Below are 115343 nucleotides of genomic sequence, written 5' to 3'. Positions count from 1 at the left end.
GCGAACCATGACTTGGCCACATTGCCTCTCTTATCTGCCACTCTCAGTTTTCAGTGATTTGCAATCGGACCTTCCATGGCAAAAATCATTTCTCGTCCGCTCCTTTGGGCAGTCGGCACGGCCTTTTTCGTAATGCTGGCAGTCTTCGCCACGTACTTACTCTTGCCCTATGATCTACCCGGTTCCGCAAATCTCACAAAAGTTAAAGATGAGCGCTTGCCAGCCCTGCGCGCAGATCTGACTTTCAAAGGAATGTCCTTGGGAAACCCTGTTTTCCTACGTGTCTTCAAAGAAGAAAGCCGGTTGGAAGCGTGGATCCGGTCTGGCAAAACCTATCAGCCTTACAAGTCATGGGAGATTTGCAGATACTCTGGTGATCTGGGGCCAAAGCTGAAAGAAGGCGACGGTCAGTCTCCTGAGGGCTTTTACAATGTGTCAGCTAGACAACTGAACCCAAACAGCAGATATCACCTCTCCTTCAACCTCGGTTTCCCCAATGCTTTTGATCAGTCACTGGACCGCACCGGCTCCTACCTGATGGTCCACGGCAACTGCCTCTCCATCGGCTGCTATGCCATGACCAATCAACATATCGAGGAAATTTACCTGCTTGTGGAAGCTGCCCTTCAGAACGGGCAAGGAACTGTCCCAGTCCACATATTTCCCTTTGAGATGACAGAGGAAAACCTCAGCAAGCACACCAACTCAAACTGGCTGAACTTCTGGCGCAACCTCAAACGGGGTTACGACCTCTTCGAAGAAAACCGCATACCACCAGCAGTCTCCGCTCAAGAAGGCGAATACCAGTTTACTATCTAAGTTTTTTGGGAAAGTAATTTGGTGCGGACGGCGGGACTCGAACCCGCAAGCCCAAGGGCGGCAGATTTTAAGTCTGCTGTGTATACCAATTCCACCACGACCGCTTGCAGGCACCTGAGTACACGAGCAAACCACTTTCGTGCAAGTGCCTCTTTTCCGTTATCCAAGAAGTTCCTATGGCTTATCCCGGATTAAGCGCCTGAAAAAATCGATAGAATCCCTACAGGAACCACGAAAAGCAACGGGCTTCACAAAATGCGTGCGCAGTTAAGGATCTGACCTCCTTTTTTCTCTACACCTTTCAAAAATACCCGATATAAGTGGGGAAACACCAGATTACTCCCTAGAATGCCCCTAAAAAAATAGGAGAAGCTTCTACGGAGAAGCAGGGCTTGCGAGCAAGCATAACGACATTTTACAGTTCCTCATGATGTAATCTGCGTTCGTCCCTGCGCGAAACGGAACAAGGAAAAAACGGGAAAATGATCGACTACGTAGACGCTGCCAACGCGCCCCTGAAAAATACCGGCCAGATCAAGATCTACAGTCTGGAAGATTTTGAAGGTATGCGCAAAGCAAGCCAGATGACTGCGCAGTGCCTTGACGCACTTGTGCCACTGGTGCAACCGGGCGTCACAACGCAGGAAATTGACGACTTCGTTTTCAACTTTGGTAAAGAGCGCGGCGGCGTTCCGGCAACACTGAACTATCGTGGCTTCAGCAAGTCCTGTTGTACCTCTATCAACCGCGTCATCTGTCACGGTATCCCTGATTCAAAGAAGAAGCTGAAAGAAGGTGACATCGTCAACATCGACGTCACCTACATCGTTGATGGCTGGCACGGCGACAGTTCCCGCATGTATCCCGTTGGCAAACTCAAGCCTGCAGCCAAGCGCCTCATAGAAGTCACTCACGAATCTCTGATGCGTGCTCTGGAAGCTGCCAAACCGGGCAATACGACCAACGATATTGGGTATGCAATTCAATCTTATGTAGAATCAGAGCGTTGCTCTGTGGTCCGTGATTTCTGCGGTCATGGCGTTGGCAAGCTTTTCCATGACACGCCAAATATTTTGCATTACGGTGAGGAACATAATCCTAAGAAAGAACGCACATACACAGTGTTGAAACCAGGCATGATTTTCACAATTGAACCAATGGTAAATCTGGGACGACCAGATGTGAAAGTGCTGAAAGACGGCTGGACGGCTGAAACCAAAGACAAAACACTGTCTGCTCAGTTTGAACATTCCATCGGCATCACCTCAACAGGCTGCGATATCTTCACAAAATCACCAGCAGGCCTGTTCAATCCAATGGAACCGGAAGCCGGAGCCGCTGCCTAACCGCACCAAGTAAGGAGGGGGAATGAAACAAACCAGTTTCGGGTTTCATGAGGTAACTCCCTCTCCTCAGGAGCAGGCACCCGCCGTGCCTGCGCTCCAGAGCCATGTCCCTCTGGGCGAACCGGAAACACTCCCGGTTCCGCCACCTGCCAAGCAAAGTAAATCCCCCAAACCAGCGGCGAAACACTACCACGGTCATCGTGCACGCTTGCGCGAACGGTTTGAGGAAACAGGCTTGGATGGCCTCCAGTCCTATGAGTTGCTGGAGATGCTCCTCTTCTCATCTATCAAACAAGGTGACACCAAACCGCTGGCAAAAGCACTGCTGGCCCAGTTTGGCTCCTTCGCACAAGTTCTGGCCGCTCCAAAACAACGGCTGGAAGAAGTACCCGGCTGCGGACCACGCACAGCAAGCTTCCTCAAAGAAATGCAGGCCGCATCTATTCTCTACGCTAAAGCACAGGTTGTAGAGCGCGATCCCCTCTCCTCCTGGAGCAAAGTGCTGGAATACGTTCGCGCAGCTATGGCGCACAACGACAAAGAAGAATTCCGCATCCTGTTTCTGGACAAAAAGAACCGCCTCATCGCAGATGAAGTCCAGCAGACCGGAACAGTTGACCACACGCCCGTTTATCCGCGCGAAGTTACTAAACGGGCATTGGAATTGTCAGCCTGCGCGATCATTCTGGTCCACAACCACCCATCAGGCGACCCAACACCATCCCGTCAAGACATTGAAATGACGACGAAAATTTCAAACACATTAGAGCCTTTAGGCATAGTTCTGCACGATCACATCATCATAGCCGGCTCAGGTCACGTCAGTTTCAGAGGCCTTCAACTCATCTAAGCTATCCCCAGCAGCAGAACTCCATTCACATAAATTTCCCAAGTGATCGATAAAACGCGTCGGTTGTACAGGCTCACTCAAGCAAAATCTCAGAACATAAGCATGGGCAAGTGCGTTTTCGCATACAATCAAGAGTTTTAAAGGCAGCATGAGTAAATTGCCGATGGCGGGACAACCGAGTTCGAAAACTCCCATGACTTCAGCAGTCTTGGGCAGTACTTTCGGCAATACGATTACACGAGGAAAAAAAATCGGAGCCCGCATGATGGCTCTGTTGATCCTGTGTGTTGTGGCTGCAGCTTTGGCTGTTGGGTATCTGGCGTTCTACTGGTCAACCCAGCGTGCGCTCGATTTCGAGGTCGATAAAGAAGTTCGCCTCGTACAGAGCAACCTCAAAGTTTTCCGCAATGGGCTCGCAAATGAAGCAGAGCGCATCGCCATCTCTAACAAGGCATATGCTTCGGTCCTGTCAGAAGAAACCAACATCCTGCTGGATGAGGATCTGACACCGACCCCAAGCACCCGCGGTGATCGGGATATCTTCGTCATCCTCAACAAGGATATGAAGCCGCTCTACACCTACCGCCGTGATCTGCCGTGGCACAGCGAGGTCTTTGAAGACCAGCTTCGCGGTCAGCTGGATGCCACACTGTCTGAGCTGGAAACCCGTGCCAACACCAAGCAAACGCAGTTCCGTGTACCTGAACCACTGCGCAGCCATGCCCCTCTGGCATTGAGTTTGCGCGATGTTGTTCTGGTTGATGGCGCGATCGGCCTTGCCACAGTTGCAGCAATTACTCCGTCAACAGCACCGCCAAAAGGTATGCCAACAGTTGCCGGTTATCTGCTTTGGGTACGGTCACTGGACATCCGGTCCATCAGATCCTTTGAGGAATCAACGGGCTTATCGGAGATGTTCATCACCACGAACAAACCAAAAGCCGACTTCCAGCGTGTATCCCTGCCTTTGCTCCGTCGCAATGGCGAGATCATCGCTAACCTGAGCTGGAAAACCACCGCAGCCTCTGGCGCGATCTACACCACCTCATCACCTTATTTTCTGGGAACCATCATCGCAATCTTGCTGATGACGATTCTCATTCTGCTCCGCTACATCAAGATGACAGACCGCATCTTGCAAAACGAGGCAGATGCAACCCATGCAGCACTCCATGACGCCTTGTGCGGCCTGCCCAACAGGACATGGTTTGAGATTTTTGCAGCTGACGTGCTGCGGCGCGACCGGCAAAAGCAACGCATTACCGGCATCGTGTTTCTGGATCTGGACCACTTCAAACAGATCAATGACAGCCTGGGCCATTCCATCGGCGATGAAGTCATCAAACTCGTCGCCGAGCGCCTGAAAGTGTCGATCAACATGGAAGACCGGGTCGCGCGCGTCAGTGGGGATGAGTTCCTCATCGTACTGGCGCACCGCACCAGCATGGATGAGATAATCGAAACCTGCATGTACATCGAGAAGATGCTCTCAGATGCATTCAAGGTGGAGAAACACAAAATCCTGACCACAGCCAGCATGGGCGTTTCACTCTCCCCGGCGCATGGTCATGACCTGACTGAACTTTTGCGCAGAGCAGACATTGCGCTCTATCAGGCGAAGAAACTTGGCCGTGGCCGTTATGTGCTCTTTGAAAAGGAGATGGAGGACACCCTTCAGATCTCCCGCGAAATCGAAGAGGACATCAAACGCGCGCTCAATGCCAACGAATTCCAGAACTACTACCAGCCGATCATGGACAACACTGGCAAGAACATTCTGGCAGCCGAGGCTCTCATTCGCTGGAACCATCCAAAAAAGGGCCTTTTGCCACCAGCAGCGTTTTTGCCAGTTGCTGAGGAATCCATGCTCATCAATCGCATTGGTGAATGGGTTCTGGAGAACGCGATCAAGGATGGCTCAACTCTTAATGACGTCACCATGTGCGTGAACGTCTCTCCAACTCAGTTACGTCATCCGGAATTCCCAGAGCTGGTCAACACCCTGCTTGAAAAGTACCAGCTGGAGCCTAACCGTCTGGAGCTGGAAGTCACCGAAGACGTTCTCATCAACTACTCAGAGACTGTGGTTGAAGTCATCGAACGCCTTCGTAATCTCGGCGTAAAAATTGCGCTGGATGATTTCGGAACCGGCTTCTCATCTCTCAGCTATCTGCGCCGCGATCTGTTCGACAAAATCAAGATCGATCGTTCCTTCATCAATGGCGCAGTGACGGATGCCAAAGCCAGAGAAATTCTGGCAAGCTCAATCACTCTGGGGCTTCGTCTCGGCATGGAGGTGTGTGTTGAAGGCGTGGAAGAGGAAGAACAGAAAGAGCTTCTGCTCACTATGGATTGCCCAATGATGCAAGGCTATCTGTTCTCCCGCCCAATCCCGCTTGGCAAGTTCCGTCTGTGGCGTGATGACATGGACGAAGACGTGGAACAGAAACCACGCAAAATCAGAGTGGGTGCAGCAGAGTAATCTGCGCCCTTCCCAACCGGTTGTCATCTCGACTTAGTTTTCAGAAAAACTCTTCCAGAACGCTGCAAATGTCTCGCTGGTTTCGTGCTTGAAAGCAAATGGTCGCTTGGCCGCTTCCTCCCAGCGCACACCGGAATTTTTCAACACCGCAACGCCCTGTTGCCCAAACTGCATCTTAAGCTGATCCACGAGCCAGGCCTTCACCTGATCACAGCGCTGAACCGCAAGACCACCACTCTCGTGCAACATGGAGTGATGCCTGTCGCAGGCATCAATAAGCTCACTAAGACCTCTGTTGTCCATTGCACTCAGCATCAGCACAGGCACCTTCCAGTCCCCTCGCTTCGCACTCAAGCTCATGGCACCTTCCACATCCGCACGGGCACGGCTGGCAACGTCACCCATATCCGCCTTGGTTACGCAGATAATATCCGGCAGTTCCATGATGCCCGCCTTCATGAACTGAAGGCTGTCGCCAGATCCCGGTTGAATGCAAAGTACGCAGGTATCAGCCACAAGAGCCACATCTGCCTCAGATTGCCCGATGCCAACACTCTCTACAATCACCCTGTCCATCACAGCCCGCATCAGGATCACCGCCGCGATAGCATGCTCAGAGAGCCCGCCAAGCCGGTCACGCGCCGCCATGGAGCGCACAAAGATCTTCTGGTCTTCTGGATCAGTAGACAAACGCGTCCGGTCGCCCAGCAGCGAGCCACCTGTCACCTGAGACGATGGGTCAACCGCAATCACCCCAACGCTTTTGTCTGCGCGGCGATAGTCCGAAATCATTGCATTTGTCAGGGTGGATTTCCCAACACCGGGAGGTCCGGTTAGCGCGATCACATGCGCGATTGGGTTTTGCAACGCCTCATCCAATAAAGAGATCAACTGAGGATGCCCCTCATAGCTCTCAATAGCGCTGAGCAAACGTGCAAGAGCTGGCTTACCGCCAGCTCTCAGGTCTTCCAGATTGGCAGGAGCCGACTTAGGCCAGCTCCTCCCCTTTTTTACAAAGCCACTCACCCTTTGTTCCGTTGAGCCAGCACTGCCTGAGCAGCAGCAAGACGTGCAACAGGAACACGGAACGGAGAACAGGACACGTAGTTCAAACCAACAGTTTCGCAGAAGGCGATGGAGGCTGGATCACCACCATGTTCCCCGCAAATACCAAGTTTGATATCAGCTTTCGTCTTACGGCCATTCGTGGCAGCAAGCTTCACCAGCTGGCCAACACCATCTATATCCAATGAGACGAACGGATCTTTCTCCATCACCTTGCGATCCTGATACTTGCCCAGGAAGGACGCAGCATCATCGCGAGAGATACCAAAGGTGGTTTGTGTCAGATCGTTGGTGCCGAAAGAGAAGAACTCGGCAGACGCCGCAATCTCTTCAGAAAGCAGTGCAGCACGTGGCAGCTCAATCATGGTGCCAACAGAATACGCAGGCTTTTCACCCAGTTCCTTGGCCACGATCTCAGCTGTACCATCAATGCTTTCGCGAACAATATCCAGCTCGCTCTTCAAGCCAACCAGCGGCACCATAATCTCAGGTGTCACCTTGCGACCATGGCGCTTGGAAACGTCAAGAGCAGCTTCAAAGATAGCTCGCGCCTGCATCTCTGCAATTTCCGGATAGGAAATCAGCAAGCGGCAGCCGCGATTGCCAAGCATCGGATTGAACTCTTCCAGCTCTTCTGCGCGCTCACGCAGTTCTTCCGGATCAATGTCCATCTGCTTGGCGACTTCAGCAATGTCCTCTTCCGTTTTCGGAAGGAACTCATGCAATGGCGGATCAAGCAAACGAATGGTGACCGGGCGATCAACCATCAGCTCAAAGATATCGATGAAGTCCTGACGCTGGATCGGAAGCAACTTCGCAAGCGCAGCTTTACGTTCCTTCACCGTGTCAGACAAGATCATCTCACGCACTGCAAGAATACGCTCACCTTCAAAGAACATATGCTCGGTACGGCACAGACCAATGCCTTCAGCACCAAAAGAAAGCGCCACCTTCACATCAGCAGGCGTTTCTGCATTGGTGCGAATGTTCATGCGGCGAATATTATCAGCCCATTCCATCAGCTTTTTGAAGTCACCAGAAAGCTCGGGCTCCTGCATCTGAACTTTGCCAGCAAGCACCTGACCATTGCCGCCATCAATGGTGATTGTATCACCCTTGCCAAAGCTGCGACCGTCAACCGTCATGATCTCATTACGGGCATCAACACGAATAGTTCCAGCGCCAGCGACACAAGGTTTACCCATACCGCGCGCAACAACAGCAGCGTGACTGGTCATACCGCCACGTGTTGTCAAAATGCCTTCCGCGGCATGCATGCCGTGAATGTCTTCAGGGCTGGTCTCTGTACGAACCAGAATAACAGGGCGGCCATTGGCCTTTTCTGTTTCAGCATCGTCAGAGTTGAACACGATCGCACCGCAAGCAGCACCCGGAGAAGCTGGCAAACCAACAGTCAGCTCATCTCGTTCACTGGCAGGATCAATGGTTGGATGCAGCAACTGGTCCAGAGAAGACGGCGCAATGCTCGCGACGGCTTCTTCTTTAGTGATCAGACCGCTCTCGGCCATATCAACCGCAATCTTCAGCGCAGCTTTCAGCGTCCGCTTACCATTACGGGTCTGAAGTATCCAGAGCTTGCCGTGCTCAACGGTAAACTCCAGATCCTGCATATCGCGGTAATGGGTCTCCAACCTGTCACAGACAGCTTGGAACTCCGCAAACACCTCAGGCATGGTTGCTTCAAGAGATGGCTTTTCAGAATGCGCCTCAACACGGGCTTTCTCGGTGATGTCCTGCGGCGTACGAATACCCGCAACAACATCTTCACCCTGCGCGTTGATGAGGAACTCGCCATAAAGCGCGTTTTCACCAGTGGACGGGTTACGGGTAAAGGCCACACCGGTCGCAGAATTCTCGCCTGTGTTACCAAACACCATCGCCTGCACGTTCACTGCAGTGCCCCAATCCTCTGGGATCTCATGCAAAGCACGGTAGGTCTTGGCCCGTGGGATCATCCAGCTCTTGAACACGGCACCAACGGCACCCCAGAGCTGCTCCTCAGGATCGTCAGGGAAAGGACGACCAAGCTCTTCTTCAACCTTGTCCTTATAAGCCGCGACGATCTGTTTCCAGTCGTCGCCGGTCAGGTCAGTATCAAGGGAGTAGTCATGCTCGTCCTTGAAATCTTCGAGAATTTCTTCGAAGTGATCATGGTCTACGTCCAGCACCACATCAGAGTACATCTGGATAAAACGACGATAGCTATCATAAGCAAACCGGTCATCACTCGCATCTTTAGCCAGCGCTTCAACAGTCCGGTCGTTGAGCCCAAGGTTCAAAACCGTATCCATCATACCCGGCATAGAAACACGGGCGCCGGAACGCACAGACAACAGCAACGGTTTGGTCGTGCTGTTAAACTCACGTTCTGTCAGCTCTTCAACAGCCGCAATCGCAGCATGAACCTGCTCTTTTAGCTCGGAAGGATACTGCTGACCTTCATCATAATAGTGCGTGCAAACTTGCGTTGTAATGGTAAATCCGGGAGGGACAGGCAATCCTAGTCTGCTCATTTCGGCAAGGTTTGCACCCTTGCCGCCCAGCAGCTCCTTCATAGAAGCATCGCCCTCGGTTTTGTTTTCTCCAAAGATGTAGACCCACTTGGTCATAACACCCCCCTTTATTGAGTGAGACGACAACCAATCTCACTTGGAATTGCACCACTGCCCACTATCTGCAATGAACAGGGTCATTATAGCAAGAGACTCAGACCTCGACCTTAGTGTTATTGCGTAAATACTTCTGAATTCTTGAGAAATATCAATATACTTACTTATCCGCAGATACTTGAAAAAATGTAGGTTCAATTGAAAGAATGTTCGGATACACTTAACAACATGCGGTGAGGTATCCGGCTGCTATAAAAACGCCATTCTTCGCTACTAACAGATTGATGTAATATTGAGTCGCAATCGGCTCTCAATGAGAGACATATATGACCCTGACAAGCTATTTTGCGCTGTTCCGCTCCAATTCCGCTTCTGCTCAGAACAATGGCCGTATGACCTATCATTCTGTTAATAAAAACAGATTCTCAAAAAAGGCCTTAATGGCCTCTGCGCTGGCGTTTGTTTTGTTGGGCTCGCCATTTGTCCCGGCTCAAAACGCCAAGGCAAGCTCCCAGTCCCTACCGGCTGCAAGCTCCTTGTCAGGAAGTTACCTGTCAGGCAGAAGCGCCCTTCTCGCTCAGGATCTGGCCGCCGCGTCCAACTATTTCACCTCAGCTCTGCAAGGTGATCCGGCTAATTTTTACATTCTCGACCGCGCATTTGTCACATCTCTGGCAAATGGCAATGTTGAAAAAGCGCTCCCTCTGGCAAATCGCATTCTGGAAGAAGACAGTGAGCACTTCCTTGCGCAGCTGGCCGTTGCCGCGCAGCGCATCCACGAAGGTGACTTCACCACCGAACTGCCAGACGCTGTCACACAAAATGTAAATCCGCTGTCCCGCCTGAGCTTCGCTCTTGTTTCAGCCTGGGTCAAAGCAGGTCAGGGCAAAACAGATGAAGCCATCGCAGATCTGACAAGCACCACAGGTGCCAAGTGGTTTGACCTCTTCATCAACTTCAACGCAGGGCTACTCGCCGAGTACAACAACAATCCCCATCAGGCAGCAGAATTTTACAAGGCAGCCTACGAGATTGACCGCGGCGCTCTGCGTAATGCCATTTCCTACACCCGCATGCTCGCAGCCTCCGGCAGACAACAGGAAGCGCTGGATATCGTTGCCGAATATGAGCAACTCATTCCAGAACACCCGCTCCTCGTCACTTTGAGAGATAAGATTGAGAGCGGTGAGGTTATTGAATCTGTCGCCAAGACACCAGCCGAAGGTCTGGCAGAAGCCTTGCACGGTCTTGGCATAGCTGTCAGCAAAGAAGGCGAAGAGCTCTCCGCAAATTACTTGCAGCTCGCCACCTACCTCAATCCGAAGAACGATTCAGCCCTGATTGGTCTGGCTTCTTTGTTTGAGCAGCTTGGCGACAATGAACGCGCCATTGAATATCTGTCAGCGGTATCTGACGGATCTCCAATGAAACGCGAAGCTGAAATCCAGATCGCGCTCCATTACAACATTCTGGACAATCTGGAAGAAGCCCGCGCACATCTGGAAAAGCTGGTGAAAGCAGACCCAAGCGATCTGGAAGCCATTACGTCTTTGGGTAACGTGTTGCGCGGTCATTCCCTGTTTGAAGAGGCTGAAACCTCTTACAATCAGGGCTTGGATACCCTCAGCGAAATTCAGGCAAACCACTGGACGATCCTGTATTTCCGCGGCATCACCCGCGAGCGTCAGGACAAGTGGGACGCAGCTGAAAAAGATTTCCGTGAAGCTTTGACCCTCAAGCCTGAACAGCCGATGATCCTCAACTACCTCGGATACTCCTTGGTGGATCGTGGTCTGAAGCTAGATGAAGCCCAAAAGATGATTGAACGCGCTGTTCGCCTGCGTCCAACCGATGGGTACATCGTCGACAGTCTCGGCTGGGTTTACTATCGTCTTGGCCGTTATGAGGAAGCTGCCGAAAAGCTGGAACGAGCCGTCGCTCTGCGTCCACATGACCCAATCATTAACGATCATCTGGGCGATGCATACTGGCAAGTTGGCCGCAAACTGGAAGCACGGTTCAAGTGGAACCATGCCCGCGACCTTGAGCCAGAGCCAGAAGATCTGAAGCGCATTCTCGACAAAATTGAAAACGGCATGGACGAGGCTGTTCCGGTTGGTCTGGCGAGCTCCACTGACAACAAGTAGTTCATAACACGATCATAGTATGATGACTTTGGAAGATACAAAGGCAGCACGGGTTGAGGAATTAGCCCGTGCCAAGGTGAACCTTGCGCTCCACATCACTGGCCAGCGAGAAGACGGCTACCACATGCTCGACAGTCTTGTGGTGTTCCCGGAAGTCGGCGACCAGATCTCGGTTGAGCCAGCCCCTCACCTTTCACTCCAGATCACTGGTGAATTCGCAGCAAAATTACAGGGCGAGCCTGCTGACAATCTGGTTATCAAAGCCGCGCAGATGCTGGCAGAACACGTTCCATCCGCATCAGGTGCACAGATTGAGCTAGATAAGTCTTTGCCCGTCGCGGCAGGCATTGGCGGCGGCTCCGCAGATGCAGCTGCCACGCTTCGGGCGCTTGCAAAGATCTGGGACGCATCCCCATCTCCTGCCGACTTCTCCAAACTGTCCCTGAGCCTTGGTGCTGACGTGCCTATGTGCCTGGAAGAAAAACCAGCACGCATCCGCGGCATTGGCGAAATCATCGAGCCACTCTCTGGCTTCCCATCGGGCGCCATAGTGCTGGTGAACCCACTGATCGAGGTCTCCACTCCAACCATTTTCCACGCTCTGGAGAAGAAGGACAATGCCCCGCTGCCAGAAATGCCAGCACAGTTCGAAAGCATGAAGGCATTGGCCAACTGGCTTAAAACTTGCCGCAACGACCTGCAAAAACCTGCCATCTCTCAGGCTTCAGAAATCTCAGAGGTGTTGGACCTTCTGGCCTCCCAGCCAGAAACTCTCCTCGCCCGCATGTCCGGCTCCGGCGCCACCTGCTTCGCCCTCGTTGAAACCCTGCAAGCCGCCCAAGCCATAGCCTCCCACTTGCAAGAGGCACGAGAAAACTGGTGGATCAGAGCAGCACGGATTTAAATCCAGCTTATGTGCAGACAGGCCACTTCCATAAATGCCTTCTTGGGAGCGGTAGCCCATTCCTTCAGCCAAGTAGTTTCATGATGGCGACACATCTCCCCATCTTTGCCTCCAAACCAACCTCACCTTTCCCATCACTGATTCACTCGATCATTCGTGAGCTAAACACAGTTCGCCTATGATCTGGTTTGCCAACGGGTTTACCTGCAATCCGCAGTTGTCCTCAGGTACCCACTACAATACCGGTTAGTTTCCAGCGGGCAAAACCTTGGCCTGCCCTACCTTTTCCACTCGTTAAGGTGGCATCATCAAGACTAGTTATGACTCAATAAGTTTATTTGATTTTGATTTTCTCCACTCTGAAATCATCCTTCAGGCATAATAAAATGCGGAGAGAATATGACTAATACGCCTAAGTTGACCACTGCCTTTGGTTCTCCAGTTCCTGACAACCAGAACGTTCAAACCGCCGGGCCTCGCGGTCCAGCTCTGCTGCAGGATGTATGGTTCCTAGAAAAAATGGCTCACTTTGATCGTGAGGTTATCCCTGAGCGCAGAATGCATGCCAAAGGGTCAGGAGCTTATGGAACTTTCACAACAACCAACGACATCACCAAGTTCACTCGCGCTAAGATATTCTCTGAAGTTGGCAAGAAGTCCGACTTGTTCATGCGGTTCTCGACCGTGGCTGGTGAGCGCGGCGCAGCTGACGCAGAACGTGATATTCGCGGTTTCGCCATGAAGTTCTATACTGAAGAAGGCAATTGGGATCTGGTAGGCAATAATACGCCAGTCTTCTTTCTCCGCGATCCGCTCAAATTTCCAGATCTGAACCACGCAGTAAAACGTGATCCGCGCACAAATATGCGTAGCGCTGATAACAACTGGGATTTCTGGACAAACCTGCCTGAAGCATTACATCAGGTCACGATCGTTATGTCAGACCGGGGCATTCCGGCGACTTATCGCCATATGCATGGTTTTGGCAGCCACACCTATAGTTTCATCAACGCAGACAACGAACGTTATTGGGTAAAATTCCACTTTGAAACCCAACAAGGTATCAAAAACCTGACGGATGAAGAGGCCGCTCAAATCGTCGCGCATGATCGTGAAAGTCACCAGCGTGATCTTTATGACAGCATCGAAAATGGCGATTTCCCAAAATGGAAACTTTCGGTCCAGATTATGCCAGAAAAAGAGGCCGGGAATTATCACATCAACCCGTTTGATCTAACAAAGGTATGGCCCAAGTCAGATTATCCGTTGATCGAAGTTGGCGAGCTTGAACTCAACAAAAATCCAGAGAACTACTACGCTGAGGTTGAACAGGCTTCATTTGCGCCTTCAACAATTGTGCCTGGCATCAGTTTTTCTCCTGACAAAATGCTTCAAGGTCGCCTGTTCTCTTACGGCGATGCTGCCCGGTATCGTCTTGGAGTTAACCACTCGCAAATCCCAGTTAATGCACCGCGCTGCCCATTCCATTCCTATCATCGCGACGGAGCCATGCGGGTTGATGGCAACAATGGTTCGCGTATTGGATATGAACCAAACATGTTTGGGGAATGGCAAGAACAGCCAGATTTCTCCGAGCCACCGCTTTCCCTGGAGGGTGCTGCAGGCCATTGGGATCACCGAGTGGATGAAGATTATTATTCTCAGCCCGGTGCTCTTTTCCGCTCAATGAATGCAGAACAGAAAGAAGCTCTGTTTGCAAACACAGCCCGCTCGCTTAGCCCTGCACGTATTGAAATCCAACACCGTCATGTCCGCAACTGTTACCGCGCGGACCCTGCTTACGGCACAGGTGTCGCAGCTGCGCTCAACATCAACATCGCAGATGTAAAAGATATCTAAACTACATTGAAAGCCACAGATCAGGGGCTCGACCAAAGCCGAGACCCCATCAAAAAGCCCCTGATCTTTAATTGCCGAAGTACATTCTAAGGGAAAAATTAAATGGATTTCAAAGGTAAAGATACGCATATCAATCGGCGTACGCTGTTAACGCGCGGTTCCACAATGGCTGTAGCAACAGGAGCATCTGTCGTTGCGAGCAATGCCTGGAGCGCGAGCGAAAACGGTGAGGACCTAAGCACCAAAGTCCTTCAGGTCATATCAGAACTGGAAGCAGAAAAAGATTCCGGGCTCGCTGCCATTACATGGTCCAGACAACATATCGCGAACAGATTGCGTGCATCACTTGATATGCCAATTGAGCAAGAAGAGTACAACAAGAACTACCGAGACTATTACGACTACAAGCTGCAAAAAGCTTGATTTAAAATAGTTTTTTCAATGCACTGCTGCATCTTTATTTCAAAACGGGCAGCAGTGCGAACTACTATTTAGTTTGGTTTTTTGCTCAAGTGTCATCTTCAACACCTGCTATCATGTACCCTTGATAAGCAATTCTCATTCCCAGTACCGCCAACAAAAAAGCGCCGGGCATTTCTGCCGCGGCGCTTTTCAATTTCTTCGAACTGCTCTCTGATTAACTCACACGAGCAATACAGAAGTCCACTGCTTCTTTCAGCGCCTGCTTGGCAGGGCCGTCTGGCAGGCTGGACAGAGCATCGATTGCAGATGCTCCATAGTCACGCGCGCGCTGTACAGTGTCTGCCAAAGCGCCGGTGTCGTTCAGCAGTTTGATCGCATGGTCCAGATCGCCGTCTTTGATGTCTCCATCTTCCAGACAACGTTTCCAGAAGGCTTTGTCCTCATCGCTACCACGCTCCATAGCGTAGATGACTGGCAAGGTGATCTTACCCTCGTGGAAGTCGTCACCAACATCCTTACCAAGGTCAACAGTTGCACCCCCATAATCCAGCGCATCATCAACCAGCTGGAAGGCGTAACCAAGCTCAAGACCGAATTTGCGTGCAGCAGCGCGGATCTCTTCACCCTTATCAGCAATCTCCGGGCTAACCTCACAAGCAGCAGCAAACAGCGCAGCAGTCTTCGCCTCAATCACCCGCAGGTACATTTCATAGGTCGTGGTGGTATCCTGTGCAGCACCCAGCTGAAGCACTTCACCCTCTGCAATAATCGCGGAGGCTTCAGAAAGAATGCGCAGCGCTTCCAGAGAGTGCACATCAACCATCATCTTGAAGGCCTGACCAAGCAGATAGTCACCCACCAGTACACTGGCCTGGTTGCCCCACAACTTGCGAGCAGCCAGCTTACCGCGGCGCATATCGCTTTCATCAACCACATCATCATGCAGCAAAGTTGCGGTGTGCATAAATTCAACAGATGCTGCGAGGATGACATGACCGTCGCCCTCATATTCAAACATCTGCGCAAACGCCAGTGTCAACATCGGGCGCAAACGCTTCCCACCTGAGTCAATCAGATGGCGCGCGATTTCCGGGATCAGCTCAACATTAGAACCGGCTTTGGAGAGGATCAGCTCGTTCACCTTCTCCATGTCACCTGAAACGAGCTCTACGAGCCCCTGAATTCCAGCTGGTTTGGCTGTCTGAGATTGAAGACCAACAACGCCCACGGGATACCTCTATTTTGATTCCAACGGGACAATAGGTTGGTAGATAGTCTCGGGCAAGCTTTAGTAAGAATTTGCTGCCAATAAAGTAGTGTCGAAGGGATAATTTACCAATCACAATTAGTTTTTTTCACAATACCAACCCTAACCTGCATACTTTCTGGCAAAATAGGCAACACTCTTCAAGAGGACATCATCGTGGAAGAACTCATCAGAACAACAGATCCCGTCCTCATCTCGCATCTTGAAGCACTGCTGGGAGGCGCTGAGATCATCTACTTCGTCGCCGATACCAACATGAGCATACTGGATGGCTCACTTGGTTTTCTACCGCGCCGGATCATGGTGGAAGCAGATCGGCTGGATGAAGCCTGTCAACTTATGCGCGATGCTGGATTAGAGCACTACCTAAAAGACGCGTGAAAACTTCTCTTTAGATAAACAATAGGGATTGCATGAAAACCGGCAGCCTGTATCAGTGCGTTATTGCGACTTATGTGATCCGGCACCGCCATGACCAACCCTGAAACACCTCAATCTCAGCAACAAACCACCAAGGACAAGTTCCTCGGCGGTAAAGTCATGGTTGAACAACCAGCAAAAGGCCGCCACAGAGCCGGACTGGATGCTGTTTATCTGGCAGCGTCCCTGCCACAAACCACAACTGGCACACTTTACGATCTGGGCACTGGCGTCGGCACCGCAGCTTTTTGCGCGGCTCATCGCCTGCCAAATATCAAGGCCGTCGGCGTGGAGGTTGACCCTGTCACCGCAGCACTGGCCCGCAAAGGCCTGTCCCTGCCGGAAAACGCAGGTTTTGCAGAGCGAGTTTCCATTCTGGAAGCCAACCTCACCGCAAAGGGCAGCATCCGTCACCAAAGCGGTTTAGGATCATCCATCGCAGATCATGTGATCATGAACCCGCCCTACTACGACAGCACCCGCTTTCGCGTCACGCCAAAATCAGACCGCGCCCCAGCGCACGCGCTGGATGAGCGCGGCATAGAGCCTTGGATCAAAACTGCGAAAGATCTGCTTAAGGACGGCGGAACGCTCTCCATCATCTTTAGAGCAGATGGCCTGCAAGACCTCCTCGACCCAATGCAACGCCGCTTCGGTGCCATTGACATCATCCCGATCCGCCCAACAGCCGACGCACCAGCCACCCGCATCATTGTTCGTGCAGTAGCAGCCAGCAAAGCCCCGCTCCAGATTCTGCCAGGCTTCACCCTGCACGAAGAAGCAGGCGGCACCTTCACCCAGCAGGCCACAACCGTCATGCGCGATGGCATGGGCCTTGGCCTCACAAACCGTTGAGCGACACAGCTAACCTGCCGATAACAATCCGCTTTCAATATACGTTTTTCTCCCTATTATGATCGCAAGGCGCAAATCAAAGCGCAGCAGACAACAGGGCGGGAGCGGACTATTTATGAGCAGCAAGGTTGATCTACCAAACTCCATTGAAGAAACCCTCACGCTCTTAGGTTCTGGCGGGTATCTGGCAGATCGCGCACTCGCAACCGTATTGCACCTGTCCCTGCGCATGAGGCGCCCCCTCTTCCTCGAAGGTGAGGCAGGCGTCGGCAAAACCGAGATCGCCAAAGTCCTCTCAGCGACACTGAACCGTCCACTGGTCCGCTTGCAATGTTATGAAGGGCTGGATGTCTCCTCCGCCGTTTACGAGTGGAACTATGCCGCTCAGATGGTCGAAATCCGCATGGCTGAAGCATCCGGCAGCGTAAACCGTGAGAACCTCAACACCGCGCTCTACAGCCCCCGTTTCCTGATCAAGCGCCCGGTGCTTCAGGCATTGGAAACCACTGAGCTTGGCGCGCCGATCTTCCTGATCGACGAACTGGACCGCACCGATGAAGCCTTCGAGGCTTTCCTGCTGGAGGTGCTAGCAGACAGTCAGGTGACCATCCCGGAACTCGGCACCATCAAGTCCGAGGAACCGCCGATCACCATCATCACCACCAACCGCACCCGCGAAATCCATGATGCCCTGAAACGCCGCTGCCTCTATCATTGGGTGGACTACCCGACAGCAGAGCGCGAACTGCAAATCGTGCAGACCAAACTGCCAACAGCCGCAGCAACCCTTTCCGGGCAGGTCGTCGCCTTCGTGCAAAAGCTGCGTGAGGATGACGCCCTCTTCAAAAAACCGGGTGTCGCTGAAACTCTGGATTGGGCAACCGCCCTCACAGAGCTGCAAGAAGTCGCGCTCGATCCGGAAATGGTGTCCGACACACTCGGTGTCCTGCTCAAGTATCAGGAAGACATCGACCGCATCAAAGGCTCCAGAACCCGTGCGATCCTTGACGAGATCCGCATGGAAGCCAACTCACAGGCCACCATCGCTGGCAGCATGCCTGCCCCAACAGCATAGCCCTACCTGATGCAGGATACCCTCGCCCCCGCACCATCTCCGCGCCCACCGCATGGGCGCATCACGGAAAACATCGTCCACTTTGCCAGAACCCTGCGCAAAGCGGGCTTGCCTGCGGGCCCGTCTTCTGTGGTGGATGCAGTGAGCGCGGTCACCATCAACGGTATTGAGAACAAGCAGGACCTCTACTGGACCCTGCATTCCGTCTTCGTCCATAAACGCGACCAGCAACCCGTCTTCGACGAAGCCTTCCGCCTTTACTGGCAAAGCAAAGGCCTCGTTGAAAAGATGCTGGCACTGCTGTCTCCCGTTGCCCCGGCAGGACAACGCGAACCAGAAAAGCCACGCGCCGCTCAATCCCGTGTCGCCAATGCCTTTGAGGCCAACAAGCAGCGCGAGGCCAAAGAAACCAAACCACTGGTAGAGGTAGACGCCCGCTTCACCGTCTCGGAAAAAGAAGTCCTGCAAAAGAAGGACTTCGCACAGATGACCACCGAGGAGATTGCCGAAGCCCGCAGATCTCTCACCCATCTCACCATGCCTGCAGATCAGGTTCGTTCCCGTCGCTTCAAACCTGTCCATTCACACACTCTGGGCAAACAGGTTGATGCCAGAAGAACCATGCGCGCCACACTGAAGGCAGGCGGTTCCATCATCGATCTCAAGCACAAAGCGCCTGCTCAGGTTCATCCCCCCGTGGTTGCCCTCTGCGATATCTCGGGTAGCATGAGCCAATATTCACGCATCATGCTGCACTTCCTGCATGCTCTGTCAGAAAAGCGCAAAACCCATACCTTCCTGTTTGGCACACGGCTAACCAACATCACCCGTGCCCTGCGCATGAAGGACCCGGACGAAGCCCTCGCGGCCTGTACAGATGAGGTTGAAGACTGGTCCGGCGGCACACGCATCGCCAGCTCACTCCAAGCCTTCAACCGCACCTGGCTCAGACGCGTCTGCCACGGCGGCCCTGTGGTTCTGCTCATAACGGATGGGCTGGAACGGGAAGCCTACGACGAACTGTCCCTGGAAATGGACCGTCTCCACAGGTCTTGCAGAAGACTAATCTGGCTCAATCCGCTGCTGCGCTACGACAAGTTCGAGGCCAAAGCCCGCGGAATTCAAGCAATACTGCCGCATACCGATGAGTTTCGGGCAATCCATTCATTGGATGCGGTCAAAGATCTTTGTCTGGCGCTGAATGACAAGCGCATAAATAGTACATATGATGCGACGCAGAGATTCCTCTAGCACACATCCTGCTCAAACCTTCGGCTCGCCTGCGTGAGAACCGCAGAAAGCCCAACCTTTCTGTCAGATCCGATGACATTCAAAGTACTTCTGCACATTGTAAAAACAGTATCAGCAATCTACGCCAAGCGGTTCAACATCAACCGAGATGAGATCTGGTATCTTGCGAAACTTCAGGAAGAGCTCGGAGAGCTGACCGCAGCTCATATGAAGGCCACCCGTCGCGGGCGCTCTGGATCAGCCACTCCAAAAGAGTTGCATATGCAAAAGGAAGACGAAGCCGCAGACCTACTGGCCCACCTTCTGCTTTATGCGGACCGCAATGATCTCGATCTGGAAAAAGCAATCCGCCGCAAATGGATGGCCCACCTTCCAGCCGAAATCATGGACAAACAGGTCTGATCGATCGCTCATCCGGATCTCTCAAATAATAGTTCCCAATCTAACTCTGAGTTGCCTACTTTGACCTGCGAATTAAGGAGTTACTATGAGAAAATTTATTTTACCCCTTAGCGAATATAACCGCATACATAATGTTGCTCATGGCGTACTCATGGGGGTTCCTAATGCTCGCCCAGATAAAGCTTGCCTCTTCTTTGCTGCTTTCGGCGGCTTCATTTTAAACCAGAAATACAAAATCAGCACTCGAGTTGTCGCTGGAGCATTTACCGTATGTCTTGAGGATTCTAATAAGGTTGCGTGTTTTGGCAAATTTGAAAACGATCAGTTGATATCAGGACTGGACGCATTTCATGTGTGGCTTCAAACAGAAACCCATATCATTGATTTTACAGCCCCAATCTACCGCGAATCTTTCGCTGACAAGTTTAACTCAGATACACTCCCACGCAAGATGATGCAGCGTAGCCTAAACGAAGAAGCACCTAGCCTCGACTCCCTCACTAGTGCTGGCGATTTTCGCTTTTATCCAGATAGCGACCTCACCGACAAATTACTCGATGATTTTCTTGGCAAACAGATGAATAGAGACCTCTTAGAAATAGCAACTACTTGGTATGGAAGCCACCGCTCCAAGCAATCTCCTACATTTAAAATGCAAGACAGCAGAGGACAAGTTACAAAGCTAACACTCGCGAATAGCGGGGCTCAGGGATCTTGGTAGAAAAGTAAGCGCCACTGTCAGCACTTTCCGCAGTTTTCAAAAGCGCCGTGCCGGACTACACCTCGGTCATCTACCGAGCAATAGTGATTGGTTTGCTGTTGCTTGCCAGTTGGCCTTCCCAGCGGTTCCACTCCGTCATGCGCATGCTGCCTTTGGCGCGGGAGAAGTTGTCAAACAAAACGAGCTCTTGCCCTTTCATGCGCCAGTTAGAGACAAAGAACAGATCCCCATCCATGCAGTGATTGAAACTGGCAGAGTACCCATCATCCTTTGGTTCTGTGCTGAGTGTCAGCTCACAGACGCGCTCATCAGAGTTGAGATAAACAGTCCAGCCGCCAACCATGTCCTTCACCTGCACAACCGGCTTTGAACTGCGTTCCTCTTGTCTGCCAAGAGCTGCTGCCGCAGCCACACCAGCCAAAAAGGCAGTCGCAGTACCCGGATCAACCGTTGCCTGAGCTGAGCTGCTTGTTGTCTTTGGAACAACAGTACCATCTGCCTTGCTGTAGGTTTTGCTCTGCGAAGTCTGATCCTGCACAACAACACTCTGGTTGGAGGCAGCAGTGGCGGGCGGTTGCGCAGCAGGCATAGGCACGCTGTAAGGTTCAGCACCTCCTCCAGCACTTTGACAGCCAGCAAGCGCCAGCAAACTTGCGATAACAACAAACCTCTTCATTTCATTCCCCCCAAAGAATACGTCCAACCTCTCCGTGTTCTGCTGTCTTGTCAGTCTCCCAAACGAACAAGACCAAGCGCAGGGTCCCCACCTTCTCGCGCTTCACGCCAATTGCCACCTTCGCTTTCATGAAAAGACGCAATCACTTTACTTTTGTGATCAAACAGAAGCAGAGCATCTTGCTCCATATTCCACGACCATACATTTGGCTCACCAGAACACACGGAACTTGCTGCATAATTTCCACCAAACTGGGCTGTCTTCAGCTGCAGTGCGCACGGTGTTTGCCCCTCACCGCGTATGACAGACCATTTGCCCGCAAGCGCCGCAATAGCTGCCAGTTTTTCAGCTGTCTTCTGAGTGCTCGCAACAGCCAGGTTTGCATTAGATTTTTTAACCGCCGGCTCAACCAGATCAGCAGGGTCGCCCACATAAGTCGGCACGCAGCCAGCTACTGCAAAACCTATTGAAATGATGAAGGTTTTGAACTGCATGAATACCCCTGATCATGCACAGACAAGCACTCAAACGCCCCACACCTGCTGCCTGCACCTGTTCCGCCAATTTTCCTATTATAGAAAAATTGAATTAAATTGATAAATTAACCTAGTAAATCCGAGGGTGATTTGAACAGGGTAAACTCTGAAGTATTCACTATTAAAGTGAGTTCCTCATACGCATCACAGCAGACAACACTATGAATACATAATGCATTTCAGATAATTACAATTAGAACGAGCCACTATACTGCAAACGCGGGATTACCCTTCTTGGACAGGACGACAAAAGGAACCGGATTTCTGGATTGCCTCAAGAGGGACCAGATTCAGCATGTACTGGTCGGCTTCTACACCTGAATGACCAAGTGCAACAAATTGGTAGACACCATCCAGCCAGCAGCCATCCTCCACAAACTCAGGCAGCTCATAAAAATCCAGGGAGCGCACATCATCCTGCGGGCCATTGTCATCAACCAACCATTCAATAACCAGTGGTGTAGGCTGACCGGTACTGTTCTTGATCTGGGTAAGCTCTTCACGCAAAGCTGAACAATACTGTTCATCCAGATTGCCCAGCTTCACTCTGAGATGTCCCATCAGACCATGATAGGCAGGCGGCGGAGCAGTAACGGTGTAAGCAAACGGCCTCGCTTCCTCGCCTGTTGGCACATCAACAGGCATCGCAGTCACCTCCCAACGTGGAACAGGCGTTTTGCCATCCCCTGCCTTGCAAAGCGGCAGATCAACCTGTTGAGCCGCCTCTACGGAGCCAACCCCAAAAACTGAAAAGACAATCACACATACCCATAATCTCATATGGTCCTAGTTCCCTAATGGTGTCGCAAATTCAGAAAGCTGCAGCGCCCAAAGCGCCGTTATCCGGTTGAAGCATTCCATACCCAGAACGGGAGCAAGCGTTCCCTTAGGGTTCATGGCATACGGAATATTGCAGGTGTTGTTGCGAAAGGCCTTCCAGTTCCGGGCTGCTTCAGAAAGCATGGTCTTGGTCGGCTTATTCTCATTCCGCCTCAACTCCTTCTCAGAGTTCAAAATCATCTTTTCCCAAAGGGCAGTTTCCCGCGAATAGCATTCTCGCATACCCATGCTGGTCTGGTCCTGCAACTTCATGGCGCAAGTTTCAAAGACCTTTCCAATGCACTGAACTCTGTCGTTGAACACAAGCCCCCCTTTTCGCAGGCACTCATGAAACGCCTTGATTTCTTCAGGTCGCGGCGTGTTAGGCCCCTGCGCAACAGCAGCGCCGGAAGAACAAAGAAATGCAATCAACACCAAATATCGAATGATCATTGGGCACCTTCAATAAAGAAGACGTCAGTGTACCCGCGGAACCTTAAGCCCGACGTAGCCAAAACGGTATTTTGATAATGGAGCGTATTCAACCTTAATAGGGCTCTTCCAACCTCCCTAAACTCCAACAAAAAAGGGTCCCGGAGCATCGCCCCGGAACCCTCACAAAACCTGAATGAACTCAGGCTTTAAATCTTAGCGGTAACCGTAGGAACCGTCTTTCCACTCGTACCAAACGTAACCTGGCAGAGACACATCGCCCTTCTCGTTGAAGGACAGCTCACCAAGAACGGTGTCGAACTTGCCAGCATTCAGCTTCTCTACAACTGCATCGTAGTCGGTAGAACCAGCTTCAGCCGCAGCTTTCGCCCATGTCTGGATCGCAGCATAGGTGTAAAGAGCGTAACCTTCAGTGGTTTTGCCAGCAGCTTCAAGAGCAGCCACAACAGCAGCAGCTTCAGCGTTGTTACGTGGATCCGGTGGGAAGGTCATCAAAGTGCCAGCACCAGCAGGACCAGTGATGGACCAGTACTCATCAGTCACAAGAGCATCACCGGAAACCAGAATGGTGTCCATGCCCTGATCAACCATCTGACGCTTCATCAGACCAGCTTCAGTGTGGTAACCACCAACGTAAAGAACGTCGACTTTTTCTGACTTCAGCTTGGAAACCAGCGCGGTGTAATCTTTTTCACCAGCGGTGTAAGCCTCATAAAGAGCTTCCTGCTTGCCAGCAGCGTTCATCACAGCCTTAGTCGCATCAGCAAGACCTTTGCCGTAAGCGGTCTTGTCGTGGATCACAGCAATGTTCTTGCCGCCAAACTCAGTCGCAAGCGTTGTGCCGGCAACTTTACCCTGCTGGTCATCACGACCACACACGCGGTACGTACCAGGTCCTGGACGCTCGTCAGTGTACTTCGGGTTGGTGGATGCTGGAGTGATCTGGATGATACCCTCTTCAGCATAAACCTGAGAAGCTGGGATGGAAGAACCGGAGCAGAAGTGACCAGCCATGAAGGCTACGTTCTTACCAACCATCTGGTTAGCAACAGCAACAGCCTGCTTAGGGTCACATGCATCATCGCCAACTTCCAAAACAAGCATCTCGCCGTTCACACCGCCAGCAGCGTTGATGTCAGCAACAGCCTGTTCAGCACCAGCTTTCATCTGCGCACCAAACGATGCGTACTGGCCAGTCATTGGGCCTGCAGTAGCAATAACGATTTCAGCCATAGCCGCGCCAGACATTGCCATAGCAGCAACACCGGCAACGCTTGCCAAAAGATACTTTTTCATAAAAAACTCCCCGAGTCAGGTGCATTTCTCAATTAAAATTGAGCGGGAAACATCACTATCTCCCACCAGAGCAGGCAAACCCCTCGCCTGCTCAATGCTTCCGACAATGAGACCTCTCCGTACTCATCATCTGGATGCCTAGCCAGTCACCAGTGTGACCCAGAACTGACCGAATGCGCAACAATTATCTAAGTAATTTTGCGAATTAGTAATTATCTTGCTGACCAGGTTTCAGCTTCCAGCCAAACGGGCCTGTTTTGTCGTAAAGCCAGCTATACTGTGTCACCATCTGGGTGGTGCGCGTCATACGATAACTCGCCAGCGCAATGCCGAGGAGGATAGCGTAGTCCACCAGCCAGTACTGAATGGAAAGCAGAGGCTCTTCAAACAGCGCAAACGACAGAAACCGCATGGCCAAAGACAACAGGAAGATGAACCAGAACAGGATCGGCAAAGGCCGCCACGTGGTCGCAATAGAGCGCCCCGTTGCAGCAGCAGCCAAGCCGCCCAGCACAACAACCAGCATAATAAAGGCAGGCATCGAGCTGCCATAAAGAATACCCATCTCTTCGCCTCCTTAGTGCGCGCCGCCTTCAAGATAAGCTGCCTTCACCTCTTCACGAGACAAAAGCTCCTTACCAGTGCCGGTCATGGTGATTGTACCGTTGACCATCACGTAGCCCCGGTGAGCCAGCTTCAACGCGTGATACGCATTCTGCTCAACAAGGAACACGGTCAGACCATCGGTCCGGTTCAGTTCACGGATCGCATCAAAAATCTGCGCCACGATAATCGGAGCCAGACCCAGAGACGGTTCATCCAGCAACAAAAGACGCGGACGGCTCATCAAGGCACGGGCAATCGCGAGCATCTGCTGCTCACCACCCGACAACGTCCCACCGCGCTGCTGCTGACGTTCTTTCAAACGCGGAAACAGCTCAAACGCACGGCGCAGGTCTTCCTCAAAGTGCTCATTACCGGCAACCATACCGCCCATCATCAGGTTCTCTAAAACCGTCATGCGTGGGAAGATACGACGACCTTCTGGTGACTGAGCGATACCGGTTCGCATAATCTCATAGGTCGGCTTGTAGGTGATATCCTCACCGCAATACGTCACAGACCCGTTACGAGCCTGCGGCGTACCGCAAACGGTCATCATCAGGGTCGATTTCCCCGCACCGTTCGCTCCGATCAACGTCACGATCTCACCTTCATACACATCAAGATCAACACCATGCAGTGCCTGAATCTTACCGTAGAAGGTTTGAACGCCGCGAATGCTCAGGAGTGGTTGTTGAGCGCTCATACTATGCCCACCTCCTCTTCAACCTGATCTACTTCATCATCCTCAACACCCAGGTAAGCCGCGATCACATGCGGATCGTTCTTGACGAACTCAGGAGTGCCATCAGAAATCTTCACGCCGTAATCCAGCACCACAACGTGGTCAGAGATTTCCATAACAACAGACATGTCGTGCTCGATCAGAACAACCGAGGTGTCATGCTCTTTGCGGATGTATTGAAGCAGATTGTTCAGCTCCAGACTTTCCTTCGGGTTCAAACCAGCAGCTGGTTCGTCCAGACAAAGAAGTTCAGGTCCGGTACACATGGCACGGGCAATTTCCAAACGGCGCTGATCGCCGTAAGAAAGGTCAGCCGCAGGCGCATCCGCACGATCAATCAGATCAATGCGCTCCAGCCAGTACTTGGCGGTTTCAATCGCATCCACATTGGACTTTTTGTAACCACCCAGCCCCAGCAGACCACCAACGGTCCAGTTGGAAGCAACCATCAGCGGGTTGTGCTGTGCCACCATCAGGTTTTCCAGAATGGTCATACCGCCAAACAGACGGATGTTCTGGAACGTGCGGGCAACTTTCGCGTCCGCCGTAATCTTGAAGTCTGCCATCCGCTCCAAAAGGTGCTTTTCACCATTGGAACGGTTCATGACAAGACGGCCTTCAGTCGGCTTATAAAAACCGGTGATGCAGTTAAACACTGTGGTTTTACCCGCACCGTTCGGCCCGATCAGCGCAGTAATGTCACCACGCCCAATGTTGAAGCTCAGGTCGTTGATCGCCGTCAATCCGCCGAAGCGCATGGTCAGGTGCTCAACCTTCAGAACAGGGTTGTTGTCCCAGGTGCTCATCCGTGGCCCTCCTGAACGAGATCAGCAGAGATGCCCTTAGCGTTTTTGGAAAGTGCCACACTTGGCGTTCTGCTTGAGATCAATCCACGCGGTTTCCAAACCATGATCACCACCATGATCATACCGAAGACCAGCATGCGGTACTCTTCAAACTCACGGAAGAACTCAAAGCCACCAATCATCACAATCGCTGCAATCACCACACCAATCTGCGAGCCAAGACCACCCAAAACCACAATCGCTAGAATGATCGCGGATTCAAGGAAGGTGAAACTCTCAGGAGAGATGAAGCCCTGACGCGTTGCAAAGAAGGACCCTGCAAAGCCGGCGAACATCGCACCAAGAGCAAAGGCCGTCAATTTGGTGTTTGTTGTGTTGATACCCAGCGCCCGGCAGGCAATCTCGTCTTCACGCAAAGCTTCCCATGCACGACCAATCGGCATCCGGCGCAAGCGCATAGTCACAAAGTTCGTGAACAATGCCATCGCGAAGATGAGGTAATACAGGAAGATGATGCGGTGAATACTGCTGTAATCCAGCCCAAAGAAGCTGGCAAAACCACCTTCCCCACGGGAGAATTCCAACCCGAAGAAGCTTGGGCGTGGAATGCCGGAAAGACCGTCAGGTCCGCCTGTAAACTGATACCAGTTCAACAGCACAACACGAATAATCTCACCAAACGCAAGCGTCACAATGGCAAGATAATCTCCTCGAAGCCTCAGAACCGGGAAACCGAGAATGATACCCCAGAACGCGGCCAAAATACCGGCAAGCGGCAGGCAGAGCCAGAAGGAGAAACCGAAGTAATGTGCGAGCAATGCATAGGAGTAAGCTCCAACCGCATAAAACGCCACATAGCCCAGATCCAGCAATCCAGCCAGACCAACCACAATGTTCAGGCCCCAGCCCAACATCACGTAGGTCAGCACCAGAATAGCAAGGTCGATATATTGACGGGACCCACGGGCACCAAGCCAGAACATCAGCACAAACGGAAGCACAACAGCCAAACCGAGCAGGCCGTATTTGATTATGTTAGAGGAGTTGGCTCCCAATCCGCCCTTTGGCATTAGGCCAGAGAGGTTAAGAGATGGCGGGTCTTCCCGTTTCCAGAAGAAAATGTTCATGGCGAGGCGGCCAGCGAACACAATGAGCACTGCAACTGCAACCGCTAACCAGCGATGTTCCAGAAACAGCTCCGCACCACGGCCAGACGCCACATCAACGCGCAAACCAACCATGACACAGGCAAGGGCGAACGTAATAACCGCAGCACCCAAACTGTCTTTTACACTTGCAACAAGCAAGCTGTCTTTTTGTCTTGCTTGCATCAGACCTTCTCCACCTCAGGTTGGCCGAGAAGTCCTTCCGGCATAAAGATCAGAACAATCGCCAGGATCGAAAACGCGGCAACATCTTTGTATTCAACGGAGAAGTAGCCAGACCAGAACGTCTCGATGAGCCCGATCAGCAATCCACCCAGCATTGCACCCGGCAGCGATCCGATTCCTCCCAGAACCGCAGCGGTAAAGGCCTTCACACCAGCCAGGAAGCCGATGTAAAAATCTACCACACCGTAATACAGCAGGAACATAAGACCCGCGACTGAAGCCAGAGACGCACCCATCACAAAGGTAAGAGAGATTGTGCGGTCAACATTCACACCCAGCAAGGACGCCATCTTCCGGTCCTGCTCACAAGCACGCTGAGAGCGGCCCAGATTGGTGTTGTTGATGAGATAAGTAAAGCCACCCATCAAAATGACTGTCGTCACAACAATCAGGATCTGGATGTAAGACAGGTTTACGATAAAGCCAGAACCATCTGCACCACCATCAGTCAGCTGAAAGCTGCCGGAGAAGAGAGGTTGCAATGGCTTGTTCTTGGCACCTTGAGAAACCTGCACGAAGTTCTGAAGAGCAATTGATGCACCAATTGCAGTAATCAGCGGTGCAAGACGGAATGATCCGCGCAAAGGCCGATAAGCAATGCGCTCTACTGTCCACCCCCAAACAGCAGTCAAAGCCATGGCCACAACAAGAACGAGGGCCAGAGCCAAAATCAAAAGAAGCACCGGTGTAGCGGCTGTAATGCCAAGTGCAACAATTAGAATAAGTGCAACGAAAGATCCGACCATGAAGATATCGCCATGGGCGAAGTTAATCATGCCGATAATGCCATACACCATTGTATAGCCAATGGCGATGAGACCATAAATGGACCCAAGCGTTACACCATTGATAAGTTGTTGGAGAAAGTAATCCATGTTTTATTTTGTTCCCCGCATGAGATCAGCTTTTAGTTGCTGTCCAGTCTGAATGCCTCCGAATTCAGACCCCAAATATTTTATGGTAAGCCGACCTGTAAGTATATTACCCATACTTATAAGTCCGTATTTTGGAATTTTCCTATTCTTTATACGCGTCAGGCGCATTTTTATTTCATACAATCCAAAATCTGGACTTATTCCTACTCCCGACAATCCACTAGGGCAGCTTCTGAGATCACAGCACCACAACCCATACGTGAATTTTCCTCATCCGTAGAAAGCCGCTTCCCTATTCTGTAATATATCACAGCTAATGTATACTGACCATATCCAGACAAAAACTGCAAGATGGTACCCAGGATTTTTTGAAGATTTCCAATTTGCCTATACGTAAAGACCTTGTTGGGCCTTCAATTTTCAATGAAAATTCCGGAACAGCAAAATGCGCACCTGAAAATAGAATATAGCCTCTGGTATATTAATCAGTTTTTCGCAGTAGAACTAGCTTTTCTCAGCAAATGGCTATAACTACTCTATTTCAAAGACCTGTCGTTTTTGGGCGACTGAAAAGTACTAATGAATATTGTACAGTGTGAAACACAGATCATACCTGTGGGAATATCTTGGAACGAACTGGATGACGACAGCTTTAACCATGGCGCCAACTGAAAATACGAATAAAAGTCTCGCCTCGCATGAATTTAGAGAGGCAATGAGTCGTTTAGGCGCTTCCGTTCATTTGCTGGCCAGTGCCGGCCCCGCAGGCCGCATTGGCGCAACGGTTTCATCTGTGTGTTCCGTCTCTGACGACCCAGCCACCTTGCTTGTCTGCCTCAACCGCAGCGCAAAGGTGAACCAGATCGTCAAAGACAACGGCGTTTTCTGTATCAACACACTCATTCATGACCATACAGACTTGTCGAACGTCTTCGCTGGTCAGGGCGACCTGCCAATGGAAGAACGCTTCGCAAAAGGAAGCTGGGGCACTCTGGCAACAGGAAGCCCTGTTCTGGAAAGTGCACGCGTCAGTTTCGATTGCCATATCAAAGAAGTAACTGAAGTCGGCACACACTCGGTTCTGTTTGGTGAAGTGGTTGCTGCACGTCTGGGTGAATTTGCACCTGCTCTGATCTACCTCGATCGAAATTACCATTCAGTCTAAGGGTGTTTCCTATTCCAGTTTTCGGGATAGATTCGACTAAAAACAGGTACCTCGGACATATCTTTGCCCGAAAGGGCCTACAGATTTTCAAACCAAGATATGCATAAAGACAATTAGTTAGAGTGTCCCTGCGATTTTTTCATCGCTAAGGCGCTTCCTGTACGTTTTGATAATAAATTAGGGAAACACCATGTCCCCAACACCGCGCAACCTGATCACCGATGTTCCGGGATTGAAGGTCGGCAATGCTCATTGCGAAAAGACCAAGTCAGGCGTCACCGTTCTTATTCCCGACGAGCAGGCCGTCGCTTCAGTCGCCATCATGGGCGGCGCTCCCGGTACACGCGATGTTGCCTTGCTGGAGCCGGAGCAAACCGTCAATGCCATTGACGCGCTTGTCTTGTCAGGCGGTTCTGCATTCGGCCTGGATGCAGGCAGCGGTGCGCAGGTTCGGCTGGCAGAGCTTGGCAAAGGTTTCAGTGTTGGCAGTGCTGTCATTCCAATTACCCCCACAGCTATTCTATTCGACCTTCTAAATGGAGGGGATAAATCGTGGGGCAGAAATCCAATCTATCGCGAAATGGGTATTGAGGCCGTCGACAATGCAGCCGACGAATTCGAACTCGGCACCGCAGGCGCAGGCTTCGGAGCAACCACCGCTGATCTGAAAGGCGGACTGGGCTCAGCCTCCCTCGCCCTCCCCCGCGGCGGCACCGTCGGCGCATTGATCGCCGTCAACGCACTGGGCCGCACCACCATTGGTGACACCCCCTACTTCTGGGCAGCTCCAAGCGAACAGCACGAAGAATTTGGCGGACTGGGCTGGCCAACCGAAATGCCAGGCATGGACCGCACGGTGCAAACCAAGTTCACGCTCGGCACAATCGACTTATCCCCGAACACAAACACCACCATCGGTGTTGTCGCAACTGACCTGATCTTGACCAAGTCAGAAGCCAAACGCATTGCCACAGCCGCCCACGACGGCTACGCCCGCGCCCTCTGGCCAGCACACACACCAATGGACGGCGATCTGCTCTTCGTGATTTCTACCGGCAAACGAAAAATGCAGGAACCGATGGTCGAGCTGTTGGAATTGGGCGCATACGCAGCTCAAACTGTCTCCCGTGCCATCGCACGTGGCGTCTACTCAGCCTCAAAGTACCCGGATGACACAGTACCAACTTGGAAGTGTCAACACGGATCACGGTAGATTTGAATTCCGTATTCCGCTATTTCCGTTAAGGTAAAGATCCACATAGCAACGCAAACCAACGCACAAAAACGCTAAATTGCGCAAAACAACGCAAATTCGCGCAAAGTGTCTGGCTAGGCTGTTTTGGGAAGTGCCGTGAAGGCAAAAAAGGATGCGCCGCCTCTGGTGTTGGGGGCAGAGACGGCGCGGGGGAGCAAAGGACGGAGTGTTGCGGTAAATATACGCCGCCCCTTGCTTATCTCGAGGGCCTTCCCGGTTTTAGGTAACCGGGAAGGCCTTTATCTTATGCCGGTTCCGGCTCAGCCTTCTGATCAACGGAAGGTTTTTCTTCCAGCTCTTTCAAAGACTTCTTTGCCTTACCTTTACCAGCACCCTCACCTGGGTGGATGCGGTAGAAGATGATGAACAGCAACGGAACAGCCAGCAATGTCAGCAGTGTAGCAAACGTCAGACCACCCATAATGGTCACAGACATACTCGCGAACATCGGATCAACAATCAGCGGAGCCATACCAAGGATCGTTGTGATCGCCGCCATAGACACCGGACGCAGACGAGAAACACTCGCGCTGACAACAGCATCAAACCGGTCTCCGCCATGCTCCAGCTGCAGGTCGATCTCTTCCAGAAGCACGATCGCATTCTTGATCAACATACCTGACAGCGACAACACACCAAGGATTGCCATAAAGTCGAGCGGCATACCTGTCCCAAGCAGACCAATCACAACACCGTTGATAGACATCGGTACGATCAGCCAGATGATGAGTGGTTCCCGCACCTTAGAGAACAACAGGATGGAGATAACAATCATCACGAGGAAGGTAACAGGCACCTTACTACCCAGCGACGCATTCGCATCCTGAGAGTTCTCGTACTCACCACCCCACTCCATGGAATACCCATCAGGAAGCGGAACACTCTCAATCGCACCCCGAATTCGAGCATGAGCAACCGACGCCAACTCATCCGGAGCACTGGCCCCAAGCACACTCAACGTCTTCACACGATCCCGACGACGGATCAAAGTATCTTCAGCTTCAGTAGAGATACCGGAAGTTACCTGATCAATCGGCACATACTTGCGCTGCTGAGAGCTCCAAACCAGTGTGTTTATAAGGGCTTCGGATGCAGTCTCACCCTCAGCACGCTGACGTTTCACGATGATCGGAATATCTTCATCCAGATCACGATAGCTGCCTGCACGAATACCATCAGAGGTAAACTGAACCGCAGTAGAAAGGTCCTGTCGCGTGATGCCAGCAATACGAGCCCGCTGCTCATCAAACTTCGGATGCATCACCAACTCGCGTTCACGCCAATCGGTACGAACATCACTCAAGCGATACTGAGGATCCTTGAAAATCTGGATCATCTCTTCTGAGATAGCACGCAGAACATCAGCGTCTGGACCAGTGATACGAGCCTGAACATCAGCACCAGATGGAGGACCGAACACCAGACGCTCGGTATACACCTGTCCCTGAGGCAACTCGGCAACACCAAACGCACGGATCTTCAATGCGAGATCATTAATGACATCAGTGTTCTCAGTCCGGACAATCACCTGACCATAGTTGGAGCTACCGTCCTGAGCTGAGTAAGTCAGCATAAAGCGGGTTGCACCCTGACCAATGAAGGAGTTGGTTGAAACGACACCTGGCAAAGACAGGATCTCGTTTTCCAGTTTCTCCATATCACGCGCGGTCGCATGAATGTCGGTACCATGTGGCAACCAGTAGTTCACATAGAACAGCGGAGTTGAAGAGTTCGGGAAGAAGGAGTTTGCAACAAACTGGAAGGACCAGAAGCAAACCACAGTCACACCGATCAGAGCTGCCAGAGACACCCAGCGCAGCCTCAGCGTCAGCACCAGGATCTTGCGGAACATGGTGTACATGAAGCCGCGGTAAGGATCATGCTCATCACCGGAGATAGCAGACATCTTAAAGAAGTACTTACCAAACAACGGTGTAACGAGGATCGCAAACAACCAGGACATCAGCAGGGAGATGCCAACCACAGCGAACAGCGAGAACATGAACTCACCAGTACTGTCACTGGAAAGACCAATACCTGAGAACGCCATGATGCCGATAACAGTTGCACCCAGAAGTGGCCATTTGGTCTGCTCAACAACGGTCGACGCAGCTTTGATAGGCCGCATACCGCGTTGCATGTTGATCATCATACCTTCGGCAACAACAATCGCGTTGTCCACCAACATACCCATGGCGATAACAAGCGCACCAAGCGAAATACGCTCTAGCTCAATACCACCCAGCTTCATCAGCAAGATTGTAGAAAGAACGGTCAACAACAGAACCGAGCCAACCACCACAGCAGCACGCCAGCCCATGAAGATGCCGAGCACCACAATCACGATGGACACAGACATCACAAGGTTCCAAACAAAAGAACCAACGGCCTGATCAACCACTTTGTGCTGTTCGTAGATAGGGATGACTTCCATGCCAACAGGCAGGTTCGCGCGCAAGTCGTTCAGATGAGCTTCAACGTCTTGTCCAACGGCCACAACGTTTGTGTCTTCAACAGCAGCAACACCAAGAGTAACCGCACGCTGGCCGTTATGACGGACCAGAACCTTCGGATTTTCAGGCTCTTGTACAGAAAGCGTCGCCACATCGGACAAACGAACCATCGCAGTGGAACCCGGATTACCGATCACGAGATCCTGAATACTACGGTAGCTGTCAAAGGCAGAAACTGTAGAGATACGAATGCGCAGATCACCGGAAACGGTTGTACCGTTCGCCTGAATAGCGTTTTCCGCATTCAGTACATTCTGTACGTCCGCAATGGTAATTCCCAGCTGTGCCAACCGGTCCTGATCCATCGCAATGATGATCTCGTCCTCAGGCTCTCCGAGAATAGAAACCTTAGCAACGTTATCGACAGTCAGCAGCTCACGGCGCAGCTCTTTGACAGTCTTACGAATATCCCGGTTGGAGTATCCATCAGCCGTCAAAGCATAGTACATGCCGAACACATCACCGAAGCTGTCATAGACAACGGGAGTGCGAACACCATTTGGCAGGTCTGCCACTTCATCGTTTACTTTACGACGCAGCTCATCCCACACCTGAGGCAACTCAGTGCCGTCATAGGTGTCTTTCATTTCCACCTGAATACGGGAGAGGCCCGGTTCAGAGGTACTGCGAACTTCTTTCAGCTGAGGCATCTGCTGAATGGCACTTTCCAGCCGTTCAGTAACTTCTTCCTCAACTTCCGCAGCGCTCGCACCTGGATAAGAGGTGATCACCTGCGCTTCTTTAATGGTAAATGCCGGATCTTCCAGTCGTCCAATGCCGCCCAGAGCCCAAATGCCCCCAAGCAGAGCAATCAGAACAACCATCCAGACATTGACCGGCTTCTCGATCGAGTAGCGTGCAATATCCATATCAAAAACTCCTAGACGCTACTCTTACAGCTTAGGCACGATCAGCTGATTTTCGCTCAGATGGCTCACACCAGCCGTCACGATCATCTCGCCGTCTTTCAAGCCTGAAAGCACTGGAATGAAGCTGCCAAGCACAGTTCCAAGCAGAACTTTACGACGACCAACACGCTTTTCGCTTTCATCAACAACCCACACATACGGGCTTTTGTCAGGAGAAGAGCCAACTGCAGATGTCGGTACGAAGAAGGCGGTGCTCTGAGCTTTATCAAGACCGTTGAGCTTAACTTTTACGCTCGCAGTCATGCCTGGAATGATGTTGTAACCATCATCATTGTTCATAGCCAAAGTCACACGATAAGTCTGAGCAACCTTATCTGCTTCCGTGCTGTGCTCACGATATTCCAATGGGAACACCTTACCCGGGTGGGACGGGAACTCAGCAGTCATTTTAAGAACAGAGGATTCAGTCGCCTGAGCAAACAGTGTTTCAGGAACGTTGATATCGATGCGAACTTCACTCACATCCTGCAAACGAGCAATGCTGGTACCAGCATTGATGATCGCATAATTATCAAGCGAACGAGAGGTCACGATTGCATCGTAAGGCGCAACGATCTTTGTATAACCAAGGTTCTGCTTGGCTTTATCAAGGGTCACTTCGGCAAGATCAAATGCAGTCTTTGCATTATCGTACTGACCTTCAGAGATAACCTGCTTATCTTTCAGCGTTTCAAAGCGCTTCAGGTCTTTCTTCTTTTGTTCAAAGTTGACCTGAGCTTCACGAACAGTGTTTTCGTAGTCAGTTGGGTCAAGCGCAGCAATCAGATCGCCTTTTGCAATACGCTGCCCTTCAATGATTGGCAGTTCAACAAGCTGACCAGACACACGAAACGCCAGATCGACGGTCTGAACCGCATCGACACGACCCGTGAAATTACGTGTAAAGAGATCATCAATCTCAGAAACGACCATGACACGAGCAGGACGAGGAGCAACCGTTTTTGGCGCTTCGACAACTTCCTGCTCCTGACAACTTGCAAGCAGCAGAGCAAGTGCCCCAACAAAAACAGGAGCGCTTAGGCGTCCTATTCTACTTTTTCCGCTTATTTTCTGCATTTTACCTTAGTTTCCAGCTTCAGCGTTCAATTCGGCGTACCGGTAATTCTGGGAGGTGATTTCCAACACGCGATCAATAAGTCCATCAATTTCACCAGTGCTACAGTGTTCAATGCCCAGCGCCTGGCGATAATAAAGTCCGTCAATTATGAGCAAACACATGTGGCCCATAACCGGGTCACTAACCTCACCACTGATTGCGCGTCCGAATTCAGTACTCATATCCTGAAATTCAGCAACCAACTCGGGCTCTTGAGCTGCAAGAGCAAACAAGGCTTTCGGAGCGGTTTTCTCTCTGTATTCCTTGTAGATCTGGAAGCTTGCCCGCAAAATGGGACAGGCAACTCCCTGCTCTGTCAACTTGTCGCTCAGCGTGTACGTCCGTTCGCGAACCTCAGAGACAACTCTGCGGATCACACCCAGCAACAGCTCATGCTTGCTCCGGAAATTGTAAAGCACCCCGCCTTTGGACATGCCGGCCTCAGCCGCCACGGCATCAATGGTCAGCTTACGAGTTCCTTCAATGCAAACCAGACGCTCGACTGCATCTAGAATATGTTCTGCTGTTGTTTCCACGCTGGTATCCCTCTCCTCTAACCGGAGCCTGTACCGTCTGGTCGGTTTCTGTACCGTCCAGTCGGTTTTTGTACCGTCTGGTCGGTTTTAGAGGAAGACCAAAAAAAAGACAAGTTCGAATTTTGAGAAAATTGAGATAGCTGCCCGTGGGAAAACGCATATCAAGAATTAGTTCACGTAACTGTGACTTGAAACACAAAATGCCGACCCTTTTCAGAGCCGGCATTGTTTGTTTTCCGCCAATAACGAAGGTTATTCGGCTGCTTCTTTAAAGGTGACTGTTGTCGGGTCTTCTTCAAGTCTCCCAAGAAGCTCTTCGCGCCTGAGTTGCGCAAGCTTCAGGTTCTCGTCCTTGATCGGACCATAGCCCCGAATAGAATCGGGCAAATTGAGAAACTCACGTAACAATCCGTAATTGGCCGTACCAAGTTTTCCACCAACCAAAAAGAGATCTTCCTGGTACTGCTTGAGCAACGCTCGCTCGTCTTTGCGCTCCCGCGCATACCCAAATGGATCAAGCGCAGTACCGCGAAGGCTTCGCAGGGAAACAAGCATCTCGAATGCCTTGAAAATCCAAGGACCAAACGCCCGTTTCTGAGGTCGGCCAGTCTTTGGGTCTGGCTTACCTGGCAGGAACGGAGGAGCCAACATCAACTGCAACTCACCAGGATCCGCAAACTGAGCTTCAAGATTCTTACGGAACTCTGGCTCACTATAAAGACGTGCAACTTCATACTCGTCTTTGTAAGCCATCACCTTGTAAAGCATCTCAACCGCAGTATGCGTCACTTCAAGAGAGCCCGGACCAAACTCTTCATCCCGCGCTCTGATCTCAGAAATCTTGTCGAGATACTTATTGGCGTAGGCTTTGTTCTGGTAAGCGGTAAGCTCTTTCGCGAAGAAGGCAGTCTTCTCATCCAATGACATCACCTTCACAGCTTCCTGACGTGGAAGAGCTGCAAAAATAGCATCTGTATTGGAGTAAAGAACACGGCCTGCATGGAAGGCATTGATGTTCTTCTCAACAGCTGCACCATTCAATGAGATTGCATTCTCAATAGCTTGTGCTGTGATTGGCAGAGTACCAGCCTGATAAGCCAACCCGATGAGCATCATGTTGGTGTAGATCGCATCACCCAGCAGCTTCTCAGCAATGTTTGCCAGATCATGCGCTCTCAGATCTAACGTCCCCTGCTCCAGCGTCCGCTTCATCTTATGCTCATCAAAGGAAAGCTGCTGCTTCATCACAAACTCAGAGGTCGGCGTGACGTTTGTGTTCACAAAGCCATGCGTCCTGCTCTTATGATAAAGGGAAAGCTGCTCAGCCTTACTTGCAACCAGCATATCACTTGCAATCAGCACATCCAGCTGTGCAGGCGGCACACGCGGCCCTTCAATTGTGTCACTCGCAGCAGCAAAGCGCACATGGGACGTTACAGGTCCCCCCTTCTGAGCAAGACCAGTCATATCGAGCGTAGACGCTTTGATCCCGTCAATATGTGCCGCCATTGCGATAATCGCGGAAATGGTCGTAACACCCATACCACCGATACCGGCGACCAGCAGGTTGTGCGTGTTCTCCAGTGATGGCAGTTGAACGTCTGGCAGCTGCTTCACAAACTCATCAAGCGCGAAATCAGCAGGCTTTGCCTGACGCAGCTTCGAACCCTTCACATAAACAAAGGATGGGCAGAACCCCTTTACACAAGAGAAGTCCTTGTTACAGGAAGACTGATTGATACGGCGCTTTTCACCAAACACCGTCTCAACTGGCTCAACAGAAAGACAGTTGGACTGCACAGAACAATCACCACACCCTTCACAGACACGGTCATTGATGAACAAACGCAAATCCGGATCAGGGTACAACCCTCTCTTCCGGCGGCGGCGTTTCTCGGCAGCACAGGTCTGATCAAACACGATTGCAGAAACACCTTTGAACTCTTTGAGTTCGTTCTGCACCTTCATCAGATCATCACGGTGATGCACAGGCTCGGTAACGGCAAGATCCTGACGGCCAGAGTAGTCCTCTGGGTTCTCGCTAAGCAGAACAACCTTCTCAACTCCCTCAGCATGCAACTGATTGAGAAGCTGCGGCACGGTAAGAGACCCATCGATCTCCTGACCACCCGTCATCGCGACAGCGTCGTTGTAAAGGATCTTGAAGGTGATTGGCACACGCGCAGCAACGGCCTGACGGATCGACAAAATACCGGAGTGGAAATAAGTTCCATCCCCCATGTTGGCAAACACATGCTCATCACGCGCAAAGTTCGCTTGTCCCACCCAGAGAGAGCCTTCACCGCCCATGGCAATCTGGCCATCAGTGGTCCGACCATTAATCTCGGTCATCGCATGACAGCCGATACCCGGCATCGAGCGTGACCCTTCTGGCACCACAGTCGATGTGTTGTGAGGGCAACCAGAGCAAAAGTAAGGGGAACGCGCTGCAAGTTCGCCATTTCCCTGAGCCCACATCTGCTGACGCATCATGGAATCAGCAACAGAACGCATCTCGTCATTGACGTATTCCTGAGGCAGGAAATTCATGATCACGCGGATCATCTCATCAATGGATAGCTCCAAAACATCCGAGAGCAAAGGCTCCCCTTGTGCATCTTTCTTACCAAGGATCTTCGGCTGTTGGTCACTCGGCCAGTTGTAAGCAATCTCTTTGATTTGTGGCTCGATAAACGCACGCTTGTGCTCCACCACCAAAATCTTTTCAACGCCACGCGCAAAACTTGAGAACGCTGTTGGCTCCAGCGGATAAGGCATACCAACCTTATAAACTGCCAGCCCGATCTCTTTGGCCCGCTGATCTGTAATTCCCATAAGGCGAAGCGCCTGACACAAATCACGGAATGCTTTACCCGTTGCAACCATGCCAATACGCGGCTTCTGCGCACCATAGGCAACATGGTCGAGACGATTCGCCTTTGCATACGCCAAAACCGCAGGCATGCGGATGTCACGCAATAGTCGTTCTGTCTCCAGCCTGTTGCCAAGCAACAGCACTCGGTTCAGCTCAGCATTCTTGCGAGGATCAAACGCAGCAGGGCGTGAGAATGCCATACGCCTTGGATCAACAGAAACAACACCAGATGCGTCCATCGTATCTGCAAGGCAAATCAATGCACTCCACAGACCGGTGTAACGGGACATCTCAAACCCGTGTAAGCCAAAATCCAGAACTTCTTGAATGTCAGCCGGATTGAGAACCGGAATTTCTGCGTGCTGGAAAAAAAACTCGCTTTGAGCAGGCAAAATGGAAGATTTTGCCAGATGGTCATCGCCCGCAAGTGCCACAACTCCGCCATTTGGGTCGGTTCCAGAAGCACTTGCCTGATGCAGCACATCACCTGCTCTATCTACACCTGGTGCCTTCCCGTACCAGATGCCGTAGACGCCATCAAAGGCTGAACCCTTGCCGTGCTGCCTGACTTTTTGAGATCCCCACACCGCTGTGGCGCCCAGTTCTTCATTCACTCCCGGTTGAAACTGAATATCCAGCGGATCGAGATATTGACGTGATCTTTGAAGCTCCGTGTCGTAACCAGCAATTGGAGAACCGCGGTATCCTGAAATAAAACCGCCTGTTTTCAATCCCTTAGCACGATCTAATCGACCGCGATCCAACGCCAGTCGTACCAGTGCCTGAATACCATTTAGGTAAACATTGCCTGTTTCAGCTGTGTATTTGTCATGTAAGCTGATCGGTGGCACACTTACGTTCATTCAATGAGCTCCTCTCCCATCATGGCTGTGGACGGTCCCCCCCGCCAAAACCAATTCTTTCGTCCTAGCCCATAGTGATCCTTTTTTTGCGTGCTTTCTGTGCTATCCTACCGACAAATACGTACTCAGTCGAAAAATTATTCCTAAGAGGGCACATGAGCGAAAATTCCTTATTGGACCCATCCGACATCCGAGTTCTGCGGATTCTGCAAAAAGATGCATCCCAATCCATCGCAGATATCGCCAAAGAAGCCGGTATGAGCCAAACTCCTTGTTGGAGGCGAATTAAGAAACTCAAAGAGACTGGCGTTATCAAGCAGACGGCAGCGCTGGTTGATCGCGAAGCAGTCGGTCTTGGCTTTCTTGCATATGCTTTTGTTAAGCTCACTGTACCCAGCCGCGAGAACATGGAAACATTCGACAGGCTAATTGGGGTATGGCCCGAAGTTGTTACATGCGAACGCATCACCGGCGCAGTGGACTATCTCATCAAAGTGGTCGCCACAGATATAAAGTCCTATGACGACTTCCTTCGTTTGAAACTTCTGGACAACGCTCTGGTTTCAGATGTTCAGTCACGCATTGTAGTTTCGACAATTAAGGAAACAGTTGCGTTACCTCTTAAAGAGTTTGTCAGCTAAGGTTTCTTGTCCAACCTAATCGGAGTTAGTTTACGCGCAGTCGCCGAAACTCCGAAATGTTTGCTCAAACTCGACTGATATGGTTTAGTCGCGCGATCTCTTGCACTTAAGTTTTCGCGTGGACTAAACATTGCCTTCCCCCACATTCGTTATAAGCGGCCTCAAGCTGATCAACTCACTCCTGCGGTTTCTGGGGCGAAACGGCACCAATGCAGTCGCCATCTCTATCTTCCTTGGCCTTTTCCTGCCCGGAATTGCTGAAGCCCTGCGTATCCTTCTGACGCCCGCAATCTTTATTCTGCTAACCCTGAGCTTTATTCGGGTAGACAACGCGGCTATCGCGCAACAACTCACACACCCTCTTCCGGCAATTGCCGCAATGCTATGGCAAATGCTTATTCTTCCTCTGTTGGCGACACTCACCTGTCTGATGATCGGACTGGATCAGATCGACCTTGGAGTGCTCACAGCGCTATTTATGGTGTCCGCAGCACCACCCGTTATGTCCACGCCGATCTTTATCTGGATGTTTGGCCTCAATGGAGCCCTTGCCCTCACCATATCAACCCTGTCACTGATCATCGCTCCACTCAGCACCGCTTTGTTTGCGTATCTATTGCTGCCGGATACACTTCAGGTCTCCCCATTATCACTAGCAACCAACCTGACGATGTTCCTGATCGGCTCTGCGGGGCTTGGGCGTCTCCTCTATTATCTTCTTGGTGCCAAGCGGATCACCGAGGCGACAGATCACATCAACGGACTAAACTGCATCGTTCTTTTTATTTTTGCGGTTGCAGCGATGGATGGTGTCACCGGCTTTGCACTCACTGCGCCTTTCAAAGCCGCTGCTCTGTTTGTCGGCGTCTTTGCCATTGCCGCCCTGCAGTTGCTTGTAACCTTCCTGATCTTCTCACCAGCCGGACGGCAAACAGCATTCATCGCAGCTTATGGCACCGGAAGCCGTAATCTCGGTTTAATGGTTGCAGCACTCGGGGGGACAATTCCAGAATTGGCTTGGCTCTTCTTCGCCTTTGCTCAGTTCCCGATTTATCTGCTTCCATGGATCCTTAAACCCGTTGCGATACTCATTGGTAAGGCAGAGACGGCAACAACCTAGGCATAACGGGGGCAAGCTGCGCTGTTCGCACCACTTGCTTCTCATGTGTGTCCATGTTAGCCGCACAACAAATTGGGCACATCTAGGAGAATCCCTGCTATGGCACAGCCGCTCGTTATCGCCCCTTCCGTTCTCGCATCAGACTTTTCTAAGCTGGGGCAAGAAGTTCGTGATGTTGTTGAAGCTGGAGCCGACTGGATCCATCTGGATGTCATGGATGGCCACTTCGTTCCAAACATCACCTTTGGCCCGGACGTTATTGCAAAGCTCCGCCCTCACACCGATAAGGTCTTCGACGCTCACCTTATGATTGAGCCATGTGATCCGTACCTTGAAGCCTTTGCAAAAGCAGGCTCGGACTACATCACAGTTCACGCCGAAGCCACCACCCACCTGCACCGCTCTTTGCAGGCGATCCGCAACCTGGGCAAAAAAGCAGGCGTTTCTCTAAACCCAGGTACACACGAAAGCTGCCTTGAGTACGTTCTGGACAGCGTTGACTTAATCCTCGTCATGACCGTAAACCCTGGCTTTGGCGGACAGAAGTTTATCCATTCTCAGATTGAGAAAGTCGAGCGCATCAAGAGCATGATCGGCGACCGCCCAATCCGTATCCAGATCGATGGTGGCATCACCCCAGAAACAGCTCCATTGGTCACCAAAGCTGGCGCTGACACACTGGTCGCAGGCTCCGCAGTCTTCAAAGGCGGCACTGTGGAGAGCTATCGCGAAAACATCGCAGCAATCCGCGCAGCTACCCAGGTCTGATTTTTTGATCCAGAAATGCAAAAGGCCGCCCCAGAGGCGGCCTTTTTTGTAGGTATAGTGACCTTCTTAATCCAATGAACTTGCAGCTTCTGCAGCCGCATTGATGAACAAGGTCGAATCCGTCCCAAAGGTCATAAACTGATAACCAGCCGCCTTTGAATGCTGAAGATGCCCTTTGGAAACACAATAGATCCCGGCAATCTTCCCAGCTGCACGAGTTTTCTCGGCAATATCTTTCTGCATTGCCAGAGAAGCATCAGAAACAGGTTCCACGCGCTTCCCGCCAGAAACGGTCAATGATAGGTCGGCAGGCCCAACAAAAATGCCATCCAAGCCATCAACTGCAAGAATGTCTTCAAGCGCGTCATAGGCTTCAGGTGTCTCGATCATGGCAATGGCAAGCGTCTTCTCATCAGCCGAAGCAAAATAATCATCCATGGAAACGCCGGTTGCCATCGTCGCCCCTACAGCACCATAGCTGCGCGCACCCAAAGGCGGGTATTTGCAAAATTCCACCAGTTTCTTTGCATCGGCCACTGAGTTGATCATCGGCGCGATAATCACTTCTGCACCCACATCCAATAACCAACTGGCATTCTTGAAATCATCGACACAGATTCGTGCAACAGCATGCCCACCACCATTGATGATCTCTTTAATAGAATCACGCGCTTCAGCTGTGGTCAGCAAACCGTGCTGCAAATCCAGCGTGATTGCTTTGTAGCCACCTCTTAAAAACAGATCAGAAAAAATTGGAGAAGGCAAGCTTGCCCAAGCACTTACAATGGTTTGCCCTGCTCTCAATTTCCCCGCCAGACACTTATTCTCAGTCATCCAATGCCTCATCTGATTAAGCACAGGCACCAACAAACCACGCAGCACCAGCTCTAAAACACAATTATCATTCAAACAAAAAAGCCGTCTCCCTGACAATATCAAGGGAAGACGGCAAATTCTCTAGTTAAGGGCTCTCTTAGTGAGCCTGCTTAAGGAGTGCAGCTTACGCTTCCTCAGCAACTTCCTTTTTCGCAACAGCCATCAGCTCTTCCATAGTGCGGCGAATCTGGTGTTCAGACTGCTCAACACTTGCATCTGCAAAATCTTTGGAAATACGAGCAAAAATGTCTTCGTCGCCCGGTTCTTTAAGATCCGTTTGGACGATCTTGTTGGCGTAATCTTCTGCGATGTCTCCGGCCAAACCAAGCTTCTCAGCAGCCCACTGGCCCAGCAGCTTATCGCGCCGTGCAGTAGCCTTGAAAGCAAGCTCAGAACCCATTGCGAAACTGCCTTCAAACGCATCAGCTCGTTTGTCAAACGTGCTCATCTATTCCCTCCTAGCTCAGACAATGTAAAAAGGTCCCTCCCCTCTTACAAGCCACGCTATAACTTACGTAAATCATTGTACGCAACTTCTATTTGCAGGTCAAAAGCCATTAGTTGTAGTCAGCAGCATTTCAGAGAGCTTTGACGCCATTCAAATTACCCATTTGTGCTTTATCAAAAAGTCGGTTAAGTTCCGCGCCGCATAGCGGGATCGCGATTTACGCAATGACGAAAGATGCGAAAACCAGTGCTGGAGGGTCATTCGCAGCATTTTTGCTCGAATGTTTTGCAAGGCAAGTGGTTTAAGCCTCAACGTCACCCGTACGACTTGTTCTACAAACGCAATGGTAAGTGCCTATGAACCGCCGTCGGCGAATTTACGAAGGCAAGGCCAAGATTCTCTATGAGGGTCCTGAGCCGGGAACGCTGATTCAGCACTTCAAAGATGATGCTACAGCCTTCAACAACGAAAAGCATGAAGTCGTTGATGGAAAGGGTGTCCTGAACAACCGGATCTCTGAGTACATTTTCAACAATCTGAATAACATGGGCATTCCAACCCATTTTATTCGTCGGTTGAACATGCGCGAACAGCTGATCCGTCAGGTGGAAATCATCCCGATCGAGGTCGTTATCCGCAACGTTGCTGCAGGTTCTCTGTGCAAACGCCTGGGATTGGAAGAAGGTACTCAGCTTCCACGCTCCATTATCGAGTTCTACTACAAGAACGACGAACTTGGAGATCCGCTGGTTTCTGAAGAACACATCACCGCTTTTGGTTGGGCCGCTCCTCAGGAGCTTGATGACATCATGGCACTCGCCATTCGCATCAACGACTTCCTGTCCGGTCTGTTCATGAGCGTCGGTATTCGCCTCGTTGACTTCAAGATCGAACTTGGACGTCAGATCGAAGGCGACATGATGCGTATCGTCCTTGCGGACGAGATCTCTCCAGACAGCTGTCGCTTGTGGGACACTTCCACAAACGACAAGATGGATAAGGACCGGTTCCGCCAGAACATGGGCGGCATGGTTGAAGCCTATCAGGAAGTAGCCCGCAGGCTTGGTATCTTGATCGACAACGACCGCCCGGGACATTCTGGACCAGTGCTAGTCAAGTAATCAATGAACGGGCCCTGCGGCCCGTTTTGCATTTTTGGGGCAAGCAACCTACCGCACGGGTATTGAACTATCTCACTACCTGCGCTCATTTTCACTTCCCCAGCATAGATTCCCGCGTTATGAACGCGCGCAAAGAACGGATTTTCGCGGCAGGCGCAATGCAAACCGCTTGAATCTCTCATTTTGGTAAGGAAGGACCAGTTAGAACCATGAAGGCACGTGTGACCGTCACTCTTAAGAACGGTGTTCTCGATCCCCAGGGCAAAGCAATCGAAGGCTCCCTTGGTTCTCTTGGTTTTGAAGGCGTTGAAGGCATTCGCCAGGGCAAAGTGTTTGACCTTGAACTGGCAGATCGCACCGATGCTCAGGCAAAAGCTGACATTGAAGCCATGTGCGAACAACTGCTGGCAAACACCGTCATCGAAAATTACTCGATCGAGCTTCTCTGAAGAAATCCGGTAGCAGAACCTGCGAGGGCATAAACGTGCAAGACGATACAGGCCGGATTATCCGGTTCATGATTATCAAAGCGATCATCTTTATTGGCTTGCCCGCTGCCCTCTCTGTTCTTGCGGTGTTTTTACTTCTGTAAAGTCTCGTCTGTGACAAGCGGCCCTCCATCCAAGAGGAAACATTCATGAAATCCGCAGTGATCCTATTCCCCGGCTCCAACCGGGATCGCGATATGATCAAAGCGCTGGAGCAAATCTCCGGCCAGCCTGTTGCCACGGTATGGCATACTGAAACTGAGTTGCCGGACGCAGACCTTTACGTTCTGCCAGGCGGCTTCTCCTACGGCGATTACCTTCGCTCAGGTGCGATTGCAGCACGCTCCCACATCATGCCAGCTCTCAAAGCTGCAGCAGATCAGGGACGTCACGTTCTAGGCGTATGTAACGGTTTCCAGATGCTAACTGAGGCAGGTCTGTTGCCAGGTGCGTTGATGCGCAATGCGTCCCTCCATTTCGTGTGTAAGGAAGTTATGCTGGAAACCACCAGCACCAACAGCGCTTTCACATCGCGTATGGAAAAAGGCAAAGTCTGGCGCTGTCCGGTGGCACACCATGACGGTAACTACTTTGCTGATGCAGAAACCCTGAAAGAACTCGAAGGCGAAAGCCGCGTCGCATTCCGCTATGCTGACGGGACTAACCCAAATGGTTCTCTCAATGACATTGCAGGCATCACCAGTGCCAAAGGCAACGTTCTCGGCATGATGCCTCACCCTGAAAATCTCATCGAAGATCTTCATGGCGGTCTCGAAGGCCGTGCTTTGTTTGAAAGCGTGATGCAAAGCCTCGCTGCTTAATCAGCAAAGACAACAAGTTCTAAAACCCGGGATGCGCAGCACTCCGGGTTTTTTATTGTCTGAAGGTCTTAAATGAGAGCAAAGCCGATCCCGGTCAGGCCGAGCAGCACCACAACCACCCATGGCGGCGACTTGAAGGAAACCAGCAGAACAAACCCACAAAGCGCAGCTGCGAAATCTTTCGCTTCAAGGATCGCGCTGGTCCAGACAGGCGCATATAAAGCCGCGCCGAGAACACCAACCACAGCCGCATTCGCACCAGCCATAATACCACGCGCAGATGGCGTCTGACGCAGCACCGCCCAGTAAGGCAGACCAGCAATCAGAAGCAACGCGCCTGGCAGGAAGATACCTAGCAAGGCGATGCTCGCCCCAATCCACGCTGCGTAACCAGTCTGCATTTCAGCGCCCAGATACCCGGCAAATGTAAACAAAGGCCCCGGCACAGCCTGCGTGGCGCCATACCCTACAAGGAAGGAACTCTCGCTCACCAAACCTTTGCCAACAACCTCAGCTTCCAACAGCGGCAAAACCACATGTCCTCCGCCAAACACGAGCGAACCGGAATGGTAGAAGCTGGCGAATACGCCCAACAGCGGATTAACAATAATGTCACTTAAAACAGGTAGGCCAAACAGCAAGCCTGCAAACAGGATTACTGAAAACAATCCAATCCGCCGCCTTGGGGCAAAAAGAACCTCATGCACTTCGGCTTTGGGTTCTGAGCGACAAAACAAGAAGCCTCCCAGACCACCAGCCACAATCGCCGCGATCTGCCCGCCGGCACCACCAAAGGCAACAACAAGAACCACGGCCAGAACAGCCAGTCCGGCTCTGAGTTGATCCGCACAAAAATTGCGTGCCATCCCCCAGACAGCCTGAGCAACAACGGCAACTGCCACCAGTTTGAGGCCATGGATCAGCCCCATGCCGACAGGCCCTTCAAAAGCACTTGCCCAATAGGCGAATCCAAAGAGCAGCAAGGCTGAAGGAGCCGTAAAAGCGAAGAAAGCAGCCAACGCGCCCAGAGGTCCGGCCCGCATAAGTCCAAGTCCAAACCCAACCTGACTGCTTGCCGGCCCCGGTAAGAACTGACACAAAGCAACCAGATCACCATAGGCTTCTTCAGAAAGCCATTTCCTGCGCTTTACGATCTCTTCACGAAAATAACCCAGATGAGCAATCGGCCCACCAAATGAGGTTAAGCCCAGCTTGAGGAAGGTAAAAAAGACTTCCGATGCATGACCTTTGGCAGGTTCTTCCGTCAGATTAGTTGGACGTTCTGTAAAACTCATGGACAGCTCAATCGTATTCTCAAAAGAAAGCGGAGCAGCATATAAAGCAGAGATGTGACATTAGGACAAACACGCAGAGTGCATCTGCACTAAGCAGCCACAACTGTTTTCAATGCAACATTGCGAGGAAGCTCATTGTAGCGCCGTTGATAGGCTCGCGACAACGCCGTCGGTGAGGCAAATCCAACCCGCGCAGCAACACTTTTCAAAGGGCGCCCAGCTTCCAGATCCAACTTAGCTAATGCCAGTCGCCAGTTACTCAAATACGACCCCGGCGTCTCACCCATGATCTCCTTGAAGTGCACAGCAAACTGTGTGCGCGACATGCCAGCAACCTCAGCAAGACTTTCCAGACGCCACTGCTTGGAAGGGTCTTCATGAATGGCAACAAGCGCTTGCGCCAGATTGGGATGAGCTAACCCCGCAATCAAACCACTGCAAGCAACACCAGACCGCACAGCATGACGCAAAAGCCGGATCACCACCACTTCACACAGCCGATTGATCACGGCAGCACTTCCGCACCGCGGCGAAAGCACTTCTTCCACCACCAATGCAGCAAGGCTTTCCAGCTCAGGCGCATCCTTGAGATAGATCTCCACATAGTCCGGCAGAGCAGTGCTTAGCTGAGACCCCGGCCCGCCGAACTCAACCCGAGCACCGGCAAGAACAACAGTATCCTCGCAGATACGCTTAACTTCAGTGGGGTTGTTAGGGCTAGCAGGAAGAAACACAAGTTTCCGGAAACCTTGCATACACCGAAGAATAAAAAAGTTGCCCTGAAGCACTTCATCCTCAGTGTTTTTAAGAATATGAGCCTCCACCTTAAAGCGTTCAATAAGCGAAGAAAGGCGATCGTATCGCAGTTCTCTCGGTTTCACCTCAGCTAGCTCAGTGGCCATATCCGAACTCTCAGTCAGTTATTTCGAACAAAAAGCAATTAAACGTTCAATAACATATTAGGTACAAATCGACCACTGCTAATTGCCCTTTCAAAAAACCGAATTGAGCAAAGCTACAAAAAGAAAATTTAGCTCAGGAGAATAAAAATGCTTATCCCTCGCAAGCCAGTCCCAAGCTTATCTGCGAACCTCGTTGGTGGTGGTACATTCGATCTTTCAACCGACACTTCTGACTTTGCCACTCTGGTCGTTTTTTACCGTGGCTTGCACTGTCCTATTTGTGCGACCTACCTGAAAGAACTGGAACGCCTCACACCAGAGTTTGAGGAACGTGGCGTAAAAACCATCGCCCTCTCAACCGATACAGAGGACCGCGCCCAGACATTTTCCAATGCGATTAAAGCAGACAAACTGCGCGTTGGTTATGGCGTTACTCTGACAAAAGCACGTGAATGGGGTCTGTTCATTTCAGCAGGTCGCGGAAAAACGTCTATCGGTATCGAAGAACCAGGTCTCTTTGCTGAACCAGGCCTGTTCTTTGTAAGGCCTGACGGCACACTCTACTTCGGGAATGTGCAGACTATGCCATTTGCACGTCCTGACTTTAAACCAATGCTCGGTGCTCTCGACTTCTGCATCAAGAATGATTATCCCGCTCGCGGTGAATACACCGGGGCTCTTTAATCAATTGTACCACAAACACTTTTCTTGATGCACAGAGAGGCTGCGATTTCGCAGTCTCTCTTTTTTATGGCCTTTTGGTTGCAGTCTTACGAGCCTTCTTGCGGTTTATATGCTCAATGTCAGGGAAGTCCGCTCCCTGCCAGATACGCACAACAACCAGAACAATAATCGCAATAACAGCCCCCAAAATCACTCCAACAAGTCGGTCGACTACTTGATTGAAATTATCGACCGGTCCGGCAGAGGCCAGCGCCGCGATAACAAATGCATAACCACCCTGCGTACCTGCATAGGCCCAATAACTCTTGCCATGATGCACCGACGCAAGAAAAAACAAACCAATTGCTAACAACAGGGCCCACCAGAAAAAAGATTGCAGGCCAAGACCAATGAGCCCAAATCCCATAAGCCCTCCAATGAAACAGCCTAGACATCGGTTCAGGGCAAATTTCTTCACTGACACCACCGGCCCGTAGAGCACAACAAGCGAGGTGATGATAATCTGCACCATGGCTGCTAAATCGTGTCCCACGTAAACAATTGGTGCAATCATCGCGACAGCTGCACCACTCAGGCACAGCGCAAACACCCAGCTCTTGTCCATACTATCAATATTAGGTGTCAAAAAAGGGCCAACGCCCACACCAATTGAGGTCTCTTCGAGGAAGAAATAAGAGACCACGGCCGCCGTCATAACGCCAATTGCGACTGTGATAGTTCGATCAACCATCAAGTAAAACAATCGATCAATCTCGATAAGTGAGATGTAAATAGCAAGCATCGCAGTCACAATACCCATCAACCATGCATAGGCATAGCTGGGGCTCGCCATACGTTTATAAATTGCGAGTGCTGCTAAAGACCCAACCGCAATCATCTGAAAAATCTCGTAGTTCTTGACGGCAACAGCAATCCAGTATCCAGAAAACCCACCAGCTACTGTCCCAATGACACGCTGAACTCCTTTGCGCCACACATTGGTCCAGTCAGCATTAGCAACTGTCATAGCAGACATGGCCGCCCACCATGGATCATCAGCATCAACAATGAGTGCAATGATTGATGCCAGGGTAACCATCAGACTTGTGCGAATACCAAAGGCATAATTGAAGAACATTGCGCCTCCTTAATGCACAAGGAAGATGCGCGCATCTCCCCCATGCATCGGTATGTGATCTTTCAAGAACTCTCCCATATCTATCTCAACGGGAAACCGCTGCGAGAGCCTTATCCAGTCCGTAGTCAGAGAGATGTAGGGCAGCACCCGCGGGTTCTCATCCATGCGTGAAACACCTCGTCCGATGGACCTCACCGTACCCTTGTGGATGCGATAAGGATCGCTGGAAACCTGGAAATAGACTGTCTGCCCAGGCTTCAGCCTTGCCGCATGCCGCTCGATAAGATTTGCGACGATCCGCCAATTACTGTTTGTGATGAGCGCCAATTGAGGCACACCTTGCAGCACATAGTTTCCCGGATTAACTGAATACTCACTGACGACCCCATCAACCGGAGACAAAAGCGAGGACTTGCGAAGGTTATATTGCGCCAGAGCAGTAGCAGACTTTGTTGCGTCATAGGTGGACCGCATCACTTCAACCTGATGCGTTGCCGCACGTAGCATATCTCTGGCAGAATCTGTTTCCGCGTTCGCTTCTTCCAGTGAGAGCGTGATGTTGTCCAAACGCTGCTGGGTCACAAAACCGTTGTCTGTCAGCTCCTCAAAACGCTGTTGTTGTGCAGATAGGTTTGCAACTTTCGCAACAGCAGCAGTCACAGACGCCTCGGAAACCTGAACTTCTGCTTCAGAGCGACGAAGGTTTGCAAGAGCGGTTGATTCATCAGCGCGGGCTTGCTGAACCGCCAGCGCAAAGGGTTCTGGGTCAATCTGCATAAGCAGCTCCCCTGCGCCCACTTTCTGGTTCCGATCAACAGGAACTTCAGTAACAAAACCGGAAATTTCGGGAGATACCAAAACCACATCAGCTGAGACATAAGCATCAGCGGTGTAAGTGAAGAAGTAATCTATGATCATATAAGCGCCGATCAAGGCGCATGCGCCTAAAATCACCTTGATCGGACCACTTATATGATAAATGCCTCGAGGCACCCTTTATCTCCGCTCACCTGATACTACGCAAAACATAAGTATCGGCGAATTCTTGTTAGACAAACCAGTTCTAAACACCGGCAAAAGGCACCCATTAGGAGGCACGAGAAAGCATCGCAAATGAGGGTTTTAAAATCGTGAAAACCATCCCTCTAAATTCAAAGTAAGTAGTAAATACAATAATTTAACGAAGATTTCTGAAGCGTAAAATTTTCACAGGCTCTCCTTGCATAACGCGAAACACAAACCTAACCAGTTCAAAAGGAGTTCGTTGAAAGACGTTCTTAAGATGTGGTTGCATCGCGAAAACACATAGGCTTGGCCAAATTGCCGGGCAAACCTGTAAAGGACTATCTGTGATGCTCCCCCTCGCGAAAAGAACTGTCGTCCTCGGAACCGTTTTCGCCACCGCGTTTGCAGCCACAGCGCTCAGCGCCAACGCAGCACAGGTTAATGCACGAGCCGCAAGCTTCTCTCACACAGGTCAACTGGCTACCTTTGGCCTGTACAACAACGCAATTGTAACAGATCAGCTCAATCTGAAACGCATCAACGCTGATTATATCTTCTTAAGCGACAACTCAGAGGATCCTTTCGATTATGTGTCCGGCAGTTGTTTCGGAGGAGCTGTTGTCAAAAACATGCAGGTCCAGGGCGGAGGTGTCTGCAGTTTGAAAGATAAGAACGGAACGCCCTTTGCACTCAGTTATGAGATCACAACTGTCAAGAATGGAACCTACTCAGGAAACTGGGCAATCCTCGGTGGTGACCAAAAATGGGACACAGCCAAAGGCAGTGGCACTTGGAGCAGAATGGCCCTGCCCAACAAGTCCATGTCAGTCACCACACTTCAGGGCGAAGTCACCTTCTGATGACCAGAAAGTAATCAATCAAGGGTGAAAAATTTTTCAGCCAATTCAAGAAATTACAGCCCACCTAAATTCCGGCAAGACGACTTGACGTCAAGCTGCAAAAAACCATGCCTTGGCAGCAAAAAAACCAAAAAAGCGGTGTCTACAGTTTCCATTTCCCTATGAATCCTGTTAAGCAGCCCGTGACATTTGGCCCCGGCGCACTGCGCCCAAATTTTCTGAGTGTGATGATCCAAAATAGCGTCAAGATCACCCCCGAACTCATTGAGGCCCACGGTCTTAAGGAAGATGAATATGCTCGCATCCTGGAGCTGATTGGCAGAGAGCCAACCTTCACCGAGCTTGGAATTTTCTCCGCAATGTGGAACGAACATTGCTCTTACAAATCATCCAAGAAATGGTTGAAGACACTCCCGACCACCGGACCTCGTGTTATTCAAGGACCGGGCGAAAACGCGGGCGTTGTTGACATCGATGATGGGCAGGCAGTCGTCTTTAAGATGGAAAGCCACAACCACCCATCCTACATCGAGCCATATCAGGGCGCGGCAACTGGCGTTGGTGGTATTCTGCGCGACGTGTTCACCATGGGTGCACGTCCGGTCGCAGCCATGAATGCCCTGCGCTTCGGTGAACCAGATCATCCACGTACCCGCCACCTCGTTTCAGGCGTTGTGTCTGGTGTAGGTGGATACGGCAACTCCTTCGGTGTCCCGACAGTGGGCGGTGAAGTTGAGTTCCACAAATCCTACAACGGAAACTGTCTGGTCAATGCATTCGCAGCTGGCCTTGCCGATTCCGACAAGATCTTCCTGTCTGAAGCAAAAGGTGTAGGCCTCCCGGTCGTGTACCTTGGTGCAAAGACAGGGCGCGACGGTGTCGGCGGCGCCACAATGGCATCCGCTGAGTTCGACGATTCCATCGACGAGAAGCGTCCAACCGTTCAGGTCGGTGATCCATTCACTGAAAAGTGCTTGATGGAAGCTTGCCTTGAGCTGATGAAGACCGGCGCGGTCATCGCTATTCAGGATATGGGCGCTGCTGGCCTCACCTGCTCCGCTGTAGAGATGGGCGCGAAAGGCAACCTCGGCATCGATCTGGACCTCGACAAAGTCCCTGCCCGCGAAGAAAACATGACTGCCTACGAGATGATGCTCTCTGAAAGCCAGGAGCGCATGCTCATGGTTCTTGAGCCATCCAAGGAAAAAGAAGCCGAAGCCATCTTCACCAAGTGGGGACTGGACTTCGCAATCTGTGGCGTCACAACAGACACCCTGCGCTTTGTAGTGAAGCAGCACGGTGAAGTCATGGCCGACCTGCCAATTAAAGAACTTGGTGACGAGGCTCCTGAATATGATCGTCCATGGACACAGTGGGCTGAGCCAGAAGAAATTGCGGCAGCCAATGTTGAAGAGCCAGCAGACTACAAAGAAGCCCTGCTGAAGCTTATCGGCGGCGCTAACGGATCATCCCGTCGCTGGGTCTACGAGCAATACGACACCCTCATTCAGGGCAACTCAGCAGCAACTCCGGGCGGAGATGCCGGTGTAATCCGCGTAGATGGCACCGATAAAGGCCTCGCTTTCTCTGTGGATGTGAACCCGCGCTATTGCTATGCAAATCCTTATGAGGGCGGCAAACAGGCCGTTGCTGAAACCTACCGCAACCTGTCCGCAGTCGGCTCCCTTCCGCTGGCAATCACTGATAACCTGAACTTCGGCAATCCTGAGAAGCCAGAGATCATGGGCCAGTTTGTTGGCTGCCTGAAGGGCATTGGTGAAGCATGCGAAGTGCTGGAAACCCCAATCGTCTCCGGTAACGTGTCTTTGTACAACGAAACCTACGGCGAAGGCATTCTGCCAACACCTGCAATCGGCGGCGTTGGCTTGCTGAAAGACGTAACCAAACGTGTCGGCAGCGCATTTGTTAGCACTGGCGAAACCATCGTTGTTCTGGGCGGCAAAGGCAAACACCTTGGCTCCTCTCAGTATCTGCAGGAAGTTCTGGGCAGCGATGAAGGCGCCCCTCCTCCGGTAGATCTGGAAGTTGAGAAGCTCACAGGTACGTTCGTACGTGAAGCAATCACCGAAGGCCGTATCACAGCAGCTCATGACATCTCATCTGGCGGTCTTGCTGTTGCACTTGCTGAAATGGCAATCAAAGGCAAGCTCGGCGCTGATGTAAAAATCACTGGCGAACATCCTCATGCCATTCTGTTTGGTGAAGATCAAAGTCGCTATGTTGTGACTGTGGCAGAGGAAAAGCTCGCTGCCTTCTTGGAAGATGCGATCGACGCTGGTATCAGCACGGAAGAAATCGGTAAGACAGGGGGTGATACTCTTGTTCTTGGTGATAAAATCAGTGCATCAGTTGAAGAGCTGAATAATGCTTTCGAGGGATGGTTCCCGCATTTTATGCAGGCGAGCTGATACTCGTCCACCGAACTGCTAAACTGAGTTCTAAATAAGATTCGCTTCCCTCTTCATTTATGGTGAGGGAAGCAGCCAAACAGAAGCAACCCAGTCGGGCAAGGAGGCACACCCATGGCCATGGACGCAGGCGAACTACAAAACCTTATCAAAGAGGCTTTGCCAGACGCACACGTGGAAATCAGAGATCTGGCAGGTGACGGCGACCACTACGCTGCTGTCGTTATCTCGGAGAGTTTCCGCGGCAAATCTCGCGTACAGCAGCACCAGTTGGTGTATCAGGCTCTTAAGGGTAAAATGGGCGACGATTTGCACGCATTGGCGTTGCAGACCTCCGCTCCGGAATAACAAAACTAAGGCAGTGCGACCTTTTTCTTGCATTATCCCTGCAAGTTCCCATGTGAGTGCCGCACTACGAACAATATACAATCACGGTCACCGGGCTTTGACCCCGGTCGAGCGAAAGGAACTCGACGAAATGAGCGATATCCAAAGCTGGATCAAACACGAAGTAGAAAACAACGATGTAGTGCTCTTCATGAAAGGCACTCCAAACTTCCCACAGTGCGGCTTCTCCGGCCAGTCTGTGCAGATTTTGGATTACATTGGCGTAAAATACGTCGGTCATAACGTTCTGGAAGACGATAGCCTCCGTCAGGGCATCAAAGATTACAGCCAGTGGCCAACAATCCCACAGCTCTACGTCAAAGGCGAGTTCGTTGGTGGCTGTGATATTATCCGTGAAATGTTCCAGTCTCAGGAACTTCAGGCTCTGTTCTCAGAAAAAGGCATCGAGATCGCACCAGCTGCGTAAGTCTCTGCTGAGCATAAAATTTATAAAACGGGCCTTCCCACGAGGGCCCGTTTTTTGTTGTCATACTGTTGGAAATCACTAGTGTTAACTGCACTTTTTTCAACAAACAGGCACCATATGTTCAAGACCATTGTTTTCGATCTGGACGGCACCATTTGCCATCACAAAGCGTCTTACCCTAAGATGTTCTTTGAGATTTTTGGTGAGCAGTTCAACAAGCACAGCGACACTTGGCTGCGTCATATGCTGCACAATGGCGAGCACACTGGCGTGGAGGCTGTGCAATCCTGTTTCCCAAACATGAAACCGAGCGACCAGAAACACGCTCTGGCAACGTTCACCGAAAGATGGGCTGAGGCTCAAGCACCGTTCACCGGCATCTTTGAAGCAATGTCTCTTCTGAAAGATAATTTTGGCTGTCAGATCGGGGTTATGACCAACGGCCCCTCAAATTTCCAATGGGCCGTCATGAACAAGCTTGGAATTTTGGATCACGTCGACTTTGCTTACGCCAGTGGTGATACCTTCCCGGCGGAGTGCAAACCAAGTGTGTCCCTTCTTCGCAAACTTGAAAACAAGCACGATTTTGTCGCAGAAACAGCTCTGTTCATTGGCGATAATCTGGAAAAAGACATCATGCCCGCCCGAGAGGCAGGTTGGAGTGCCCTCCATGTCGCTCCCCACGAGCAAAAAACAAATGCACTGCCCCTGATGAGCTTCACAGAAGCAACGGCACAAGCAGAGTGCTTAAAGGTTAACTGGAGCAGCCTGACAGCTTAACCATCCTGAACACTAAATGAACACGCCTCTCAGAGCACTCTCACATTCCCCCTGCTAAAACCGTCTCATCAACAGTTCATCGGGGGATGAGAAATGCAAGTTTATCTGAGAGTTTTGCTCCTTGGCATAATCACAGGCACCACGATGGGTGCAGTCGCCGCTGGCATTACGCCAACCACGAATGAAGGGCTGGCTCGCTACGAGTGCAACCACATAACCGTTTTTCAAAAGCCGTCTCTACTGAACGGCCCTGACGCCTGTAAGTACTATGGGGGGATGAAGTGAGAACTCAGCTGCACTCATACTGATGCGTCAGTACGGTGACTGTACCATCTCTAAGATTGAAGCGATCGGTTTGTTTGCTACAGCTATCGCACAATGGAATAATTTGAGGACGGCTGCCGCTTAGCCATCTGACATCTGTGCCTTGGGTGGGTTTTTGATGGCAATCTGCATTGCTGCAATAAGACGGCCAGTCACGTTTGGAATGCCTGATCCAGTGCAGCTTCCAGGAACCGCATTGACAAGACTCAGAAGCAGGATTTCTCCGCTTTCGCCATCCAATGCCATTCAGACCTTCAATCACCATATTCATAGTTACCTCCAATGCCTTTCGTGGAAAATTCACATCGAGAAACTAAAAAAATATCGCCACGTTAATCCGAGGCCTGACCAATGAAAAATCTGTCTTAATTCGACTTTAGTTACAGGATCTGGATACAATCTTTATTGAATAGGTAAAATCGCGTAGTTTTCGCAATTATTTCTCATAGTTTACGTATTTTTATTACCTAACAAGAAATTAAAATACTGCAGTGAAACTCCAGCAACGCTGGAGATTAAACATTATTGATACGGCGATACTGATTGATTTGCTCTGCCATTTCATCTGGAGATTGTTTGTAGGTGCCTGGTAATACCCCATCAACACCCAAACCACGCACGGCTTGAGCATAGGGAAACTTCCGTTTTCCTTTCAAATCCAGCACAACCCGCTTGGCCAGCTTGATACCCATAAAGCTGAGTTGCTTTACATCCACACGTTCAATCTCATTCCAGGCCAGTTTGCGCTTGATGAGAGCACGATGATACACAATCCCATCTTTTCCAATCTCTGCATAATTGAGTGAGGGAAGATAAAAGATGCAAGCAACACCAAGCGCGATCGTGATGCCAATCAGAAAGAACGTGGTGATGCTTATGCCAAACACCTCCTCAAGCAACGGAGAGAGATCTGCAAACCCTCGCAATTGCGAGAACACTACAAACATCAGTGCAGTAAAGATGTTCTGCAGAACTATGGCCGTATTGCGTGCCCGAAATCGAAGTGGTGTCATATCTCTATCCAATGCAGCCGATCAATCTATCGAGAGAAAGCAAAAAACCGCTCCATCACCGAATGCAGCGGTAAAGTCAGTTGCCTAAAACTCATTACCAAACAATTTCTCAGTCATCGCATCAGCAGCGGCACAAGGTTCCTGATCACTCTCTCCCTGCTCACCCGTATTGGGGCGCAGGCCTACAAAGTCAAACGCCTGTGCATCATGTAAGTGAGATGGACGCACATGCGCCAGAGCACGAGCCATAATGCCCAGCCGACCCGGCGTCTCCTTCTCCCACTGTTGCAGCATCTTCTTCACTTGAACACGCTGCAAGCCATCCTGCGAGCCGCACAGGTTGCAAGGAATGATTGGGAAGTCCATTGCCTTGGAGAACTTCTCGATATCCACTTCAGAGGAGTTCATCAGCGGACGCAGCACCATCAGGTCACCTTCGTCATTCACCAGCTTTGGCGGCATGGAGGCCATACGTCCACCAAAGAACATATTCATCATGAAGGTTTCCAAAGCATCGTCCCGGTGATGCCCCAGCACAATCGCCTCACAACCAAGTTCGCGCGCAGTGCGATAAAGAATACCGCGGCGCAGGCGAGAACACAGAGAACAATAAGTAGACGTTTCAGGCAGCTTGTCGGTCACAATGCCGTAGGTGTTCTCACGCACAATCTTGTTAGGGATTTGGTAGCGCTCAAAGAACTCAGGCAGAATGTGCTGCGGAAAATCTGGCTGGGATTGATCAAGGTTGCAGGCGATCAGGTCAACAGGAAGAAGACCGCGCCACTTCAGATCCATCAGAACAGCAAGCAAAGTGTAGCTGTCTTTACCGCCAGAAAGGCAGATAAGCCATTTGGTTTTCTCCGGGCTCGCCCCATCCGGAACCATCTTATAGTCAGAAATTGCCTGACGAGTTTCACGCAGCAAACGTTTACGCAGTTTTTTGAACTCAACCGAACTTGGCACCTCACGGAAAAGTGGATGACACTCTGAATCGAAACTCTTGTCCTCAGCGGCTGTATCAGCGGCGTGTTCTGCGCTTAACTGGCTCATGGCGTTATCTTATCTTCACTCGTTCTCAATCAAAAATGGCGAATGCACTATGCTGCGGGAGGAATAGCACCACCAAAAGAAAAGGGCCACCCAAAGGGCAGCCCAAATCAAATCCTTCAGGATCAAACCTATTAGCGGGAATAGAATTCCACAACCAGGTTTGGTTCCATCTGAACTGGGTAAGGCACGTCGCCAAAAGCAGGAACACGAGCAAATGTCGCGGTCAGCTTGTTGGTGTCAACGTCAAGGTAGTCAGGAACGTCGCGCTCAGCGGACTGTACTGCTTCCAGTACGATTGCCAGCTGCTTGGACTTTTCACGAACTTCAATAACGTCACCAGGCTTACACATGTAAGAACCGATGTTTACGCGGCGACCGTTAACGTTCACATGACCGTGGTTGATGAACTGACGAGCAGCAAACACAGTGAGAACGAATTTTGCGCGGTAAACAACTGCGTCAAGACGGCACTCGAGAAGACCGATAAGGTTTTCAGAAGTATCACCGCGCTGACGGGAAGCTTCATCATAAGTCTTACGGAACTGTTTCTCAGAGATGTTGCCGTAGTAGCCTTTCAGCTTCTGCTTAGCGCGCAGCTGCACACCAAAGTCAGAAAGCTTACCCTTACGACGCTGACCGTGCTGGCCTGGGCCATATTCACGACGGTTCGCAGGGCTTTTAGGACGACCCCAGATGTTTTCACCCATCCGACGGTCTAGTTTATACTTGGCGCTCTGGCGCTTAGACATCGCAGTTTCCTTAGCGTTTATCTGTAATTTTAAAGGAAACGCGCCCTCCTTTTCCTTCACAAACCCAAAGGTTCACAAAGATTGACAGCGGTCCTGGCAAATAGCGCATGCCGAACCACACGGGTGCGTAAAATCAAAGCGGCCCCAAAGGAACCGCAATGAACAGCGCATTCCTATTGAAATTACACGCAAGAGTCAACGGAATATGACAGCAAGCAGCTGAGAAATAAGAGCACTATCAATAGCGCTTTTGTGCTTCTTCACCACGCTCTTTGCTCCAAATCGTGGCATCAACCCCATCCGCAAGTTCAGGATGCTCGGCAATGTCAAACATTGGCTCCTTCCCTTCCTTCAGCTGCTTGATGTAATCCTTGGTGATCAAAGTCACTTTTGGTGCCAGAAGCACAATCGCGACCAGATTGATAGTCGCCATCACAGCCATCGCGGCATCTGCTGCATTAAACACAGTGCCGACTGTCTGCAGGGTACCCCAAAACACCATTGCCAACGAGAGAAGACGAAGGATTGTAAGCCCCGGTTTCCAACCGTGCTCCAGATAAATCATGGCATTCTCCGCATAGGAGTAATTTGCCACGATCGAGGTAAATGCAAAGAAAAAGATCGCGATGGCGATGAAGTAGACACCAAAATCACCCACATGCGCTTCTGCGGCTGATTGTGTCAGCGATATACCGGTCACACCTGTTGTTGGGTCGTAGATGCCGGAAAGCAGAATAATCAATGCAGTCGCAGTACAAATCACGATCGTATCGATGAAGACACCCAGCGCCTGCACAAAACCCTGAGAAGCAGGATGATGTGGGTCAGGAACGGCTGATGCGGCAATGTTTGGCGCAGATCCCATTCCAGCTTCATTTGAATAAAGACCACGGCGGACACCGTTCAACAGTGCTGCCATCACACCACCGGATATCCCGCCAACCGCTTCTTCAAGGCCAAAGGCGTGCGCGACAATACTCCACAAAACACCAGGCACTTCTTCGTAGTTCGCAGCCAGAATACCAAATGCAATCACCACATAAGCAATCGCCATAAACGGAACAACAACTTCTGCGAAGTGAGCGATCTTCCTCAGACCACCAAAGATGACCAGCCCAGCGGCCAGAACAAGCACCACGCCTGTGACGATCTCCGGCACATCAAAAGCACTGCTCATAGCATCAGCGATGGAGTTGGACTGCACTGCGGAGAATACGATGCCAAAAGCAAAAATCAAAGCAATTGCAAAGACATGACCAAGCAGCTTGCTCTTCAAGCCTGCCGCCATATAAACCGCTGGACCACCACGAAACTGACCGTCGTCATCTTCGACCTTATAAAGCTGGGCTAACGCACTTTCTGCGTAGGCAGTTGCCATACCAACCAGAGCAACCATCCACATCCAAAAGATTGCTCCCGGCCCGCCCAGCGTCAGCGCGACTGCAACACCGGCGATATTGCCGGTCCCAACTCGTGATGCCAGACTGGTACACAAGGCCTGAAACGGGCTGATCCCATTACGGTCCTCATGCCTCGATTTGAGAAGAACACTGAAACACTGTCCAAAATAACGAAACTGGATAAAGCCCAATCGGAACGTGAAAAACACGCCAACGGCAAGCAAGCCATAAAGCAGCACATAGTTCCAGAGGATGGTATTGGTGTAATCGACGACAGTATTGATAAGATCCAAGGCTTCGACTCCAGCAAATGCGCAGGTTCCGACTGGGTATCAAAACAAATTCAAGATCCGCCTAGAACAACCAATTAAATAAGAGAGGATTTGAGCCAAGGCGGGCAACACTCCAGCAACCTATACGTTACGAGGGAGAACCTCAGCTGGTCAGGAAAAACAGATCCTCAAACCCGGTCGCTATAGTTTCCGGCTCCACGACCTGAACCAGCCGTTTGGCAATCGCAGGCGCAGGATCAATCCACGTCACCGGCCATGGAGCTACCTGCTCCATTTCTTCCTGCAAAAAAGGATAGTGCGTGCATCCAAGTACGATACAGTCGGTACGCTGACCGTCTTTCTCGACAAAGCAAGGAACAATTTCCTGCAGCAAGCGATCAAGATCTACGACGCGACCTGCCAGCTTATCTTCTGCAAGCGCTGCAAGACCGGTTGCCCCAACAAGAGCGATATGGTGCTCAGGCGCAAACTCTATGATCAGGTCCTGCGTGTAGTCACGCTTCACAGTCCCTGGCGTGGCAAGCACTGCAAAAACGCCGCTTTGTGTTTGTGATGCAGCAGGTTTAATTGCAGGGACCGTCCCAACCACAGGAACGCTCATAATCTCTCGCAAGCTCTTGAGCACAAGCGTCGAGGCCGTGTTGCAAGCGATCACAACCGCACTCGGTTGCCACACTTCACTAACGGACACAACCAAGGCGCAGATGTGCTCACGCAGTGCCGCTGCATCCCAGTCGCCATAAGGGAAAGCAGCACGGTCCGCTAGATACAGCAGTGCAGCATCAGGGAGCATTCGCTTGATCTCACGCTGCACAGACAGCCCCCCGACACCACTATCCAACACCAACACACGACCTGACGTATCCGCCTGCATGTGCATTTGTTGAAATGGAATGGCTGGGGAGCCGGTCAGCATCAATCTTTGTCCTTCACGCCATACTTCTCAAAGCAGGAAATCACACCACGCATGATACGCACTTCATTTTCGGTGAGATCTGCTTTCTGAAAGATGTTGCGCAGCCTACGAATTGTTACTGGCTTCTTTTCAATAGGACGGAAGAACCCGCGAGAATCCAGCCCAGCTTCCAGATGCTCAAACATCCGTTGAATGGACTCTTGTGTTGCCAGCTCACCATCATAATCATCCAAGGAGAAAGGCAGTGCACCTGCTGTCGCCACGCGGCGCCATTCATAGGCACATACCAAAACAGCCTGGGCAATATTCAAGGATGCATAAGTCGGATCAACCGGAAGGGTCACAATCTTATTTGCAAGCGCCACTTCGTCATTATTCAGGCCCCAGCGTTCGCGGCCAAACATGTAACCGGATGGGATCCCCCGCACGCCCTGAGCAACGCTCTCAGTCGCAGCTTCATCTGGCCCCACAACAGGTTTTGGAATGTCACGGCTACGCGCGGTCGTCGCAAAAACGAGTTTCAGATCAGCAACAGCTTCTTCAACACTGTCAAAAACCCGTGCTGCATCAATAACGTGATGTGCTCGGCTGGAAGCTGAGCGTGCTTTTTCACTCGGCCAACCGTCGCGTGGGTTGATCAGGCGCAGGTCGTGCAGACCAAAATTGGCCATAGCACGAGCAACCATACCGATGTTTTCGCCAAGTTGAGGCTCACAGAGAACGACAACAGGAGGAATGGCATTGTTTGTTTCAGGAGTGCTTTCAGACATGCGGATCCTCTAGCCGATCACACTGGAAATTACCAGAGCCGTTTTACCACTCAGCAGACACAAACTCCTATCAGAAACAGCCTGCCGTTTTCCCTCGGCGACAAGTCACCACCTGCACCTCAGTCACATGATATGGCGTAGGAACTCTGACCAATCACCTAAAGAGGGTAAAATTCGGCGAATTCAATCAAGAGTAAAGCTGTGTTTTGCTGTTACCTAGAGTGTTAGCCATTTCAATGCAGCCTCTGAATGGCATGACCCTCTATGAAGGAGACCCCGACGACAATGTCTGGACAAGAACCCAACGCAGGTGGCACCCCGCCTACAAATGTCCCGGACCTCACGCAGTTAGTGCGTGACAACTGGTTGAAGTTTCTGGTGCTCGGAGTACTGATGGTGATTGGTGGTACGATTGTGTTGGTCATACCATACGCGTCCTCCATCGCAGTAGCACTGGTAATTGGATTGGTTCTGATAGTCGTCGGGGTTCTTCAACTCTGGCACGCCATGCAGGTGAAGGAATGGGGAGGCTTCCTCGGACAATCGCTGATAGGCATCATCGCGCTGGTTGGCGGGGTCGCAATCTATTATAACCCCGTCGCCGGAACAGAAGCACTGACACTTGTGCTCTCCGCTGTCTTCATTGCGCAAGGCATTGCGCAGGCGTTGTTCTCATTCCGCTTGCGACCTCACACCAGTTGGGGCTGGATTCTGGCCTCTGGTGTCATAGCAATCGCAGCCGGCTTGATGATCCTGCTCGACTTCCCTGCCTCCACTGCTTGGGCGCTTGGCCTTGTGGCAGGCATTTCCATCATGTTCAACGGTTGGAGTTATGTGGCCATTGCATTGGCTGCACACAAAAAAGCGTAGTGCGCTTTGATTTGGAACTTCATCGAAAGAGTCAGCTTAGAAGTCCAACGTGCCGCGCAATCAAAAAATGAGCGCGGCACAATCTTGTTGTAATCAGTAAGCCTGCATCTGCCATTCTTTGATGGCATCCAACGGGTAAACCAGCATGATCACATTGAGTGTGAGGTTATCCCTGATGATCGCCCCAACAATCAATTCCATGGCAAGGATAAGCACAACAGTCAGCCAAACCGGCAATCGTGAAGCAAGCCAGAAACCGAAAATCATCCAGATAATATCAAAGACGGAGTTCAGAACACTGTCGCCAAAGTAATCCAGGGCGATGGTCGCTTCACGGTAACGATTGATGATGTAGCTGGAGTTCTCGACAAGCTCCCAGGTCGCCTCAACAATAACCGACAGAACCAACCGAAAGCCCATAGGCCAACCTGCACCGCCAGTAAAGAGACGCCCCATCCACCAGAACAAAGCATAAAACAACATGCCGTGGATGATATGAGACGGCGTGTACCAATCAGAGATATGCTGGCTGCTATCAGCGCTATTGGCATTACCCGCCCAGAGCTTGACCACCCCACATTTACAGATTGGTTCCCGCCCCATTGCAAGAAGGATAGCGGCAGTCGCGATCAGCAACAGAATGGTGATTAAAGCATAGTGCTTGTTGTTCAAACGGTTGAGCATCAATCAAACTTTCAAAATGAGCAGGAATTAAAATCATATCTGCGAAGGATGAACAGGACCTTCAAACAAGCCTGCATATATAAGCAACACCTAAATCAATCAACGTAAACTGCTAGAAACGTAAGTTAAATCAGGTCAGTAAAATGCAGCTAAAAGAACAATGTGGCAAAAAGAAAAGGCCCAGAGATCCCCTGAGCCTTTTCCAAAACTATGTTGTTGCCAGCTGTCAGCTCGGCTTTCCGAAGATCAAGGAAGCATTCACCCCGCCAAAACCAAAGCCATTGGACATGACATATTTCAGGTCTTTCTCTTTGGAGGCATTCGCCACCAGATCAAACTGGGAGGCCTCATCATCAGGCTCTTCCAAGTTCAATGTCGGAGGAAGCACGCCTTCCCGCAGCGCCATAATAGAAGCAATTGCCTCAATAGCACCGGCAGCCCCCAAAAGGTGACCCGTCGCAGACTTGGTTGAAGAAACAGCCAGATCCTTCCCACGATCACCAAACACAGCCTGAATACCTGCAATTTCTGCAGCGTCGCCAACTGGCGTCGATGTACTGTGGGCATTGATGTAATCAATATCGTCAGGATTAATCCCTGCCTGCTTCAAGGCCTTGCGCATCGCAGCTTGCCCGCCTGCTCCATCCGGAGGGGATGCCGTCACATGGTGAGCATCAGCTGATGTGCCATAACCCAGAATCTCAGCAAGCGGTGTCGCGCCACGAGCAAGGGCATGGTCAAGCGTCTCGATCACCAACATCGCAGCTCCTTCACCCATGACAAATCCATCACGGTTTTTGTCAAAGGGACGAGAGGCTTTGCTAGGCTCATCATTATACCCGCTCGACAGCGCACGGGCTGCAGAAAAGCCCGCAAACGAGACAGCATCAATACAGGCCTCAGCACCACCAGCAAGGGCGACACTTGCCTCACCACTCTTGATCATGCGCACGGCATCACCAATGGCCTGCACACTGGCAGCACATGCGGTCACAGGCGTTCCCAACGGGCCTTTAAACCCATTGGCAATCGAAACCTGACCTGCTGCAAGGTTTGCCAGAAAGCTCGGCACAATAAACGGTGATAAACGTCGCGGACCTTTGGTCTCCACGGTGCGCGTAGCTCCGGTCATCGCTGGAAAGCCACCAACACCGGATGCGATGATCGTCGCAGTGCTTTCCTTCTCTTCATCCGTTTCAGGATGCCAGCCAGCCTGTTCAACGGCTTCCTGGGCTGCAACCAGAGCATAATGGATAAATAAATCCATCTTCTTCTGGTCTTTAAAAGGAATAGCAACACTGGCATCAAAGCCAAATTCATCTTCATCGATGGTCGGAACCTGTCCTGCCACCTGACAAGCGTGCTCACTTCCATCAAATCTGGTAAGAGCGCGAATACCACTTTCAGAAGCTACCAGTCTCTTCCAAAACGGGTTGATCCCAACACCTAGGGGTGAAACAACCCCCATACCGGTTACAACAATCCGCATCTTCCCTTACTCCTAAGTCAAAGAACGCACCAACCGACTCCTGCGCGCTCTACAAAATGCTCGCGTCCCAATTATGACGCCATCAGGTCGCCAGAGTAATTGGATATGTTTTGAGAGTTAAGAACAAACTGCACAATTGCAACTCATAGTGGATAACATCTTGGGATTGCGGAGTAATCGGTTTTTGCGCCCTAAGCAGAATGTCCGACAATCCACTCGAAAAGGAGAAAGGTACAGCAAGATTATGGACAGCATCTCACACCATGTATGAGAGCAAATACAGTTGAAATTGCAGTTTGTTAGCAAACACCACTTCTGTGCGGCATACGAATTTGGTATTACAAGCCAACCGAGCTAGCATTTCCACTGGCATTAAATTGCGCACATGTGTATACACATGGCAATTCGAGCCGCTTCAGGCTCCATTTTCATGTACCTAAAAACACGAGGTCTACTAATATGGCGAAGATCAAGGTAGCAAATCCAGTCGTCGAGCTCGACGGCGATGAGATGACTCGCATCATTTGGCAGTTCATCAAGGACAAGCTGATCCATCCTTACCTGGACATCGATCTGAAGTACTACGACCTCGGCATTGAGTCCCGCGACGCAACTGACGATCAGATCACCGTTGATGCTGCAAACGCAATCAAAGAACACGGCGTTGGCGTTAAGTGTGCAACCATCACTCCAGATGAAGCACGCGTTGAAGAATTTGACCTGAAGCGTATGTACCGCTCCCCAAATGGCACCATCCGTAACATTCTGGGTGGCGTTATTTTCCGTGAGCCAATCATCATGTCCAACGTTCCACGTCTGGTTCCAGGTTGGACTCAGCCAATCATCGTTGGCCGTCACGCATTTGGTGATCAGTACCGCGCGACTGACTTCAAATTCCCAGGCAAAGGCAAGCTGACTGTTAAGTTCGTTGGCGAAGATGGAACCGAGATCGAACACGAAGTGTTTGATGCACCATCCTCCGGCGTTGCAATGGCAATGTACAACCTGGATGATTCCATCCGCGACTTCGCTCGCGCTTCAATGAACTACGCTCTTGGCCGTAAGGTACCTTGCTACCTCTCCACCAAGAACACCATCCTCAAAGTATACGATGGTCGCTTCAAAGACATCTTCCAGGAAGTCTATGAAGCTGAGTTCAAAGAGAAGTACGAAGCAGAAAAAATCTGGTACGAGCACCGCCTCATCGATGACATGGTTGCTGCATCCATGAAGTGGTCTGGTGGTTACGTTTGGGCTTGTAAGAACTACGACGGCGACGTTCAGTCCGACACTGTTGCACAGGGCTTCGGTTCCCTTGGCCTGATGACTTCCGTTCTGATGTCACCAGACGGACGTACAGTTGAAGCTGAAGCTGCACACGGCACAGTGACCCGTCACTACCGTCAGCACCAAAAGGGTGAAGAGACCTCCACAAACTCCATCGCATCTATCTTTGCATGGACCCGTGGTCTGGCTCACCGCGCGAAACTCGACGACAACGCTGAACTGAAGAAGTTTGCTGAAACTCTTGAGCAGGTATGTATCGACACAGTTGAAAGCGGTCACATGACCAAAGATCTGGCCCTGCTCGTAGGTCCAGACCAGAAGTGGCTCACCACAACTGGCTTCCTCGACAAAGTCGACGAAAACCTCCAGAAAGCTATGGCGACTGCGTAAACGCTGCCAAAGCTCTGATTTACGAAAAGGGTGCCTCTGGGCACCCTTTTTTTTGTGCGAAGCAATTACACAAGCCAGCCAAACCGATTGAAATTCCAGTACTCCCTTTAAATCAAGGGAGTACTGAACAATGCATCCTTCACGAATACGGACCTACCGTAATCAAAAAGGATCCAGACAATGAAACCACAACCCTTACTGTTCCTGCTCGGCGTGGGATTGGCAAACTTGGCTCATGCTCAGGATAATGACGCCATAACCGCCAAGAAAATTGGCCCGTACTTCCAGCTGGAAATACAAACGACAACCCCTTCAGGTGATGAAAAGAACTCAATCTTTGTCATGGACACAGGGTCAACCGGCATCGTTGGCTCTGCTGGATTTTTTATTCCGACTGCTGAAGAGCAAGCCAGCTCCACTTGCTCCACCCTGTCCTACTCCAGTTCAGGGAATACCTATGCTGGATACATTATCAATCGTGATCTCTCGTTTGGAACGCCCGGCAAGGCTCCTACAAAACACCTCAAAAACTTTCCGGTCTTTGCCGCCGTACAGCATTGTCCAAACAGTAAGAACAAGCCCACCTGTTCAAAGACACCCGCACCTACCTGCAATCACAATCCTAAGGTTTTCATGATGGGTGTTGGCTTTGACAGTCCCCACGGCATTTCCCAAGTGGATGCGGAGCAAGCCAATCCTACAAACCCATTCCTAAATCTGATCGACGACAATGGTGCCCCTTTCAAGAACCAGAACTACGCCCTCACAAGCACACACTCAAACAGCAGCAGCATCGATGTCTATCTGGCATCTACTCAAAACCCACTCCCCAATCTGGGCAAAACGCTCACACTTCCACTATCTACGTCACCAGCAAATCCAACGGCTTTGGTTGCACCTGTCCTCCCCTTTGCAATCACGAGCAAGTCCAACGGTAAGGTCGTTTATCCGTCAACTGGTCCTCAACCAGCCCGCATTCTCCCGGATACAGGTATTTCATATGGCATAGTCTCAGTAGCTGAAACCACGCCCCCCTGTTGTACTGCCAGCCCGAACAGTGGACAGATTGAGACGTCAGACTATGAGATGCAGCTTTACGTAAATGAGCAAAGCAAAGAGCCTCTGGTGGTACTAAGCTATGGGAGCAATCAGGCTCTCGGCCACTCAGCCAGATGGTCCTTAGGGCACAAGGATGTTAGTCCGATGCTATTTAACAGCGGCCAGCTGTTTTTTGAGCACTGCAACTACTTCTACTCCCCCGCGGATAAGCAAGTGACCCTAAGCTGCGCTTCAGGAAAATAAGGCTAACAGGGAGCGGAACAGCTGCTCTGACGCTCCCTGACGAACAGACCAATCAGATCTCAACATACATGTGCCTGATTACCGCAAAGTTCCCAAGGACTTCACCGGCACCTCGATGCCGAAATCTTGAGTACGCCAAAACAACGCCTAAGTGAGAACACATTAGGCTTTCAACCTAGGCGGACGGTCTCTGTTTCCAACCCGGCGCCTCTTATGTTTAAAAAGATTGTCCTGCTGCTCCTCCTCATCTTTGCCGGGGTCTACCTCTACAACGCCTCATGGCTTTCAAGCCAACCCTTATCCGGCAAACCCAGGTTCATTGCTCATCGCGGTGTCCACCAAACCTATCATCGCAACGAGCTGACCAATCAGACTTGTACGGCAGAACGCATTGACACGCCTTCTCATTCCTATCTAGAAAACACAATTGCCTCTATGAAAGCCGCGTTTGAAGCTGGCGCAGATATTGTGGAGCTGGATGTACACCCAACAGCAGACAACAAACTCGCCGTCTTTCATGATTGGACACTGGACTGCCGCACCAATGGCCTAGGCATCACCAGATCTCATTCACTTGCAAAGCTCAAAGCACTGGACATCGGCTATGGCTACACTGCAGACGGCGGAAAAACCTATCCATTGAGAGGAACCGGCATAGGTGCCTTACCAGAACTCGAGGAGGTGTTCCGCGCCCTCCCCGGCAAGAAGTTCCTGATCAATTTCAAGGAGAAAGAACTCCGCTCGGCAGAACTCCTTCAAGAGAAACTCAGCAAGCATCCGGAATGGAAGAAGCAAATCTGGGGTGTCTATGGAGCTGCTGCCCCCACCTGGAGCATTGCAGATAGCACCGAGGAAATCGTAGGCTTCGACAAACGCCAAACCAAAGCCTGCCTAAAAACATACGTCGCTCTCGGCTGGAGTGGATACGTTCCACATGATTGCAGAGACACCGTCATTGGTGTTCCCTCAAATTACACATGGGCTGTATGGGGCTGGCCACATAAGTTCCAACAAAGGCTCAAGGAATATGGCAGCGAAGTCATCGCATCGGGCCCATTCAAATCACAGGGCGCAGGTGGCGGCATAGATACAACCGAACAGCTTGCTGCAGTGCCTGATAATTTTGATGGCTACATCTGGACCAATAAGATCGAAGTACTAACACCGTACATCCAGCACCAGACTACGAAGTAAACTCCACATCCGTATGATGGCTCCTGCGCTCATCAATAGCTTCATCAATGATCTTCCTGGCAACAGCCGGCTTGCGATCCATGAAGCGGCGCAGGTCTTCCATCTTGAGCACCATCAGCTGTACCGGTGTCCGCGCTACAGCGCTGGCCGTTCGCTTGCGATGAGCAAACAACGATGCCTCACCAAAGTGCTCTCCCTCACCATGCAATATACGATGATCAGCAAACACTTCTTCCACTTCACCAGACGCAATCAGGTAAAGGCTGTCTCCATCCTCCCCTTTCTCGCAAATGGTCTGCCCAGCAGGCACACTGTGCGAATGTAAAAGCTCAGTCACAGCGGCGATCTCAACTGCAGACAAGCGCTCAAACAACGGAATAGTGGCCACCATTCCCCAGGTGATAACAAAGTCCCTGCTATGGATCTCACGCGCAAACGCGGTGCCAACAATGCCAACCGGCAGCGCAAAAAGGCAGTACCCCATCAACATCACAACACTTGCAATGGTTTTGCCCATGGCAGTGACAGGTACAACATCGCCATAACCAACCGTAGTGAGTGTAGAAAACGCCCACCACAACGCACTTGGAATGGTGCCGAAATGCTCTGGCTGGACAGCGTGTTCAACACTGTAAAGCAGCGTAGCGGCTACAAGAGCAACACCCAGAATCAGCACCAGACTGCCCACAATCGCCCTTTGCTCAGCAACCACAGCAGAAATCAAAGAACGGACAGCAGGCGAATACCGCGCAATCTTCAAGAACCGTAACAAACGCAGAATAACAAGCGACTTCCAACTGATGCTGGCAAAAAACAACGAAAGCCAGAAGGGCAGAACAGCTATAAAATCAACTAATGAGAGCGGCTGTACCGCATAAACTGCCCGCGCTTTGAGTGGGCCGTATTTCCTCAAAGGTGGATGCAGGTCTGAAACCCAGAGCCGCAGCAGATACTCAATGGCAAAGATTGAGCCGGCAACAAAATCCAGCAAAAAAATCTGCCAGACATACGCCTCTCCGATGCTGGGCTCGGTTTCGAGAACAGCAAGCCCCACATTCAAAACGATGAAGACGATAAGAATAGCGTCGATCTGCTTGGCAAGCCGGTTACCGGCACTGCTGCGCTCCAGCAGATTATAAACTTTCAACTTGATGGAGTGTGCCACCAAAGCCCCCAATACAATTCCCGAGCACTTGAAGAAACAGATAAAGCAAACCCAACAGCAACAAACCTCCCTTTTCCCATTTTGCAGGCCCATGCAAACCGTAAAAAGAGGCACCCAGCAAAAGTAACTGGCAAAAAATAAAGGGGAGATTAAATCCCCCCTTTGCAACTCTTAGATCTTTGGTTCGATATTAAAGCGTTTCAAGGTGAGCCTTGATCGCAGCAATCGCCTCATCAGCCTTGCTTGCATCCGGGCCACCAGCCTGCGCCATGTCAGGACGGCCACCGCCACCACGACCACCAAGGGCAGCAGAACCAATGCGAACAAGCTCAACCGCACTGGCCGTCTCACTCACATCCTTGGTCGAGCCAACAACGATCGCAGCCTTACCGTCTTCCGCTTTGCTGATCAGCACAACAACACCAGAACCGATCGCGGTTTTGCCTTCATCCGCAACAGACTTAAGGTCTTTCGGGTTAATGCCTTCAAGAACGCGAGCCATAAGCTTGAATTTACCTGCTTCAGTAACACCAGCATCCCCATCGGAGCTGCCACCGCCCATCGCAAGTTTCTTCTTCGCATCAGTCAGTTCACGCTCCAGCTTCTTGCGCTCATCCAACAAGCTCGCAATGCGAGCAGGAACGTCAGCCGCAGCAACCTTAAGCAGACCAGCAGTCTCGCGCATCAGCGTATCCTGCTCTGCCAGATACTTACGTGCTTCATCACCCGTGAGTGCTTCAATACGGCGAACACCAGCAGCAACAGCACCTTCAGAAACAACGGTCACAAGACCAATGTCGCCAGTACGCTTCACATGCGTACCGCCGCAAAGCTCCACGGAATAAGACTTACCGGCTTTCTCGCCAGTGGTTGCCGTACCCATAGAAACCACACGGACTTCATCGCCATACTTCTCACCGAACAGAGCCATCGCGCCAGCTTCAATCGCCTCATCAACTTCCATCAAAGAAGTCTCAACAGCGCCATTCTGCAGCACAATCTCATTGGCCAGAGCCTCAACACGTATTGTTTCTTCAGCACTGACAGGCTTTGGATGCGAAAAGTCAAAACGCAGACGCTCAGGCGTAACCAAAGAACCCTTCTGAGCAACGTGAGTACCCAGCACTTCACGCAAAGCTTCGTGAACAAGGTGTGTCGCAGAGTGGTTGGACCGAATTGCACTGCGGCGAGAATGGTCAACAACCAACTCAAGCGCGTCATCCACCTTAACTTCACCACTCTCAACACGAACAGCATGGACGAACAGCCCATCAGCTTTTTTCTGCGTGTTGGTCACAGCAAGAGAAACACCATCAGCAACCATGGTGCCACAGTCGCCAACCTGACCACCGGATTCGCCATAAAACGGTGTCTGGTTAAGGATTAAGGATCCCTCTTCACCTTGCTTCAGAGAAGTAACTTCTTCACCATCCTTCACAAGGTTCAGGACGACGCCTTCTGCCTTCTCAGTCTCATAACCGAGGAACTCAGTCGCGCCTGCTTTTTCCTTAATAGAGAACCAGATCGCATCGGTTGCAGCATCACCGGACCCGGACCACGCCGCACGCGCTTCAGCACGCTGGCGCTCCATAGCAGTGTTGAACCCATCGGTATCAACCGCAATCTCACGGCTGCGCAATGCATCCTGTGTCAGATCGAGCGGGAAACCGAAGGTGTCATAAAGCTTAAACGCTGTTTCACCATCAAGCTGATCACCGGAGCCCAGAGAACTGGTTGCATCTTCCAGTAGGCCAAGACCGCGCTCAAGAGTTTTGATGAAACGCTTTTCTTCCAGCTGAACAGTCTCTTCAATGAGCTTTTCTGCACGTGGCAGCTCAGGGAACGCCTGGCCCATTTCACGAACCAGAGTAGGCAGCATCTTGAAGATAACTGGCTCTTGCGCACCCAGAAGGTTTGCATGGCGCATCGCGCGGCGCATGATGCGGCGCAGAACGTAACCACGACCTTCATTGGAAGGCAGAACACCATCAGCAATCAGGAAGGCCATGGACCGCAAGTGATCAGCAATCACCCGGTGGCTCGCCTGCGCTTTGCCAACAGCTTCAACACCAGTGAGATGTTCAGAGCTCGCAATCAGAGCTTTGAAGAGGTCGATCTCGTAGTTGTTATGTACGCCCTGCATAATCGCAGCAAAACGCTCAAGCCCCATGCCCGTATCAATGGACGGACGTGGCAGATCGATACGCTTTTCTGGCAGCTGCTCGTACTGCATGAACACGAGGTTCCAGATCTCAATAAAGCGATCACCATCTTCCTCAGGAGAACCTGGAGGGCCACCCCAGATATGCTCACCATGATCGTAGAAGATCTCAGAGCATGGACCACAAGGACCGGTATCACCCATGGCCCAGAAGTTATCTGAGGTCGGAATGCGGATGATCTTTTCATCAGCAAAACCGGTCAGTTTCTTCCAGATTTTGAAGGCTTCTTCATCCTCGGAATAAACCGTGATCAACAGCTTGTCAGCTGGCAATCCGTATTCTTTGGTGATCAGATTCCACGCCAGCTCAATAGCGTTTTCCTTGAAGTAATCTCCAAAGGAAAAGTTGCCCAGCATTTCAAAAAAGGTGTGGTGACGCGCAGTGTAGCCGACATTGTCCAGATCGTTGTGCTTACCGCCAGCGCGAACACACTTTTGCGAGGATGTTGCACGCACGTAATCCCGTTTTTCCAAACCGGTGAATACGTTCTTGAATGGCACCATACCCGCATTCGTAAACATCAATGTCGGATCATTGCGTGGCACCAGTGGACTGGAAGGAACAACTTCGTGTCCGTTCTTTGCAAAGTAGTCGAGAAAAGCCGACCGAATTTCGTTGACGCCACTCATAGGTCTTGATGTCCGTCTCATTTTCTAGTGGTCAGCTACTTCAACAATCACAGCCGCCAAATTGCAGGGTATGCGCATCAAAAACGATGCAGCAAAAAATTAGTATCTGCCGCGTTTTAGCCATATGCAGCAAATCTGTCCATAAAACCCTACAAAAAAAGAGGCTGGATAAATCCAGCCCCTCTAAACTCTATTGGTTTTCCGCAGCTTTTTCCGGATCATCAATCGCTTCAGCGATCAAACCTGCATTCTGTCGGATAGCAAGTTCAATCTCGTCCGCCAGTTCAGGATTCTCTTTCAGGAAGGTTTTCGAGTTCTCTCGCCCCTGCCCCAGCCGCTGGCTGTTGTAGGAGAACCACGCACCTGACTTCTCAACAATGCCGCCTTTCACACCAAGATCCAGCAATTCCCCCATTTTGGAGATGCCTTCACCGTAGATGATGTCAAATTCAACCTGCTTGAATGGAGGCGCCAGCTTGTTCTTCACCACTTTCACGCGAGTCTGGTTACCAACAATTTCGTCACGATCTTTAATCGCACCGATACGGCGGATATCCAGACGCACAGAAGCATAGAACTTGAGCGCATTACCGCCAGTTGTCGTCTCAGGAGACCCAAACATCACACCGATCTTCATGCGGATCTGGTTGATGAAGATCACCATTGTGTTGGATTTGGAAATGGAAGCAGTCAGCTTGCGCAGTGCCTGGCTCATCAAGCGAGCTTGCAAGCCTGGAAGCGAATCGCCCATCTCACCTTCAAGTTCAGCTTTTGGCGTCAGCGCAGCAACGGAATCGATCACCAACACATCAATCGCACCAGAGCGAACCAGTGTATCGGCGATCTCAAGCGCCTGTTCACCAGCATCCGGCTGCGAGATAAGCAGGTCATCAATGTTCACACCGAGCTTACGTGCATACACCGGGTCCAGCGCATGTTCAGCATCAACAAAGGCGCAAATCCCGCCCCCTTGCTGCGCACAGGCAACTGTGTGCAAAGCCAGTGTGGTTTTACCGGAGCTTTCAGGTCCATAGATCTCAACGATACGCCCTTTTGGAAGTCCGCCGATTCCAAGACCGATATCAAGACTGAGAGAACCAGTCGAAACGCTCTGGATTTCTACGGCCTGCCCCTGGCCCATGCGCATAATGGAGCCTTTACCAAAGGCTCGTTCAATTTGGGAAAGCGCTGCATCCAGTGCTTTATTCTTGTCCATCTGATTGCCCTCAACAAGGCGAAGTGAAGTTTGTGCCATACGTTCTCATCCCTTATTTCACGATGGACGCGCAGTTTCAAAGTCAGTTATTTGTACTCACTTTGTTCCAACTTCGCAATACCTGATAACTAACTAATAAAAATGGATTAATTTCAATGCGTTCTCCTATTGTTCAACATGTAGATAACTTTTCCCGACACCTGTTTGGAGGAATGCATCTGGAATCAAACAGCAAAAGTGCACTTTTTGATACATCACCCACAGTCTGTATTTGCTCGTAGCTTGCTTTGACCAACCACATTGCATATCAACTGTCTTTCGATGTCGGGAGGAAGAATTGGTTATGTCCACTAAACAGGTCGGAGTAATCGGAGCAATCCATCTGGACAGGATTGCCCACGCAGATCGACCATTCAAGCCGGACACCTCAACACCCGGGAAAATTATGTCCCGTGCTGGAGGTGTTGGAGCAAACATTGCACGCGCAATGGCCCGGCTGGGCATGCAACCAACAATGCATGGATGTCTGGGTGACGATGCAGACGGAGCATTCCTCGCAAAAAGTCTGACTGAGTGCGGGATTGATACTTCCAGTATCACCACTGTCACAGATGGGAGAACCGGATCCTATCTGGCGCTTCACAATCCGGATGGCACGTTATTCTCAGCTATTTCGGACAGTGAAATCACAGCCAAGGTAAGTTTCTCAGAAGCAAATCCAATTCCGCAAGCACTGCTGGACTGCGATATCTGGCTCTGCGAAACAAATCTGGAAGAAGCAACGCTTCTCTCACTCGCCGATGCCAAGGAGCATCGCCTTCTCGCAGCGGACACTGTCTCAATTGCGAAGGCGCCCAAACTGCGTTCCCTCCTCTCAAAAATCGACATTCTTTTTACCAACACAGATGAAGCCACAGCTCTGTTGGAGTGCAAACCAGGAGAATTCTCAGCAGAAGAACTAGCTCTAAAGCTGGCATCTGCGGGCATTCCAATTGTTCTGGTCAGCAATTCCAACAAACCACTGGCTCTTCACTGTGCAGGCAGCACAAGCTCGCACACTCCATTTTCTGTTGTTCCCGTGGATGTCACCGGTGCCGGTGATGCCTTCATTGCAGGCTTTCTTTATGCAAGCTGCCTCAATGAAGCCCCGGTTTCAGCAGTAAAAAGCGGCCTTGCTTCTGCATCAATTACAGTGGAAGCGACTGGCGCCGCGCCAGAAACGCTTTCACCCCAATCGCTTAAAGCTCGTTTATTAGAACATGCCTAAGCACCAACAACATACGAAAGACTGGGAAAACCATGGGAAGTTCAATTAAAATCCATCATTCAAAAGAAGTTGCAGATGCTCTGAGCAATGGCGCCCCTATTGTTGCGCTGGAGTCCACCATCATTACCCATGGTATGCCGTATCCGCAAAACGTTGAGACTGCCCGCGAAGTAGAACAGATCATCCGCGACGGTGGCGCGGTCCCTGCAACAATCGCAGTGTTGAATGGTGAACTTCACGTAGGTCTGGAAGACAGCACTCTGGAAGAACTGGCAAACGCCAAAGACGTCATGAAGTGCTCCCGCGCAGATCTGTCCTTCGCTATGGCGCTGGGTAAAAACGGTTCCACAACCGTAGCCGCAACCATGATGGCGGCACACGCAGCTGGCATCCGCGTATTCGCAACCGGCGGCATCGGCGGTGTCCACAAGGGCGCAGAAACCAGCTTCGATATCTCAGCTGATCTGGATGAGCTGTCCCGCACTCCAGTTTGCGTTGTTTCCGCAGGCGCAAAAGCCCTGCTCGACATTCCAAAGACACTTGAAGTTCTGGAAACACGCGGCGTTCCGGTCATTGGGTTCAACTGTGAAAACGTACCAGCCTTCTGGTCTCGCGATTCAAAGATCAAAGCGCCTTACAGCCTGGACGATGCTTCCGACATCTCCAAACTGATCAAGTTCCGCGAAACATTTGGCGATCACGGCGGCATGCTGGTCACCAACCCGGTACCTGTAGAAGATGAAATTCCATCTGACGAAATGCAGGTGTTCATTGATGCATCCATTCAGGCAGCTGAAGAACAGAACGTCACCGGCAAGGAAGTAACACCGTTCGTGCTGCAAGACATTTTCGAGCGCACCAAGGGCCGCAGCCTTGCAACCAACATTGCGCTGGTTAAAAACAACGCAAAGCTTGCAACAAAAATCGCCTGTGGTTTGACTGCATAAGCAGCTTTTAAACCAAACAGAAATGCAAATCCGGGCTGGTCAATCCAACCCGGATTTTTTTATGGGCAATCTGCGTTGCTTCTTCGGCTCACCCCGACACTTTCAATCAACTCAAATCATGCAGAGACGTTCACAGCTCTTTGATCAAAAGATTCCGTTGTTTTTCGGTCCCGATTATTTTAGGTGTTCTAAAGCTATAGAACTTTACATCTCTGTGTTTCTATTGGCGCATCTGCATCTTGTGGTCATATAGTGCTCATCAAAACGCCATCTGGCGGGCATATGCGAGAAAGGCCGATCCCATTCATTGGGTGGCTCCATTGAAATCACGCCAAACAGAATTTCGCGGTTGGCGGCAGCTGCTTCTGTTTTTGTCACCCGCAGGATTTACGCTATGAAGAAACTTATTTTTATCGGATTAACTGCAGCTCTTGCAGCTTGCCAAAGCGGCCCATCCAATCGCAGCGGTCAGCCTGCCATTCGTGCAGACTCAGATTCCCAGCAGATTCAGATCAACGCGTCACCTGAAACTGTTCGCAAAACACTGGTAGACAGCGCAAGTGCACGCGGCACCATCGTGCAGCAGAATGAACCAAACATGGTGGTGATGGAAAGCTACGTGCGCGGCGAAAACGCTGTTTTGGATAACGAGTTCGGCGCCTCTGACTCTGGTGAGCGCGCATATCGTATTCGGGTGCGCTTCTCTGGCGCACAGTGCCGTACAAACGTTGTGCAGGACCTTGCCCTAGTCAATAACATCTACACCCCGCAAGAACAGTCTTTCCAACTTCCAGGCAATCCGGGATCCATGCAGAGCCTTCAGCGTTTGAAGGCCAATGCGGAATCATCTGCGGGCTGCTAAGCATCCAAGATTCAAAAAAGGCCGGAAAGCTTCCCAGCTCTCCGGCCTTTTGCATTAAAGAGCAAGAAACTAAGCACGCTCTTGCGTCTTGGCTTCCAGAGTTTCTTTCACAGTTGTTGCAAGCTGTTTAAGCGTGAACGGCTTCGGCAAGAAGGTGAAACTCTCCTCAGCAGGCAGGTTCTTCTCAAACGCATCCTCGGCATAACCAGAAACAAAGATGATCTTCAGGTCAGGACGCGTCTTGCGCAGCTCAATAAGCAGGCTTGGTCCATCCATCTCCGGCATCACCACATCAGAAACCACAAGGTCGACTGCCCCGCCGGTCTCTTCCATCACTTCCAGTGCCTCAGTGCCGGAACCAGCTTCAAACACCTCATAACCCCGGCCACTCAAGGCACGTGCAGCAAAGGCCCGCACAGCCTCTTCATCCTCAACAAGCAAGATGGTGGCAGAACCTGTCAGGTCTGCTTCGGTCACTTCCTGTTCCGGCTTAACCTCAACAACCTCTTCCTTCTCGGTGGAGATGTGACGTGGCAGGAAGATGCGGAACGTAGTGCCCACGCCAACTTCACTGGTGCAGAACACATAGCCGCCAGTCTGCTTCACAATGCCATAAACAGTTGAAAGCCCAAGCCCCGTTCCCTTACCAACATCTTTGGTCGAGAAGAACGGCTCAAAAATCTTGTCCATCACGTCCTGCGACATGCCGTGGCCGTTATCAGCAACCTCGATCAGCACATACTCACCCGCAGGCATACCGCGCGTATTTTCATAGGTTTTGGAAACAGCTTCTTCAACGTTGAGCGTACGAATAGAGACCTCACCGCCGCCTTCCATCGCATCACGGGCATTCACCGCAAGGTTGACGATCACCTGCTCAAGCTGGTTCACATCCGCCATCACAGGCCACAACTCGCGTCCATGAACAAGCTTCAGCTCAATCTTCTCCCCAAGCAAACGATCCAGCAAAATAGAAACATCTGCAAGCACATCCGCAAGTGCCAGCTCCTGCGGACGCAAGGTCTGACGACGCGAGAACGCAAGTAACTGACGCACAAGACCAGCGGCCCTGTTTGCATTCTGCTTGATGTTCATGATGTCCTGGAACGCCGGATCCGTTGGACGGTGGCTTGCCAGCAGCAGATCGGAAAACCCGATAATAGCTGTCAAAACGTTATTGAAATCATGTGCAACACCACCAGCCAGCTGACCGATCGCCTGCATCTTCTGGCTCTGGGCAAACTGAGCTTCAAGCGCGCGCTGCTGGGTGGTTTCCAGAACGTAGATCACCGCAGCATCTTCACCGGCCTGGCTGTCCTGTACTGCAGAAACGTAGAAGGTCGCGGAGCGCGGATCACCATTCCCTTTAAGCGAGACATCAAGCGGCGCAATCTCGCTCTTGCCCAGCGCAGCTTCTTCCAGCGCACTTTGCAGAGCAACACGGTCAGTTTCAACGACGAACTCGGTGAGCTTTACATCCTTGCCAAGGCCTTCACCCTGCTCAAACAAGCGCATGAACGGGCCATTGGTGCGTTCCACAAGACCATTCTTGTCGATAGAGGCAATCGCAACAGGCGTATTGTTGAAGAAGCGTGAGAAGCGAACCTCGGCAGCCCGCAGCGCTTCCTCATCATCATTGCCCGCAGAGCGATTGATCACAAGCGTACGACTGTCACCAGCAAGCCCATCAGCTCCAAACGGAACACGGTGCACTAGGCGCACAGGCAGACCGGTGCCATTGCGGGTCACCAGATCAATATCAAAGCTCTCGGTCTTAACTTCACCCTCAGAGCCCAGCAGCGCCTCAACAAGAGCCGCCCCTTCTCCGCGCACGATGTCTTTCAAAGACAGTTCGCCGGAGATGAATTGGGTCAGATCATAGCCAAGCCAGTCAGCAAGTGTCGCATTCAGGTAAACCAACTTGCCAGTGCTGTCCGAAGAGAAGAACCCACAGGGTGCATGATCGAGGAAATTGATAACTCGCTGCAGCTCCTGGAAGGAGTTTTCCTGTTCGGTTCGGTCACGAGTGATATCAGAGACCTGCCAGATGGTTATGCCGCTTTCAACGCCAACCGCAGCGTCCTGATCCAACGGCCTTACGCTAATACGGTACCAGCGCGCACCGCTGGCAACCTCACCAACCGCATTCGGCAGGCGCACTTCTTCTGTCGCGTAACGCCCGCTCCGCACCGCTTGCGACAGTCGGAAAATGGCATCAGCGGCATCCGGGTCTGACGAAAACACCCGCTCCACCGTGCGCACATCCGCAGGCCCACGGGCCCCCGTCAACTCAGCATAGGACTGGTTGGCGTAAATGATACGGCCATTGTGATCAGCGAGAAGCACGCCATCATCCAGTGAGTTCATGAAGGATTCAGCAAGCGGATTGCGATGAGTTTTAGAGATAAACCGCAAAAGCCCGATTGCCATAGCAAAGAGAGAAAACACCCCGACAACAGCCAGAACACCCAGAAGCCCGAGAATATAGGGCTCTGCCTGTTCTTTGCGCATTAACGCAAAGGCGGCTGTCGCTGCGACAAGGCCTAATGCAAGCAGCATCAAGGCCCCAAGGCTGCCGCCCTTGTCTGTCCTGTCTATCACCGGCTCAGGTCGCCGCGCTTCGGTCTTCGTCATCTTACCCTCTCTACGGCTGCCCCGCAGACGATTTGACTCCATCGCGCCATGAGAATAGTCCGCTCCAAAGCCGACACTCCGACACGCATGTGCCGTTAAGACCGCCAGCTCTTCTTTTTACGCAGCTGCATGACATAACCAATCACCTTAGCAACCGCGGCGTAGTGCTCCTCAGGCACATAATCATTCAATTCTATCGTTGCATACAACGCACGTGCCAGTGGTGGGTTCTCCACGATCGGCACATCAGATTCTTTCGCAACCTCTCGTATGCGGAGCGCCAGTTCATCCACCCCAAGCGCAACACATTGCGGTGCTCCCATGCCCTCTTCATAACTCAGGGCAACCGCGTAGTGGGTCGGGTTTGTAATAACAACCGTCGCATCCGGCACACTTGCCATCATTCTGTTGCGTGAACGCTGAAGGCGCAACTCTCGAATTTTGGCTTTAATCTTGGGATCACCCTCAGATTGCTTGTATTCCTCTTTCACTTCCTGCTGGGTCATCTTTTGCTTTTCGAACCATTTTTTCCGTTGCCACACCAAATCGGCTCCGGCAACAACAGTCATAAGCGCAAGAATTGCTCCAATCACCATAATAGCAAGTTCGCGGACCTCCTCCAGCACAAGGCCCGTTTCTCTGAACACCACTGTATCCAGACGGTCTCTTTCCGGCCACAGCACCAGAAAGACAACCACAGCAACCGCAATGATCTTCACAAGCCCTTTCAGAAAGTTCGCAAGGCTGTCTTTAGAGAACAACCTCTTCATTCCTGAAAGCGGCGAGATCTTGTTCAACTTCGGCTTCAACCGTTCAGCTGTCCAAAGTGGTTTGTGCTGAACCACATTGCCAACAACGGCAAGCACCAGAAGTGTGAGCAACGGCAGTGCCACCACACCAAGTATTTCGGGCCCAGTTATTTCTAAAAGGAAAACAAGAGCGCCCGGATCAACAGCAATCGTGTCTGCATGGGCAAAAAAGCCCTTTAAAATTGTAGAAATGCCCCCAACCATCGCAGGAGCAAGGAAAGAAATCACCAAAGCAGTCCCCAACAACGAGAACCAGGCACTCACTTCCTGCGATTTCGGTATGTCCCCTTTCTCGAATGCATCATCGAGCCGTTTTTGGGTGGGGTCCTCGGTTTTCTCCGAATCGTCGGTATCGTCAGCCATTACATCCCTCGTTAATTCAGCAGGAACGGCTGAAGCGCATTTCGGAACTCTGTCAGGTAGAAACCCATCAGCGTTGAAAGCAGCAGCAAGAAGATACCAAACCCAATCAGAATATTGACCGGCATGGCGATGAAGAAGATCTGCATCTGTGGCATCAGCTTGTTCAGCAGGCCCAGACTGAAGTAAAACACGATCCCGACTACGATGAACGGGGCCCCCATGCGAAGGGCGACAGAAAACATGTGCGACACCGTCGCAATCGCCTGTGCTGAGAGGTCGCCAACCGGCAGCGGATTACCTGGAGGGAACAGCGTGAAACTATCTTGCATGGCAGCAATCATCACGTAATGCAGGTTGGTCACAAACACCATGCAGATGCCAAGCACATTCAGGAAGTTGCCCATCAACGCGCCCTGCTGACCAGAGTTCGTTGCATCACCGCCCATCGCAAAAGCAAGGCCGGATTGGTTGGCCATGATCGTACCAGCAGTAGAAAGGGCGTAGGAAATCAGCTTCATCGACAGACCGATAAAGAACCCCACCAAAAGCTCCCCACCCAGCAAACCCAGCAGGCGCGGCAGACTGCTCATGGCATCTGGCGGATAAAGATTAGCATTGATGGGGGCCAGCACGTAAGTCATCAAAAGCGCGATGGTCAAACGGACACGGACTGGAATGAAGGATTCACCAAAGGCAGGCACGAGCATAAACATTGTGCCGATACGCGCAAACATCAGCAGGAAACCCATAACGATCACCGGTAGAAAATCCAGATTGACCGTCACAAATTTGCCCCCAGAATGCGCGCCGCCCTGCGCTGTATCTCGCTCAATATCCGGAGATAATCAACCCGGCAATGCGGTTTGTAAAAGAATTCATCAACTCCCCCATGAAAGGAAGTGTCACGAGCAACGCAATAAAGATACTCAGGATCTTAGGAACAAACACCAGCGTCTGTTCCTGAATTTGTGTCAGCGCCTGAAACAGCGCAACAATCACACCAACCAGAAGCCCGATAAGCATCACAGGAGACGACACCAGAATAAGCGTCCATATGCCCTCGCTGGCAATATCCAGCACTTCTGCTCCGCTCATCCTGCTTTAACCACCCTCTCGCTCATCATCTTGGCACCGACACATATAGCCAAGCTGTTAGATTGGCATCCGCATAATTTCTTCATACGCAGAAATAACGCGATCACGAACCGAAACGACGGTCTCCAGAGCAAGCTCAGTTTCGGCAACCGCTGTCACCACATCCACCACATTGGCTTTGCCCTGCAACAGGTTAAGGGACTGCACATCAGCAACCTGACCACCCTCGTTGATCTCGCTGATTGCAGACTGAACCATATTGCCAAAAGCACCGCTTTTGTCACCGCTCTCACTGGCAGCTTCAAGTGGATTGCTCAGTTTTGCTGTGTTTGCATAAGCACTTGCAGCAATAGAAGCATTAGACATGATTGTATCTCCTTCCGGTGTCAGCCAACCGGTCATCAACCTCTAAGAATATCGAGTGTTTTCTGCATCATGGAACGTGAAGACTTCACCACATTCAGGTTCGCTTCATAAGAGCGGGTCGCTTCCTGCATATCCGCCATCTCAACCAGCGTACTCACATTCGGCATCTTCACATAGCCTTTGTCATTGGCCGCCGGATGGTCCGGCTCATACCGAAGCTTGAACTCACTCTGGTCTTCACGCACCTTGCCAAGCTTCACCAGCTCAGCTTCCACCTTGCTGTCAAAGCTGTTTGTGAATGTAGGAACCTTGCGGCGATACGGATCCTCACCCGGTGTCTGGCCGGTGGAATCTGCGTTGGCAATGTTCTCTGCGATCACCCGCATGCGACCTGTCTGAGCCTTCAGCCCGGACGCCGCAATAAACATCGACTTAATAAAATCCATGGGTTCCTCCCACACTAACCTCAGTGCTCATCACACCAAGGCAACTGCTCTCACTCATCGTCTAAGCGCGGTCTTGAACATGCCAAGGCTGCGCGTATAGAGGCTTGTTGCTGTCTGATAGTCGATCTGGTTCTCGGCGATCTTCATCATCTGCTCTTCAAGAACCACACTGTTGCCGTCTGGGGTTCTTTCAAAGCTGGAAGCCTTGCTTACTTTCGTCCCGACACCAGCGCTGATCCCACCACTTGTGATGTGCCCGGCATTGGTTGCCACAGGGCGCAAGGCTCCAGCTCCAGCCTCGGCCTGGACCATGTCACCAAAGCTCAGATCCTTCAGGTCCTTGCTGCGGTAACCAGGCGTATCTGCATTGGCAACATTTTCCGCCAGTACACCCTGACGTTGTTGGTGCCACTGCATCTTTTGGCGCAATGCCTGAAACATCGGAAGATCAGTTAAGGCCATCTGACAGCACAACCTATGAGAACAGATTTGGTAAATTAAACTAGGTAGAAAGTGCCTAGGCAATGGTTAACAAAAAGTTAATGTTAAGGTTCTATTAATATTTACACACCGAAGAATCCTTAAAAAGCAGAGCACTACCTAAATTCCGAGCACATCAGAGCACTGAAAAGAATCATAGGCTTTAGCACCTATTAAGAATTGTGGCCTGAGACGTGGAAAAATTTGCCGAGCCAGCAAAATTCACCCGTCCAAAAGTGGAATTTCGTGATTTTCGCGTAAAAACTCGGGTAACGCCACTAACTTCATCCCTGTGAACTGTTCATTCTACATAAACTATAGGTTACAAATGCGCGCATGAGTTAATGCGGGGATTCGTACCCCAATTCCGGGCTGTTTAGTCTAAAGAGCAGTCCGCTGAATGTTGAATACGAGTTGAGGAACATTCATGCCTGACTGGCTGGCCCAAACCACTGGTATGTCGCAGGGAAGCGCCCAGCTTCTTGCTGTCGTACTGGCGATGTTGATTATCGCGGTTCTCATTGCGGTCTGCATCCCGCTTTTGAAGCGCTTAGCAAGAACCAGTTACAAGGGGTCGCGAAGTCGCCAACCTCGTCTTGCAATCATGGATGCAACCGATATTGATGCGCGGCGCAGATTACTGCTTGTCCGCCGAGACAATGTTGAGCACCTCATTATGATTGGGGGCGCCAACGACGTTGTTGTTGAACAAGGCATCATCCGCGGCATGCCGGTCTCGGCCCCGCCTCGCGGGCAGATGTTTACTGGCAACGGGCAAGTCGGCACCACACCGGCAACACCAGAACAAACACCCTCTTCAGAAGAACCAACAGCACGCTTGAACTGGGGTGAAGAAGCAACACCTGCAGCGGCAGAGGTGAAACCTGCACTTGCAAGCCGCCCTGCCCCAAAGCAGCAGCCTGAAGTAAAGACACCTGCACAACCTGTCGCGACAGCACCTGCCCCGGCACCAGCAGCAATCAAAGAAAAAGTTGCTACTGTGCCTCAGGCAGCACCAGTCCCTCAAGCTGCAGCAACAGGGCACATGGCATCTGCGCGCCCGGTAAGACCAGCTGCCCCAGCACCGGCAAGCGCGCCAGCAGGCAGACCAGCTGCCTTGCAGACGCCAACCATTGGCGGCGCACGTGGTGTTCAAAAAGTAGCGGCACGGCCAATCACAGCACGCCCGTCTCCAGCGCGTCCGGCCTCACCACGCTCACTCAGCCCATCACAGCCAAGCCCAGCCGTGAAGCAGGCGGAGCCGATCGCGCCAGTACTAGAGAAAACTGCAGAAAAACCTGCGCCTAAACCGGAAGCGCCACAGCCAGAAGCACCGGCAGCATCCAAGCCTATTCCAAATGCAGCAATGAAACCGCCTTTGAATGGTCCGGCAGCAAACGCAGCAAGTGCCTTCATGCGCCCGCGGGTAACTGAGACGCCAGCCAAAGTGCAGGAAGAGAAAAAAGACGAGCCAAAGCCTGAGGCTGCAGTCGAAAAGCCTGTCGCAAAAGCTGAAGCTGCCCCTGAAAAGCCCGCGCTGAAGCCAGAAGAGGCAAAAGCTGACGCAGCACCAGTGGCCAAGCCAGCGGAAAAAGCAGAGGCAACGCCAACACCTGCTGCGGAGCAAAAGCCTGAACCAGCCAAGGCAAAGCAAAAAGCCGCCAGCAAAGCAAAAGACAAGAAGCCAGCTAAGTCGGAAAAAGCACCTGAAGCTGAGAAACCAGTAAAACAGGAAGAGAAGGCAGAAAAGCCTGTGACTTCCGAAACTGCTCCTAAAAAAGCAGAGAAAACATCACCTAAAGACGATCCCAGCGAAGCCGCCGATGGCATCGCAAAGGAAATGGCAGACCTGCTAGATGACATTGAGGCCAACACAAAATAATTTAGCAGGAATGATAAAAGCAAAGCTGAGCGAAAACAAAGGCCGACTAGGGCTTTTGGGTTTCGCTCTCTTGCTTTTCTGGTTCGGTCCTGCTGCTGCCCAAAGCATTTCAATTGATTTTGGAGGCGGGGAAGGCAACTCTGTAACAGAACGTGCAGTTCAGCTGGTCATGCTGCTCACGGTGCTCTCACTGGCACCGAGCATCCTGATCATGGTGACGAGCTTCACACGTATAGTCGTGGTTCTTTCACTGCTCCGCTCTGCAATCGGGCTTCAAACCGCACCACCAAACGCGGTTATGCTATCCCTTGCCATGTTCCTGACAGCCTTCGTTATGGCCCCTGCCTTTGAAACCGCTTGGGATCTGGGCGCAAAGCCAATGATCGAAGGCACCATCGATCCGCAAGAAGCATTCAACCGAGCATCCGAACCCTTTCACCAGTTCATGCGTCAGCAAGTACGCGAATCTGATCTCCTGCTCTTTCAGGAACTTGCAAAGGCCCCTGCCCCGGAAACCCCGGAAGACCTGAGCCTGCGCGTTCTGGTGCCAGCCTTCATGATCAGCGAGTTGCGCCGAGCCTTTGAAATTGGCTTCCTGCTCTACCTGCCGTTCCTCATCATCGATCTCGTGATTGCATCAGTCCTGATGTCCATGGGTATGATGATGCTGCCCCCAATCGTGATCTCACTGCCGTTCAAGCTCATCTTCTTTGTGCTCGTAGACGGCTGGCAATTGATCGCAGGCAGCCTGGTCCGAAGTTTCGGCGGTTAGCCTCTTCCCCGTTCAGCCAGACATCAAGCAAAAACACCGCATGAAAGATCATGCGGTGTTAAAACTGTTTCTACAACGAAGCTGCTTAAGCAGCTCCCCCATCGCCATCCTCAGGATAAAGCCATGCTTCCTCAGTCGGAATAATCGGCGTTGCTGAGAGGTATTGGCGTCTGTACTCCTCAAGGAAGGAGACCAGACTATCCCCGCCGCCAACCGACTTGGCAACATTCAGGAACTCGACGCCGCGATCATCGATAGGCCGCGTCACAATCTCAAATGTTTCAGCCTGTGGAGACTCGCTCATTTTCTGCGAGTACTTCTGGCGTAGTCGCTCAAGACCCAAGCTGTCTTCAGCCAGCGTATAGGCAATCGCCGCGCGGATAACATCAACGCGCTCATGGTCAGCAAGCGGCACTTCATCAGACCAGCGACTTCCGTTCATTTGCTCCAGCTGCTCGCCAGCCTTCCGCCAGGACCGCGCCGACCAGAGTGTATCAGCTCGCAAACGATCCACGTCGGACCCAGACATATTACGCACCAGCTCCAGGGCAAGATCAGGACGCCCGCTTTCACTCAATGCACGCGCCTCAACAATATTCCGCTGGCGCTGCAAAGCAGCTGGTAACTGCCCCTGACGCGTTTGCGAAAGCACCCGCAGTGCTTCTTCCGGCTTCCGGTTCAGCAGATAAACAACAGCCAGATCTGCTGCGATTTGAGCGCGTGCAGCCCCCTTCAATCGCTTATCGATCTGGTGCCGCAAAACAGAGGCAGCCTGATCCAGCAAGTCCATATCAATCAGACGACTAGCCAGCATCCGCGCCATCTCATCACCTTGACGGCCAGCAGGCACCAGCTCACGGAAGTCATAAAACAGCGCAAGCGCTTTCACAGGCTCCAGAGCTTGCGCTCTGCCTTCAAGAAACAGCGTCGCAAAAACAGACCCCATTTCCTGCTGAATGTTCGAGGTGATCTCTGCCCCTGCATCAGATTGCACAGCCTGAGACATCGCCTCAAAGGCCCGGCGGTAGTTGCCTTCCTGCGCATGCAACTGAGCCATCAACCGCAAAGTCTTCAGCTCAGTTTCATCACCACGCCACGACGCAGCAAGCCCCTCGAGCTCGGAGAGAGCTTCATCCGCATCAATCAAACCATCCCGATACCGCAGCTTCACACTAAGGAACTTGGCTTCTGCAGCCTCCGGCCCATCACTGGAGCGCACCACAAGGTCATACACATCCAGCGCTTCCTGAGAACGCCCAGAAGCATCTGCAATCCGTCCGCGCAGCAAGTCATACTGAATGGCCTGCTCTTCATTCACATCAGAAGGCTCAATCTGCGACAACGCCCCAAGTGCACGCCCATAGTTTCCAAGCGCCAAATGCGTCTTGGCAGCTGCTAGGTTGAAGTACACCTGCAACATCACCGGATAATTGGCCATAACAGCCAGCCCGCGCCCAAGATTTGCATGAGCGCCCTGCCAGTCCCCTAAAGAGGAATGCGCAAAGGTCCGCCACACTGCAGCATCAGGACTGCTGGCAAGTTCAGGAGCTGCAAGATACTCGAGCGCCTCACCCGGTCGCGACGCCAACATCTGCGCAGCGCCCATCATCACGTTGAAGGTGGCATCTTTCTCGATGAGAGGATCGTCCTCTTCCATGATTCGCAAGGTGCCAATAGCTTCCTGCGCAAACCCGCTGGAGAGGAAAAACCGTGCCATGTCCAGCCGCGGGCCACTCAACTGCTCCGGATCAGCCTTCGCAATCGCATCTTCATGCGCCCGAAGGCCCTGCATGTAATCCTCAGGCTTTTGCTGGTCCAGCTGTGCAAATTCAATCAGGCCCGGCTGTGTTGGGTCTTTAACATGAGCACCAATCGTCGTGCCTTTGGAAAGACCACGGTTCGAAATCTTCAACCCGTCAGGTCTGGAGATCACAAGATCTTCGCCCGACAATTCAACATCAATACCATCAGCACTCGGAACAACGGCAAGTCCCTGAGAGCTGCGCAGGATCTGAACCTGAGGGAACCGGTGCGACTTCAAAATTCCACGAACAGGTGCCGGACCGCTGACCACATAAATCCGGTCGCCGACGCTCTTGTCAGTCAGCACATGCAATCGCCCACTTGCACCAAACGGCAGGCGCAGAACATTCGAGCCATCACCCTGCACATTCCGCTCAACATCAACCGGTTCAGTCTTTGTCGAGATCGACGGCCCTAGAGTGATCGCCCATGCATCATCCTGATACTCAATGGAGATCAACGTGGTCCGCTTCAGGTCAAACCGTAGCACCTGTGCGCCATCAACTTCATCAAGTTCCACCTTGCGCGCAAGATCACTCAAAACGGCTGGAATACCGCGCCCGTCCAGATGTTCCTCACTGTCGAACACCGCCCAAACCTTTTCATCTCGGCGGAAAACAGCAGCACCAACCTCGTGCTCAAACGGAAACACCAGACGAACGGTATCACCAATACGATACGTCTCAACACCAACAACACGCGCTGCAGCGTCGTTCTCTTCCTGAATAATTGTTTCAGCAGAAGCACGACGCGCAATCGGCAGCTCCTCTTCCGCATCAGCAACAACAGCTGCGGCAGCCGGAACAGCAGCCGCGCGTGCATCCTGTTCAGAAGCAGGCGTTACTGGTATCGAGGTCTGCCCCCCTGCATTCACAACCTCAGCAATGAGATCGGTCTCTGGAATCACCTCAGCAACAGGTGCCACATCAGTTTCAGGCGCTGGCTCAGGTTTCACACGGCGAACAGGTTGCGCATTTACAACAACAGCTTCAACGGGCTCAGGCTCCTTGCCAACCTCAGCCTGCAAGTCTTCTTCCGAAGGCTTTGATTGAGGAATGTCAGCTGGAGCCAACCGGTCAACCGGATCGCCAATGCGTTCCAATTCCGGCTTTGCAACCGGCAACGGCATCTGCGGAAAATCAAGGCCATCATTCACGCTGGTTTGAGCCGTCTGAACAGGTTGAGGCGTCGGAAACAGACTTCCCGGAGCAGCAACCGGAGCCTGATCAACAACAGCAGACACGGCAGGCGCAATTGCAGAAGGTGCAGCATCTTTAGTGCCAAGCGTATTTATAACATTTGATGCACCTTGCGGCACATCATCATTGCCAAAAAGCTCATCTCTAACTTCGGTGACACGCGGATCCAGCTGGCCGATGTCTTCAGGCGTGACATCAACAATAAGCTGCTTACCTTCCTGAAAAGATCGCACATCAACACTCGGATCAACAATCATGTTGAAGATCAGATCATTGTCACGGGTTTTGGAACCAACATCCAACACAGTCCCCGGCAAACTAGCCTTGAACTGAGACAGATCCAGATCAGCAGCCTGATCAAACTTGACGCGGATATTGTTTCCGTTGCGCTCAAACGCACTGCCAACCTGCACATTCCAATCAAAGATCAGACGTGTAAATGTTGGGTGCGTACCAATCCGCAGCTTGACCTTGATCTCCTGATCTTCAAGTGCGTTTGCTTCTTCCAGCACACGAATACGCTCAAGCGCTTCCGCAGCCCGCCGGGCGAGCTCATCAACCACATCCTGCGGTAAGGATGGAGGCCGACCTTCATAACTGGCTGGAAGCAGATCAATAAAGAGCTTCTCTCCAGCTTCCATACTGTTGATGTTAACCGGCTGTCGCAATGCGAAACGCAACGCAGCGCCATCAGGATCAGCACGAGCAATGGAGATGTAATCCATCAAAGCTTCCGGCACATCATCAACATCCGCTTCAATGCCTTCCGGAAAGGAGATCCGCAGGACACTGGTGGAAATGGAAGCTTCATAGGGAGGTAACAACGAGCGATCCGGGAATGTGATCACCATACGGGCAAAATTGCCAGTGTCTTCAACTTCAAGCACAGCAGAAGCTGGCTCAGCCCAAGCACTTAAAACACTGCCCCCAAGAGCAGTTGTGGCGAGCATGAAGGAGACAAGCCAAGCCTTACCCTTTACCCTCACAATGCGTGCTCCATGCAATGCACGGCGCGGCAAAAAAGGTAAAGTGGCGCGCAGAAAGGAATGCTTCTGCTTATCCTTAAGGTCGCCCCCAAAATCGCCCATGCCCGATTCTTACTCCTAAAATTAATTAGGTATCTGTAACAATTGGCTATTAACGCAAGCTTACAGACTCCTGAGCCAAGAGCGAAAAACCGCCAATTTGCTCAGTTAATTCCCCTGAATCTTCGGAAGAATTGTGGAAGTCGTCTTCACATTGCGGCTCTCGCCTGCAGCCAGTGCAATTGTTAACTGCTCTGCCATTTCCGGATCCATCTCAGAAAGCACATCCGCCATCTTCCGCGGCTGCATCTCCTTCACCACTTTCAACATGATGTCCAGGTCCAGACGGTTGAAGATCCGGGCAGCGTTTTTAGCCTTCATGCTTTCATAGATCTTCACCAGATCCAGGATCTCTTCCGCAGCCTGCTTTTCCTTGCGCTCAACTTCAGAATCAATCTTCGCTTCAAGTGCCTTAAGCTCCTGAAAACGCTTATTCAAACGCGCTTCAGCAGCAGCAAGAACCTGCTCGCGAAGCTCCAGATCATTTTCACGTTGGTTCAGCACGTCACGGCGATTACCAAGACTATTGAGAACGGCAAGTTCAGAAACAGAGTTCGTTGGAACACCACTTTCCTTCACACCACTCGCATTTTGAGCAACCTGAATCTTTCGCGCACCGGATGGGTTGGGAAGAACGTTTGGAGTAGCTGGTGCTGGTGCCTCTTCCTCAACCTTCGCGACTTCTGACTGCTGAGCATCCGCAACCCGAACAGCACCAAGCGGATAGGTGCCGCCTAAAAAGAAACCAAGCAACTTCAATACCAGAAGGGCACTACCGGCAAATACGACAATCGGAAGGAGCCTTAGTTTCATGCTACGCGGTCCTGCGCTTGTCTGCGGAAGCGCTCAAGGCGCGCAGCTGATTCATTTGCAGCTTCACGAATGTCACGGGTCACAGAACGGGTCGCAGCTTTCGGGGCTGGTGCACTGCGCGTCTCTGCCGGATGCATCGTTTCCTGCTCCGCAATGATCCCGGCAGCAAGTCCCTCCGCTGCGGTTTCATACGTGCGAGATACCGGGCCTGCTGGCGCGGCCACACGGGTATCACGATCAGCAAGTGCACGATCTGCAACACCACCAATGCGGTCCAGCACATCCTCACCTGCTCCCAACTGATCAGTCAGTTTGCGGGAAACCGCCTCAGCTTCGCCCAAACGCACACCAAGCGTACGGTCCGCATTTCCACACGTCGACTTGAGACCCATGATCGCACGCTCTGCAATTTCAGTCGCTGTAATCAGCTCCGAAATGGTTGCGCGCAAGGACTCTTCGTCAGAGCGGAGACGGCTTAGGCGACGGTTGAGTGTCCAGCAATACCCAATGGTAATCACAAGAAGAACCGCAACGATGCATTCAATAATAAGACCTAGGGACATCTAGTTTGTCTCCAGTTCGCTTTGCAGGGACTTTTCAAAAGCGGCGAGCGTCATTTTCGGTTGCTTCAGCTTCTTTGAAATTTCGATGGAAATTCGGTCATCAACATGGCCCATCAGGCCTTCTGTCAAAGCCACTCCCCCGCACTTCACCTGAACAGGATCACGAGGACCGGTATCAAACAGCAAGGTCTGACCAACTTCCAGATTCAACACCCGCTGGAGCGGGATTGTATTTTCATAAAGGACAGCATCAACCTGCACTTCTGAGGAATAAACCTCAGTGGCAAGGTGCTCTTCCCAAATAGGATCACGCCCGAACTTCTCACCCATGAACATCTGCAGGAGCAGGTCACGGATTGGCTCAAGGGTCGCGTAAGGCAGCACAATTTCAACTTTACCGCCACGGTCTTCCATATCGATGCGCAGCTCAACCATGATGGCGGCATTCGCAGGACGGGAAATCGCGGCAAAGCGTGGGTTCGTTTCCAAACGCTCAAGCGGGAAGCTCACAGGGGACAGAGGTCCAAAAGCCTGCTCCGCATCCAGCAGGATAATCTCAATCATCCGGCGCACCAGATTGCTTTCAATCGTGGTATATGGCCGCCCCTCAACGCGCGTTGGTGAAGATCCACGACCACCACCAAGCAACACATCAATGATGGAATAGATCAGAGAGCTCTCAACAGTAACAAGCCCGAACCCATCCCATTCCTTGGCCTTGAAAACACCAAGGATTGCAGGAAGTGGAATTGAGTTCAGGTAGTCACCAAAACGCACATTGGTCATGGAGTCCAAAGAGACTTCAACATTATCCGATGTGAAATTTCGCAGAGATGTTGTGGTGAGACGTACGAGACGGTCAAACACGATCTCCAGCATCGGCAGGCGCTCATAAGACACCATTGCCGAATTGATCAGCGCACGAATACCACCTTCATCACCAGCCAGAGACCCATCCAGCGTAAAGCCCAGAAGATTGTCGATCTCTTCCTGATTCAGAATACGGTCCGCACCACGAGACGCACTCTCAAGGTCCGGCTCGCTGTCGTCGATCATTGCAGCCCATTGAGCTGCGGCCTCTTCACCGCCTTCTACGCCTTGCTCCTGCAGCGCAGCGCCCCACGCCGCCGCAAGATCCTCATCACTGTCACCACCCTCTGCTTCAGAAAGGGCTGTGTCCCAGGCATCATCCATATTTTCAGGGAGAGTATCGGTATCTGACATATGCCGCTCCCCTACTGGATCAGGATCTCTTTAAAGAGAACCCCTTCAACCTTGGCTGGATAGATTGCAGAGTTGATGCGACGCAGAAGCTGCTCCTTCAAGCGGAACAATCCGGCAGATCCTTCAAGATCAGCAGGGCGCAACTCACGCAGATAAATCTGGAAAGCATCAAGAATGCGCGGAAGATAAGGCTCTACCTGAGAAACCATGCTATCGCTCTCAACTTCCAGTGCGATGCGGACTTTCAGATAGGTCGTGCGGCCTTGAGTAGAGAGATTCACCGTCATTTCTGGCAGATCGTAAAAAACGACAGGCTTGGTTTGGATCTGCTCAACAGTGCCATCCGCTCGCTTGACGGTGGCTGTGTCGCCCAGATCAATCCAGTCCATTACATATGCACCGCCCACACCAAGGGTTAACAGCAAGACGCCAGCAATCGCTCCGATAACGATCTTGCGTTTGCCGGACTTACCTTCATCCTCAGTATTTTGCAGTTCCGCATCTGCCATTTTTGCGTCCCGGTGAATCGCAATTAAAAGTTTAGTAACTGTTAATGCAACCTAATTGGTTAACACTGATTACCGAATGGTTAATACCGTCATTACTAAGCAATTTTTGCCCACTAGGAAATTAAAGTAGGCATATTTTATCAAATACTTAACAGATAATTTGCGCTTCCCTCCGTCAAAACAGCAGAATTCAGCCAAAGTTTCAAACTGGCACAACTCCTGCAAGAACCTTGGCGCTGCGGGTCTGGGGAGACCTGTTGCAATGCTGGGGAGCATAAAATGGAAAACGCACAGCTGATCGGCTTATCACGCCAAAGTGCCCTTCGTCGGAACTTGGATGTGGTGGCCAACAATCTGGCTAACATCAATACGACTGGCTACAAGGCTCAAAGGCTTATCTTTGAAGAATTCTTGATGCCAACCGCGCAGGCGACTGAATTTCAGCGTCCGGATCGCCCTTTGTCCTTTACGCAGGACGTAGGGACAGCAACAGTTCTGACACAGGGCTCGATCCAGCTGACAGGTAATCCGCTGGACGTCGCAATCGAAGGTGACGGCTATCTAGCTGTGACTGGCGCAGGCGGTGAGCAGCTTTACACCCGCTCAGGCAGCCTAGCCATTGATCCTGAGGGCACGCTCGTAACAGATGCAGGCCTGCCAGTTCTCGCTGACGGCGCTCCAATCCAAATCAATCCAGAAGATGGTGAAATCACCATCACCAAAGAAGGCGTGATCTCCACCCCACAGGCCCAGCTTGGCCGATTGGATGTCTACACTTTCGACAACCGCCAAGAGCTTTTGCACGTTGGCACAAACCTGTTTTCCGGCTTGAACCCAATCCCAGCAAATAACCCGACTGTCGTCCAGGGCGCCCTTGAAGGCTCCAACGTGGAAGGCATTCAGGAAATCTCCCGCATGATTGAAATCACCCGTCAATACAAAAGCGTGTCCAAGATGATGTCGCAGCGCAACGAACTTCGTCAGCGCTCCATCCGCGAACTTGGATCGGTTGAAGCTTAAGGAACAGCCCAATGAAAGCCCTTCACATCGCCGCAACCGGCATGAAAGCTCAGGAACTGAACGTCGAAGTTATTTCGAACAACGTGGCCAACATGCGCACCACTGGCTACAAGCGCCAGCGCGCAGACTTTCAGGATCTGCTCTACGAAAACCAGCGCCGCATGGGCACCGAAACATCCGATGCAGGCACAATCGTTCCAAACGGCGTGCAAATCGGCTCCGGTGTACGCACAGCAGCCACCACACGCATCATGTCTCCAGGCTCCGTGACCCAGACGGGCAACGAGTACGACATAACAATTCGCGGCGAAGGCTTCTTCCAGATCCAACGTCCGGACGGTACAACTGGCTACACCCGCGACGGCTCCTTCGCACGCTCCCAGACTGGCCAGCTCGTCACCAAAGACGGCTATGCAGTTCAGCCTGGAATCACAATTCCGGACAACGCCCGCGATCTGACAATCAACGTCCAAGGCCTCGTGCAGGCCATGGACGACAACGATCAGGTGCTGAACCTCGGGCAGCTCGAAATCGCCCGCTTCACAAACAAAGCTGGCCTTGAGGCAATTGGCGACAACCTCTTTCTGGAAACACCGGCAAGCGGCCCGCCACAGACAGACAACCCGGGCAACGCAGGCTTTGGCAACATCCTCCAGCGCCATCTTGAATCATCCAACGTTGATGCCGTGACAGAGCTTTCCAATCTGATTTCAGCTCAGCGCGCTTACGAGATGAACTCCAAGATCATCAAAGCAGCCGATGAGATGTACTCCACCACAACGAACCTTCGCTAGGAGTTGAGTTGATGAGAAAGTTGGCAACCACACTCATTGCAGGACTGATGGCCCTGACAGCCAGCAGCGCATTTGCTGCCTCAATTCTGCGCCCAACGGTCAATGTAACCGGACCAGTCGTCACCATTGGTGACTTCTACACCGAAGCGGGAGAGCTGGCCCAAACACCAATCTTTCGCAGCCCGGACCTTGGCACCACTGGCAACGTTTCTGCATTGATCATCGCACAGCAGGCACAAGCCGCTGGCTTCATTCAGGCCGACACCAACGGCCTGACCACTGTGAGTGTGCACCGCCTTTCCATCCCGGTAGATGAAACACTCATCTCAGACATCCTGCGTAATGCATTTGCAGAGCGCGCAAGCGTGCAGCCGGACGAGATTGAAATCTCCTACCATTCACCACTCCCGGTGAACATGCAGGCAGACGCCAACTCCATTTCTCCGCTAACCATCGGGCACATCAACTGGTCACCGCGCACAGCACGCTTCAAAGCCATCCTCAATGTGGTGCAGGAAGGCCAGAGCAAGCCAATCTCTGTCATTGGCAACGCATCTCAGATGGTGTCCATCACCACACTGGCTCGCAATCTGGAACGCGGCACCGTCATCACAGCCAAAGACATTCGCGAGGAGCGCAAGCCAGCTTCCCGCTATGCCGGACGTGAGTTTCTTGCAGCCGCAGACCTTCTGGGAATGGAAGTGCGCCGTAACATGCGTTCTGGCTCCACCATCACCCCAAGGGATGTAAGCGCACCGATCCTCGTCAAGCGCGGCGCTAAAGTGACAGTGATCTACAAGATCCCCGGCATGAACATCACAACTCAGGGCAAAGCCAAATCTGAAGGCGGCAAAAATGACCTGATTGAGATTGTGAACCCAATTTCAAAGAAAACGATCCTTGCTGAAGTCATCGGCAGAGACATCGCCATCGTGACCACCGCGAAAACGCAGGTCGCAGCCGTATTGGAGAACCGCTGATGCCGAGAACATCTTCAGCAACCAAAATCAAACAATATGCTGCGCTCACGATTGGCCTGTTCGCACTTGTCGGCTGCGAGACAGCCGACAAACTTTCCAAGGTTGGGCAAGAACCTGTACTGACTGCGATTCAGGACCCACGCACGCAGCCTGGCTATCGTCCGGTACAAATGCCAATGCCAATTAAGGAAGTGGAGCGCTACAACGCCAACTCACTTTGGCGCACCGGCAACAGAGCCTTCTTTCAGGACCAGCGCGCAAAACGTGTTGGCGACATCGTAACGGTAAACGTCACCATTTCCGACAAAGCAGCCTTTGAGAACACCTCAAAGAGTTCGCGCAGTGATGCGAAGAATTCCGGAGCTGGTGGAGCACTCGGCGGCGCAATCAACACACTGGCGCTTCCTGCCAGCGCGTCAGCAGATGCACTCGCATCAATCAACAGCTCCGACAACTTTCAGGGCACAGGCTCTATCGACCGCACAGAAAGCCTGAAGACCACCGTCGCAGCTGTCGTGACACAGGTACTTCCCAATTCCAACCTCGTCATTGAGGGCCGTCAGGAAGTACGTGTGAACCACGAAGTCCGCGAGTTGATCGTAGCTGGCGTGGTTCGTCCGCAGGACATTGCATCCGACAACACAGTTGAGAGCACCAAGATCGCAGAGGCACGCATCGGCTACGGAGGTCGTGGCCAGATCTCTGTTGCCCAACAGCCTAAATACGGCAGTCAGGTGCTGGACATCGTGCTTCCGTTTTAAAAAAGAAATCAAAGAACCCAAAACCGCTCAATAAGCTCCCCAGCTTGAGCGGTACATAAAGCGAGCTCGGCAACATGCTCCCCAGCATGCCGGGCTCGTTTTCTTTCGTGCATCAAAACATCACACACCGATACCCGGCCATAACAAAACAAGGGAAGCACAGCTGAGCCGTGCTTCCCTCGTAAAGTCATACTTCAAGTACTAGAGCCTAAAAACTTAGGACCACAGCTTGAAAGGCGATATCCTGTCTCCCTGAGGATCAGTCATCCCGATAGATTTTCTCGCGCCGCTCATGAGCCTCTTGGGCTTCAATAGAAAGCGTTGCGATAGGTCGTGCATCCAAACGACGAACAGAGATTGGCTCGCCAGTCTCTTCACAGTAGCCGTAGGACTTGTCTTCGATGCGAGCAAGAGCAGCGTCAATTTTGGAAATCAACTTTCTCTGCCGGTCACGCGCACGTAATTCAATCGACCGATCGGTTTCAGAAGAAGCACGGTCAGCCAGATCTGGGTGATTAGTGCTTTCTTCTTGAAGCGCAGCAAGGGTCTCCTTGCTCTCTTTCAGAATATCTTCCTTCCACGCAAGAAGCTTTCTACGAAAGTACTCGCGCTGTTGGTCGTTCATGAATGGTTCATCCTGTGTCGGACGATAATCAATTGCGACATCAACTGCCATCTGAAACTCCGCCTATTTATATGGGCGGCTGGAATATAGCGAGAGGAACCTGAAACAACAATCTACTAAAAAGATGAAATTGTCTAAGAACACAATTATTCATTGTATTCAGCAACTTATGCGGTTGGAAACCTTTGTTACTATCGTAAATAGATAGGCTATTCTACGTAGTGACCCAGCTTTGCGAGCTCGATTCTTGCACGCAATTCAATATCTTCGACCACTCGGTCGAGACCGGGGTTACCACTTTTGACCTGCATGGACAGGTTACCAACAAGCCGCTCAAGGCGCTCCGGCTGCACTTTGCCTTGCAGCAAATCGATCCGCAGCGCATCTAGTTGATCCAGAAGTTTATTTCCATGCTGCACAGCGCGTTGCTTGTCATCGACCTGCACTTCCATCTGCTGGAGAGCCAGCAAAGAATCCACCCCCTGCAGCGACGGTGTAGGAACGCCAGCCTGCGACTGCGCAACGCTGGTGGTCTCTTCCTCAACAGCAAACGCACCCGCCTGCTCGCCTTCAGAACCTTTGCGACGTTTCGTGCCCACTTTACTCGTGGAGTTCAAACCAGAAACTGGAGTGCTGCGTACAAGCAAGACCTTACCCTCAGAGCTATGGAATTGGACAAAAGCTTAAACCCGAACGCATTTGCCGAGCTGATCACGTAAAACTTTACCAAGCAGGCAACAATTGCCGCATTAAAATTTGCAGTGCTTTAACTTTTATCCACCCTCTACTAAAAATACCCAGTAAATTCAGCAGGTTAAAAATTAGCAAACGCAGCACACGAACTGGCACAAAATTCGCATATTTCCTGCAAGTGTGAATTGAACAGCCGGGTACCAATGCGCTCTTTCGCAAATTTACGTAGAATCGCCGCAGCGGCACTGATCGTCCTTATGGGCGCGACCCTTCAGGGGAACGCAGCCTCACGGATCAAGGACATCACTGACTTTGAAGGCATCCGAGACAACCAGCTCATTGGCTACGGTCTCGTCGTCGGCCTTCAGGGCACAGGTGACTCTCTCAATGCCTCACCATTCACCCGGCAATCTTTGCAGGCCATGTTGGAGCGCCTCGGCGTCAACACCAACGAAGCGGACCTGAACACAAAGAACACCGCCGCCGTAATGGTAACCGCCAACCTTCCAGCATTCTCCACACAAGGCACCCGCATCGACGTCACCGTAAGCGCACTGGGCGACGCAAAGAATCTTCAGGGCGGAACACTACTGGTAACACCATTGATGGGTGCAGACGGAGAAGCCTACGCCATTGCGCAAGGTCCAGTGGCGATCGCTGGCTTTGCAGCACAGGGCGACGCCGCCTCCGTTGTGCGCGGCGTTCCAACATCTGGCCGCATTCCAAACGGCGCTCTTGTGGAGCGGGAAGTTGAATTCAAACTCTCTTCTCTCAGCACCATTCGCCTGGCCCTGCGCAACCCGGACCTGACCACATCCCGGCGCATCGCAGTTGCAATCAACGAGCTGATTGGCCTACCGACTGCAGAGCCTCTGGATCCATCCACCGTTCGTCTCACACTACCAAAACAGTTCGATGGCAACATCGTCGATCTGATCACTGATATCGAGCAGCTGATTGTAGAGCCTGATTTACCAGCCAAGATCGTGATTGACGAAAGCTCCGGCATCATCGTCATGGGTCAGCAGGTAAAAGTCTCCACCGTCGCAGTCGCCCAGGGCAACCTCACAGTCACCATCGCAGAATCACCAGAGGTGGTTCAGCCGCTACCATTCGCTCAGGGCCAAACCGCAGCAGTGCCCCGTACAGACGTGCAGGTGACCGAAGACAACAGCCAGCTCGCACTCGTCAATGAAACAATCACACTTCAGCAGCTTGTCGATGGATTGAACGCTCTGGGCATCGGCCCAAGAGATCTGATCTCCATCCTGCAGGCCATTAAAGCCGCCGGCGCCCTTCAGGCAGAAATTGAGGTCCTCTAATGCTCCAACAAGCACAACTGCCCTCACCTGCCCTGACAAGCCCAGCAGACCTGATCGCAGGCGCTAACCAGTCAGGCAAACCATCAGCTGCAAAAGACCCGCTGATGGAAAAGGCCAAGGAATTTGAAACCGTATTCCTCAATGAAATGTTGCAAAACATGTTCACCGGCCTTGATGAAGGCGGAACCTATGGAAACGGCGAAGGCTCAGAAGCGTGGAAATCCATGCTGATCAACGAGTACGCCAACACAATGTCTCAATCTGGCGGCATTGGTATTGCAGCTTCAGTTCACTCGCAATTACTACAACTTCAAGAGAACGCAGTATGACCAACCAGTACGACGCTGAAACTGTTTCAAGTACAGTATCGTTTGAAGAAGAACCCATCCAGACACGAATGCAAGCTGAGGTCTTCTGCGAAAATTTTGAAACGGCAATGGACAACCTCGTAGATATCATCGAGGCGGAAACGGAACTGCTGCGCGAAGGGCAAATTTCTGAGCTGCCAACCGTTGCCCCAAAAAAACATGCGGCGATCGAGTCATATCTCTCCGGCATCCGCGTCGCCAGCGCAAATGCCATCGCACTAGGCAATCTCGCTCCGCTGTCCATTCAACGTATGCGCGAACGCCACGGTAATCTGCGGCCAATTCTTCAAACCAACCTGCAAGTGGTCTCTACGGCACGTTCAGTGACAGACAACGTCATTGAGACCGTTGCCAAAGCGGTTGGTTCTCAAATGAAGACAAGGGGTTACGGCGCAAACGGCATGATGAGTTCGCCCCAAAGATCCGCTCAGGGCATTGCCGTTAACCAAACCCTGTAAACGGCACCATATTAAGCGTGCATATTAACGAAATAGCCTGAAGACCGCCCAGAGCCTCCCTGAGAAATAGGGGTATTTGGCGGTTTTCAGTCGCATTTCTCTAAATATTTAGTAAATTTCAAGCATTAAGATTAATCTTATTTAAGAACATTCCCCATAAAGTTGTCAGAGATTGAACACGTGGGGGACATTATGGAAATAGTCACACAACGACCGACACTCTTACATCAAGCGCTGACAACACAGGCAGCTCCGGTAAAGTCAGAGACCGAACAGGTCAAAACCGAACTCTCCGGCGCTCAGGCCGTCACCGCATCCTCTGAGTCAGAGGATAACTCAACCGCCTCCGAGAAATCATACCTCACAGATTCCCGTCTCGGCGTCATCCCTAGCAAACCTAAGGACGACCAGAGCCGCATTGAACGCGGTTACAATTATGATGAAGAGTCAGATGAGCTCATCTATTCAATGACGCAAGAGCCTGAAGGCGACGTCATTTATGAGCTGCCATCCAAAACAGCTCGCCGCATTCGCGCATTCCTGGATGAAGTTCTTCAGGCACAAGAAAAGCGCAGCCTGGGCGGTGAAGCTAAGGATATTGATCCTGCCATCTACGAAGCCAAGCAGGTCGAGCCAACACAAGCAAAGCAGGCCTAAGCCACACAGGCTTTATCTTCCCTGCAAACCAGACTTATCCCCCTTGAGCTATGCCGCCCCCGCAGCATGGCTCTTTTTTTGTCTGCCCAATGGCCACCACATAAAAACGCCCCCACCACCACAAAAACGCAAAGCAACGCACATACCAACGCAACCAACGATACTGCCAAAAAGACAAAGAAAAACGCGCCCCAAAGAGCGCGTTCTCCAAATTCTAAATCTGAAACAAAGCTTATCGGATAAGCTGCAGCACAGACTGACCAGCCTGAGTTGCCAGAGACAGAGTAGAAGTAGCAATGGAGTTCTGAGTGTTCAGAGCTGCAAGGTTTGCACCTTCCAGGTTGGAATCAGCCAGCGTCAACTTACCAGCACCAACTTCCAGAGTGCTGATCAGATCAGCAGTGAAGTCCTGACGGTTGGTTACAACAGACAGGTTCGTACCAAAGGTAGAAGCCTGAGCACGTAGGTCCAGCTGAGCCTGACGGATTTGATCGAGAGATTCTTCAATCAACTCATCGGAACCCCAACCGCGACCAGCAACTGAATCAAGGTCTTTGCCGACTACGTTTTTCGCAGCATCAGCAAACTCACCGCCACTTCCAGCTCCATCAAAGCCAAAAGTGAGATCTTGTTTACCAACATCAAGAATCAGCTGTCCGTCTTTGAAAGATGCATTAACTTCAGTCGCAACACCATCTGCAGTTTCAATTGCCGCTCGCAAATCTTCGACAGTGTTAGAATCTGTAACATCAAAATACTGACGAGCATTATCACCGTATTTGAATGAGATTCTGTCACCGTCCTCAAACGCACCAAGATCAGACAGCTTGGTATCTTTGATGTCGTAAGTACCTCTGATCTCAAGCGTATCAAGAGCTTGACCACCGGTACCAGCAGATGTTTCGTGCTCGAGTTCAACAGAGTTTTTCAGACCGGACAACGTCAACTGACCATCTACAGAAATACTTGCAGAAGCATTTTCTTCTCCAGCATCTCTCAAGGCCTGCGCGATACCATCCCCAACTTGCTGTAAGGTATTACTACCCAATGTTGTAAAGGAAACATCGTTACCATCAGCATCCTTCAGATAGTTGCCGTCAGCATCTTTGACCTTAATGACATCACCAGTCGCAATACCGGTAAAACCAGTTGCGCCAGTACCACCAACGGTTTCATCGCCATCAATTGGGGCCGGCGTACCAGCCGCATCTGTCAAGCCAGTAGTTGTCGCTGAACCGCTCTGTCCCGGAATCTGCCCTACTTCGCCGAGCGTAAATGCTTGCTTTAAGTCCCGAGCTTCGACTTCTCCAACGGTTGTCGAGATACCTTCCAACTTAAATGCAGCATCTTCTGAATCAAGATCAGTGTAATCAACTGCCCCAATGTTCAATTTAGACGAACCATCTTCATTGAACTTTACAAGCAAATCGTTACCGTCGCCACCCAGCAGGTTCTTACCTTTATAGCCAGAATCTTTAGCAATATCTTCAATCTGAGTACGCAATTCGTTGAACTCAGACGCATACTTTGCGCGTGTATCAGCATCTTTAGATTGCAGCGCTTGGTTAGCCTTACCTTTCGCCGCATCCAGAAGCTTATCAATACCCTGAATACCTTTGTCGGCAGCCTCAAGTGTAGAAACAGACTGTCCGATATCGTCTTGAAGGTTGTTCAAGTCAGATGCACGGGAATTTAGAGAGGAAGCGGTAAAAAAGGAATTCGGGTTATCTAGAGCGGAATTAACTTTCTTGCCGGTTGCAAGGCGCTCTTGGGTATCACTGATCAAAGATGCGGTGCTCTGGAGCGTGCTCAGGTTTGAGCGAACCGCAGCGGTGAGTGTAATATCAGCCATTTTATATGTCCCTTCTAGGATAATGAATGACCCTTCCTGGGTCACAAACGCAGCAAATAATTACTGAGTTTTAGTTGGGTACAATTACCCGTCCTGCGAGTAAAGAGGGAACGTGTTAACAAGCGCTTAATAAATCAGGGATTGCAGCAACCACACTCATCAGCTCGCGAATAAATTCAATTTTATATAATTAAGTCAAAAACTTACTCAACAACGGCAGCTAGACACCTACGTAATATTGTCTGTGCATATTTTCGCCTATTTCTACCTTCACAGCCCACCCAATGGCTTAAGCTGCCATGTATCAATTGGCGACTCTACATATTCAATTCAGAAGAGCTCTAAACTTAAGCAAAATTAGAAATAAATCGCTGAATAACTCGTAAGATTTAACTAGATTAACCTTTTGGTTGCCATCATAGTTAAGAGTGCTTTGAAGGAGGCTGCATGGCACTGAAGGTCGAATTAAAACCCGGAGAAAAGTTGATTGTTGGTGAGACACTTATCACTAACGATAAGCAACGTGCACGATTTTTCATCCAAGGAGATGCGCCTATTCTCCGAGAGAAGGATATCCTTCTGCCGGAAGACGCCAGCACCATGGCACAGCAGGTCTATCTTGCAGTGCAGGTCATGTATTTAAAGCAAGATATCACGGTTACACAGAAAGAGTATTTCGACGTGATCGGAAAGATCTTGCAGGCCGCACCAAGCACACGCGACCTTATCAGTGATATTAGCCAAGCAATATTGCAGGAAGAGCTCTATCGCGCCCTGAAGCTCGCCAAGAAATTGATTGAATATGAAAGGACTTTGATAAGTCATGTATCAACAAGCAACTCAGGCATATCAGCAGTCCGCAAACACCTCGGCCTCAGCGGATCCGAGGACTCTGGAAGCTGAAGCCCTGATGAAAGCAGCAGCACGCCTTTCTGTGCTGCAACGTGAGTGGGATACAGTTTCACGCGAAGAACGGAATGAAACACTCATATTCAATCGCACACTTTGGACAATTTTTGTAACCGAAGCCACCGCAGAGTACAGCGAGCTGCCTCTGGATCTTCAGAATAACATCGCAAATCTGGCTCTGTTTATGTTCAACAGAACCATGGAAATGATGGGTGGCGCGGAACCAGAAGCATTAGAGACAATGATCAACATCAACAAGTCTCTAGCATCTGGATTAAGAGGCCAAAAGGCAAACGTATAATAACAAAAAGCCTCCGATTTACGGAGGCTTTTTGTTATCTCAAGAAGTCAGTAATTGTTAGATTTAACAGTATAGACGTTGCCTGAAACGAGGCATCTAAATCTGTTTTTAGCACGGCTATCTCAGTACCAACTTCTGTTTTGTCAACATTTTCAAGCGAAGTCAGCGTGTTATGATAGGTCAGAGACGCTTGCTTTTGCCTCTCAGCAGTGCGTTTCACAGTTGTGTTCACCACCGACATCTCAGAGGCAACACTTTGAATGCCTGAATTTCGGTCACCAGCAAAAGAAAGCGCATCATCACTCTTCTGCGCTAACGAAGCATAATACGATTTCGCAACAGCCTCACTCCCAGCATCATCTGGTATCTCTGCTGTAAAGTCTGCTGCCACAAACACAGCTAGGTTCTGCAACTGCTCAGAAAACGCAGACTCATTAGCGCGTGCACCATATTCCACGCGCACATTGTCATCAATCTGAACAACCTTGTCTGAGCGCGGATCATCAGAGTTCTCGGTACCGGTATACCAATCAACCAGAAGATCTGGTGCGGTCTCATAACCAGAACCATCGGCTTTCGGCACCTTCGCCGCCGGATCAGTACGTCCGTGATTGCCAAAAAACTCCTCACCAGCCTGAACATCAGCAACCGCACGAAGCTCAGTCTTGGCAATATCACCAATCGCCTTATCAAAAGCCGCCTGGGCATTCTGGGCACTTTCCAGAGTAGGATTAGCGCCCGTCCCAATCAAAAACGTTCCTTCACCTGCATCAGGATCATCCGTTGCAGTCAGCTTAACAATGGATTTACTTCCATCAGGAAGCTCCAGCTCAACCTCAATGGTATCCCCAACCGCCGGGGTGTCATTGAACGCAAAGGCTCCCTTTTTCCCTTCAGGATTAAGCGGATCCGTCAAATCTTCAGGAGTAACCGTTGCTGCAACATCAGCAGAGGATGCAGAAACAGAAGTAATCTCAAAACCAAATCCCTCAACATTGTCTTGTTGAAGAGTCAGAGTAGGAACACCGAGTGGGCTCGTTACGCTCGACTCGATGCGGCCATTTTCAGATGCACCAACATGAGCATTCTCATAACGCTTCATGAGCTCCTTAAGCCCAAGCTTACCGCCCTGCCCGTCCATTATGGCATCAAGTGAGGCAACGGGTGGCTCAGTCGCGTCCTTGCCACCAAACAGATAGTATCCATTCACTTCAGAATTCAGCTGTGAGATGGTCTCATGCAGCATAATCTCGGTCGCTTGCTGACTGGTCGTCTGACCGTCGGTAGTCAGCGTGTAGTTGTTCTCATCAATTGCACTCACACTTTCAGAGCGCATTTTCTCCATATGCTCAAGAGACTTACCCATTAAGTCGAGCTGGATACTCGCAATCGCATTAGAGTCTTCATAAACCTCAATATTCGAAATCTCACGGCGCAGCTCCAAAGCCATGCGAGAATCTGAGCTAATGCCACCATAGGTTTGCGACTTCAGTCCAGAAGTCAGCTGAATAGACTTATTCTCCAGCTGCGTCTTTTGCTGCATAAGGAGATCAAGCATATAGCTATGAGATTTAGAATAACCGATTGTATTCATTTGAATAACTCAATTCCTAAAGCAGCATCATGCGATTCTAAAAAGTGTATCATACATTTCATCGATAGCAGATAAGACACGAGCGTTCGCAGCATAAGCATTCTGTAATTCAGTCAGCTTAACGAGCTCTTCATCTACGTCGACCTTATAACTGTTTTCATAAGCGTTCTTAGCAATGCTCGTGACTGCTTTTGAATTACTCGCAGCTGACGTTGCCGCACTCGCAATCTGACTTTGCTTGACCACAGTCTCAATGCCAAAGTCAGAGATCGTCCCAACATATGGAGCATTCTTCGCTCCGATCCCCGAGCTAGGCGCATACGTATATTCGGTCTCAGTCAGTCGACTTTTCAGGAGGTTTGCACGCTCGGAGCTCTGCTTGTCTGGCTCACCCGCTAAAAGGCTTGGATCATCAACAATAGCTTTGTTGACAGTCATCCGTTGCGCAAAGCCGGTCTTCTGACCACCATCTTCCAGCGCTCCAGTATAAGGTCCGCCGTCTCCCTTAGTGTCTACAAAAAGCGGGATCTCAGCACCATCAGCAGCGGTAACAGTCCGCGTATTTTTCGCTGTAAGACCAGTAATCTCAATAGTCCCTGGGCTGGTCGGAGACAGAACTTTCAACTCACCAGCAGCATCAACGGAAACATCAAACCCAGCACCCAGAGCACTGGAAATCTGACTTTCCAGTGCAGTCGAAGTTGCCGGAATTACAATACCATGCACAATGTCATTGGAGTCTGCAGTTACATCCGAAGAAAGCGGAAGCAAACTTGGGTCAGTCACAGCAACGAAAGTGACCTTCCGACTTTCTCCGTTAACATCAAACTCAAGCTCAATCGTATCGCCAGAAGATTGCAGTTTGGACGTATCAACGCTCAAACCCGTTGCTGCGGGTGGTGCCCCACCATCATCAGCGGCAACACCTTCAGACGTCTGCTGCGACAAAGACAGCGCCATCTGACTTGCAAGCTCATCCAAACGCGCCTGCGTCTCTGGAAGGGTATTATCCCGCAGCTCCACGAGCGCACCCATACTACCGCTCTTCAGGTCAAATGTTGAAAGCTCCATAACAGCGCCAGACTGCGACTTTACTTCAATCGGATTACCTTCAACACCGACGCCAAGCGTAGGGCGCGGAGTAAACTGTAACTCTGATGCGCGATCGTTGTATAACGTGGTTCCGGATTTAGTTGATATGCGTAGCAAGCCATCGTTGTCCTGCTTGATTTCAACATCCATCTTTTCAGTCAAAGCTTCCAGTTGCCGGTCCATCTGATCATGCAAATGGACCGTTTCCCGACCTGCAGAACGCTCAACAACAATGGTGTCTTCCAGACTCTCAATTTCTTTGAGGATGGAATTGACCTGCGTTACTTCATCAGCAATTCCAGCATCAGCATCGCGGCGCATTTCCTGCACTTGCTTGGCTGAATTATTGATGCTTCTGGAAAGCTCTTCAGCTGCATTTACAGCCACTTCCTGCGCGCTTTGAGAGCTGGGATCTGTCGCTAACGATGTCAGCGCATTTGTGAAGTTGTTCATCAAACTCGGAATTGAGCTGGGATCTCCAACCTTCCCAAACATCTGATCAAGCTGCGTGATATATTCGTTGTATTGAGTAGCATAAGCCGTATCACTCAGGCTTTCCCAATAAGCAGACTGGAGTTGGGTATTAACTTGTCGTTGAACTTGATTGGTCAGAACGGAAGATGATGACGTCGACGTATTGTGAACTTCTGTGCCCACGATTGTCTTAAGCGTATAACCATCTACATTCGCGTTGGCGACATTCCTCGATGTAACCGCAAGCTGCGCCTTCGTAAGCGACAATCCCGACATAGCCGCATTCAAAGCTGCTCCGAGACCCATACCCTATACTCCCTAAGGCAACGAGGTAGGCAATAGCCTACCCCAACACCAATTTATCGAACGATATTAAGAACTGAATCCAGCATTTGGTTTGCTGTCGACAAGACTTTCGAGTTCGCCGAGTAGGCCTGTTGAGTGATGATCAACTTCGAGAACTCCTTGGCAATGTCAGCATTCGAGCTCTCTAGCGCTTTCGCTCGGATCGTACCTCCGTTCCTGAAATCTGGTTCACCAGAAGTAGAGGTCTCGGAAAACGCAGCACCATCAACACGCTGAAGCTCTTGCTCAGCAGCAAAAGTTGCAATCGGAATTTTAAAGAGTTTCTGGGACTTATCGTTGGAATACTTCCCGATCACATTGCCTTCCGCATCAACAGACACATCTTGCAGCTTCCCTGACGGGAATCCATCTTGCGACGTACCAATGTTGGACGCACCACCAATCACATCTTCGTACTGCGTCAAGTCATTGAGACCGAATTTGAAAGTAATGTCGCCCATACCAACGCCATTGACTTCAAGGTCGGGAATATCAACCAAGCCAGAAGCAGGTGACGTTAAACGACCAGCGGCATCAAATGACATGTCACTGACCTTTTTCCACGCCACTTCATCGCCAGTTGCCTTGGTATTCGTGTTGTAGAAAAGCGACCATTTATTCTCTGCATTGAGAGCCCAGCGCAACTCGACATTTACCGGTGTACCATTTTCATCGTAAACAGTTTCCTGCCCACCTGCGACAGAGGATTGAATAAAATCATCTGCCTTGTCACCGGTAACAACATTCGGATCATATGTACCAGTTGTGGCGAGAGGCTGCGGAGCAAAGTCCATATCTAGCTGACTACCTGAAGAAGGCATTGTTCCAGCCTGATCAATCGTTAAGGTCTCGAAGGATGAAATTTCAATCTCACCACTTGAATTGATCTGGGCTGTCACTCCGTGCATCCCATTCAACTTATCAAGTAGATCCTGAACCGTTGTATTGGCGTCAATATCAAACACTTCAGGATCATGCTGTCCCACCTTCAATGTCAACACACTATCAGGTTTAAACTGGTTTGATGGCAACAACTTACTTTCTGCCGTCAGCAATGTTGCGGTAGGGGAACCATCATCATTCAAAGCAAGTGTTGATTGTGGGTCAGGACTGGAGAACACGCTCAAATCAACATACTGCGAGTTTACTGCACCATCCGTCTTTTGATAATTCGCAGTTGTCGGCTTGGATGGTAGGTTTGCTTGATAATTAATCTGCGTAGATGGTTGCGCCGGCATCGGAGCATCAGACACCTGAATTGGTACTGCACGATCACTCACGGCACCCGTCGCTGGATTAATCGGATAGCCCTGCAAAAAGTAGCCAGCAGAGTTAACTAGATTACGCTCCGTATCCAACTCAAAATCACCAGCACGCGTATAGTAGCTCTCAGGTGTCTCTTGGTTTAGGCCATCTCTATTGGTTACCAGAAAATACCCTGGCCCATTGATCGCCATATAGGTATTGCGGTCAGCAGACGTGATATCACCAGATAGATAGTTGGTGGCTCGCGAAGTTGCGATCACGGTACCTGAAACTTGCTCAGCCTGTCGGCTACCAGTACTGGAAACGAGATCAGAAAAACTTGTGTCCAGCCGCTTGTAACCAGTGGTCGAGGAGTTCGCCACGTTACCGGAAATATTCTCCAACGCCTTGGACTGCGCGTCCAGACCAGTCGTTGCAGAGTTGATAGCACCATAAATACTCATCGAGCCCACCTAGAATTCAAATTCGCTCATGCTTGCGCAGATCTTTGATCACTAGAAGCAACTTACGTGCCAAACTAAAAAACTCAATTTACTCAACCATTTCAATAATTTACAATTTTAACTTATTGTTAAACATAGGATTTTCTGCCCGAGCCCGGCAAATAACTCGCCTTACCCGGCACATAATTCCCAGAGAGGTAAAAGAAACCGAGCAGAGATCGAAACCACTAGATAAGCCCAATGACGCAACACTGCAGGGATTGCCCATTGCCTATCGAGAGATTAGTGTTTTCGCCAAATCACGATACTCAAGCAGGATTTAGCGATGAAATTTCAAGGGACCTCCCAATACGTTGCCACAGAAGATCTTCGGATCGCAGTCAACGCAGCTATTACCCTTGAGCGCCCCCTGCTTGTAAAAGGCGAACCCGGAACCGGCAAAACTGTCCTAGCGCAGGAAATCGCTCAGAGTTTAGGCGTCCCATTCCTTGAGTGGAACGTTAAATCGACCACAAAAGCGCAGCAAGGCCTTTACGAATATGACGCCGTATCTCGCCTTCGCGACAGTCAGCTTGGCGATGAGCGCGTAAAAGACATTCGCAATTACATTCGCAAAGGCAAGCTCTGGACCGCTTTTGAAATGAATGAACGTCCGGTTCTACTGATTGATGAGATTGATAAAGCCGACATTGAGTTCCCGAACGATCTGCTTCAGGAACTGGATCGTATGGAATTCTTTGTTTACGAGACTGGTGAGACTATCAAAGCGAAACAGCGCCCGATCGTGATCATCACCTCAAACAATGAGAAAGATCTTCCAGACGCATTTTTGCGCCGTTGCTTCTTCCACTTCATCAAGTTCCCAGACGCAGAAACAATGACTGAGATCGTCAATGTGCATTTCGGTGAAATCAAAGATCGCCTGCTTAAAGAAGCACTCAACGCGTTCTATAACCTCAGAGATTTGCCGGGCCTGAAGAAAAAACCATCAACTTCAGAGCTTCTGGATTGGATTAAGCTGCTTCTGAACGAAGACATTGATCCGGAAACACTCCGCGAAACCGAAAACCGGAAAATCATCCCGCCATTGCACGGTGCACTTCTCAAGAACGAGCAGGACGTTCATTTGTTCGAGCGCCTCGCCTTTATGAACCGCCGTTGATGCCTGCATTGCCTGGCTTGAAAATGAAGCAAAACAATAAAACCAGTTTTTTGAGTCAGCGCATGCTTATCAATGCATCAAGAGTACTTTTCGCAAGCTGCCTGCTTTTATCTGGCGGCTTTCTTGCCCAGGCAAACAGTACCATCTCAGAAAGTCTTCTTTACCAGCCGCATACCCTGCACAACGGCTGGCGCAAAGATGTGGACGCCCTCACGCACTTCACCGGCATGTTCTGCCCGGACTATATCAGTAAGCTCTCTAGATCAGCTCTCGTTCCCAATCTGAAAGAACTCGGTATCGGCTGCATTTACGAAACCGAAAACGGCGAGATCAAAGTCATTTTCCGCCGGCACAAAAAAGACACGGCAACAGCTCTCATAAACAACTTCAAAAGCGGATACAGTCAAAGCCATTTCAAACCGCTGGATCTGAAGACACCGCAAAACGAAGTTGCATTCCGAACCGAAACAACAATGCGGATGGGACGCGTCGAGAGCTTCACTGCCTATGCAGCACCAAGTGCGGACTACACGGTCTGGGCATCCATTTCAGATGATCTCCCTGTCAGCGAACTTGAGAAGATCCGAGCGCTATTCAAAAAGCTCACTCTTCGCGTCGAACAGGAACAGCGCCGCAACTAACGCAGCGCAGCCATATTGGCAGATCGCCCAACGCACTTACATCAGTGCAATGCACATATTAAGACACATAGCAGCACAAGCGACCAGCACAGTTGGCTAAACCATTATGCCAACTAAATATCCTGTCAGTACCACTGAAAAGAACTCAATTACGAATGCATGCATCACTTATAAATATTTCAGTAATTGTAAGCTAAAAACCCCATACTATTAGGGGAATACTATCACCTTCCAAATTCAATCGAAAACATGTAGGTTTCAAACAGAGACAAAGCAAGTAACAAACAAACAAGTCCATACAGTTATGCTGCATCGCAATATCGCACAGCAGCACAAATACAACTTAGAATGTTTCTACCTCTTAGGAACATAAAGTAATAAAGTATATCTGGAGGATAACATATGCTTCGCCTGATGCTGTTACGCCATGCAAAATCCGACTGGAGTGACGAGGGTGCTCACGATCATGATCGTTCCCTTAACACCAGTGGTTGGAAAGCCGCAGCAAGGGTTGGAGCCCACATCCACCAACATCATATGCATCCAAAACTGATCTTATGCTCTACGGCTCTGCGGACACGGCAAACACTCATGGAAGTGATGCCATACCTACGAAATGATACGCGCATTCAACTACTCAGGGATCTCTATAATTCCAGCGAAGGCGACTACATTGATGCGATCCGCGCCTATGGCGGTGGTTTCGACACAATTCTTATCGTCGGGCACAACACAGCCATTCAGGACACGGCCCTTGAACTCACAGGAAAAGGCAACCCTGAGTACATACACCAGATGCAATCCAAGTACCCAACCGGAGCACTCGCTGTAATCGACTTTGAGGAACACCGCTGGTCAGAAATTGAATGTAAGAAAGGAAGGATCGTCTCATTCTTCCAACCTCGGCACCTACAGGCTGTTTCAGGCTCCTGACTAGGAAAATTTTGCGCAATACCACATTTATTGGCGTATTTACGATTGCATTCCTCCAAAGAACGCACCACATCGTTCCTTGGAGGATGATCTGTGAGCCCACTGAATTCATTATTTAAAAACGCTAAGCTGGCCCTGACTGATGCACAAACAGCATTGGACAATTTGACTGGGTCTGCAATTGATCTGACAGTCCCCACGGTCCGCTTGGGTGTAACCGGATTAGCACGTTCCGGGAAGACTGTCTTTATCTCAGCCCTCGTTCACAATCTCATTGCCGGAGGTCGTCTGCCCTTGCTGGATGCTGCAGGTACAGGCCGGCTTGCACGCGCATATCTTCAGCCCCAGCCCGATGACAACGTCCCGCGCTTCAACTATGAGCAGCATGTCGAGACACTGACAAAAGATCGCCTTTGGCCTGAGTCCACACACCAAATCTCCGAACTCCGCCTGACCATTGAATACGAGTCAGCCACATTCCTGAACCGTCAATTAGGCGGTGGCAAACTACACCTCGACATCGTGGACTACCCTGGTGAATGGCTTCTCGACCTTGTTCTGCTACGACAGGATTTCCGGCAATTCTCCGAGGAAGCCCTGAAACGCGCTAAAGCAAGGCCAGATTTGTCTGAAGAGTTCCTGTCAACACTCGCGCGCTATCAAGATAAACTGCACGATGAGTTTTCAGAGGACATTGCAAGGGGTCTGGCAAACACCTTCACCACCTATTTGAGCCGCTGCCGAGATGATGAAAACGCGCTTTCCATGCTGCCACCTGGTCGCTTTCTCATGCCCGGCGATATGAAGGGCACACCAGCCCTCACCTTTGCCCCGCTCAATCTGGGTGACACGCAGGTCAAACCCAAAGCAGGCACACTCCTCGCCATTATGGAGCGCCGCTATGAGGCCTATCGCAAGCATGTGGTGAGACCGTTCTTTAAAAACCACTTTGCCAAACTGGATAGACAGATTGTGCTCGTGGACGCACTCACAGCAATCAACGCCGGACCCGAGGCACTGGACGATTTGAGCGGTGCCCTCACTGAGATTATGGGTGCTTTCAGACCCGGCAAAGCAAGCTGGCTGTTCTCAATAGTCTCTCGCAAGATTGACCGCATTTTGTTTGCAGCCACAAAGGCAGATCATCTGCGACGCGAGGATCATGATCATTTGGAATTACTCCTCAAACAGCTGGTTGAACGCGCAATCAATCGCGCAGAATTCTCTGGAGCTTCAGTTGAAACACTCGCCCTTGCATCCGTAAGAGCCACTCGTCAGGCAACCGTCCACCAAGATGGCGCAGAAACTCCTGCGCTCCTCGGCACTCCAATGCCAGAAGAAACCATCGGTGAGATGAAGTTTGACGGTGAAGAAGAAGCCGCTATTTTTCCCGGAGACCTTCCTGACGATCTTGGTGACCTGTTCTCCACCGAGCAAAACCATGACACACCAGAAGACCAGACCGCATTGAAGTATGTACGCTTCCGCCCTCCAAAGCTGGAACGGACAGCAGAGGGATTAACCTTATCCCTCCCTCACATCCGCCTAGACAGTGCAATGGAGTTCTTGCTGGGAGACAAACTCGCATGACCATCAAGAAGACACAGCAACATAAGCCTCAGGCACGCCGCGCACCGAAAGCATTCAAACTGGATGACAGCTCCGTCCGGTTGGAGGGAGAGTTTGCGCAGGAACCACTTTCTTCTGAAGCCGTTGTGTCAGAAGAAGACGAAAACGCATTGGCCCTGCCACAAAACAATGTGGCGCCAGAGCCGAAGCCTATAAAGAGTCGCTGGAGCAAGATCATCGCCATTGGCGGTGGTGGCCTGGTCTCGCTTGCCGTTGGTCTGGCAGTAGATAGCCTGATCAGGGATCTCTTTGCCCGCTATGACTGGTTGGGCTGGACAGCTGTTGGCCTCACCGCTCTCGGCTTTCTCGGACTGATCGGTTTGTTCTTCAAAGAATGGCGAGCACTCTCTCGTTTGGAGCAAATCGACCATATACGCGATGACCTCCAAACCGCAGCAGACAATGATAGCGATAAAGAAGCCCGTGCAGCTCTACAAAAGCTAATGGCACTCTACGCAGACCGTCCGGAAACAGCTCATGGCCGTGCTCAACTCAAAGGTCATATGCAGGAAATCATTGATGGGAGAGATCTCGTCAAGCTGGCAGAACGGGAGCTGATGGCCCCGATGGATGCCCGCGCGCGCTTAATCGTCATGGAAAGCGCAAAGCGTGTTTCTGTAGTTACCGCACTTTCACCCCGTGCACTCGTTGATATCCTGATTGTTCTTTATGAGAACCTGCGCATTGTCCGCCGCATCTCTCGCCTCTACGGAGCTCGTCCCGGCGCGTTCGGTTTCTGGCGCTTATCACGAGATGTAGCAGCTCATCTGGCCGTCACAGGTGGCATGGCAGCAGGAGATAGCCTGCTGGAACAGTTCATTGGT

At 51.2% G+C, this 115343-nt stretch carries 107 protein-coding genes and 1 tRNA gene (1 of these 108 only partly in view); 54 read left to right on the top strand and 54 right to left on the bottom strand.

All coding sequences use genetic code 11. From position 1 onward, the window contains the following. Positions 1-75: 75 nt before the first annotated feature. Complete coding sequence (locus BM231_RS17690; RefSeq protein WP_093521383.1) at positions 76-819, top strand: L,D-transpeptidase family protein; 744 nt, start codon at positions 76-78, stop codon at positions 817-819. Positions 820-838: 19 nt separating this feature from the next. Here the strand turns inward: BM231_RS17690 and BM231_RS17685 are convergent. Then, positions 839-923 (bottom strand) — tRNA-Leu (locus BM231_RS17685). Between the two features lie 378 nt (positions 924-1301). Between BM231_RS17685 and map the strand changes: the two genes are divergently transcribed. From map to BM231_RS17670, 3 genes are all read left to right on the top strand, one after another. Beyond that, positions 1302-2165, top strand: coding sequence for a type I methionyl aminopeptidase (gene map / locus BM231_RS17680; protein ID WP_093521382.1), 864 nt, complete (start codon positions 1302-1304; stop codon positions 2163-2165). A 22-nt stretch (positions 2166-2187) separates the two neighbouring features. Then, a complete protein-coding gene (gene radC / locus BM231_RS17675; protein WP_093521380.1) occupies positions 2188-3015 on the top strand; it encodes a RadC family protein in 828 nt (275 codons plus the stop codon). Positions 3016-3208: 193 nt separating this feature from the next. Beyond that, positions 3209-5497 carry a bifunctional diguanylate cyclase/phosphodiesterase gene (locus BM231_RS17670; protein WP_208860469.1) on the top strand — a complete coding sequence of 763 codons (2289 nt, stop codon included), beginning with the start codon at positions 3209-3211 and terminating at the stop codon, positions 5495-5497. A gap of 33 nt (positions 5498-5530) precedes the next feature. Here the strand turns inward: BM231_RS17670 and BM231_RS17665 are convergent, their stop codons facing one another. After that, positions 5531-6460: an ArgK/MeaB family GTPase gene (locus BM231_RS17665; RefSeq protein ID WP_093521558.1), complete on the bottom strand. Its 930-nt coding sequence runs from the start codon at positions 6458-6460 to the stop codon at positions 5531-5533. A gap of 59 nt (positions 6461-6519) precedes the next feature. Beyond that, positions 6520-9192 carry a pyruvate, phosphate dikinase gene (ppdK, locus tag BM231_RS17660; protein ID WP_093521377.1) on the bottom strand — a complete coding sequence of 891 codons (2673 nt, stop codon included), beginning with the start codon at positions 9190-9192 and terminating at the stop codon, positions 6520-6522. 326 nt (positions 9193-9518) lie between these two features. Between ppdK and BM231_RS17655 the strand changes: the two genes are divergently transcribed. From BM231_RS17655 to BM231_RS17640, 4 genes are all read left to right on the top strand, one after another. Beyond that, the gene (locus BM231_RS17655) at positions 9519-11339 is read left to right on the top strand and encodes a tetratricopeptide repeat protein (protein WP_093521376.1); all 1821 of its coding nucleotides are present in this window, start codon (positions 9519-9521) and stop codon (positions 11337-11339) included. Positions 11340-11358: 19 nt separating this feature from the next. Next, positions 11359-12243: a 4-(cytidine 5'-diphospho)-2-C-methyl-D-erythritol kinase gene (locus BM231_RS17650; RefSeq protein WP_208860467.1), complete on the top strand. Its 885-nt coding sequence runs from the start codon at positions 11359-11361 to the stop codon at positions 12241-12243. 399 nt (positions 12244-12642) lie between these two features. Further along, positions 12643-14103 carry a catalase gene (locus BM231_RS17645; RefSeq protein ID WP_093521375.1) on the top strand — a complete coding sequence of 487 codons (1461 nt, stop codon included), beginning with the start codon at positions 12643-12645 and terminating at the stop codon, positions 14101-14103. Positions 14104-14205: 102 nt separating this feature from the next. Continuing rightward, positions 14206-14526: a hypothetical protein gene (locus BM231_RS17640; RefSeq protein WP_208860466.1), complete on the top strand. Its 321-nt coding sequence runs from the start codon at positions 14206-14208 to the stop codon at positions 14524-14526. Positions 14527-14740: 214 nt separating this feature from the next. On the opposite strand, the gene BM231_RS17635 is transcribed toward BM231_RS17640, so the two are convergent. Beyond that, complete coding sequence (locus BM231_RS17635) at positions 14741-15754, bottom strand: polyprenyl synthetase family protein (protein ID WP_093521374.1); 1014 nt, start codon at positions 15752-15754, stop codon at positions 14741-14743. A 195-nt stretch (positions 15755-15949) separates the two neighbouring features. On the opposite strand from BM231_RS17635, the gene BM231_RS17630 reads away from it, so the two are divergent. The 6 genes from BM231_RS17630 (at position 15950) to BM231_RS17605 (ending at position 20517) form a co-directional block, all read left to right on the top strand. Beyond that, positions 15950-16174: a putative signal transducing protein gene (locus BM231_RS17630; RefSeq protein ID WP_093521373.1), complete on the top strand. Its 225-nt coding sequence runs from the start codon at positions 15950-15952 to the stop codon at positions 16172-16174. A 90-nt stretch (positions 16175-16264) separates the two neighbouring features. Continuing rightward, complete coding sequence (locus BM231_RS17625) at positions 16265-17068, top strand: tRNA1(Val) (adenine(37)-N6)-methyltransferase (RefSeq protein ID WP_093521372.1); 804 nt, start codon at positions 16265-16267, stop codon at positions 17066-17068. Between the two features lie 115 nt (positions 17069-17183). Next, a complete protein-coding gene (locus BM231_RS17620) occupies positions 17184-18143 on the top strand; it encodes an AAA family ATPase (RefSeq protein ID WP_093521371.1) in 960 nt (319 codons plus the stop codon). Between the two features lie 9 nt (positions 18144-18152). After that, on the top strand, positions 18153-19394 hold the full coding sequence (locus BM231_RS17615; protein ID WP_093521364.1) for a vWA domain-containing protein: 1242 nt from the start codon (positions 18153-18155) through the stop codon (positions 19392-19394). A gap of 72 nt (positions 19395-19466) precedes the next feature. After that, positions 19467-19796, top strand: a complete 330-nt coding sequence (locus BM231_RS17610) for a nucleoside triphosphate pyrophosphohydrolase family protein (protein ID WP_063312239.1) — start codon at positions 19467-19469, stop codon at positions 19794-19796. 85 nt (positions 19797-19881) lie between these two features. After that, a complete protein-coding gene (locus BM231_RS17605; protein ID WP_093521363.1) occupies positions 19882-20517 on the top strand; it encodes a DUF2026 family protein in 636 nt (211 codons plus the stop codon). Between the two features lie 70 nt (positions 20518-20587). Here the strand turns inward: BM231_RS17605 and BM231_RS17600 are convergent, their stop codons facing one another. The 10 genes from BM231_RS17600 to BM231_RS17555 form a co-directional block, all read right to left on the bottom strand. Beyond that, complete coding sequence (locus BM231_RS17600; RefSeq protein WP_093521362.1) at positions 20588-21193, bottom strand: AprI/Inh family metalloprotease inhibitor; 606 nt, start codon at positions 21191-21193, stop codon at positions 20588-20590. A 50-nt stretch (positions 21194-21243) separates the two neighbouring features. Then, entirely contained in the window at positions 21244-21687 is a 444-nt protein-coding gene (locus BM231_RS17595) for an AprI/Inh family metalloprotease inhibitor (protein ID WP_093521355.1), read from the bottom strand. A gap of 267 nt (positions 21688-21954) precedes the next feature. Then, on the bottom strand, positions 21955-22509 hold the full coding sequence (locus tag BM231_RS17590; RefSeq protein ID WP_093521353.1) for a hypothetical protein: 555 nt from the start codon (positions 22507-22509) through the stop codon (positions 21955-21957). A 6-nt stretch (positions 22510-22515) separates the two neighbouring features. After that, a complete protein-coding gene (locus BM231_RS17585) occupies positions 22516-23001 on the bottom strand; it encodes a lysozyme inhibitor LprI family protein (RefSeq protein WP_093521351.1) in 486 nt (161 codons plus the stop codon). Between the two features lie 195 nt (positions 23002-23196). Continuing rightward, positions 23197-24297 carry a branched-chain amino acid ABC transporter substrate-binding protein gene (locus tag BM231_RS17580; RefSeq protein WP_093521349.1) on the bottom strand — a complete coding sequence of 367 codons (1101 nt, stop codon included), beginning with the start codon at positions 24295-24297 and terminating at the stop codon, positions 23197-23199. Between the two features lie 205 nt (positions 24298-24502). Then, positions 24503-24862, bottom strand: a complete 360-nt coding sequence (locus BM231_RS17575) for a DUF6867 family protein (RefSeq protein ID WP_093521347.1) — start codon at positions 24860-24862, stop codon at positions 24503-24505. A gap of 12 nt (positions 24863-24874) precedes the next feature. Beyond that, the gene (locus tag BM231_RS17570) at positions 24875-25606 is read right to left on the bottom strand and encodes an ABC transporter ATP-binding protein (protein WP_093521345.1); all 732 of its coding nucleotides are present in this window, start codon (positions 25604-25606) and stop codon (positions 24875-24877) included. After that, on the bottom strand, positions 25603-26451 hold the full coding sequence (locus tag BM231_RS17565) for an ABC transporter ATP-binding protein (protein WP_093521343.1): 849 nt from the start codon (positions 26449-26451) through the stop codon (positions 25603-25605). The genes BM231_RS17570 and BM231_RS17565 overlap by 4 nt, the downstream gene beginning before the upstream one ends. Further along, a complete protein-coding gene (livM, locus tag BM231_RS17560; RefSeq protein ID WP_093521338.1) occupies positions 26448-27782 on the bottom strand; it encodes a high-affinity branched-chain amino acid ABC transporter permease LivM in 1335 nt (444 codons plus the stop codon). The genes BM231_RS17565 and livM overlap by 4 nt, the downstream gene beginning before the upstream one ends. Beyond that, positions 27782-28717, bottom strand: coding sequence for an ABC transporter permease subunit (locus BM231_RS17555; RefSeq protein WP_057462563.1), 936 nt, complete (start codon positions 28715-28717; stop codon positions 27782-27784). Before BM231_RS17555 ends, livM begins: the two co-directional genes overlap by 1 nt. Before the next feature lie 715 nt (positions 28718-29432). Here BM231_RS17555 and BM231_RS17550 point away from each other — a divergent pair. Together BM231_RS17550 and BM231_RS17545 are read left to right on the top strand one after the other, a co-directional pair. Next, positions 29433-29882: a flavin reductase gene (locus BM231_RS17550; RefSeq protein WP_244271768.1), complete on the top strand. Its 450-nt coding sequence runs from the start codon at positions 29433-29435 to the stop codon at positions 29880-29882. Between the two features lie 190 nt (positions 29883-30072). Then, a complete protein-coding gene (locus tag BM231_RS17545) occupies positions 30073-31095 on the top strand; it encodes a P1 family peptidase (protein WP_093521336.1) in 1023 nt (340 codons plus the stop codon). Between the two features lie 286 nt (positions 31096-31381). Here BM231_RS17545 and BM231_RS17540 read toward each other — a convergent pair whose 3' ends face one another. The 4 genes from BM231_RS17540 to BM231_RS17525 form a co-directional block, all read right to left on the bottom strand. Continuing rightward, a complete protein-coding gene (locus BM231_RS17540) occupies positions 31382-34519 on the bottom strand; it encodes an efflux RND transporter permease subunit (RefSeq protein WP_093521335.1) in 3138 nt (1045 codons plus the stop codon). Between the two features lie 24 nt (positions 34520-34543). Next, on the bottom strand, positions 34544-35635 hold the full coding sequence (locus BM231_RS17535; RefSeq protein ID WP_063300872.1) for an efflux RND transporter periplasmic adaptor subunit: 1092 nt from the start codon (positions 35633-35635) through the stop codon (positions 34544-34546). A 6-nt stretch (positions 35636-35641) separates the two neighbouring features. Beyond that, positions 35642-36211 (bottom strand): TetR/AcrR family transcriptional regulator, encoded by a 570-nt coding sequence (locus BM231_RS17530; protein ID WP_093521333.1) that lies wholly within the window; start codon positions 36209-36211, stop codon positions 35642-35644. Positions 36212-36463: 252 nt separating this feature from the next. Further along, positions 36464-39949 (bottom strand): indolepyruvate ferredoxin oxidoreductase family protein, encoded by a 3486-nt coding sequence (locus tag BM231_RS17525; protein WP_093521331.1) that lies wholly within the window; start codon positions 39947-39949, stop codon positions 36464-36466. A 155-nt stretch (positions 39950-40104) separates the two neighbouring features. Between BM231_RS17525 and BM231_RS17520 the strand changes: the two genes are divergently transcribed. The 3 genes from BM231_RS17520 (at position 40105) to rpe (ending at position 42478) form a co-directional block, all read left to right on the top strand. Continuing rightward, positions 40105-40590: an Lrp/AsnC family transcriptional regulator gene (locus tag BM231_RS17520; protein ID WP_008547660.1), complete on the top strand. Its 486-nt coding sequence runs from the start codon at positions 40105-40107 to the stop codon at positions 40588-40590. A 130-nt stretch (positions 40591-40720) separates the two neighbouring features. Next, positions 40721-41710: a symporter gene (locus BM231_RS17515; RefSeq protein ID WP_093521329.1), complete on the top strand. Its 990-nt coding sequence runs from the start codon at positions 40721-40723 to the stop codon at positions 41708-41710. A gap of 99 nt (positions 41711-41809) precedes the next feature. Beyond that, the gene (gene rpe, locus BM231_RS17510; protein WP_063312158.1) at positions 41810-42478 is read left to right on the top strand and encodes a ribulose-phosphate 3-epimerase; all 669 of its coding nucleotides are present in this window, start codon (positions 41810-41812) and stop codon (positions 42476-42478) included. A gap of 66 nt (positions 42479-42544) precedes the next feature. Here rpe and BM231_RS17505 read toward each other — a convergent pair whose 3' ends face one another. Both BM231_RS17505 and BM231_RS17500 read right to left on the bottom strand, forming a co-directional pair. After that, entirely contained in the window at positions 42545-43312 is a 768-nt protein-coding gene (locus tag BM231_RS17505) for an HpcH/HpaI aldolase family protein (protein WP_093521327.1), read from the bottom strand. Between the two features lie 166 nt (positions 43313-43478). Then, positions 43479-43802: a DUF1476 domain-containing protein gene (locus BM231_RS17500; protein WP_057462572.1), complete on the bottom strand. Its 324-nt coding sequence runs from the start codon at positions 43800-43802 to the stop codon at positions 43479-43481. A gap of 356 nt (positions 43803-44158) precedes the next feature. Here BM231_RS17500 and purC point away from each other — a divergent pair, with 356 nt between their 5' ends. The 4 genes from purC to purQ all read left to right on the top strand — a co-directional run bounded on the left by purC (position 44159) and on the right by purQ (position 46232). Beyond that, positions 44159-44923, top strand: a complete 765-nt coding sequence (purC, locus tag BM231_RS17495; RefSeq protein WP_008548091.1) for a phosphoribosylaminoimidazolesuccinocarboxamide synthase — start codon at positions 44159-44161, stop codon at positions 44921-44923. Positions 44924-45132: 209 nt separating this feature from the next. Further along, complete coding sequence (gene purS / locus BM231_RS17490) at positions 45133-45372, top strand: phosphoribosylformylglycinamidine synthase subunit PurS (protein ID WP_057462573.1); 240 nt, start codon at positions 45133-45135, stop codon at positions 45370-45372. Positions 45373-45407: 35 nt separating this feature from the next. Then, positions 45408-45515, top strand: a complete 108-nt coding sequence (locus tag BM231_RS27365; protein WP_189436790.1) for a phosphoribosylformylglycinamidine synthase-associated small membrane protein — start codon at positions 45408-45410, stop codon at positions 45513-45515. Positions 45516-45560: 45 nt separating this feature from the next. Further along, positions 45561-46232, top strand: a complete 672-nt coding sequence (gene purQ / locus BM231_RS17485) for a phosphoribosylformylglycinamidine synthase subunit PurQ (protein ID WP_093521325.1) — start codon at positions 45561-45563, stop codon at positions 46230-46232. Between the two features lie 68 nt (positions 46233-46300). Here the strand turns inward: purQ and chrA are convergent, their stop codons facing one another. Continuing rightward, positions 46301-47527 (bottom strand): chromate efflux transporter, encoded by a 1227-nt coding sequence (chrA, locus tag BM231_RS17480; RefSeq protein WP_093521323.1) that lies wholly within the window; start codon positions 47525-47527, stop codon positions 46301-46303. An 89-nt stretch (positions 47528-47616) separates the two neighbouring features. Continuing rightward, complete coding sequence (locus tag BM231_RS17475) at positions 47617-48429, bottom strand: AraC family transcriptional regulator (RefSeq protein ID WP_093521321.1); 813 nt, start codon at positions 48427-48429, stop codon at positions 47617-47619. Between the two features lie 147 nt (positions 48430-48576). Between BM231_RS17475 and BM231_RS17470 the strand changes: the two genes are divergently transcribed. Beyond that, complete coding sequence (locus BM231_RS17470; protein ID WP_093521317.1) at positions 48577-49113, top strand: peroxiredoxin-like family protein; 537 nt, start codon at positions 48577-48579, stop codon at positions 49111-49113. 64 nt (positions 49114-49177) lie between these two features. Here the strand turns inward: BM231_RS17470 and BM231_RS17465 are convergent, their stop codons facing one another. Together BM231_RS17465 and BM231_RS17460 are read right to left on the bottom strand one after the other, a co-directional pair. After that, entirely contained in the window at positions 49178-50230 is a 1053-nt protein-coding gene (locus BM231_RS17465) for an FUSC family protein (RefSeq protein ID WP_093521315.1), read from the bottom strand. A gap of 9 nt (positions 50231-50239) precedes the next feature. Then, positions 50240-51223: an HlyD family secretion protein gene (locus BM231_RS17460; protein WP_208860464.1), complete on the bottom strand. Its 984-nt coding sequence runs from the start codon at positions 51221-51223 to the stop codon at positions 50240-50242. Positions 51224-51582: 359 nt separating this feature from the next. Between BM231_RS17460 and BM231_RS17455 the strand changes: the two genes are divergently transcribed. From BM231_RS17455 to BM231_RS17430, 6 genes are all read left to right on the top strand, one after another. Further along, positions 51583-52095, top strand: coding sequence for a hypothetical protein (locus tag BM231_RS17455; RefSeq protein ID WP_093521313.1), 513 nt, complete (start codon positions 51583-51585; stop codon positions 52093-52095). A 224-nt stretch (positions 52096-52319) separates the two neighbouring features. Continuing rightward, positions 52320-54524, top strand: a complete 2205-nt coding sequence (gene purL / locus BM231_RS17450; protein ID WP_093521552.1) for a phosphoribosylformylglycinamidine synthase subunit PurL — start codon at positions 52320-52322, stop codon at positions 54522-54524. A gap of 114 nt (positions 54525-54638) precedes the next feature. Then, entirely contained in the window at positions 54639-54872 is a 234-nt protein-coding gene (locus BM231_RS17445) for a BolA family protein (protein WP_057462580.1), read from the top strand. A 130-nt stretch (positions 54873-55002) separates the two neighbouring features. Beyond that, the gene (grxD, locus tag BM231_RS17440; protein ID WP_093521311.1) at positions 55003-55338 is read left to right on the top strand and encodes a Grx4 family monothiol glutaredoxin; all 336 of its coding nucleotides are present in this window, start codon (positions 55003-55005) and stop codon (positions 55336-55338) included. Positions 55339-55455: 117 nt separating this feature from the next. Then, positions 55456-56118: an HAD family hydrolase gene (locus BM231_RS17435; RefSeq protein WP_093521309.1), complete on the top strand. Its 663-nt coding sequence runs from the start codon at positions 55456-55458 to the stop codon at positions 56116-56118. 93 nt (positions 56119-56211) lie between these two features. Beyond that, positions 56212-56403, top strand: coding sequence for a hypothetical protein (locus BM231_RS17430; RefSeq protein ID WP_093521307.1), 192 nt, complete (start codon positions 56212-56214; stop codon positions 56401-56403). A gap of 120 nt (positions 56404-56523) precedes the next feature. Here the strand turns inward: BM231_RS17430 and BM231_RS27080 are convergent, their stop codons facing one another. From BM231_RS27080 to BM231_RS17400, 7 genes are all read right to left on the bottom strand, one after another. After that, a complete protein-coding gene (locus BM231_RS27080) occupies positions 56524-56688 on the bottom strand; it encodes a hypothetical protein (protein ID WP_167550311.1) in 165 nt (54 codons plus the stop codon). Between the two features lie 269 nt (positions 56689-56957). Beyond that, the gene (locus BM231_RS17425) at positions 56958-57455 is read right to left on the bottom strand and encodes a hypothetical protein (protein ID WP_093521306.1); all 498 of its coding nucleotides are present in this window, start codon (positions 57453-57455) and stop codon (positions 56958-56960) included. Positions 57456-57539: 84 nt separating this feature from the next. Continuing rightward, positions 57540-58505, bottom strand: a complete 966-nt coding sequence (ttcA, locus tag BM231_RS17420; RefSeq protein WP_093521305.1) for a tRNA 2-thiocytidine(32) synthetase TtcA — start codon at positions 58503-58505, stop codon at positions 57540-57542. Between the two features lie 131 nt (positions 58506-58636). Then, positions 58637-59254: a 30S ribosomal protein S4 gene (rpsD, locus tag BM231_RS17415; RefSeq protein ID WP_057462588.1), complete on the bottom strand. Its 618-nt coding sequence runs from the start codon at positions 59252-59254 to the stop codon at positions 58637-58639. Between the two features lie 238 nt (positions 59255-59492). Beyond that, positions 59493-60938: an alanine/glycine:cation symporter family protein gene (locus tag BM231_RS17410; protein WP_193758333.1), complete on the bottom strand. Its 1446-nt coding sequence runs from the start codon at positions 60936-60938 to the stop codon at positions 59493-59495. 151 nt (positions 60939-61089) lie between these two features. Continuing rightward, a complete protein-coding gene (gene murI / locus BM231_RS17405) occupies positions 61090-61827 on the bottom strand; it encodes a glutamate racemase (protein WP_425287819.1) in 738 nt (245 codons plus the stop codon). 35 nt (positions 61828-61862) lie between these two features. Next, positions 61863-62633, bottom strand: coding sequence for an RNA methyltransferase (locus BM231_RS17400; RefSeq protein ID WP_063292767.1), 771 nt, complete (start codon positions 62631-62633; stop codon positions 61863-61865). A 285-nt stretch (positions 62634-62918) separates the two neighbouring features. Here BM231_RS17400 and BM231_RS17395 point away from each other — a divergent pair, with 285 nt between their 5' ends. Beyond that, a complete protein-coding gene (locus BM231_RS17395; protein ID WP_167550310.1) occupies positions 62919-63503 on the top strand; it encodes an HdeD family acid-resistance protein in 585 nt (194 codons plus the stop codon). Between the two features lie 93 nt (positions 63504-63596). On the opposite strand, the gene BM231_RS17390 is transcribed toward BM231_RS17395, so the two are convergent. Next, positions 63597-64187, bottom strand: coding sequence for a DUF2585 domain-containing protein (locus BM231_RS17390; protein WP_063312171.1), 591 nt, complete (start codon positions 64185-64187; stop codon positions 63597-63599). A 226-nt stretch (positions 64188-64413) separates the two neighbouring features. Beyond that, positions 64414-65676: a beta-ketoacyl-ACP synthase II gene (gene fabF, locus BM231_RS17385; protein WP_093521303.1), complete on the bottom strand. Its 1263-nt coding sequence runs from the start codon at positions 65674-65676 to the stop codon at positions 64414-64416. A gap of 459 nt (positions 65677-66135) precedes the next feature. Here fabF and BM231_RS17380 point away from each other — a divergent pair, with 459 nt between their 5' ends. The 3 genes from BM231_RS17380 to BM231_RS17370 all read left to right on the top strand — a co-directional run bounded on the left by BM231_RS17380 (position 66136) and on the right by BM231_RS17370 (position 69849). Then, a complete protein-coding gene (locus BM231_RS17380; RefSeq protein WP_093521302.1) occupies positions 66136-67353 on the top strand; it encodes an NADP-dependent isocitrate dehydrogenase in 1218 nt (405 codons plus the stop codon). Positions 67354-67533: 180 nt separating this feature from the next. Further along, positions 67534-68655, top strand: a complete 1122-nt coding sequence (locus tag BM231_RS17375) for a hypothetical protein (RefSeq protein ID WP_093521301.1) — start codon at positions 67534-67536, stop codon at positions 68653-68655. Between the two features lie 213 nt (positions 68656-68868). After that, complete coding sequence (locus tag BM231_RS17370; protein WP_093521300.1) at positions 68869-69849, top strand: glycerophosphodiester phosphodiesterase family protein; 981 nt, start codon at positions 68869-68871, stop codon at positions 69847-69849. Here BM231_RS17370 and BM231_RS17365 read toward each other — a convergent pair. The 3 genes from BM231_RS17365 to recA all read right to left on the bottom strand — a co-directional run bounded on the left by BM231_RS17365 (position 69839) and on the right by recA (position 75120). Further along, positions 69839-71014 carry a cyclic nucleotide-gated ion channel gene (locus BM231_RS17365; RefSeq protein WP_093521299.1) on the bottom strand — a complete coding sequence of 392 codons (1176 nt, stop codon included), beginning with the start codon at positions 71012-71014 and terminating at the stop codon, positions 69839-69841. The genes BM231_RS17370 and BM231_RS17365 overlap by 11 nt on opposite strands. 190 nt (positions 71015-71204) lie before the next feature. Then, positions 71205-73865, bottom strand: a complete 2661-nt coding sequence (gene alaS / locus BM231_RS17360) for an alanine--tRNA ligase (protein WP_093521297.1) — start codon at positions 73863-73865, stop codon at positions 71205-71207. A gap of 190 nt (positions 73866-74055) precedes the next feature. Further along, positions 74056-75120 carry a recombinase RecA gene (gene recA, locus BM231_RS17355; RefSeq protein ID WP_093521295.1) on the bottom strand — a complete coding sequence of 355 codons (1065 nt, stop codon included), beginning with the start codon at positions 75118-75120 and terminating at the stop codon, positions 74056-74058. A gap of 304 nt (positions 75121-75424) precedes the next feature. On the opposite strand from recA, the gene BM231_RS17350 reads away from it, so the two are divergent. The 3 genes from BM231_RS17350 to BM231_RS17340 all read left to right on the top strand — a co-directional run bounded on the left by BM231_RS17350 (position 75425) and on the right by BM231_RS17340 (position 78157). Then, entirely contained in the window at positions 75425-76348 is a 924-nt protein-coding gene (locus BM231_RS17350) for a carbohydrate kinase family protein (protein ID WP_093521293.1), read from the top strand. A gap of 32 nt (positions 76349-76380) precedes the next feature. Continuing rightward, a complete protein-coding gene (locus tag BM231_RS17345) occupies positions 76381-77295 on the top strand; it encodes a pseudouridine-5'-phosphate glycosidase (protein ID WP_093521292.1) in 915 nt (304 codons plus the stop codon). Between the two features lie 394 nt (positions 77296-77689). Then, a complete protein-coding gene (locus BM231_RS17340; protein WP_093521548.1) occupies positions 77690-78157 on the top strand; it encodes a hypothetical protein in 468 nt (155 codons plus the stop codon). Positions 78158-78226: 69 nt separating this feature from the next. Here BM231_RS17340 and cckA read toward each other — a convergent pair whose 3' ends face one another. From cckA to flgB, 7 genes are all read right to left on the bottom strand, one after another. Continuing rightward, positions 78227-80791, bottom strand: coding sequence for a cell cycle histidine kinase CckA (gene cckA, locus BM231_RS17335; RefSeq protein ID WP_093521291.1), 2565 nt, complete (start codon positions 80789-80791; stop codon positions 78227-78229). 95 nt (positions 80792-80886) lie between these two features. Further along, the gene (gene flhB, locus BM231_RS17330) at positions 80887-81963 is read right to left on the bottom strand and encodes a flagellar biosynthesis protein FlhB (protein ID WP_063298045.1); all 1077 of its coding nucleotides are present in this window, start codon (positions 81961-81963) and stop codon (positions 80887-80889) included. Positions 81964-81974: 11 nt separating this feature from the next. After that, the gene (fliR, locus tag BM231_RS17325) at positions 81975-82748 is read right to left on the bottom strand and encodes a flagellar biosynthetic protein FliR (protein WP_093521290.1); all 774 of its coding nucleotides are present in this window, start codon (positions 82746-82748) and stop codon (positions 81975-81977) included. Between the two features lie 43 nt (positions 82749-82791). Then, a complete protein-coding gene (gene fliQ / locus BM231_RS17320) occupies positions 82792-83058 on the bottom strand; it encodes a flagellar biosynthesis protein FliQ (protein WP_057462613.1) in 267 nt (88 codons plus the stop codon). Positions 83059-83115: 57 nt separating this feature from the next. Further along, complete coding sequence (gene fliE / locus BM231_RS17315; RefSeq protein ID WP_208860463.1) at positions 83116-83424, bottom strand: flagellar hook-basal body complex protein FliE; 309 nt, start codon at positions 83422-83424, stop codon at positions 83116-83118. A 35-nt stretch (positions 83425-83459) separates the two neighbouring features. Further along, positions 83460-83870 carry a flagellar basal body rod protein FlgC gene (gene flgC, locus BM231_RS17310; RefSeq protein WP_108818255.1) on the bottom strand — a complete coding sequence of 137 codons (411 nt, stop codon included), beginning with the start codon at positions 83868-83870 and terminating at the stop codon, positions 83460-83462. A 54-nt stretch (positions 83871-83924) separates the two neighbouring features. Next, positions 83925-84332 carry a flagellar basal body rod protein FlgB gene (gene flgB, locus BM231_RS17305; protein WP_093521289.1) on the bottom strand — a complete coding sequence of 136 codons (408 nt, stop codon included), beginning with the start codon at positions 84330-84332 and terminating at the stop codon, positions 83925-83927. A 445-nt stretch (positions 84333-84777) separates the two neighbouring features. Here flgB and BM231_RS17300 point away from each other — a divergent pair, with 445 nt between their 5' ends. Together BM231_RS17300 and fliP are read left to right on the top strand one after the other, a co-directional pair. Further along, positions 84778-86232, top strand: a complete 1455-nt coding sequence (locus BM231_RS17300) for a flagellar biosynthetic protein FliO (RefSeq protein WP_093521288.1) — start codon at positions 84778-84780, stop codon at positions 86230-86232. Positions 86233-86242: 10 nt separating this feature from the next. Then, positions 86243-87004 carry a flagellar type III secretion system pore protein FliP gene (fliP, locus tag BM231_RS17295; RefSeq protein WP_208860462.1) on the top strand — a complete coding sequence of 254 codons (762 nt, stop codon included), beginning with the start codon at positions 86243-86245 and terminating at the stop codon, positions 87002-87004. An 85-nt stretch (positions 87005-87089) separates the two neighbouring features. On the opposite strand, the gene BM231_RS17290 is transcribed toward fliP, so the two are convergent. The 5 genes from BM231_RS17290 to BM231_RS17270 all read right to left on the bottom strand — a co-directional run bounded on the left by BM231_RS17290 (position 87090) and on the right by BM231_RS17270 (position 94200). Next, positions 87090-91094, bottom strand: a complete 4005-nt coding sequence (locus BM231_RS17290; protein WP_208860461.1) for a hypothetical protein — start codon at positions 91092-91094, stop codon at positions 87090-87092. A gap of 105 nt (positions 91095-91199) precedes the next feature. Further along, the gene (locus BM231_RS17285) at positions 91200-91904 is read right to left on the bottom strand and encodes a MotE family protein (protein WP_093521287.1); all 705 of its coding nucleotides are present in this window, start codon (positions 91902-91904) and stop codon (positions 91200-91202) included. After that, positions 91901-92467: a DUF6468 domain-containing protein gene (locus BM231_RS17280; protein ID WP_093521286.1), complete on the bottom strand. Its 567-nt coding sequence runs from the start codon at positions 92465-92467 to the stop codon at positions 91901-91903. Before BM231_RS17280 ends, BM231_RS17285 begins: the two co-directional genes overlap by 4 nt. Beyond that, a complete protein-coding gene (gene fliM, locus BM231_RS17275; protein ID WP_093521285.1) occupies positions 92468-93691 on the bottom strand; it encodes a flagellar motor switch protein FliM in 1224 nt (407 codons plus the stop codon). It lies immediately after the preceding gene. A gap of 11 nt (positions 93692-93702) precedes the next feature. Then, positions 93703-94200, bottom strand: coding sequence for a flagellar basal body-associated FliL family protein (locus BM231_RS17270; RefSeq protein WP_093521284.1), 498 nt, complete (start codon positions 94198-94200; stop codon positions 93703-93705). Positions 94201-94479: 279 nt separating this feature from the next. Between BM231_RS17270 and flgF the strand changes: the two genes are divergently transcribed. Genes flgF through flgH form a run of 4 tightly spaced genes read left to right on the top strand, consistent with a single transcriptional unit; the run spans position 94480 to position 97755 of the window. Continuing rightward, entirely contained in the window at positions 94480-95220 is a 741-nt protein-coding gene (gene flgF / locus BM231_RS17265; protein WP_063292781.1) for a flagellar basal-body rod protein FlgF, read from the top strand. An 11-nt stretch (positions 95221-95231) separates the two neighbouring features. Next, on the top strand, positions 95232-96014 hold the full coding sequence (gene flgG, locus BM231_RS17260) for a flagellar basal-body rod protein FlgG (protein WP_093521283.1): 783 nt from the start codon (positions 95232-95234) through the stop codon (positions 96012-96014). An 11-nt stretch (positions 96015-96025) separates the two neighbouring features. Further along, positions 96026-96994 (top strand): flagellar basal body P-ring formation chaperone FlgA, encoded by a 969-nt coding sequence (flgA, locus tag BM231_RS17255; protein WP_093521281.1) that lies wholly within the window; start codon positions 96026-96028, stop codon positions 96992-96994. After that, positions 96994-97755 carry a flagellar basal body L-ring protein FlgH gene (gene flgH / locus BM231_RS17250; protein ID WP_063300903.1) on the top strand — a complete coding sequence of 254 codons (762 nt, stop codon included), beginning with the start codon at positions 96994-96996 and terminating at the stop codon, positions 97753-97755. Before flgA ends, flgH begins: the two co-directional genes overlap by 1 nt. Positions 97756-98014: 259 nt before the next feature. On the opposite strand, the gene dksA is transcribed toward flgH, so the two are convergent. Then, positions 98015-98431 (bottom strand): RNA polymerase-binding protein DksA, encoded by a 417-nt coding sequence (gene dksA / locus BM231_RS17245; RefSeq protein ID WP_057462624.1) that lies wholly within the window; start codon positions 98429-98431, stop codon positions 98015-98017. A gap of 158 nt (positions 98432-98589) precedes the next feature. Next, positions 98590-99027, bottom strand: a complete 438-nt coding sequence (locus BM231_RS17240; RefSeq protein ID WP_057462625.1) for a flagellar assembly protein FliX — start codon at positions 99025-99027, stop codon at positions 98590-98592. Between the two features lie 249 nt (positions 99028-99276). Here BM231_RS17240 and BM231_RS17235 point away from each other — a divergent pair, with 249 nt between their 5' ends. The 4 genes from BM231_RS17235 (at position 99277) to BM231_RS17220 (ending at position 101878) form a co-directional block, all read left to right on the top strand. Next, a complete protein-coding gene (locus BM231_RS17235) occupies positions 99277-100395 on the top strand; it encodes a flagellar basal body P-ring protein FlgI (RefSeq protein ID WP_057462689.1) in 1119 nt (372 codons plus the stop codon). Further along, entirely contained in the window at positions 100395-100724 is a 330-nt protein-coding gene (locus BM231_RS17230) for a rod-binding protein (RefSeq protein ID WP_093521269.1), read from the top strand. Before BM231_RS17235 ends, BM231_RS17230 begins: the two co-directional genes overlap by 1 nt. After that, complete coding sequence (locus tag BM231_RS17225) at positions 100721-101221, top strand: hypothetical protein (RefSeq protein WP_063298066.1); 501 nt, start codon at positions 100721-100723, stop codon at positions 101219-101221. The genes BM231_RS17230 and BM231_RS17225 overlap by 4 nt, the downstream gene beginning before the upstream one ends. 192 nt (positions 101222-101413) lie before the next feature. Next, positions 101414-101878, top strand: a complete 465-nt coding sequence (locus tag BM231_RS17220) for a hypothetical protein (protein WP_093521267.1) — start codon at positions 101414-101416, stop codon at positions 101876-101878. A gap of 232 nt (positions 101879-102110) precedes the next feature. Here BM231_RS17220 and BM231_RS17215 read toward each other — a convergent pair whose 3' ends face one another. After that, a complete protein-coding gene (locus BM231_RS17215; protein ID WP_093521265.1) occupies positions 102111-103730 on the bottom strand; it encodes a flagellin N-terminal helical domain-containing protein in 1620 nt (539 codons plus the stop codon). Positions 103731-104177: 447 nt separating this feature from the next. On the opposite strand from BM231_RS17215, the gene BM231_RS17210 reads away from it, so the two are divergent. Both BM231_RS17210 and BM231_RS17205 read left to right on the top strand, forming a co-directional pair. Beyond that, the gene (locus BM231_RS17210; protein ID WP_093521263.1) at positions 104178-104633 is read left to right on the top strand and encodes a flagellar biosynthesis repressor FlbT; all 456 of its coding nucleotides are present in this window, start codon (positions 104178-104180) and stop codon (positions 104631-104633) included. Then, positions 104554-104940, top strand: coding sequence for a flagellar biosynthesis regulator FlaF (locus tag BM231_RS17205; protein WP_093521261.1), 387 nt, complete (start codon positions 104554-104556; stop codon positions 104938-104940). Before BM231_RS17210 ends, BM231_RS17205 begins: the two co-directional genes overlap by 80 nt. A 34-nt stretch (positions 104941-104974) precedes the next feature. Here the strand turns inward: BM231_RS17205 and BM231_RS17200 are convergent, their stop codons facing one another. The 3 genes from BM231_RS17200 to BM231_RS17190 are packed head-to-tail and all read right to left on the bottom strand — an operon-like array spanning position 104975 to position 110154. Further along, on the bottom strand, positions 104975-106534 hold the full coding sequence (locus BM231_RS17200; protein ID WP_208860460.1) for a hypothetical protein: 1560 nt from the start codon (positions 106532-106534) through the stop codon (positions 104975-104977). 27 nt (positions 106535-106561) lie between these two features. Further along, positions 106562-108406 (bottom strand): flagellar hook-associated protein FlgK, encoded by a 1845-nt coding sequence (flgK, locus tag BM231_RS17195; RefSeq protein WP_093521255.1) that lies wholly within the window; start codon positions 108404-108406, stop codon positions 106562-106564. A gap of 53 nt (positions 108407-108459) precedes the next feature. Then, on the bottom strand, positions 108460-110154 hold the full coding sequence (locus tag BM231_RS17190; protein WP_093521253.1) for a flagellar hook protein FlgE: 1695 nt from the start codon (positions 110152-110154) through the stop codon (positions 108460-108462). A gap of 325 nt (positions 110155-110479) precedes the next feature. Between BM231_RS17190 and BM231_RS17185 the strand changes: the two genes are divergently transcribed. From BM231_RS17185 to BM231_RS17165, 5 genes are all read left to right on the top strand, one after another. Then, the gene (locus BM231_RS17185) at positions 110480-111316 is read left to right on the top strand and encodes an AAA family ATPase (RefSeq protein ID WP_063298072.1); all 837 of its coding nucleotides are present in this window, start codon (positions 110480-110482) and stop codon (positions 111314-111316) included. 62 nt (positions 111317-111378) lie between these two features. Continuing rightward, positions 111379-111957, top strand: coding sequence for a hypothetical protein (locus BM231_RS17180; protein ID WP_208860459.1), 579 nt, complete (start codon positions 111379-111381; stop codon positions 111955-111957). Positions 111958-112359: 402 nt separating this feature from the next. Further along, the gene (locus BM231_RS17175) at positions 112360-112890 is read left to right on the top strand and encodes a SixA phosphatase family protein (protein WP_063312192.1); all 531 of its coding nucleotides are present in this window, start codon (positions 112360-112362) and stop codon (positions 112888-112890) included. 93 nt (positions 112891-112983) lie between these two features. Beyond that, the gene (locus tag BM231_RS17170) at positions 112984-114480 is read left to right on the top strand and encodes a YcjX family GTP-binding protein (RefSeq protein WP_093521251.1); all 1497 of its coding nucleotides are present in this window, start codon (positions 112984-112986) and stop codon (positions 114478-114480) included. Continuing rightward, positions 114477-115343, top strand: the 5' portion of a protein-coding gene (locus tag BM231_RS17165) for a YcjF family protein (protein WP_093521249.1). It continues 195 nt past the right edge of the window; 867 of the gene's 1062 nt are visible here — the first part of the coding sequence; the start codon lies at positions 114477-114479; the stop codon falls past the right edge of the window. Before BM231_RS17170 ends, BM231_RS17165 begins: the two co-directional genes overlap by 4 nt.

The sequence above is a fragment of the Pseudovibrio ascidiaceicola genome (assembly GCF_900114245.1).
In the GTDB taxonomy this organism is placed as follows: Bacteria; Pseudomonadota; Alphaproteobacteria; order Rhizobiales; family Stappiaceae; genus Pseudovibrio; species Pseudovibrio ascidiaceicola.
Note: the sequence above shows the minus strand (reverse complement) of the source record. Positions and strands in the feature narration are given on the sequence as shown.

Excerpts from the sequence above, each read along its gene's own strand:
- rpsD (WP_057462588.1), bottom strand. The coding sequence starts at position 59,254 with ATGTCTAAGCGCCAGAGCGCCAAGTATAAACTAGACCGTCGGATGGGT.
- recA (WP_093521295.1), bottom strand. The coding sequence starts at position 75,120 with ATGGCACAAACTTCACTTCGCCTTGTTGAGGGCAATCAGATGGACAAG.
- BM231_RS17525 (WP_093521331.1), bottom strand. The coding sequence starts at position 39,949 with ATGAACGTAAGTGTGCCACCGATCAGCTTACATGACAAATACACAGCT.
- BM231_RS17455 (WP_093521313.1), top strand. The coding sequence starts at position 51,583 with ATGCTCCCCCTCGCGAAAAGAACTGTCGTCCTCGGAACCGTTTTCGCC.
- BM231_RS17500 (WP_057462572.1), bottom strand. The coding sequence starts at position 43,802 with ATGAGCACGTTTGACAAACGAGCTGATGCGTTTGAAGGCAGTTTCGCA.
- BM231_RS17545 (WP_093521336.1), top strand. The coding sequence starts at position 30,073 with ATGTCCCCAACACCGCGCAACCTGATCACCGATGTTCCGGGATTGAAG.
- BM231_RS17225 (WP_063298066.1), top strand. The coding sequence starts at position 100,721 with ATGACCAACCAGTACGACGCTGAAACTGTTTCAAGTACAGTATCGTTT.
- BM231_RS17505 (WP_093521327.1), bottom strand. The coding sequence starts at position 43,312 with ATGACTGAGAATAAGTGTCTGGCGGGGAAATTGAGAGCAGGGCAAACC.
- BM231_RS17475 (WP_093521321.1), bottom strand. The coding sequence starts at position 48,429 with ATGGCCACTGAGCTAGCTGAGGTGAAACCGAGAGAACTGCGATACGAT.
- BM231_RS17540 (WP_093521335.1), bottom strand. The coding sequence starts at position 34,519 with ATGGATATTGCACGCTACTCGATCGAGAAGCCGGTCAATGTCTGGATG.
- BM231_RS17585 (WP_093521351.1), bottom strand. The coding sequence starts at position 23,001 with ATGATCATTCGATATTTGGTGTTGATTGCATTTCTTTGTTCTTCCGGC.
- BM231_RS17220 (WP_093521267.1), top strand. The coding sequence starts at position 101,414 with ATGGAAATAGTCACACAACGACCGACACTCTTACATCAAGCGCTGACA.
- BM231_RS17600 (WP_093521362.1), bottom strand. The coding sequence starts at position 21,193 with ATGAAGAGGTTTGTTGTTATCGCAAGTTTGCTGGCGCTTGCTGGCTGT.
- BM231_RS17640 (WP_208860466.1), top strand. The coding sequence starts at position 14,206 with ATGGATTTCAAAGGTAAAGATACGCATATCAATCGGCGTACGCTGTTA.
- fliM (WP_093521285.1), bottom strand. The coding sequence starts at position 93,691 with ATGTCAGATACCGATACTCTCCCTGAAAATATGGATGATGCCTGGGAC.
- flgC (WP_108818255.1), bottom strand. The coding sequence starts at position 83,870 with ATGGATTTTATTAAGTCGATGTTTATTGCGGCGTCCGGGCTGAAGGCT.
- ppdK (WP_093521377.1), bottom strand. The coding sequence starts at position 9,192 with ATGACCAAGTGGGTCTACATCTTTGGAGAAAACAAAACCGAGGGCGAT.
- rpe (WP_063312158.1), top strand. The coding sequence starts at position 41,810 with ATGGCACAGCCGCTCGTTATCGCCCCTTCCGTTCTCGCATCAGACTTT.
- BM231_RS17655 (WP_093521376.1), top strand. The coding sequence starts at position 9,519 with ATGACCCTGACAAGCTATTTTGCGCTGTTCCGCTCCAATTCCGCTTCT.
- BM231_RS17270 (WP_093521284.1), bottom strand. The coding sequence starts at position 94,200 with ATGGCAGATGCGGAACTGCAAAATACTGAGGATGAAGGTAAGTCCGGC.
- radC (WP_093521380.1), top strand. The coding sequence starts at position 2,188 with ATGAAACAAACCAGTTTCGGGTTTCATGAGGTAACTCCCTCTCCTCAG.
- BM231_RS17185 (WP_063298072.1), top strand. The coding sequence starts at position 110,480 with ATGAAATTTCAAGGGACCTCCCAATACGTTGCCACAGAAGATCTTCGG.
- BM231_RS17650 (WP_208860467.1), top strand. The coding sequence starts at position 11,359 with ATGATGACTTTGGAAGATACAAAGGCAGCACGGGTTGAGGAATTAGCC.
- BM231_RS17285 (WP_093521287.1), bottom strand. The coding sequence starts at position 91,904 with ATGAAACTAAGGCTCCTTCCGATTGTCGTATTTGCCGGTAGTGCCCTT.
- BM231_RS17645 (WP_093521375.1), top strand. The coding sequence starts at position 12,643 with ATGACTAATACGCCTAAGTTGACCACTGCCTTTGGTTCTCCAGTTCCT.
- BM231_RS17210 (WP_093521263.1), top strand. The coding sequence starts at position 104,178 with ATGGCACTGAAGGTCGAATTAAAACCCGGAGAAAAGTTGATTGTTGGT.
- dksA (WP_057462624.1), bottom strand. The coding sequence starts at position 98,431 with ATGGCAGTTGATGTCGCAATTGATTATCGTCCGACACAGGATGAACCA.
- BM231_RS17670 (WP_208860469.1), top strand. The coding sequence starts at position 3,209 with ATGACTTCAGCAGTCTTGGGCAGTACTTTCGGCAATACGATTACACGA.
- chrA (WP_093521323.1), bottom strand. The coding sequence starts at position 47,527 with ATGAGTTTTACAGAACGTCCAACTAATCTGACGGAAGAACCTGCCAAA.
- BM231_RS17345 (WP_093521292.1), top strand. The coding sequence starts at position 76,381 with ATGGGAAGTTCAATTAAAATCCATCATTCAAAAGAAGTTGCAGATGCT.
- BM231_RS17375 (WP_093521301.1), top strand. The coding sequence starts at position 67,534 with ATGAAACCACAACCCTTACTGTTCCTGCTCGGCGTGGGATTGGCAAAC.
- cckA (WP_093521291.1), bottom strand. The coding sequence starts at position 80,791 with ATGACGAAGACCGAAGCGCGGCGACCTGAGCCGGTGATAGACAGGACA.
- fliE (WP_208860463.1), bottom strand. The coding sequence starts at position 83,424 with ATGTCTAATGCTTCTATTGCTGCAAGTGCTTATGCAAACACAGCAAAA.
- BM231_RS17425 (WP_093521306.1), bottom strand. The coding sequence starts at position 57,455 with ATGACACCACTTCGATTTCGGGCACGCAATACGGCCATAGTTCTGCAG.
- purC (WP_008548091.1), top strand. The coding sequence starts at position 44,159 with ATGAACCGCCGTCGGCGAATTTACGAAGGCAAGGCCAAGATTCTCTAT.
- BM231_RS17395 (WP_167550310.1), top strand. The coding sequence starts at position 62,919 with ATGTCTGGACAAGAACCCAACGCAGGTGGCACCCCGCCTACAAATGTC.
- fliP (WP_208860462.1), top strand. The coding sequence starts at position 86,243 with ATGATAAAAGCAAAGCTGAGCGAAAACAAAGGCCGACTAGGGCTTTTG.
- BM231_RS17390 (WP_063312171.1), bottom strand. The coding sequence starts at position 64,187 with ATGCTCAACCGTTTGAACAACAAGCACTATGCTTTAATCACCATTCTG.
- BM231_RS17555 (WP_057462563.1), bottom strand. The coding sequence starts at position 28,717 with ATGGATTACTTTCTCCAACAACTTATCAATGGTGTAACGCTTGGGTCC.
- BM231_RS17520 (WP_008547660.1), top strand. The coding sequence starts at position 40,105 with ATGAGCGAAAATTCCTTATTGGACCCATCCGACATCCGAGTTCTGCGG.
- alaS (WP_093521297.1), bottom strand. The coding sequence starts at position 73,865 with ATGAGTGGCGTCAACGAAATTCGGTCGGCTTTTCTCGACTACTTTGCA.
- BM231_RS17280 (WP_093521286.1), bottom strand. The coding sequence starts at position 92,467 with ATGTCCCTAGGTCTTATTATTGAATGCATCGTTGCGGTTCTTCTTGTG.
- BM231_RS17230 (WP_093521269.1), top strand. The coding sequence starts at position 100,395 with ATGCTCCAACAAGCACAACTGCCCTCACCTGCCCTGACAAGCCCAGCA.
- fliQ (WP_057462613.1), bottom strand. The coding sequence starts at position 83,058 with ATGAGCGGAGCAGAAGTGCTGGATATTGCCAGCGAGGGCATATGGACG.
- flgF (WP_063292781.1), top strand. The coding sequence starts at position 94,480 with ATGGAAAACGCACAGCTGATCGGCTTATCACGCCAAAGTGCCCTTCGT.
- BM231_RS17380 (WP_093521302.1), top strand. The coding sequence starts at position 66,136 with ATGGCGAAGATCAAGGTAGCAAATCCAGTCGTCGAGCTCGACGGCGAT.
- BM231_RS17340 (WP_093521548.1), top strand. The coding sequence starts at position 77,690 with ATGAAGAAACTTATTTTTATCGGATTAACTGCAGCTCTTGCAGCTTGC.
- flgK (WP_093521255.1), bottom strand. The coding sequence starts at position 108,406 with ATGGGTCTCGGAGCAGCTTTGAATGCGGCTATGTCGGGATTGTCGCTT.
- purQ (WP_093521325.1), top strand. The coding sequence starts at position 45,561 with ATGAAATCCGCAGTGATCCTATTCCCCGGCTCCAACCGGGATCGCGAT.
- flgG (WP_093521283.1), top strand. The coding sequence starts at position 95,232 with ATGAAAGCCCTTCACATCGCCGCAACCGGCATGAAAGCTCAGGAACTG.
- BM231_RS17215 (WP_093521265.1), bottom strand. The coding sequence starts at position 103,730 with ATGGCTGATATTACACTCACCGCTGCGGTTCGCTCAAACCTGAGCACG.
- BM231_RS17190 (WP_093521253.1), bottom strand. The coding sequence starts at position 110,154 with ATGAGTATTTATGGTGCTATCAACTCTGCAACGACTGGTCTGGACGCG.
- BM231_RS17180 (WP_208860459.1), top strand. The coding sequence starts at position 111,379 with ATGCTTATCAATGCATCAAGAGTACTTTTCGCAAGCTGCCTGCTTTTA.
- BM231_RS17595 (WP_093521355.1), bottom strand. The coding sequence starts at position 21,687 with ATGCAGTTCAAAACCTTCATCATTTCAATAGGTTTTGCAGTAGCTGGC.
- BM231_RS17580 (WP_093521349.1), bottom strand. The coding sequence starts at position 24,297 with ATGAAAAAGTATCTTTTGGCAAGCGTTGCCGGTGTTGCTGCTATGGCA.
- BM231_RS17175 (WP_063312192.1), top strand. The coding sequence starts at position 112,360 with ATGCTTCGCCTGATGCTGTTACGCCATGCAAAATCCGACTGGAGTGAC.
- livM (WP_093521338.1), bottom strand. The coding sequence starts at position 27,782 with ATGCAAGCAAGACAAAAAGACAGCTTGCTTGTTGCAAGTGTAAAAGAC.
- BM231_RS17690 (WP_093521383.1), top strand. The coding sequence starts at position 76 with ATGGCAAAAATCATTTCTCGTCCGCTCCTTTGGGCAGTCGGCACGGCC.
- murI (WP_425287819.1), bottom strand. The coding sequence starts at position 61,827 with ATGCACATGCAGGCGGATACGTCAGGTCGTGTGTTGGTGTTGGATAGT.
- BM231_RS17625 (WP_093521372.1), top strand. The coding sequence starts at position 16,265 with ATGACCAACCCTGAAACACCTCAATCTCAGCAACAAACCACCAAGGAC.
- BM231_RS17575 (WP_093521347.1), bottom strand. The coding sequence starts at position 24,862 with ATGGGTATTCTTTATGGCAGCTCGATGCCTGCCTTTATTATGCTGGTT.
- BM231_RS17590 (WP_093521353.1), bottom strand. The coding sequence starts at position 22,509 with ATGAGATTATGGGTATGTGTGATTGTCTTTTCAGTTTTTGGGGTTGGC.
- flgA (WP_093521281.1), top strand. The coding sequence starts at position 96,026 with ATGAGAAAGTTGGCAACCACACTCATTGCAGGACTGATGGCCCTGACA.
- purS (WP_057462573.1), top strand. The coding sequence starts at position 45,133 with ATGAAGGCACGTGTGACCGTCACTCTTAAGAACGGTGTTCTCGATCCC.
- BM231_RS17470 (WP_093521317.1), top strand. The coding sequence starts at position 48,577 with ATGCTTATCCCTCGCAAGCCAGTCCCAAGCTTATCTGCGAACCTCGTT.
- fabF (WP_093521303.1), bottom strand. The coding sequence starts at position 65,676 with ATGCGGATTGTTGTAACCGGTATGGGGGTTGTTTCACCCCTAGGTGTT.
- BM231_RS17570 (WP_093521345.1), bottom strand. The coding sequence starts at position 25,606 with ATGAGCGCTCAACAACCACTCCTGAGCATTCGCGGCGTTCAAACCTTC.
- flhB (WP_063298045.1), bottom strand. The coding sequence starts at position 81,963 with ATGGCTGACGATACCGACGATTCGGAGAAAACCGAGGACCCCACCCAA.
- BM231_RS17620 (WP_093521371.1), top strand. The coding sequence starts at position 17,184 with ATGAGCAGCAAGGTTGATCTACCAAACTCCATTGAAGAAACCCTCACG.
- BM231_RS17615 (WP_093521364.1), top strand. The coding sequence starts at position 18,153 with ATGCAGGATACCCTCGCCCCCGCACCATCTCCGCGCCCACCGCATGGG.
- grxD (WP_093521311.1), top strand. The coding sequence starts at position 55,003 with ATGAGCGATATCCAAAGCTGGATCAAACACGAAGTAGAAAACAACGAT.
- BM231_RS17235 (WP_057462689.1), top strand. The coding sequence starts at position 99,277 with ATGCGCTCTTTCGCAAATTTACGTAGAATCGCCGCAGCGGCACTGATC.
- BM231_RS17605 (WP_093521363.1), top strand. The coding sequence starts at position 19,882 with ATGAGAAAATTTATTTTACCCCTTAGCGAATATAACCGCATACATAAT.
- BM231_RS17535 (WP_063300872.1), bottom strand. The coding sequence starts at position 35,635 with ATGCAGAAAATAAGCGGAAAAAGTAGAATAGGACGCCTAAGCGCTCCT.
- BM231_RS17370 (WP_093521300.1), top strand. The coding sequence starts at position 68,869 with ATGTTTAAAAAGATTGTCCTGCTGCTCCTCCTCATCTTTGCCGGGGTC.
- map (WP_093521382.1), top strand. The coding sequence starts at position 1,302 with ATGATCGACTACGTAGACGCTGCCAACGCGCCCCTGAAAAATACCGGC.
- BM231_RS17465 (WP_093521315.1), bottom strand. The coding sequence starts at position 50,230 with ATGTTCTTCAATTATGCCTTTGGTATTCGCACAAGTCTGATGGTTACC.
- BM231_RS17435 (WP_093521309.1), top strand. The coding sequence starts at position 55,456 with ATGTTCAAGACCATTGTTTTCGATCTGGACGGCACCATTTGCCATCAC.
- BM231_RS17430 (WP_093521307.1), top strand. The coding sequence starts at position 56,212 with ATGCAAGTTTATCTGAGAGTTTTGCTCCTTGGCATAATCACAGGCACC.
- BM231_RS17445 (WP_057462580.1), top strand. The coding sequence starts at position 54,639 with ATGGCCATGGACGCAGGCGAACTACAAAACCTTATCAAAGAGGCTTTG.
- BM231_RS17550 (WP_244271768.1), top strand. The coding sequence starts at position 29,433 with ATGAGTCGTTTAGGCGCTTCCGTTCATTTGCTGGCCAGTGCCGGCCCC.
- BM231_RS17350 (WP_093521293.1), top strand. The coding sequence starts at position 75,425 with ATGTCCACTAAACAGGTCGGAGTAATCGGAGCAATCCATCTGGACAGG.
- BM231_RS17200 (WP_208860460.1), bottom strand. The coding sequence starts at position 106,534 with ATGAATACAATCGGTTATTCTAAATCTCATAGCTATATGCTTGATCTC.
- BM231_RS17610 (WP_063312239.1), top strand. The coding sequence starts at position 19,467 with ATGACATTCAAAGTACTTCTGCACATTGTAAAAACAGTATCAGCAATC.
- ttcA (WP_093521305.1), bottom strand. The coding sequence starts at position 58,505 with ATGAGCCAGTTAAGCGCAGAACACGCCGCTGATACAGCCGCTGAGGAC.
- BM231_RS17565 (WP_093521343.1), bottom strand. The coding sequence starts at position 26,451 with ATGAGCACCTGGGACAACAACCCTGTTCTGAAGGTTGAGCACCTGACC.
- flgB (WP_093521289.1), bottom strand. The coding sequence starts at position 84,332 with ATGGCCTTAACTGATCTTCCGATGTTTCAGGCATTGCGCCAAAAGATG.
- BM231_RS17205 (WP_093521261.1), top strand. The coding sequence starts at position 104,554 with ATGTATCAACAAGCAACTCAGGCATATCAGCAGTCCGCAAACACCTCG.
- BM231_RS17300 (WP_093521288.1), top strand. The coding sequence starts at position 84,778 with ATGCCTGACTGGCTGGCCCAAACCACTGGTATGTCGCAGGGAAGCGCC.
- BM231_RS17290 (WP_208860461.1), bottom strand. The coding sequence starts at position 91,094 with ATGGGCGATTTTGGGGGCGACCTTAAGGATAAGCAGAAGCATTCCTTT.
- flgH (WP_063300903.1), top strand. The coding sequence starts at position 96,994 with ATGCCGAGAACATCTTCAGCAACCAAAATCAAACAATATGCTGCGCTC.
- BM231_RS17400 (WP_063292767.1), bottom strand. The coding sequence starts at position 62,633 with ATGTCTGAAAGCACTCCTGAAACAAACAATGCCATTCCTCCTGTTGTC.
- BM231_RS27080 (WP_167550311.1), bottom strand. The coding sequence starts at position 56,688 with ATGGCATTGGATGGCGAAAGCGGAGAAATCCTGCTTCTGAGTCTTGTC.